Source organism: Roseococcus pinisoli (genome assembly GCF_018413645.1).
Lineage (GTDB): Bacteria > Pseudomonadota > Alphaproteobacteria > Acetobacterales > Acetobacteraceae > Roseococcus > Roseococcus pinisoli.
Window position 1 is genome coordinate 1,117,756 of sequence record NZ_JAHCDA010000002.1, and the last position, 115,343, is coordinate 1,233,098.

89 protein-coding genes and 2 riboswitches (2 of these 91 only partly in view) are annotated in these 115,343 nt (G+C 70.5%); of the genes, 59 read left to right on the forward strand and 30 right to left on the reverse strand.

Translation table 11 applies throughout. The features are described from left to right. The 19 genes from KHU32_RS13930 to KHU32_RS14020 form a co-directional block, all read left to right on the forward strand. Nucleotides 1-356, forward strand: partial view of an XrtA system polysaccharide deacetylase gene (locus tag KHU32_RS13930; protein WP_213670682.1) — the 3' end only. It extends 565 nt beyond the left edge of the window; only the last 356 of its 921 coding nucleotides appear in the window; the start codon falls outside the window, past its left edge; it ends in the stop codon at nt 354-356. A 2-nt stretch (nt 357-358) separates the two neighbouring features. Further along, a complete protein-coding gene (locus KHU32_RS13935) occupies nt 359-1,453 on the forward strand; it encodes a FemAB family XrtA/PEP-CTERM system-associated protein (protein WP_213670683.1) in 1,095 nt (364 codons plus the stop codon). Further along, the gene (locus KHU32_RS13940; protein ID WP_213670684.1) at nt 1,453-2,670 is read left to right on the forward strand and encodes a TIGR03087 family PEP-CTERM/XrtA system glycosyltransferase; all 1,218 of its coding nucleotides are present in this window, start codon (nt 1,453-1,455) and stop codon (nt 2,668-2,670) included. The genes KHU32_RS13935 and KHU32_RS13940 overlap by 1 nt, the downstream gene beginning before the upstream one ends. Continuing rightward, nucleotides 2,667-4,130 (forward strand): exosortase A, encoded by a 1,464-nt coding sequence (gene xrtA / locus KHU32_RS13945; RefSeq protein WP_213670685.1) that lies wholly within the window; start codon nt 2,667-2,669, stop codon nt 4,128-4,130. The genes KHU32_RS13940 and xrtA overlap by 4 nt, the downstream gene beginning before the upstream one ends. Nucleotides 4,131-4,291: 161 nt before the next feature. Then, nucleotides 4,292-4,981, forward strand: a complete 690-nt coding sequence (locus KHU32_RS13950) for a PEP-CTERM sorting domain-containing protein (protein ID WP_213670686.1) — start codon at nt 4,292-4,294, stop codon at nt 4,979-4,981. Between the two features lie 723 nt (nt 4,982-5,704). After that, on the forward strand, nt 5,705-6,535 hold the full coding sequence (locus KHU32_RS13955; RefSeq protein WP_213670687.1) for an ABC transporter permease subunit: 831 nt from the start codon (nt 5,705-5,707) through the stop codon (nt 6,533-6,535). A gap of 1 nt (nt 6,536) precedes the next feature. Beyond that, entirely contained in the window at nt 6,537-7,280 is a 744-nt protein-coding gene (locus tag KHU32_RS13960) for an ABC transporter ATP-binding protein (RefSeq protein WP_213670688.1), read from the forward strand. Nucleotides 7,281-7,363: 83 nt separating this feature from the next. Further along, a complete protein-coding gene (locus tag KHU32_RS13965) occupies nt 7,364-8,470 on the forward strand; it encodes an LLM class flavin-dependent oxidoreductase (RefSeq protein WP_213670689.1) in 1,107 nt (368 codons plus the stop codon). A 7-nt stretch (nt 8,471-8,477) separates the two neighbouring features. Then, nucleotides 8,478-9,428, forward strand: a complete 951-nt coding sequence (locus tag KHU32_RS13970; RefSeq protein WP_213670690.1) for an ABC transporter substrate-binding protein — start codon at nt 8,478-8,480, stop codon at nt 9,426-9,428. Nucleotides 9,429-9,438: 10 nt separating this feature from the next. Then, the gene (locus KHU32_RS13975) at nt 9,439-10,377 is read left to right on the forward strand and encodes an ABC transporter substrate-binding protein (RefSeq protein WP_249681031.1); all 939 of its coding nucleotides are present in this window, start codon (nt 9,439-9,441) and stop codon (nt 10,375-10,377) included. Nucleotides 10,378-10,584: 207 nt separating this feature from the next. Further along, the gene (gene pehA / locus KHU32_RS13980; protein WP_213670692.1) at nt 10,585-12,153 is read left to right on the forward strand and encodes a phosphoric/sulfuric ester hydrolase PehA; all 1,569 of its coding nucleotides are present in this window, start codon (nt 10,585-10,587) and stop codon (nt 12,151-12,153) included. A 17-nt stretch (nt 12,154-12,170) separates the two neighbouring features. Continuing rightward, entirely contained in the window at nt 12,171-13,787 is a 1,617-nt protein-coding gene (locus KHU32_RS13985; protein WP_213670693.1) for an ABC transporter substrate-binding protein, read from the forward strand. 5 nt (nt 13,788-13,792) lie between these two features. Beyond that, nucleotides 13,793-15,361 carry an ABC transporter substrate-binding protein gene (locus KHU32_RS13990; protein WP_213670694.1) on the forward strand — a complete coding sequence of 523 codons (1,569 nt, stop codon included), beginning with the start codon at nt 13,793-13,795 and terminating at the stop codon, nt 15,359-15,361. Further along, nucleotides 15,354-16,325: an ABC transporter ATP-binding protein gene (locus KHU32_RS13995; protein WP_213670695.1), complete on the forward strand. Its 972-nt coding sequence runs from the start codon at nt 15,354-15,356 to the stop codon at nt 16,323-16,325. Before KHU32_RS13990 ends, KHU32_RS13995 begins: the two co-directional genes overlap by 8 nt. After that, on the forward strand, nt 16,322-17,305 hold the full coding sequence (locus KHU32_RS14000) for an ABC transporter ATP-binding protein (protein WP_213670696.1): 984 nt from the start codon (nt 16,322-16,324) through the stop codon (nt 17,303-17,305). The genes KHU32_RS13995 and KHU32_RS14000 overlap by 4 nt, the downstream gene beginning before the upstream one ends. A 1-nt stretch (nt 17,306) precedes the next feature. Then, nucleotides 17,307-18,239: an ABC transporter permease gene (locus KHU32_RS14005; protein WP_213670697.1), complete on the forward strand. Its 933-nt coding sequence runs from the start codon at nt 17,307-17,309 to the stop codon at nt 18,237-18,239. Next, nucleotides 18,239-19,117 carry an ABC transporter permease gene (locus KHU32_RS14010; protein ID WP_213670698.1) on the forward strand — a complete coding sequence of 293 codons (879 nt, stop codon included), beginning with the start codon at nt 18,239-18,241 and terminating at the stop codon, nt 19,115-19,117. Before KHU32_RS14005 ends, KHU32_RS14010 begins: the two co-directional genes overlap by 1 nt. An 817-nt stretch (nt 19,118-19,934) precedes the next feature. After that, nucleotides 19,935-21,191, forward strand: a complete 1,257-nt coding sequence (locus tag KHU32_RS14015; protein ID WP_249681033.1) for an MBOAT family O-acyltransferase — start codon at nt 19,935-19,937, stop codon at nt 21,189-21,191. After that, on the forward strand, nt 21,191-22,330 hold the full coding sequence (locus KHU32_RS14020) for an alginate O-acetyltransferase AlgX-related protein (protein ID WP_213670700.1): 1,140 nt from the start codon (nt 21,191-21,193) through the stop codon (nt 22,328-22,330). Before KHU32_RS14015 ends, KHU32_RS14020 begins: the two co-directional genes overlap by 1 nt. A gap of 33 nt (nt 22,331-22,363) precedes the next feature. Here the strand turns inward: KHU32_RS14020 and KHU32_RS14025 are convergent, their stop codons facing one another. The 3 genes from KHU32_RS14025 to KHU32_RS14035 form a co-directional block, all read right to left on the reverse strand. Beyond that, nucleotides 22,364-24,289 carry a methyltransferase domain-containing protein gene (locus tag KHU32_RS14025; RefSeq protein WP_213670701.1) on the reverse strand — a complete coding sequence of 642 codons (1,926 nt, stop codon included), beginning with the start codon at nt 24,287-24,289 and terminating at the stop codon, nt 22,364-22,366. Between the two features lie 23 nt (nt 24,290-24,312). Beyond that, the gene (locus KHU32_RS14030) at nt 24,313-27,219 is read right to left on the reverse strand and encodes an FkbM family methyltransferase (protein ID WP_213670702.1); all 2,907 of its coding nucleotides are present in this window, start codon (nt 27,217-27,219) and stop codon (nt 24,313-24,315) included. Between the two features lie 82 nt (nt 27,220-27,301). Continuing rightward, nucleotides 27,302-30,991, reverse strand: coding sequence for an FkbM family methyltransferase (locus KHU32_RS14035; RefSeq protein WP_213670703.1), 3,690 nt, complete (start codon nt 30,989-30,991; stop codon nt 27,302-27,304). Nucleotides 30,992-31,840: 849 nt separating this feature from the next. Between KHU32_RS14035 and KHU32_RS14040 the strand changes: the two genes are divergently transcribed. The 3 genes from KHU32_RS14040 to KHU32_RS14050 all read left to right on the forward strand — a co-directional run bounded on the left by KHU32_RS14040 (nt 31,841) and on the right by KHU32_RS14050 (nt 34,221). Further along, nucleotides 31,841-32,407, forward strand: coding sequence for a hypothetical protein (locus KHU32_RS14040; protein ID WP_213670704.1), 567 nt, complete (start codon nt 31,841-31,843; stop codon nt 32,405-32,407). Between the two features lie 147 nt (nt 32,408-32,554). Continuing rightward, complete coding sequence (locus KHU32_RS14045) at nt 32,555-33,307, forward strand: COG4280 domain-containing protein (RefSeq protein ID WP_213670705.1); 753 nt, start codon at nt 32,555-32,557, stop codon at nt 33,305-33,307. Continuing rightward, nucleotides 33,304-34,221: a phosphatase PAP2 family protein gene (locus KHU32_RS14050; RefSeq protein ID WP_213670706.1), complete on the forward strand. Its 918-nt coding sequence runs from the start codon at nt 33,304-33,306 to the stop codon at nt 34,219-34,221. The genes KHU32_RS14045 and KHU32_RS14050 overlap by 4 nt, the downstream gene beginning before the upstream one ends. A 6-nt stretch (nt 34,222-34,227) precedes the next feature. Here the strand turns inward: KHU32_RS14050 and KHU32_RS14055 are convergent, their stop codons facing one another. Further along, a complete protein-coding gene (locus KHU32_RS14055) occupies nt 34,228-35,421 on the reverse strand; it encodes an MFS transporter (RefSeq protein ID WP_314071320.1) in 1,194 nt (397 codons plus the stop codon). A 327-nt stretch (nt 35,422-35,748) separates the two neighbouring features. On the opposite strand from KHU32_RS14055, the gene KHU32_RS14060 reads away from it, so the two are divergent. After that, nucleotides 35,749-36,630: a MurR/RpiR family transcriptional regulator gene (locus KHU32_RS14060; protein WP_213670708.1), complete on the forward strand. Its 882-nt coding sequence runs from the start codon at nt 35,749-35,751 to the stop codon at nt 36,628-36,630. A gap of 18 nt (nt 36,631-36,648) precedes the next feature. Here the strand turns inward: KHU32_RS14060 and KHU32_RS14065 are convergent, their stop codons facing one another. The 5 genes from KHU32_RS14065 to KHU32_RS14085 all read right to left on the reverse strand — a co-directional run bounded on the left by KHU32_RS14065 (nt 36,649) and on the right by KHU32_RS14085 (nt 52,855). Continuing rightward, nucleotides 36,649-38,829 carry a TonB-dependent receptor gene (locus tag KHU32_RS14065; protein ID WP_213670709.1) on the reverse strand — a complete coding sequence of 727 codons (2,181 nt, stop codon included), beginning with the start codon at nt 38,827-38,829 and terminating at the stop codon, nt 36,649-36,651. 151 nt (nt 38,830-38,980) lie between these two features. Beyond that, entirely contained in the window at nt 38,981-41,188 is a 2,208-nt protein-coding gene (locus tag KHU32_RS14070) for a transglycosylase domain-containing protein (protein WP_213670710.1), read from the reverse strand. Continuing rightward, nucleotides 41,188-41,817, reverse strand: coding sequence for a hypothetical protein (locus KHU32_RS14075; protein ID WP_213670711.1), 630 nt, complete (start codon nt 41,815-41,817; stop codon nt 41,188-41,190). Before KHU32_RS14075 ends, KHU32_RS14070 begins: the two co-directional genes overlap by 1 nt. Beyond that, entirely contained in the window at nt 41,814-47,546 is a 5,733-nt protein-coding gene (locus KHU32_RS14080; RefSeq protein ID WP_213670712.1) for an alpha-2-macroglobulin family protein, read from the reverse strand. Before KHU32_RS14080 ends, KHU32_RS14075 begins: the two co-directional genes overlap by 4 nt. An 11-nt stretch (nt 47,547-47,557) precedes the next feature. Beyond that, nucleotides 47,558-52,855 (reverse strand): lysozyme inhibitor LprI family protein, encoded by a 5,298-nt coding sequence (locus tag KHU32_RS14085; RefSeq protein ID WP_213670713.1) that lies wholly within the window; start codon nt 52,853-52,855, stop codon nt 47,558-47,560. Nucleotides 52,856-53,139: 284 nt separating this feature from the next. Between KHU32_RS14085 and KHU32_RS14090 the strand changes: the two genes are divergently transcribed. After that, nucleotides 53,140-53,769 carry an HD domain-containing protein gene (locus KHU32_RS14090; RefSeq protein ID WP_213670714.1) on the forward strand — a complete coding sequence of 210 codons (630 nt, stop codon included), beginning with the start codon at nt 53,140-53,142 and terminating at the stop codon, nt 53,767-53,769. Between the two features lie 21 nt (nt 53,770-53,790). Here KHU32_RS14090 and KHU32_RS14095 read toward each other — a convergent pair whose 3' ends face one another. Then, nucleotides 53,791-54,033, reverse strand: a complete 243-nt coding sequence (locus KHU32_RS14095) for a hypothetical protein (RefSeq protein ID WP_213670715.1) — start codon at nt 54,031-54,033, stop codon at nt 53,791-53,793. A gap of 510 nt (nt 54,034-54,543) precedes the next feature. Between KHU32_RS14095 and KHU32_RS14100 the strand changes: the two genes are divergently transcribed. Both KHU32_RS14100 and msrP read left to right on the forward strand, forming a co-directional pair. Next, on the forward strand, nt 54,544-56,256 hold the full coding sequence (locus tag KHU32_RS14100) for a DUF6311 domain-containing protein (protein WP_213670716.1): 1,713 nt from the start codon (nt 54,544-54,546) through the stop codon (nt 56,254-56,256). Beyond that, the gene (gene msrP, locus KHU32_RS14105; RefSeq protein ID WP_213670717.1) at nt 56,228-57,181 is read left to right on the forward strand and encodes a protein-methionine-sulfoxide reductase catalytic subunit MsrP; all 954 of its coding nucleotides are present in this window, start codon (nt 56,228-56,230) and stop codon (nt 57,179-57,181) included. Before KHU32_RS14100 ends, msrP begins: the two co-directional genes overlap by 29 nt. A 25-nt stretch (nt 57,182-57,206) precedes the next feature. On the opposite strand, the gene KHU32_RS14110 is transcribed toward msrP, so the two are convergent. The 3 genes from KHU32_RS14110 to KHU32_RS14120 form a co-directional block, all read right to left on the reverse strand. Further along, nucleotides 57,207-58,025, reverse strand: coding sequence for a hypothetical protein (locus tag KHU32_RS14110; RefSeq protein WP_213670718.1), 819 nt, complete (start codon nt 58,023-58,025; stop codon nt 57,207-57,209). A gap of 205 nt (nt 58,026-58,230) precedes the next feature. After that, complete coding sequence (locus KHU32_RS14115; RefSeq protein ID WP_213670719.1) at nt 58,231-58,395, reverse strand: hypothetical protein; 165 nt, start codon at nt 58,393-58,395, stop codon at nt 58,231-58,233. 128 nt (nt 58,396-58,523) lie between these two features. Further along, complete coding sequence (locus KHU32_RS14120; protein ID WP_249681036.1) at nt 58,524-61,115, reverse strand: bifunctional acetate--CoA ligase family protein/GNAT family N-acetyltransferase; 2,592 nt, start codon at nt 61,113-61,115, stop codon at nt 58,524-58,526. 149 nt (nt 61,116-61,264) lie between these two features. Between KHU32_RS14120 and KHU32_RS14125 the strand changes: the two genes are divergently transcribed. Further along, nucleotides 61,265-62,206, forward strand: a complete 942-nt coding sequence (locus tag KHU32_RS14125; RefSeq protein ID WP_249681037.1) for an alpha/beta hydrolase fold domain-containing protein — start codon at nt 61,265-61,267, stop codon at nt 62,204-62,206. Between the two features lie 92 nt (nt 62,207-62,298). Beyond that, nucleotides 62,299-62,766, forward strand: a complete 468-nt coding sequence (locus KHU32_RS14130) for a cupin domain-containing protein (protein WP_213670722.1) — start codon at nt 62,299-62,301, stop codon at nt 62,764-62,766. A 4-nt stretch (nt 62,767-62,770) separates the two neighbouring features. Here the strand turns inward: KHU32_RS14130 and KHU32_RS14135 are convergent, their stop codons facing one another. From KHU32_RS14135 to KHU32_RS14145, 3 genes are all read right to left on the reverse strand, one after another. Further along, entirely contained in the window at nt 62,771-63,751 is a 981-nt protein-coding gene (locus tag KHU32_RS14135) for a Bug family tripartite tricarboxylate transporter substrate binding protein (RefSeq protein WP_213670723.1), read from the reverse strand. 64 nt (nt 63,752-63,815) lie between these two features. Next, nucleotides 63,816-65,027 (reverse strand): winged helix-turn-helix domain-containing protein, encoded by a 1,212-nt coding sequence (locus KHU32_RS14140; protein WP_213670724.1) that lies wholly within the window; start codon nt 65,025-65,027, stop codon nt 63,816-63,818. A gap of 15 nt (nt 65,028-65,042) precedes the next feature. Beyond that, entirely contained in the window at nt 65,043-65,741 is a 699-nt protein-coding gene (locus KHU32_RS14145) for an epoxyqueuosine reductase QueH (protein ID WP_213670725.1), read from the reverse strand. 219 nt (nt 65,742-65,960) lie between these two features. Beyond that, a riboswitch (cobalamin riboswitch) is annotated at nt 65,961-66,158 on the forward strand. Nucleotides 66,159-66,275: 117 nt separating this feature from the next. Between KHU32_RS14145 and metE the strand changes: the two genes are divergently transcribed. The 6 genes from metE (at nt 66,276) to KHU32_RS14175 (ending at nt 74,618) form a co-directional block, all read left to right on the forward strand. Continuing rightward, complete coding sequence (metE, locus tag KHU32_RS14150; RefSeq protein WP_213670726.1) at nt 66,276-68,603, forward strand: 5-methyltetrahydropteroyltriglutamate--homocysteine S-methyltransferase; 2,328 nt, start codon at nt 66,276-66,278, stop codon at nt 68,601-68,603. A 50-nt stretch (nt 68,604-68,653) separates the two neighbouring features. Then, a riboswitch (cobalamin riboswitch) is annotated at nt 68,654-68,890 on the forward strand. A gap of 221 nt (nt 68,891-69,111) precedes the next feature. Then, complete coding sequence (locus tag KHU32_RS14155) at nt 69,112-70,107, forward strand: DUF6925 family protein (protein ID WP_213670727.1); 996 nt, start codon at nt 69,112-69,114, stop codon at nt 70,105-70,107. Nucleotides 70,108-70,136: 29 nt separating this feature from the next. Then, nucleotides 70,137-72,083 (forward strand): TonB-dependent receptor plug domain-containing protein, encoded by a 1,947-nt coding sequence (locus tag KHU32_RS14160; RefSeq protein WP_213670728.1) that lies wholly within the window; start codon nt 70,137-70,139, stop codon nt 72,081-72,083. A gap of 77 nt (nt 72,084-72,160) precedes the next feature. Next, nucleotides 72,161-72,868 (forward strand): ABC transporter substrate-binding protein, encoded by a 708-nt coding sequence (locus tag KHU32_RS14165; RefSeq protein ID WP_249681216.1) that lies wholly within the window; start codon nt 72,161-72,163, stop codon nt 72,866-72,868. Further along, nucleotides 72,865-73,839, forward strand: coding sequence for a FecCD family ABC transporter permease (locus tag KHU32_RS14170; RefSeq protein ID WP_213670730.1), 975 nt, complete (start codon nt 72,865-72,867; stop codon nt 73,837-73,839). The genes KHU32_RS14165 and KHU32_RS14170 overlap by 4 nt, the downstream gene beginning before the upstream one ends. Further along, nucleotides 73,836-74,618, forward strand: coding sequence for an ABC transporter ATP-binding protein (locus KHU32_RS14175; protein WP_213670731.1), 783 nt, complete (start codon nt 73,836-73,838; stop codon nt 74,616-74,618). The genes KHU32_RS14170 and KHU32_RS14175 overlap by 4 nt, the downstream gene beginning before the upstream one ends. Here KHU32_RS14175 and KHU32_RS14180 read toward each other — a convergent pair. The 3 genes from KHU32_RS14180 to KHU32_RS14190 form a co-directional block, all read right to left on the reverse strand. After that, on the reverse strand, nt 74,605-75,570 hold the full coding sequence (locus KHU32_RS14180) for a Bug family tripartite tricarboxylate transporter substrate binding protein (protein ID WP_213670732.1): 966 nt from the start codon (nt 75,568-75,570) through the stop codon (nt 74,605-74,607). The two genes, KHU32_RS14175 and KHU32_RS14180, sit on opposite strands and share 14 nt — an antisense overlap. Nucleotides 75,571-75,659: 89 nt before the next feature. Continuing rightward, entirely contained in the window at nt 75,660-76,619 is a 960-nt protein-coding gene (locus KHU32_RS14185) for a hydroxymethylglutaryl-CoA lyase (RefSeq protein ID WP_213670733.1), read from the reverse strand. Between the two features lie 75 nt (nt 76,620-76,694). Beyond that, entirely contained in the window at nt 76,695-77,951 is a 1,257-nt protein-coding gene (locus KHU32_RS14190; RefSeq protein ID WP_249681039.1) for a CaiB/BaiF CoA transferase family protein, read from the reverse strand. 146 nt (nt 77,952-78,097) lie between these two features. Between KHU32_RS14190 and KHU32_RS14195 the strand changes: the two genes are divergently transcribed. Then, nucleotides 78,098-78,772, forward strand: coding sequence for a GntR family transcriptional regulator (locus KHU32_RS14195; RefSeq protein ID WP_213670734.1), 675 nt, complete (start codon nt 78,098-78,100; stop codon nt 78,770-78,772). 15 nt (nt 78,773-78,787) lie between these two features. Here KHU32_RS14195 and KHU32_RS14200 read toward each other — a convergent pair whose 3' ends face one another. Continuing rightward, on the reverse strand, nt 78,788-79,849 hold the full coding sequence (locus KHU32_RS14200) for an alcohol dehydrogenase (RefSeq protein WP_213670735.1): 1,062 nt from the start codon (nt 79,847-79,849) through the stop codon (nt 78,788-78,790). Between the two features lie 225 nt (nt 79,850-80,074). Here KHU32_RS14200 and KHU32_RS14205 point away from each other — a divergent pair, with 225 nt between their 5' ends. From KHU32_RS14205 to KHU32_RS14220, 4 genes are all read left to right on the forward strand, one after another. Continuing rightward, the gene (locus tag KHU32_RS14205; protein WP_213670736.1) at nt 80,075-81,244 is read left to right on the forward strand and encodes a DUF3734 domain-containing protein; all 1,170 of its coding nucleotides are present in this window, start codon (nt 80,075-80,077) and stop codon (nt 81,242-81,244) included. Nucleotides 81,245-81,251: 7 nt separating this feature from the next. Then, nucleotides 81,252-81,992 carry an acetoacetate decarboxylase gene (locus KHU32_RS14210; protein ID WP_213670737.1) on the forward strand — a complete coding sequence of 247 codons (741 nt, stop codon included), beginning with the start codon at nt 81,252-81,254 and terminating at the stop codon, nt 81,990-81,992. A 13-nt stretch (nt 81,993-82,005) separates the two neighbouring features. After that, nucleotides 82,006-82,785, forward strand: coding sequence for a 3-hydroxybutyrate dehydrogenase (locus KHU32_RS14215; protein WP_213670738.1), 780 nt, complete (start codon nt 82,006-82,008; stop codon nt 82,783-82,785). Nucleotides 82,786-83,031: 246 nt separating this feature from the next. Further along, nucleotides 83,032-84,327, forward strand: a complete 1,296-nt coding sequence (locus KHU32_RS14220) for an MFS transporter (RefSeq protein ID WP_213670739.1) — start codon at nt 83,032-83,034, stop codon at nt 84,325-84,327. A 34-nt stretch (nt 84,328-84,361) separates the two neighbouring features. Here the strand turns inward: KHU32_RS14220 and KHU32_RS14225 are convergent, their stop codons facing one another. Further along, nucleotides 84,362-84,952 carry an HNH endonuclease gene (locus KHU32_RS14225; protein WP_249681041.1) on the reverse strand — a complete coding sequence of 197 codons (591 nt, stop codon included), beginning with the start codon at nt 84,950-84,952 and terminating at the stop codon, nt 84,362-84,364. Between the two features lie 204 nt (nt 84,953-85,156). Between KHU32_RS14225 and gluQRS the strand changes: the two genes are divergently transcribed. From gluQRS to KHU32_RS14245, 4 genes are read left to right on the forward strand one after another with little or no spacing between them, the layout of a single operon-like run. Then, entirely contained in the window at nt 85,157-86,023 is an 867-nt protein-coding gene (gene gluQRS / locus KHU32_RS14230) for a tRNA glutamyl-Q(34) synthetase GluQRS (protein ID WP_213670920.1), read from the forward strand. Nucleotides 86,024-86,056: 33 nt separating this feature from the next. Next, nucleotides 86,057-86,941 (forward strand): DMT family transporter, encoded by an 885-nt coding sequence (locus tag KHU32_RS14235; protein ID WP_213670741.1) that lies wholly within the window; start codon nt 86,057-86,059, stop codon nt 86,939-86,941. After that, nucleotides 86,938-88,122, forward strand: coding sequence for a class I SAM-dependent rRNA methyltransferase (locus KHU32_RS14240; protein ID WP_213670742.1), 1,185 nt, complete (start codon nt 86,938-86,940; stop codon nt 88,120-88,122). Before KHU32_RS14235 ends, KHU32_RS14240 begins: the two co-directional genes overlap by 4 nt. Beyond that, complete coding sequence (locus KHU32_RS14245) at nt 88,119-88,514, forward strand: DUF3293 domain-containing protein (RefSeq protein ID WP_213670743.1); 396 nt, start codon at nt 88,119-88,121, stop codon at nt 88,512-88,514. The genes KHU32_RS14240 and KHU32_RS14245 overlap by 4 nt, the downstream gene beginning before the upstream one ends. Nucleotides 88,515-88,637: 123 nt before the next feature. On the opposite strand, the gene KHU32_RS14250 is transcribed toward KHU32_RS14245, so the two are convergent. Together KHU32_RS14250 and KHU32_RS14255 are read right to left on the reverse strand one after the other, a co-directional pair. Then, nucleotides 88,638-89,705, reverse strand: coding sequence for a patatin-like phospholipase family protein (locus tag KHU32_RS14250; RefSeq protein WP_249681043.1), 1,068 nt, complete (start codon nt 89,703-89,705; stop codon nt 88,638-88,640). Continuing rightward, a complete protein-coding gene (locus tag KHU32_RS14255; RefSeq protein ID WP_213670744.1) occupies nt 89,705-90,499 on the reverse strand; it encodes a 3-hydroxybutyrate dehydrogenase in 795 nt (264 codons plus the stop codon). The genes KHU32_RS14250 and KHU32_RS14255 overlap by 1 nt, the downstream gene beginning before the upstream one ends. A 147-nt stretch (nt 90,500-90,646) precedes the next feature. Here KHU32_RS14255 and KHU32_RS14260 point away from each other — a divergent pair, with 147 nt between their 5' ends. Continuing rightward, nucleotides 90,647-91,297 (forward strand): hypothetical protein, encoded by a 651-nt coding sequence (locus tag KHU32_RS14260; RefSeq protein WP_213670745.1) that lies wholly within the window; start codon nt 90,647-90,649, stop codon nt 91,295-91,297. 1 nt (nt 91,298) lies between these two features. Here the strand turns inward: KHU32_RS14260 and KHU32_RS14265 are convergent, their stop codons facing one another. Further along, nucleotides 91,299-94,004: a PAS-domain containing protein gene (locus tag KHU32_RS14265; RefSeq protein WP_213670746.1), complete on the reverse strand. Its 2,706-nt coding sequence runs from the start codon at nt 94,002-94,004 to the stop codon at nt 91,299-91,301. A 211-nt stretch (nt 94,005-94,215) separates the two neighbouring features. Here KHU32_RS14265 and rpmH point away from each other — a divergent pair, with 211 nt between their 5' ends. The 7 genes from rpmH to KHU32_RS14300 all read left to right on the forward strand — a co-directional run bounded on the left by rpmH (nt 94,216) and on the right by KHU32_RS14300 (nt 101,475). Beyond that, a complete protein-coding gene (rpmH, locus tag KHU32_RS14270; protein WP_131547129.1) occupies nt 94,216-94,350 on the forward strand; it encodes a 50S ribosomal protein L34 in 135 nt (44 codons plus the stop codon). A gap of 37 nt (nt 94,351-94,387) precedes the next feature. Next, entirely contained in the window at nt 94,388-94,738 is a 351-nt protein-coding gene (gene rnpA / locus KHU32_RS14275; RefSeq protein ID WP_213670747.1) for a ribonuclease P protein component, read from the forward strand. Further along, entirely contained in the window at nt 94,735-95,034 is a 300-nt protein-coding gene (yidD, locus tag KHU32_RS14280; protein WP_213670748.1) for a membrane protein insertion efficiency factor YidD, read from the forward strand. Before rnpA ends, yidD begins: the two co-directional genes overlap by 4 nt. Before the next feature lie 9 nt (nt 95,035-95,043). Then, nucleotides 95,044-96,825, forward strand: coding sequence for a membrane protein insertase YidC (yidC, locus tag KHU32_RS14285; RefSeq protein WP_213670749.1), 1,782 nt, complete (start codon nt 95,044-95,046; stop codon nt 96,823-96,825). Beyond that, nucleotides 96,822-97,493 carry a ribosome biogenesis GTP-binding protein YihA/YsxC gene (yihA, locus tag KHU32_RS14290; RefSeq protein ID WP_213670750.1) on the forward strand — a complete coding sequence of 224 codons (672 nt, stop codon included), beginning with the start codon at nt 96,822-96,824 and terminating at the stop codon, nt 97,491-97,493. Before yidC ends, yihA begins: the two co-directional genes overlap by 4 nt. A 70-nt stretch (nt 97,494-97,563) precedes the next feature. Then, entirely contained in the window at nt 97,564-98,445 is an 882-nt protein-coding gene (gene argB / locus KHU32_RS14295) for an acetylglutamate kinase (protein WP_213670751.1), read from the forward strand. A gap of 246 nt (nt 98,446-98,691) precedes the next feature. After that, complete coding sequence (locus tag KHU32_RS14300) at nt 98,692-101,475, forward strand: hybrid sensor histidine kinase/response regulator (RefSeq protein WP_213670752.1); 2,784 nt, start codon at nt 98,692-98,694, stop codon at nt 101,473-101,475. Nucleotides 101,476-101,493: 18 nt separating this feature from the next. Here KHU32_RS14300 and KHU32_RS14305 read toward each other — a convergent pair whose 3' ends face one another. Continuing rightward, on the reverse strand, nt 101,494-102,012 hold the full coding sequence (locus tag KHU32_RS14305) for an acyl-CoA thioesterase (protein ID WP_213670753.1): 519 nt from the start codon (nt 102,010-102,012) through the stop codon (nt 101,494-101,496). On the opposite strand from KHU32_RS14305, the gene KHU32_RS14310 reads away from it, so the two are divergent. Both KHU32_RS14310 and KHU32_RS14315 read left to right on the forward strand, forming a co-directional pair. Further along, entirely contained in the window at nt 102,011-102,970 is a 960-nt protein-coding gene (locus tag KHU32_RS14310) for a tripartite tricarboxylate transporter substrate binding protein (RefSeq protein WP_213670754.1), read from the forward strand. The two genes, KHU32_RS14305 and KHU32_RS14310, sit on opposite strands and share 2 nt — an antisense overlap. A gap of 271 nt (nt 102,971-103,241) precedes the next feature. Next, nucleotides 103,242-105,407, forward strand: a complete 2,166-nt coding sequence (locus tag KHU32_RS14315; protein ID WP_213670755.1) for a glycosyltransferase — start codon at nt 103,242-103,244, stop codon at nt 105,405-105,407. Here KHU32_RS14315 and KHU32_RS14320 read toward each other — a convergent pair. Further along, nucleotides 105,347-106,249: a glycosyltransferase gene (locus KHU32_RS14320; RefSeq protein ID WP_213670756.1), complete on the reverse strand. Its 903-nt coding sequence runs from the start codon at nt 106,247-106,249 to the stop codon at nt 105,347-105,349. The genes KHU32_RS14315 and KHU32_RS14320 overlap by 61 nt on opposite strands. A gap of 204 nt (nt 106,250-106,453) precedes the next feature. Here KHU32_RS14320 and KHU32_RS14325 point away from each other — a divergent pair, with 204 nt between their 5' ends. Further along, a complete protein-coding gene (locus KHU32_RS14325; RefSeq protein WP_213670757.1) occupies nt 106,454-107,485 on the forward strand; it encodes a GHMP family kinase ATP-binding protein in 1,032 nt (343 codons plus the stop codon). A 57-nt stretch (nt 107,486-107,542) separates the two neighbouring features. Here the strand turns inward: KHU32_RS14325 and KHU32_RS14330 are convergent, their stop codons facing one another. The 3 genes from KHU32_RS14330 to KHU32_RS14340 all read right to left on the reverse strand — a co-directional run bounded on the left by KHU32_RS14330 (nt 107,543) and on the right by KHU32_RS14340 (nt 111,877). Beyond that, a complete protein-coding gene (locus KHU32_RS14330) occupies nt 107,543-108,808 on the reverse strand; it encodes a DNA polymerase IV (protein WP_213670758.1) in 1,266 nt (421 codons plus the stop codon). 55 nt (nt 108,809-108,863) lie between these two features. Then, on the reverse strand, nt 108,864-110,774 hold the full coding sequence (locus tag KHU32_RS14335) for a PhoX family protein (RefSeq protein WP_213670759.1): 1,911 nt from the start codon (nt 110,772-110,774) through the stop codon (nt 108,864-108,866). Nucleotides 110,775-110,905: 131 nt separating this feature from the next. Next, nucleotides 110,906-111,877: an SDR family NAD(P)-dependent oxidoreductase gene (locus KHU32_RS14340; protein ID WP_213670760.1), complete on the reverse strand. Its 972-nt coding sequence runs from the start codon at nt 111,875-111,877 to the stop codon at nt 110,906-110,908. Between the two features lie 144 nt (nt 111,878-112,021). On the opposite strand from KHU32_RS14340, the gene KHU32_RS14345 reads away from it, so the two are divergent. From KHU32_RS14345 to map, 3 genes are all read left to right on the forward strand, one after another. Continuing rightward, a complete protein-coding gene (locus KHU32_RS14345) occupies nt 112,022-112,609 on the forward strand; it encodes a TetR/AcrR family transcriptional regulator (protein ID WP_213670761.1) in 588 nt (195 codons plus the stop codon). A gap of 88 nt (nt 112,610-112,697) precedes the next feature. Next, nucleotides 112,698-113,303 carry a TetR/AcrR family transcriptional regulator gene (locus KHU32_RS14350; protein WP_213670762.1) on the forward strand — a complete coding sequence of 202 codons (606 nt, stop codon included), beginning with the start codon at nt 112,698-112,700 and terminating at the stop codon, nt 113,301-113,303. Nucleotides 113,304-113,335: 32 nt separating this feature from the next. Continuing rightward, complete coding sequence (gene map, locus KHU32_RS14355) at nt 113,336-114,142, forward strand: type I methionyl aminopeptidase (RefSeq protein ID WP_213670763.1); 807 nt, start codon at nt 113,336-113,338, stop codon at nt 114,140-114,142. Nucleotides 114,143-114,151: 9 nt separating this feature from the next. Here the strand turns inward: map and KHU32_RS14360 are convergent, their stop codons facing one another. Beyond that, entirely contained in the window at nt 114,152-115,033 is an 882-nt protein-coding gene (locus KHU32_RS14360; protein ID WP_213670922.1) for an ROK family protein, read from the reverse strand. A gap of 61 nt (nt 115,034-115,094) precedes the next feature. Here KHU32_RS14360 and KHU32_RS14365 point away from each other — a divergent pair, with 61 nt between their 5' ends. Both KHU32_RS14365 and KHU32_RS14370 read left to right on the forward strand, forming a co-directional pair. Beyond that, a complete protein-coding gene (locus KHU32_RS14365) occupies nt 115,095-115,340 on the forward strand; it encodes a sulfurtransferase TusA family protein (RefSeq protein WP_249681045.1) in 246 nt (81 codons plus the stop codon). After that, a protein-coding gene (locus KHU32_RS14370) for a histone deacetylase family protein (protein WP_347265553.1) crosses the window boundary here: on the forward strand, nt 115,337-115,343 show its beginning. Its footprint extends 920 nt past the window's final position; only the first 7 of its 927 coding nucleotides appear in the window; it begins with the start codon at nt 115,337-115,339; its stop codon lies beyond the right edge, outside the window. The genes KHU32_RS14365 and KHU32_RS14370 overlap by 4 nt, the downstream gene beginning before the upstream one ends.

Here is a 115,343-nt window from a genome sequence, read left to right on the forward strand (position 1 = left end):
TCGAGCTGCCGATGACCACCTGCCGCGCCTTCGGCCGCAACCTGCCCTGCTCGGGCGGGGGATGGTTCCGGCTTGCGCCCTACCGGCTCTTCCGCGCGGGGCTGCGCCACGTGAACGACATCGAGGGCCGGGCCGGCATCTTCTACTTTCACCCCTGGGAGATCGACGCGGCCCAACCGCGCGTCTGGCACGCCAACCGCCTTTCGCGCTTCCGGCACTACACCGGTGTCGCCAGCATGCCGCCGCGGCTGGCCCGCCTGCTGAGCGACTTCTCCTGGGGTGCCATGGAGGATGTCTTCGCCGACGAGATCAGCCAGGCGCCCGCCCCCGCCGGCCACCGCGCCATGGTGAACTGAGCATGGGCGCCGAGGCGAAGATCCAGCCGGCCCTTCCGACGCGGGCGAGCCGGCCCGTGCGCGTCCTGCCCCTCGACGACCACAGCGTCGCCGGCACGGAGGACGCCTGGGAGAGCTTCGTGCGGGCGACGCCGGAAGCGACCTTCTTCCATCGCCCGGCCTGGCGCCGCGTCATCGAGCAGGCTTTCGGCCATGCGACGCATTATGCCTTCGCCGAGCAGGACGGCGCGATCACCGGCATCCTGCCGCTGGCGCGGATGCGCACGCGCCTCTTCGGCGATGCGCTGATCTCCACGCCCTTCTGCGTCTATGGCGGGCCGGTGGCGACGACGCCCGAGGCGGCGCAGGCGCTCGAGGATCACGCCCGCGCGCTGATGCGCGAGACGGGCGTGCCGCTCCTGGAATTCCGCCGCCGGGACCAGGCGGATGTGGGCTGGCCTGAGCGCCCGCCGCTCCACTACACCTTCCGCCGCGCCATCACCGGCGAGGCCGAGGCCGACATGAAGGCCATCCCGCGGAAGCAGCGGGCGATGGTGCGCAAGGGCATCCAGAACGGCCTGACCAGCGTCTCGAACAGCGACACCGACGTGCTGCATCAGGTCTATGCCGAGATGGTGCATGCGCTGGGCACGCCCGTCTTCCCGCGCCGCTATTTCCGCCTGTTGGCCGAGGCCTTCCCCGAGGCGCACGACGTCACGACCGTGCTGCATGAGGGGCGCCCGGTCGCCTCCGTGCTCAACTTCCATTTCCGCGACGAGGTGCTGCCCTATTACGGCGGCGGCGGTCGGGCGGCGCGCGGACTCGCGGCCAACGACTTCCTCTACTGGGAGGTGATGCGCCGCGCGGGCGCCGAGCGCGGCGCGCGGCTCTTCGATTTCGGCCGCAGCAAGAGCGGAACCGGCGCCTTCGACTTCAAGCGCAACTGGGGCTTCACGCCCGAGCCGCTGCATTACTGCTACCAGCTCCGCGAAGGCGCGAAGCTGACGGAGAACAATCCCTCCAACCCCAAGTACAAGATGATGATCGCGGCCTGGCGACGGCTGCCCATCCGCCTCGCCAACGCGTTGGGCCCCTTCATCGTCCGGGGGCTCGGCTGATGGGCGGGCGGCTGCTCTTCCTGTGCCATCGCATCCCCTTCCCGCCCGATAAGGGCGACAAGATCCGCGCCTGGCACATGCTCGAGCATCTCGCGCAAAGCTGGGAGGTCGATCTCGGCTGCCTCGTCGACGACCGGGCCGATTTCGACCATGTGCCGGCGCTGAAGCGCAGCTGTGCCACCGTCGAGGCGCGCTGGACCGGCTCGCGCGCCGGGGCGGCGATACGCGCCGTGCGGCAACTCCGGCCCGGCCGCCCCCTCAGCCTCGGCTGGTTCCACGAGCCGGGGCTCCGCGCCTGGACGGAAGACCAGCTCGCCCGCGGGCGCCACGACGCGGTCTTCGTCTATTCCTCCTCCATGGCGCCCTATCTCATGGGCGCCGGCCGCCCCGGCCTGCGCCGCATCCTCGACATGGTGGATGTGGATTCCGAAAAGTGGCGCGCCTATGCCGATGCCGGGCGCGCGCCGATGCGGCAGGTCTGGGCGCGGGAGGCACGCACGCTGCTGGCCTTCGAGCGCGCGGCCGCCGCCGACTTCGATTGCAGCCTCTTCGTCTCGGAAGCCGAGGCCGCGCATTTCGCCGCCCTCGCCCCCGAATGCGCGGGGCGGGTGGACCATGTCGACAACGGCGTCGCGCTCGGCCGCTTCGATCCGGCACGGCGCACGGACCGGCCCTTCTCCGGCCGCGCGCCCACCATCGTCTTCACCGGGACGATGGACTACCGCCCGAACATCGAGGCCGTCTCCTGGTTCGCCCGCGAGGTGATGCCGATGCTGTCCGAGGCGGAGTTCCACATCGTCGGCGCCAATCCGACGGCCGCCGTGCGGGCGCTGGCGCAGCAGCGCGGCGTCCACGTCACGGGGACGGTGCCCGACGTGCGGCCCTATCTGGCCCATGCCGCGGTGGTGGTCGCGCCGCTGCGCATCGCCCGCGGCATCCAGAACAAGGTGCTGGAGGCCATGGCCATGGCCCGCCCCGTCGTCGCCTCGCCCGAGGCCTTCGAGGGCGTGCGCGCCCGCGCGGGTCGGGACATCCTGGTGGCCGAAGGCGCCCTCGAGACCGCCCGTCGCATCCGCGAGGTGCTGGACGGGGAGCATCCCGACCTCGGCGCCGCGGGACGTGCCGCCGTCATGGCCGGGCACGACTGGCGGGCGACGCTGCAACGGCTGGACCACGTCCTGGAATCCGCCGAGGCGCGTGATCGCATGCCGGCGTGAGCACCGCCCGCCCGACCGCCACCCTCGTCCCGGACTTCTCCGGATGGGAGACGGCGCTCGCCGCCATGGCGATCGGGCTGGGCGCGCTGGGCGTGCTGTTCTGGCCCGAGGTCGCGGCCGCGGTCTCCACCTGGGACCGCTCCAGCGCCTATGGGCATTGCTGGCTGATCCTGCCCATCGCCGCCTGGCTGGCCTGGAGCCGGCGCCACCGGCTGGCAGGGCTGTCGCCGGAACCCCTGCCCCTCGCCGGCCTCCTGGCGATCGGCGGCGCGGCGGCCTGGTTCGTGGCCGAGCGTCTGGGCATCATGGAGGGGCGGCAATTCGCGGCACTCGGCCTCGTCTGGGTGCTGGTGCTCGCCACCCTCGGCTGGCGGGTGAGCTGGGCGATGGCCGCACCGCTGGGCTACCTCGTCTTCCTGGTCCCCTTCGGCGAATTCGCGACCCCCTGGCTGCAGGACATCACGCTCGACATGATCCTGTTCGGGCTCCGGATCTTCGGCATCCCGCATCATGCCGACGGGCTCACCATCGACATCCCGGCCGGCACCTTCCTGGTGGCCGAGGCCTGCGCGGGGCTGCGCTTCCTCATCGCGGCGATGGCTTTCGGCACGCTCTATGCCCTGTGCATGTTCCGCAGCCCCTGGCGGCGGCTCATGGTGATGCTGCTGGCGGTCGTCGTGCCGGTGATCGCCAACGGGATCCGCGCGCTCGCGATCGTGCTGATGGGCCACTACATGGGCAGCGCCGAGGCGGCCGCGGCCGACCACGTGATCTACGGCTGGGGCTTCTTCTCCCTCGTCATGGTCCTCCTCATCGTCGCGGGCCTGCCCTTCCGGCAGGATGCCGAGCCCGCCGTGCCGGCCTCCGTTCAGCCGATCCGGCCCGCCGCGCCGCCCCGCCTCGCCGCGGCGCTGGTGATCGCGGTCGGCCTTGCCGCCCTCGGGCCGGTCGCCGCCCGGGCGCTCGACGCCTCCGTCCCGCCGCCGGTGGCCGAGACGATCCGCCTCGCCGCGCCGGCGGGCTGCGAGGCCGGCGGCGAGGCGCTGCTTTGCCCAGGTGCGAGCTTATCGGCGTCGGTGATCGCCTTTGCCCCGGGCACGAACTGGTCGGCCGTCGCCAATGCGCGTCGTCAGGCCGCGGGCGCGGATGACGAGGCGCTGATCTTCGACGTCGTCACGCCGGCGGCACGCTGGCAGGTCCGGCAGGGTCAGCTCGTGCCGGGGGCGGTGGCCATGGCCGCCTGGCTCGACGGCGCGCCGGCCGGCAACGGCGTGAGCACCCGGGCCCGGCAGGCCTGGAATTCCCTGCGCGGCCACGGCGGCAAGCCGGTGCTGGCGATCGTGAGCCTCGTGCCGAACGGCCCGCTGGATCCCGCCCGCATGCGCCTGCTGATGCAGGCGGTTCTGGGCGCGCAGCACGACGGCCTGGTGCAGCGCGCGGCCCACCTGTCGGCTTTTTGAACCTCGGCTGTCGGCCGAGTTTACACCGCGCATCCAGGCCCTTCGCCAACCCTCACAAACCATTGTTTTCGGCCAATAAATTTATTGGCATGGCGATTGCTGAACAAAGGGGCAGCCGCGCTCGTCGTGGTCTGGGCATCCATTGATGGAGTAAAAACGAGATGAAGAAGTTCCTGTTCGCAGCACTGATGAGCCTCGGCATTGCCGGCGCGGCTCAGGCGGCGCCGACGCTGCAGTTCCGGGTCTATGAGGACAACGCCCTTGTCGGCGGACTTTCCACCTCCTCCTCGAGCGGCCTGCTGGCGGCCTCCGGCTCGACGACCTATTTCAACGTGTCGGCCAATGCCTATGGCGCGCCGATCGTCGAATCGCCGTCGCTGCTCGCGCAGACGACCAGCGTCTCGGCCATCTCGGGCTATTCGGGCACGCACACGATCCGTCTGGAATTCACGCAGACCGGCCTCACCTCCGCCTCGGCCGGCGGCCTGCTGGCGTCGCTGGCGAGCAGCTTCACGACCAACTTCCTGCTGAACGGCGCTGACGTGCAGAGCGTGACGCTCACGACTTACGTCGACAACAACAACACCGCCTTCGGCCGCGGCACGCAGATCGCGTCGCAGACCTATACCTCGGGCCCCACCAATGCCTCGGGTCAGCTGCCGGCCAACATCGCCCTGACGAACGAGTTTTTCTCGGAGACGCTGGTGATCACGGCGACCTTCACGGGCCCCTCCGCAGGCCTGCAGGCCGACGCCCAGATCGTGCGCGTGCCCGAGCCGGCCTCCTTCGCCCTGCTCGGCTCCGCCCTGCTCGGCCTGGGCTTCGCTCGCCGCTCGCGCCGCAAGGGCTGAGCGTCACGGCCGGTCGCGGCGGGGAAAGCTGACACCCCTTCGCGACCCGCCGCTTCCGGCCAGGCACCGACCGAACAGCGCCTGCCGGCACCATCAAGAGGGCGGCTTCCGCCCGGGCCATGTCCCGCCTTCTACGACCTGCTCCCTCCTGCCTCTGGCAGACAAGCGCGCCACTGCGCGGGAGGGACGCCGTCGGGCGGAGCGAGATCCCCACTTATCGATCGGACCGCAGGACGCGCCGTTACGCGGGCTCCGCCGCGACATCGCTGCCGGGCCGCATCCTGCAGCTCGCTGCCCCATATAACGGATAAATTTGGTAATTTATAAAATCACTATTTTGCACGACAATTCTAATTGACAAATCACCGATGAAAATGCGTTCTATCTGAACGGCGCCTAACCGGGCCGCCGGACCGGATAGGACCAGGATATGCCTCGGCTCGGCCACGCCACCGCCCGACCCGCCCCGATGAAGCCTTTCGCGCCCCGGCCTTTCGCGAAGCGCTGTCGCCGGCCCTAAGCCGCCCCTTCCCCATCTCCCAATGCTTCCGGACGCCGCCTCGTCGCGGTGGAGGATCCATGCGCCTGCCCGACATGAAACCCCGCGCCATTCCTGAATCCCCGCCGGGCACGGCGCCGGCCGTCTGTCGCGCGCCTCTCTAGCCTCGACCATCCAGCCTGCGGCGAACGCCGCCCTTTCCTGATGTCTTCGGAGTCCTGCCCATGTCAGGCCAAGCCATTGCCGCCCCCGTCGCTATTCGGCCGGCGCGCCCGTCTCCCCGCTTCACCTGGAAGCTGAGCCGCCTCCGGCGCCTCGTCGTCCCCATCCTGCTCGTGGCGCTCTGGCAGATCGCGGCGAATACCGGCCTCATCTCCACGCGGCTGCTCGCGCCCCCCAACGCCATCGCGGCCGCCGCCTGGGAGCTGATCGTCTCCGGCGAGCTGCCCTATCACCTGCTGATCTCGCTGCAGCGGGTCGCGATCGGCCTGGCCATCGCGCTTTCCGCCGGGGTCTCGCTGGGCCTCATCGCCGGCCTGTCCCGCCTCGGCGAGGATGCGGTGGACGCCACGCTGCAGATGCTGCGCGCGCTGCCGTTCCTGGCGCTGGTGCCGCTCTTCATCCTGTGGCTCGGCATCGGCGAGGCGACCAAGATCGCCCTCGTCGCCCTCGGCGCCACCTTCCCCATCTATCTGACGCTCTTCGGCGGCATCCGCGGCGTGGACCCGAAGCTGATCGAGGCGGGGCGCATCTTCGGCCTCGATCGATGGGGCCTCATCCGCCACGTCGTGCTGCCCGGGGCGCTGCCCCAGGCCCTGGTCGGCCTGCGCTACGCGCTGGGCACGGCCTGGCTGAGCCTCGTGGTGGGCGAGCAGATCAACGCCACGGCAGGCATCGGCTTCCTGGTGATGGATGCCCGCGAATTCCTGCGCACCGACATCATCCTGGTCGGCCTGCTGGTCTACGCCCTGCTCGGCCTCGGCGCCGACCAGCTGGTCCGCGTGCTGGAGCGGCGGGCCCTCGCCTGGCGTCCCTCGCTGATCCGGGAGGCCTGAGATGAGCCAGCCCATCGTCTCCCTCCGCGCGCTCTCCCGCCGGTTCCACGGCCCGGACTCGCCCCCCGTGCTGGACCGCATCAACCTCGACATCCAGGCCGGTGAGTTCGTCGCGCTGCTGGGCCGCAGCGGCTCGGGCAAGACCACGCTGCTGCGCACCCTGGCCGGCCTCGATCCTGTCACGGAGGGCGAGGCCGCCCTGCCCCAGCGCCGGGCCGTGGTCTTCCAGGAGCCCCGGCTGCTGCCCTGGAAGCCGGTCTGGCAGAATGTCGCGCTCGGACTTGCCGGCAACGCCACGACCACGCGGCAACGCGCGCTGAACGCGCTGCGCGAGGTGGAGCTGGCGCATCGCGCCGAGGCCTGGCCGCTCACCCTCTCGGGCGGCGAGGCGCAACGCACCGGCCTGGCCCGCGCCCTCGTGCGCGAGCCGGAGCTGCTGCTGCTGGACGAGCCCTTCGCCTCGCTCGACGCGCTGACCCGCCTGCGCATGCAGTCGCTGGTCGGCGAGCTGTGGGAGGCCCATCGCCCCGCCGTCCTGCTGGTGACGCATGACGTGGAGGAGGCGCTTTTGCTGGCCTCCCGCGTGCTGGTGCTGGCGAATGGCCGCTTCATCGACGATGTCGCGGTGCCCGTCCCGCGCCCGCGCCGCCGCTCCGCCCCGGGTTTCGACGCCCTGCGCCTCCGGCTCCTCGCCGCCCTCGGGGTGGATGAGGACGGCCATGACGCCGCGGCGAAGGCGGCCTGAGATGGCGGCCCGGACGATCCCGGAGAGGCGATGTCGGCACCGGTCCTGAACTCCCGTCGCAACGCTTTCCACAGGAGCTCGCCATGAGCCTTCACATCACCGGCATGATCTGGGCCCGCCCCACCTCCGACCTCGAGGTCCAGGAGGGGGCGGCCTTCCAGCCCGACTTCATCAATCACATCACCCGCCTGCACGAGGAAGGCGATTTCGACCGCGTCCTCGCCGGCTACTGGACCAATGCGGCGGACGGCTTCCTCGTCCTCGCCCAGGCCGCCACCGCCGTGAAGCGGCTCAACTTCCTGCTCGCGCACCGGCCCGGCTTCGTCTCGCCCACCCTCGCCGCGCGCAAGCTCGCCACGCTGGACCAGCTGACCGGCGGGCGCCTCGCACTCCACGTCATCTCCGGCGGCGAGGATATCGACCAGCGCAAGGACGGCGACCACGCCGATCACGGTGCGCGCTACCGCCGGACCGACGAGTTCCTGGACATCCTCCGCCGCATCTGGACGGCCGAGGGGCCGATCGACCATGCGGGCGAATTCTATCGCTTCGAGCAGGCCTGGTCGGATATCCGACCGGTCCAGAAGCCCTATCTGCCGATCTTCTTCGGCGGCGCCTCGGACATCGCGCTGCGCGTGGCCGCGCGCCATGCCGACGTCTATGCGCTCTTCGGCGAGCCCCTGGCCGAGACGAGCGCCATGCTCGACCGCGTCCGCGCCGCTTCCTCCGGCGACCATGTCCCCGCCTTCTCCTGGTCCAACCGTCCGATCATCGGCGCGACGGAGAAGCAGGCCTGGGAGAAGGCGCATGACTACCGCCGCCGCGCCATCGCCAAGCTGGAATCGAACGGCACGCAGGGGCTGATCCCGGCCGGCCAGGCGGTGAACTCCCAGCGGCTGGTGAGCCTCGCCCAGCGCGGCGAGGTGCTGGACGAGCGGCTCTGGACCGCCATGGCCGGCGTGCTCGGCGGGCGCGGCAACAGCACCGCGCTGGTCGGCACGGCCGAGCAGGTCGCGCGCTCGCTGCTGCGCTATCGCGGCCTCGGCGTCTCGCACTTCATCCTGCGCGGCTGGGATCCGCTGCCGGACGTGGCCCAGTATGGCTCGGAGCTGATCCCGCTGGTGCGCGAGCTGGCCAAGGCCGAGGATGTCGGCCGGGTCTCGGTCTCGCTCCACGCCGCCGCCGAGTGACGCCGCCATGAGCTTCAACATCGACCGCCGCGCGCTGATCGGCGCGACGGCCCTGGCCGCCGCCCCCGCCATCGCGCGGGCCCAGGCCCCGCGCACGCTGCGCGTCGGCAACCAGCGCGGCGGGCTCCGCTCGCTGCTGGAGGTCTCCCGCGTGGCAGGGGACCTGCCCTACCGCATCGAATGGAGCGAGTTTCCGGCCGCCCAGCCGCTGCTGGAGGCCCTGAACGCCAATGCCATCGACCTCGGCAGCATGGGCGACCTCAACTTCTTCAGCGTCTATTCTTCCGGCGCGCCCATCAAGGCGATCGCCGCCACCCGTTCGGACGGCGCCTCGCAGAATATCGTGGTGCGCGGCGACAGCCCGATCCGCACCGTGGCGGATCTGCGCGGCAAGCGCATCGCCGCCGCGCGGGGCGGCTGGACGCACTACTCGCTGCTCGCGATCCTCCAGCGGGAGGGCATCCCCTTCTCCGACGTGCGCTTCGCCTGGCTGCTGCCGGCCGAGGCGGCGCTCGCCTTCCGCACTGGCGAAGTGGACGCCTGGTCGGTCTGGGAACCCTATACCTCGCTCGAGGTCCTGAACTTCGGCTCCCGGGTGCTGACGGATGCGCGGGGGCTGGTGCCCTCGGCCAGCCTGCTCGCCGTCCATAACGACGCGCTGACGCAGCGGCGCGAGCAGCTGCAGGACTTCGTGCGGCGCAATGCCCGCGCCTGGGCCTGGGCGCAGGACAACCGGCAGGAATATGCGCGCTTCACGGCCTCCATCATCCGCCAGCCCGTGCCGGTGATCGAGCGCGCCTATGGCGTGAACCAGACGCGCGCGGTGCCCATCGATGACGCGCTGGTGCGGGAGTTCCAGGTCGCGGTCGACCAGGCGCAGGCCTGGGGCGTCGTGCCCCAGCGCGTGAACGTGGCCGAGGCGGTGGACCAGTCCTTCACCCGCGGCCTGGGGAGCTGAGGCGATGACCATGAAGTTCACACGCCGCGCCCTGGCAGGCGGCGCCACCGCCCTGCTGGCGGCGCCGGCCCTCGCGCAGTCCACGCCGATCCTGCGCATCGGCAACCAGAAGGGCGGGCTGCGTTCGCTCATCGACGTCTCGGGCCAGGGGCGCGACCTGCCCTACCGCATCGAGTGGAGCGAATTCCCGGCGGCCGCTCCCCTGCTGGAGGCGCTGAACGCCAATGCCATCGACCTCGGCACGCAGGGGGACCTCGCCTTCCTCAGCGTCTTCGCCAATGGCGCGCCCATTAAGGCGATCGGCGCCACGCGGCACGACCAGGCCTCCCAGGCCATCCTCGTGCGCGGGGACGGCCCGATCCGGACCATCGAGGACCTGCGCGGGAAGAAGGTGGCCGGCAATCGCGGGGGATGGGGCCAGTTCCTCGTCCGCGCCGCGCTGAAGCGGGCGAATATCGATCCGGCGGAGGTCACCATCGTGCCGCTGGGCCCGACCGACGCCTCGCTCGCCTTCCGTTCGGGCGCGGTGGATGGCTGGGCAATCTGGGAGCCGTACAACTCCATCGAGATCCTGGGCTTCGGCGCGCGCGTGCTGGTGGATGGCACGGGCCTCACCCCCACCGCCAACTTCCTCTCGGTGCATGACAACACCCTGCGCGACAAGCGCCCGCTGCTGCAGGACTTCCTGCAGCGCAACCGGCGCGGCTGGGCCTGGGCGCTGAACAACATCCCGGCCTTCGCGCAGAACACCTCGGAGCTCACGCGCATTCCCGTGCGCTTCCTGCAGCGCGCCTATGAGGTGCAGCGCTCCCGCGCCGTGCCGATCGACGCGCCCCTGATCGCCGAGCTGCAGGCGGCCAGCGACGCCGCGGTGGAGTTCGGCGTCTTCTCACGCCCCATCCGCGTCGCCGATGCCTTCGACACGGGCTTCACCCTGACGGACAGCTGACCGTCGCCCGCCACGCCGGCCCGCGGGACCGGCGTGGCGAAGCGGCCCCCCGAGCGCCGGGGCATGCCCGCCCTTTGTCCCGCCCCCGTCTCCGTCCCTTCACAATAAGCAGGGGATAAGCCCCGGTTTCACGGATCGGACATCGATCCGTCATCGGTTCATCTCGTCCCGTCGCTAACCCCCGCGGCGACAGACGGACGAGGCGAAATGACCAACAGGCGGAATGTGCTGCTGATCGTCGTGGATCAGTGGCGCGCGGATTTCATCCCCCATCTCGGCGCGGAATTCCTGCGGACGCCGAACCTCGACCGGCTCTGCCGCGAGGGCGTGACCTTCCGCAACCACGTCACCACCACGGTGCCCTGCGGCCCGGCGCGCGCCAGCCTGCTGACCGGCCTCTACCTGATGAACCACCGCGCCGTGCAGAACACGGTGCCGCTGGATGCGCGCCACACCAACCTCGCCAAGCAGCTCCGCCGCATCGGCTACGACCCGGCGCTGATCGGCTACACGACCACCACGCCCGACCCGCGCGAGACCGGCCCGCGCGACCCGCGCTTCACCTATCTCGGCGACGTGATGGACGGGTTCCGCAGCGTCGGCGCCTTCGAGCCGACGATGGACGGCTATTTCGGCTGGCTCGCCCAGAAGGGCTACGAGCTGCCGGAGAAGCGCGAGAACATCTGGCTGCCGGAAGGCGAGGACAGCGAGCCCGGCGTCACCACCCGGCCCAGCCGCATCCCGGCCGAGCTGTCGGACACCGCCTACTTCACCGAGCGCGCGCTGACCTACCTGAAGGGCGTAGGCCAGAAGCCCTGGTTCCTCCACCTCGGCTACTACCGGCCGCACCCGCCCTTCATCGCCTCCGCGCCCTATCACGCGATGTACCGGGCCGAGGACATGCCCGCCCCCGTGCGCGCCGCGGACTGGGCGCAGGAAGCGGCGCAGCACCCGCTGCTCGACTTCTATCTGCGCGGCATCAGCCAGGGCAGCTTCTTCCATGGCGCCGGCGGCGCCGCGACGGAGCTCGACGAGGCGGCCATCCGCCAGATGCGCGCGACCTATGCCGGCATGATGACCGAGATCGACGACAATCTCGGCCAGGTCTTCGACTACCTGGACCAGACGGGCCAATGGGAAGAGACGACCATCATCTTCACCTCCGACCATGGCGAGCAGCTCGGCGACCACTACCTGCTCGGCAAGATCGGCTACTTCGACGAGAGCTTCCGCATCCCGCTGGTGGTGAAGGAAGCCGGCACGCCGCGGCGCCCGGGCGCGATCGAGGACGCCTTCACCGAGAGCGTGGACGTGATGCCGACCATCCTCGAGCATCTCGGCGGCCAGATCCCGCATGCCTGCGACGGGCGCTCGCTGCTGCCGCTGCTGGGCGGCCCCGCGCCCGCTGGCTGGCGCGACCTGCTGCACTACGAATACGACTTCCGCGACGTCTTCTACTCGCGACCCGAGAGCGCGCTCGGCCTCTCCATGGACGAGAGCAGCCTCTGCGTCGTGCAGGACGGCCGCTACAAATACGTCCATTTCGCCGCACTGCCGCCGCTCTTCTTCGACCTGCGGGCCGACCCGCACCAGTTCCGCAACCTGGCGGAAGACCCGGCCCATGCGTCGCTCGTGAAGGACTACGCCCAGAAGGCGCTGTCCTGGCGGCTGACCCATGCCGAACGCACGCTGACCCATTTCCGCGCGACGCCGCAGGGCCTGGAGGAGCGGCATCCGGCGCCGCCCGCCGAAGCCCTCCGTGACGCCGCCGAGTGACGAACGAGGAACCCCAGATGATCTCCCGCCGTCCCCTTCTCGCCCTGCCCACGCTGCTGGCCGCGCCCGCCCTCGCGCAGTCCGATACCCGGCCTTCGATCACCATCGCGGTCCAGAAGATCAGCAACACCAACACGCTCGAGCCGCTGCGCGAGCAGTCGAATGTCGGCGAGCGCGTCTTCTACTCCTCCCTCTGGGAAGGGCTGATCGGCCGTGACTGGCTGGGCGACCTCAGCGCGCGCCCGGGCCTCGCCACCGAATGGCGCCGGATCTCGGACAGCGTGCTCGAGCTGAAGCTGCGCCCCGGCGTGCGCTTCCACAACGGCGACGAGATGACGGCCGAGGACGTGGCCTTCTCCTTCGGCCGGGTGCGGATGTTCGGCAACACGCCGGCCACCGCGCAGGGCCGCACCATCCCCGTGGGCGAGGGCATCCCGACGCCGCGCCCCGGTAAGGAGCTGCCGCCGGAGGTCCCCGCCATCGCCCGCCGGGCCTTCCCGGCGCTGGAGCGCGTCGAGGTCGTGGACCGCCTGACGGTGCGCTTCCACAACGCGACGCCCGACGTGACGCTGGAGGGCCGCCTCTCGCGCTATGGCGCCGACGTGGTGAGCCGCCGCGGCTACGAGGAGGCCGCGACCTGGCTCGACTGGGCCCGCAAGCCCATCACCACCGGCCCCTACAAGGTCGTGGACTATCGCGCCGACGCCGTGCTCACGCTCGTCGCGCATGACGACTACTGGGGCGGCCGCCCGCCGGTCCGCCAGATCCGCTTCGTCGAGGTGCCCGAGGTCGCGAGCCGCATCAACGGCCTGCTCAGCGGCGACTACACCTTCGCTTGCGACATCCCACCCGATCAGATCGCCTCCATCGAGCGCAACCGTGCCTTCGAGGTCCAGGGCGGCACCATCCTGAACCACCGCCTGACCGTGTTCGACAAGAACCACGCCGTGCTGCGCGACCCGCGCGTGCGCCGCGCCTTCACCCATGCGATCGACCGCCAGGCCATCGTGGACGCGCTCTGGGCCGGCCGGACCGAGGTGCCGAAGGGGCTGCAATGGCCCTTCTACGGCGACATGCTGATCCAGGACTGGACGGTGCCGCGCTTCGATCTCGCCGAGGCCCGCCGCCTGCTGCGCGAGGCCAATTACCGCGGCGAGCCGATCCCCTACCGCCTGCTCAACAACTACTACACGAACCAGACCGCGACGGCGCAGGTGCTGACCGAGATGTGGCGCGCCGCCGGCCTCAACGTGCAGATCGAGATGAAGGAGAACTGGGCGCAGGTCCTGGAGCGCACGCCCTCGCGCGCCGTCCGCGACTGGTCCAACAGCGCCGCCTTCAACGATCCGGTGTCCTCGCTGGTGAACCAGCACGGGCCTAACGGCCAGCAGCAGCAGGTCGGCGAATGGACCAACGAGGAAATGAACCGCCTCTCCGTCGAGCTCGAGACCAGCACGGACCGTGAGCGCCGCAAGGCGGTCTTCCGCCGCCTGCTGGAGATCTGCGAGCGCGAGGACCCGGCCTATACCGTGCTGCACCAGAACGCGACCTTCACGGCCAAGCGCCGCGACACGCGCTGGAAGGCGAGCCCGGCCTTCGCCATGGACTTCCGCCCCGGCAATTTCGGGAGCTGAGGGCCATGCATCGCCGTAACCTCTTCGCCGCGCCGCTCCTCGCGCCCCTCGCCGCCCCCGCCCTCGGGCGGGCGCAGGCCGACAACCGGCCCAGCATCACCGTCGCGGTCCAGAAGGTCGCGAACAGCAACACGCTCGACATCGCGCGCGAGAACAGCAACGTCGGGACGCGGCACTTCTCCTGCTACACCGAGCCGCTGGTCGACACCGATTGGCTGGAGACGCTGCAGCCGCGCCCCGGCCTCGCGCTCAGCTGGCAGCGGCGGGACGCGCGCAGCGTCGACGTCACGCTGCGACCCGGCGTGCGCTTCCACAACGGCGACGAGATGACGGCCGAGGACGTCGCGGCCTCCTTCGGCGCCGAGCGGCTGATGGGCGGGCCCTCGGGCGTCGCCGCGCGGGTGCCGAACGAGGTCCGCACCGCCGGCCGCGCCGTCTTCCCGGGCCTCACCACCGAGGTCACCGGGCGGCACAGCCTGCGCTTCATCACCGAGCGGCCCGACCCCGCGCTGGACAAGCGCCTGGGCCACCGCATCGGCATCGTCGTCTCCCGCCGCGCGATCGATGAGGCGCCGAACTGGCTCAGCTGGGCGCGCAAGCCCATCGGCACCGGCCCCTACCGCGTGGCCGAGTTCCGGCCGGACAACATGCTGGTGCTGGAGGCCTTCGACGACTACTGGGGCGGCCGGCCGCCGCTCAGGCGCATCCGCTTCGTGGAGGTGCCGGAAGTCTCCTCGCGCATCGCGGGCTTGCTCTCGGGCGAGTACGAATTCGCCTGCGACATCCCGCCCGACCAGATCTCCGAGATCGAGCGCAACCGCGCCTTCGAGGTGCAGGGCGGGCTCATCGCCAACCACCGCTTCATCACCTTCGACCAGAACCACCCGCAGCTGCGCGACCCGCGGGTGCGGCGCGCCGTCTCGCTCGCCGTGGACCGGGATGCAATCATCGCGGGGCTCTGGGCCGGCCGCACCGAGGTGCCGCGCGGGATGCAGTTCCCCTTCTACGGCAGCATGTACCTCGCCGACTGGCCGAAGCCCCGCTTCGACCTCGCCGAGGCAAGGCGCCTCGTGCGCGAGTCGGGCTATCGGGGCGAGCCCATCCCCTATCGCCTGCTCAACAACTACTACACGGCGCAGACGCCCACCGCGCAGGTGCTGGTGGAGATGTGGCGCGCCGCCGGCCTCAACGTGCAGATCCAGATGCGTGAGAACTGGGCGCAGATCCAGGCCCCCGGCCCGGACCGCGCGCTGCGCGACTGGTCCAGCACGGTCTTCATCGCCGACCCCGTCTCCAACATGCCCAGCACCTGGGGCCGCCACGGCACCTATCCGGCCGGCGGCGAGTGGCGCAACGAGGAGGCCTTCGCGGCCGCCGACGCGCTCGAGACCGAGATGGACGAGGACCGCCGGCGCGCGGCGATGCGCCGGCTGCTCACCGTGCTGGAGCACGACGACCCGGCCTATGCCATCCTGCACCAGGCGGCGAACTTCACGGGCAAGCGGCGCGACATCAGGTGGCGCGCGGCGCAGTCCTTCCTGATGGATTTCCGGCCGGGGAACTGGGGTGTCTGACGCGCCCCTCCTCTCCATCCGCGACCTGACGGTCGAGTTCGGCGGCGCGCCCGCGCTGCGCGGCATCAGCCTCGACGTCCATCCCGGCGAGGCGGTGGGCATGGTGGGCGAGAGCGGCTGCGGCAAGTCCGTCACCTGGCTGGCCGCGCTCGGGCTGCTGCCCAGGACGGCGCGGACCCGCGGCAGCGTGACGCTGCAGGGCGAGGAGATGCTGGGCGCGCGGCCCTCGCGCCTCGACCACCTGCGCGGCGGCCGGGTCGCCATGATCTTCCAGGACCCCGCGAGCAGCCTCAACCCGGTGCAGCGCATCGGCCGCCAGATCGCCGAGGCGCTGACGCTGCACCAGGGAATGACCGGCGCCACGGCACGGGCCGAGGCGAAGCGCCTGCTGGACCAGGTCGGCATGCCGGACGCCCAGCGGCGGCTCGACGCCTATCCGCACGAGCTCTCGGGCGGGCAGAACCAGCGCGTCATGATCGCCATGGCGCTGGCCGGCCGGCCGGAGCTCCTGGTCGCGGACGAGCCGACGACGGCGCTGGACGTCACCATCCAGGCGCAGATCCTCGACCTGCTGCAGGCGCTGCGGCGCGAGCGGAACATGGCGCTGGTCCTCATCACCCACGACCTCGGCGTCGTCGCGGAGAATTGCGAGCGGGTGGCCGTGATGTATGCCGGCCGCATCGTGGAGGAGGCGCCGGTCGCGCAGCTCTTCGACGCTCCCGCGCACCCCTATACGCAGGGGCTGCTCGACGCCCTGCCCCCGCTTTACGGCGAGCGCGGGCCGCTGGCCGCCATTCCGGGCGGCGTGCCGGAGCCCTGGGCCATGCCGCCCGGCTGCGCCTTCGCGCCCCGCTGTGCCCGGGCGCGGCCCACCTGCACCTTCCAGGTCCCGGCGCTCACGCGGTTGCGCGGCCCGCACCGCGCCGCCTGCCTTCTCGCGCAGCCCGTGCTGGAGCTGGCATGAGCGCCCTGCTGGAGGCCCGCGACCTCGTCCGCCGCTACTGGATGCGGCGCGGCGCCTTCGGCCGCGCCACCGAGGTCCGCGCACTGGACGGCGTGAGCCTCACCCTCGAGCGCGGCCGGACCCTCGGCCTGGTGGGCGAGAGCGGTTGCGGCAAGTCCACGACGGGGCGCCTCGTCCTCGGCCTCGAGACACCGGATGGCGGGCAGGTCGCCTTCGAGGGCACGCCCATGCCCCCGCCCGGCAGCCGGGCCTGGCGCGCCCAGCGCGCCCGCCTGCAGATGGTCTTCCAGGACCCGCTCGGCGCGCTCGACCGCCGCCTGACGATCGGCAGCCAGGTGGCCGAGCCGCTCCTCATCCATGGCCGGCCGGCGGGTGCCGCCGAGGTCGCGGCCCTGCTGACCGAGGTGGGCCTGCGCGAGGATCACGGCCAGCGCTATCCGCACCAGCTCTCCGGCGGCCAGCGGCAGCGCGCGGTGCTGGCCCGCGCCCTGGCCACCTCGCCCGACCTGCTGGTCTGCGACGAGCCGATCTCGGCGCTGGACGTCTCCATCCAGGCGCAGGTGATGAACCTGCTGATGGAGCTGCAGGCGCGGCGCGGCATGGCCATGCTCTTCATCAGCCACGACCTGCGTGCCGTGCGCCAGGTGAGCGACCGCGTGGCGGTCATGTATCTCGGCCGCATCGTCGAGGAGGGCGCGCCGGACGACGTCCTGCGGGAGCCGGCCCATCCCTATGCCCGTGCGCTGGTCTCGGCCCTGCCGCATCCCGGCCGGCGCGGGCAGCGCATCCTGCTGAGCGGCGATCCGCCCAACCCGGCCGACCGCCCCACCGGCTGCGCCTTCCACCCCCGCTGCGCCGATGCCGTGGCCCGCTGCCGCCTTGAGGCGCCGGCCCTGCGGCCGCACGCCGATGGCCGCCTCGTCGCCTGCCACCTGGCGCATGCGCCTGCCCCTCAATTCGTCGAAATGGGAGCCGCCTGACATGCTCCGCTTCCTCGCCTCGCGCCTCTTCCGCGCCGCGCTGACCATCGCCATGGTCGTGACCTTCGCCTTCATCGTGCTGCGCCTCTCGGGCGATCCCGCGCAGATCATCATGGGCGCAGACGCGCCGCCCGAGGCGGTGGTGGCCTTCCGCGCCGCCTGGGGCCTCGATGACCCGCTCTGGCAGCAATACTTCCGCTACTTCGCGGCGATCCTGAACGGCGACCTCGGCCGCTCCATGCGCGACGGCCGCGACGCCATTGACCTGGTGGCCGAGCGCATCCCCGCCACCCTGGCGCTGACCATCCCCGCCCTCTTCATCAAGCTCGCCCTCGGTATTCCCGCCGGCGTCGTGGCGGCGCTGCACCGCAATTCCTTCATAGACCGGGCGGTGATGGCCCTGGCCGTGGCCGGCTTCACCGTTCCCTCCTTCGTGCTGGGGCTGCTGCTGGTGCTGGTCTTCGCCGTGCAGCTCGGCTGGCTGCCCTCGGGCGGGCAGGAGAGCTGGCGCCATGCCATCCTGCCGGTGATCACGCTGGGCGTCGGCGGCGCCGCGGTGCTGGCGCGCTTCACGCGCTCCGCCATGCTGGAGGTGCTGGGCCAGTCCTATATCCGAACGGCCAGCGCCAAGGGCGTGCCCTGGGGCGCCGTGGTCAGGAACCACGCCCTGCCCAATGCCGCGATCCCGACCGTGACCATCGTGGGCTTCATGGTGGGCAGCCTCATCGCCGGTGCCGTGGTGGTGGAGAGCGTCTTCTCCTGGCCCGGTGTGGGCCGGCTGCTGGTGGTGGCGGTGGCCAATCGCGACCTCGCCGTCGTGCAATGCATCCTGCTGCTGGTGGCGGCGACCATGGTCGTCTCGAACCTGGTGGTGGACCTGCTCTACGGCGTGCTCGATCCGCGGCTGCGCGCCGCGCCGCAGGGAGCCCATTGATGCCCGAGGCCCCCCTCCTGGCGCCGCCGGTCGTGCTGGCGCCGAAGCGCACGCGCCGGCGCCTGCCGCTGCTGGCGATCTTCGCGCTGTCCTGGCTCGCGCTCATGCTGGCCACGGCCCTGCTGGCCGACGTCATCGCGCCCTATGCCTATACCGCGCTCGACCTGCGCGCGCGGCTCGCGCCGCCGATCGGCTTCGGCGGCGACCTGCGCCACCTGCTGGGCACCGACGAGCTGGGCCGCGACGTGCTGGCGCGGCTCATCTATTCCATCCGCACCAGCCTTCTCATCGCCTTCGGCGCCACGCTGATCGGCGCGGCCATCGGCACCTCGCTCGGCCTCCTCGCCGCGCATTTCCGCGGCCTGGTGGAGCAGGCGGTGCTGGCGCTGGTTGATTTCTCGGCCAGCCTTCCCTTCCTCATCCTGGCCCTCTCCGTGCTGGCCTTCTTCGGCAATTCGCTGGGCCTCTTCGTCGCGCTGCTGGGCCTGCATGCCTGGGAGCGCTATGCGCGCATCGCGCGTGGCCTGGCCATCGGCGCCAATGCCCAGGGCTATGCGGCGGCGGTGCGGCAGCTGGGCGCCACGCCCTGGCGGATCTACGGGCAGCACATCCTACCGAACATCGCCTCGACGCTGATCGTCTCCATGACGCTGGCCTTCCCGGAGATCATCCTGCTCGAGAGTGGATTGTCCTTCCTCGGCCTCGGCGTGCAGCCGCCGGAGACGTCGCTCGGCTCCATGGTGGGCTATGGGCGGGAATACCTGACGCGCGCGCCCTGGATCCTGCTGGCGCCGGCCAGCGTGATCGTGATCACCACCTTCTGCGTCTCGGCGCTGGGCGATTGGCTGCGCGACCGGCTGGACCCGACGCTGAACTAGAATGGATAAGGTTATGAGCGGTGCGACGTTGATCTGCGTCGCACCGCCATTTGGATAGCGTGAGCGGAGCGTATGGGCGGAGCGATGAGGCCTGGGCTGTGATCGAACCGTAGCTGCCTCAGAACCGTCAGGCGTGCGTCGTGACGACGACCGGCGAGATCTCGCACATCCTGTGCGCAAGCATCGTTGAGACGATAGCTCATCGTGGCACCACGCCGGCTACCAGGATCTACATCGCTGGATGGTCAACGAGGCAGTCGGCGGATCTTTGAGCGCCTCTGGGGCGTCAGAAACACATTGCCGTCAACAGCACGATGTCCAAGTCGGCCCCTCCGCTGGCATTGCCCAAAGGGAAGAAACCGGGCGATCAGCAGCTCGCTTGGCGAGGGATGTTCCATGTCACCGCGTGAGCCCTCTACTTCGCAGGATCATTCGCAGTTAAATCTCGAACCGATGGAAATTAACAGATTTTCATAAACACCCTTCTTCTTAAACCTTCCGTTGACTCGACAAGCGATGACACTAAACGTCACGTGGCAACTTATAATCCCGCAGTCATGCTACTCTTTTGATGAATTTATAATTTATCAAATAATCATGGCATAAATCTATTAATAATCATTTTTTCCAGTAGATGAGGATCAGGAATACCGTGGTTTTCTCGTCGGCTCCGTTTCTATTTTTCTTTCTTCCAATATTTTTCTGCGTATATTTTTCAGTTAATTCCATAAAAATAAAAAACTACGCCGTCCTTTTTTTCTCTCTGGTTTTTTACGGCTGGGGAGAACCGTGGTTTGTGCTGGTTTTGGCTGCCTCCATGATCATCAACTGGAGCGCGGCCATCTACATAGACCGGGAGGAAGGGCGAGGCCGATCGATAGCCCTTGCCGTTACCATCACGTTGAATCTGCTTTTGCTGGCAGCTTTCAAGTACGGCGACTTCATCGTCCACAACGTCAATGCCATCCTGTCACCAATGCTTGGCCTGACTCTGCCGCAGCCGTCCCTGCCCTTGCCCTTGGGTATTTCCTTCTTCACCTTCCATTGCCTCTCCTACGTCATCGACGTTTATCGGCGCCGATTTCACGCCAATCGACGACCTAGCGAGATTGCGCTCTATATCGTCCTGTTCCCACAACTCGTGGCGGGACCGATCGTGCGATACAAGACCATCGCGCGGCAGTTGCGTTTACGCCGGCATACGATGGCCCGTGCCTCGATCGGCGCGCGGATCTTCATCATCGGCCTCGCCCAGAAGATTCTTATTGCAGATCAGGTGGCTAGCCTCGTCGAAACCGTTTTTGATCACAGCCCCAATCCGTCGATGCTGGAGGCCTGGACTGGAATTCTTGCCTATACGGTCCAAATTTACTTCGACTTCTGCGGCTACTCCAACATGGCGGTGGGCCTCGGCTTCATTCTCGGCTTCAGCCTCCCGAGGAATTTCCGGCTTCCCTATACCGCCCTCTCCATCACCGATTTCTGGCGGCGCTGGCATATCTCCTTGTCGAGCTGGCTGAGGGATTACCTTTACATTCCGCTCGGCGGCAGCCGGGGCAGCTCCATTCAGCTCTACCGTAATCTGATCCTCGTTTTCCTGCTCTGCGGCCTGTGGCACGGCTCGAGCTGGACCTTCGTCCTCTGGGGCGCCTGGCATGGCGCCTTTCTGGTGATCGAGCGGGTCGGCCTGAACCGCCTGTTGTCGCAACTGCCCGTTGCACTGCGCTGGGTCTATACAATCCTCGTCGTGATGGGGGGCTGGGTCCTCTTCCGCGCGCATGACCTCTCGGCGGCCGGGACGATGTATGCCGGGCTGCTGGGCTCGAACGGAATCGATGCCATGCGCTTCCAGGTCCATCTTGCGCTCGAGCCCAATGTCATCCTTGCGCTTGCTGCAGGATGGGTCCTGGCGACCCTGCCGGCCTGGGGTCCTGCCCTGCGTCGGTCGGCCGTCCCGGGGCTCCGGAAGCTCCGCGCCACAGCCGACACGGCCTGGACCTTTGGTCTGCTGATCCTCTCCCTGCTCTACGCCGCGGCCGGGACCTACAGCCCGTTCCTCTACTTCAGGTTCTGATGATGCCCCTGTTCTTCCGGTATCGCCGCGGATGGATCCTCTGCCTGGTGGCCGTGCTCTCCGCGCCGCTGATCGTCGGGCTCCTCTTCCCCGGCACCAAGCGGTCCCCCGACGAATTTCGCCCGTCCGCCGCGGCACCCCCGATGCCGCAGGGATGGCGCGAATGGCTCTCGTTTCCGGCACGGATCGATCCGTGGCTGCGCGACAATTTCGGGCTGCGCCGCCAGATGATCCATGCCCAGGCCCTGGTAGCGCACCGGCTGCTGGGCAGCGGCAATGACTCCGTGCTGATCGGCAAGCGTTGGCAGCTTTTCTACCGCACCGAAGGGACAGTCGAGCAGAGCGCCGGCCTCCTGATCCGCGAGAACCAGGTCCGGCAGACGGCGGACCTCATCCAGCAGGTCGATGCGATACTCGCCGCTCGCGGGATCGCGTTCATCTTCGGCGTCCCTCCGAACGGCAGCACGATCTACCATGACCTGCTACCGCGCTGGGCCCGACGGGGCGACCGCGCGACCGAATACGACCTGCTGATCACGGCATTGCACGAGCGCGGCGTCAGGATGCTGGACATGCGTCCCAGCCTTCGTGCGGCGCGGGGGGCCGGACGCGTCTATTTTCGCTATGATACGCACTGGAACCCGGCGGGAGCGCTGGCCGGCTACAACGCCGTGGTTTCGGCCATGGGTCACGAAGCATGGCGGGCCGATCACGCGGGAATTTTCGGCCCCATCACCCAGCGCAGCGGAAGCGACCTCGCCCGGATGCTCGGCCTGAGCGCAGACCTTTCCGAACCTGTCCGCTATCTCACGGTGCCGGTGCCCCAGGGCGAGACCTTACAGGGTACTCCTCCCTTCCCGCCCCCCTTCGTCACCACATCCGAGCGATCGGAAGGGCCGACGATCCTCATCCTCGGCGATTCCTTCTCCAATGCCGAGGTATTGAGGCTTACGGCGCAACACGCCCGGCGCGCCGTTTGGCTGCATCACGAGGCTTGCCACTTCGACTGGAAATTGATCGACCAATTCCAGCCCGACGAGGTGTGGTGGCTGCCGGTCGAGCGCGCCATGCTCTGCTGGCCCGACCGGCGCCCCAGGAACATGCCCGAGGCACCGGCTGCGCCACATTCACCTCGGTAGGGAGGCTCGCCTCGGCGAGCCTCGCCACCAGGTCTAGGCCGGCTTCCTCGCGACGAAGACGCTGTTGGTCGCACCGAGATACATGAATTGCTCCGACCAGTAGAAAAGCCCCTCAGCGTCGCGGAAGCCGACGGCCGATAGGTCTTCGATGAGCTGCCACCCAAAATACCGGAAGCAGAGACTGCCGCCTTCCGGATCAACCGGATTGCCGTGGAACTCGGGCTCCATCAGATGGTCGATGGATCCGTCTGGATGGAGCACGGCGCGCACCAGATTGTGGTGGAGATCTTCCCGGAAGGGCGCCGTGAACAGCAGCGATCCTCCCGGCTTTAGGCAGCGCCAGAGTTCGGCGAGTGAGCGCTGCGCGTCCGGAACGTGCTCGAGCACGTCGAAGCTCAGGATCAGGTCCAGGCTCTCATCCGGAAAGCTCAGCCGCTGCATATCCTCGTGACGCAGGCCGTTCACGATCTCGCCCGGCGCATGGTCCGGCCCCAGATACTCGCTGCCGACCAGGAAAGGGAAACGCTGACGCAGCCAATCATGGAGGGGCGTCACCTGTTCCGTGATGTAGATGCGGTCATTCTGCTGAGGCCGCAGCTCTTGCCAAAGGAGATGAAGGGAAGCCCGCAGCCTGTTGCCCATGCCGCAACTCGGGCAGGCCAGATGCTCCCGCCAGTTCGGCAGGAGGCGCCCGTCCGGCAGCGAGTTCGTCGCGTAGGTGAAGTCGACGTGGAACGGCTGCAGGCTGCCGCAGACGACGCACTGCCCCTTTACGTCGAATGCCGCCTGCTCCTGATCCTGCGCCGGGACCAGGCTTGCCTCGAAAGCCCGCCGCCGCGCCAGTTTCGAAGAGATGCCTGCCGTCAGGGCCGTCATCTCATCAAGCGATCGCGCGCGAAGCATCGGCAGATACGGTACCCTGCTCCCCACGGTCAGCGGCTCCGCCGATGCTGCAGCACCCCGAGAGAGGGCGAAGTCCTGCAGCGCAATCGGGCTATGCTCATTGAGCTTGCCACCGCCATTCCATCGGAAAGCGTAGGGGATGCGCCGATAATCCTCCCGGCCGAACCGCTTCACCTCGCCGAGGTACAGCGCGAATAGCTTGCCGACGTCGCGCAGCACTTCGTTGCGGAACTGCTGGCTGTGGCGGCTGAAGGTGGGGTTCTCGTCCACCGCGGATCCACTGAAGTGGAAAAAGCGCAGCGGCTGGCCGTTCACATGCCAGCATGTGGCCGCATCGCTCCCCGACACATTCCGGACGCTGCGCTGAGCGAGATTCCAATAGGCGACGTTGTAGCCCGGATGACGCAGGATTGCGGTGCGCTCGATGAGGGCCGGCAGCAGATCCGCCCATTTCTGATCGACGAAAAGCCCCTTGGGGAGATCGATGACGCAATGCGTCTCGAGGCGCCGTCCCCACCAGGCCGCGATGCGACGTACCTGTGGGGTGTCGCGCATCGCGCAAAATCCAAGGTTGTAGATGCCGAACTGCAGCATCTTGGCCTCATCCATGTCGGCGAACTCCGCCGGTTCGCACAGATGCGGCGTCAGCACACAGTCCGCCCCTCCCTCCGCGAGCAGCCCCTGCAGTTCATCGAGCGGTGAGATGACCCAGATATCCGGGTCGAAATAGGCGATGGATGCTCCCGGATGCCGGTCGAAGAGCTTCAGGAAAACAAAGGGTTTGATCGCCGTATTGAGCTCAGTAATATTATAACGATCCGTCATCTCCGCCAGCAGCGGGATGCCGAGGGCGTCCATGTGCAGGAACTCGAACGGAAGGCTGTCGAAGTCGACACCGCTCGGTTCGTCGCACAGGGCAACGTAGAACGTGATCCCCGGATGGTGCCGCCGCAGGCTATCATGCAGGACCTGCGCCTGAGCGAGGAAGTTCCTCGAGCAAATCGTGAAGGCCACGAAATTGGGCGCCGCGAGTGGCTCGATTTCGCGATTGTCCATGCGGGGCCCCGATACCTTTATCGTCATGCAGGAGTTCCATCCGCGGGCGCAGTGGCCGGCAGGTCAAGCGTATGCAGCATATCGGCCAAACGGCGTGTTCCTGCCCCGACGGAAAACTCCGCCTGTGCCCGAGCATGGCCGCCGGCGGAAAGCTTGGCCCAGAGCGCCGGATCCTCGTGCAACTCGCAGATGCGCGCGGCGAAAGCCTCCGGCGTGTCGCAGATGGCGACATCCTGGCCATCCCGTAGCCGCATCCCCTCGGCGGCAATCGGCGTCGCCACGCACGGGACGCCGGCGGCAAGGCTCGAGGCCACCTTTCCCTTCGCGCCCGCGCCGTAGCGCAGCGGCGCGACCGTCATGCGCAAGCCGTCGAACCAGGGATCGAGATCAGGTAGCGGGCCCAGATACCGCACCCCCGCCGGCATCTGGGAGCGCAGATCCTGCGGCAGATCCGCACCCACGATCTCCAAGGTCGCGTCCGGCAGGCGTTGCAGGACATGTGGCCAGATCTCGTTGAACAGATAGCGCACCGCATCGACATTGGGCACATGCTCGAAGCCACCGACGAAACCGATCCCCTTGCGCTTTGCGAAACCGGGAATCGTATCTGCGCGACGGACAGGGCGTGCCAGCGGCATCTCGAACACCGCCGCGCCCGGGACATCACGCAGCAGCGCCGCGCGTTCGACCGAAGAAACGACGATGGTCGCATCGGCTTGGCGCGCCAGATAGTATTCACGCTCGCGTGTCATCTCGGCGAGGCGTACGCCTTCCAGATTGCCAGCCAGCCGCGCTTCCCGGTCCTCGCGCAAATGATGCAGATCGACCGTGTTGAAGACGATCTTCGCGCGCGGCGCGTGCTGTCGGACAGCCTCGAGAAACCGCCCGCCATGATAGACGCGGGACAGAATGCATAGTCTCAGCGAACTGCCGTCACTGCCAAGAAATGACTGAATCGAAGGTGTAAGCTCCGGCGTCAGGCAAATTACGCCTTCCGCCGCCAGGCGGTCGCGATAGGGCGACACCTCGCGAAAGGATTCATCCCCGACGAAGAGTACCTCATAGCCGAAGTCGCGAAGCGTTCGCGCCTGGAGCACGGCGTCGACGGATCCGGAATCGCGATCCGGCCGAGGCCAGCGGCTGTCGATGATGAGGGCACGCGGCTTGGTGGGCAGCGGTAGGCAGGCAGGTACCTTCTCCGCGATCGTGACCGGCTCAACGAAGCTCGGTCGCCAATCCGAAGGTTTGCCGGGCTGTTGCGGCCCTTCGGGGTTCGCGATCACGGTCGTGTCACTGCCGTTGGTGTGTGCTTTGGCATTGCGGTATTGCCGCAGGCGGTCCGGCAGTTGGAGGGAGACGCTCCACCAGGCGAGCTTCACGCCGCGGCTCAGGGCGCGACGCAGGCCGGAGGGCACGTAATGCCCGGCCCGGCGAATGGGATTGGCCGCCCGCCACAGCGTGCTGGCCTCGATCGCCTGCAGGCGTTCCAGGCTGGACTGCAACTCCTGTTGCGCACCGTGGTCAGCCGCAGCCCTGGCATCGGCGATCGCCGCGCTGGTTTCCGCGCGCAGCGCCGCCAGGCGCGTCATGACCTCGGCCTCGGCCCGCGCGCGCGCCTGCGCGATGGTCGCCGCGCATTCCGCCCGCTGCGCTTCCAATCGCGCCGCGACCCCGGCCTCGGCCTGCGCGCGCGCCTGCGCGATGGACGCCGCGTATTCCGCCCGCTGCGCTTCAAGCCGCGCCGTGGCCGAGGCCTCGGCCTGCGCGCGAGCCTGCGCGATGGACGCCGCGTATTCCGCCCGCTGCGCTTCAAGCCGTGCCGTGGCCGTGGCCTCAACCGTAGCGATTGCCGCATCGGCTTCCGCGCGCAATGCGCTCAACAGTATCGCGGCTTCGGCCTGAGCCGCGGCAAAGATCTCGCCCTCGCGCCGCAGGCGCTCCTCCAGCCCGCTCACCCGATGATCGAGACGCAACGAGAGGTAGCGACGGCAATCCGTCTCGCTCAGCGCAATCACCTGATAATAGGCAGGCCCGCCGGGTTGACTGCCGTCATCGCCGCCATGCAACTCGCGCCCGATCCCGCTCTCGCCCAGGCAGAACAGGCGATAGCCACAACCGCGCAATTGCGTCAGCAGCGCATCCGCCGTGGTGCCGCTGACGCGGCGCAGCCACTCGGGGAAAATCTCGAACAACAGGATCGGCCGATCCCGGGCGATCAGCGACTGCGCGCCCCGCAGCACCAGCAGCTCGGCCCCTTCCACGTCGATCTTGATCAGCCGCACCGGCCCCTCGATCCCGAGCGCATCGAGCGGGCGGACCGGCACCCGCCCCAGCGACGCCGCGCCCTCGGGCAGGGCGCCGGGCACGAGAAAGCTGTGGCCGGGATTGCGCTCATCGGGCACCCAGGCCAGCTCGATCGATCCTTCCTCCGCGCCAAGCGCGATCGTCTCGATACGGCAGCGCTCGTCAAAGCCATTATCGGCGATGGACTGCCGCAGCCGGCGGGACAGGTCCTCGCGGGGCTCGAAGGAATAAACCCGCCCCCCAGGGCCCACGGCCTGGGCTGCCAGAACCGAGAACCATCCGATATTCGCGCCGACATCGACGAAGCAGTCGCCCGCCTCGAGCACGGCGAGGACAAAATCCGTCTCCGCCGGCTCCCATCCCCCGCGCAGACAGCCGAGCGAGACGCCGTGATCGGCAAGGTCGAGCCACAGCTTCAGCCCATCACGGATCTCCGCGCAGACCCATTTGCTGCGGGCAAACACGTCGACCGCCATCCGCGCACGGAATTCCTCGCCTTCCAGCAGCCGTTGCCCCAGCGCCGTCAGCGAAGCCGCCTCCTGCCCCGCCGCAATCGCCGCCTCGCTCTCCGGCACCCGACCAAGTATCGACATATAAGCCGAAATAACATCCTCACGAGTGATCATCTCGGAGCCCCGATCTGCCTGTTTCTCATAATCCATCTTAAATGATTTCGACTTCTAATTTTATCGAACGTATCAAGCAATATTAAGCACCCTCGCTCTCCACTGCCCTTGCGAGCTCGATGCAGCGCTCGGCCTCCGCCCTGCTCAGCCCAAAGACGCCAGCCGCGTACTCGATGAACGCCCGTGCAGCCTGGCGACGCCCGGCATCCGGCCGCGCAATCTTCATTGCCAGTCCCTGTACCTGCGCGATCTCTTCAAGGTGGCGCCCGTGCGCCGAGCTGATCGTCAGACCCCCCACATGCCGGCGATGACGGTTCAGCGCCGCCGCCTTGAAAGCGATGTCACCGCGTTCGAGCATACGGATATAGAACAGCCAATCCGCCGCGTTACGCAGCCCGACCATCGCCTCGATCGCTTCCGACAGGACCGGCAACGCGGCGTCGCGCCGCATCACCACGGCGCTCACATTCAGAATGGTGTTCTTCACGCAAAGGCAGCGCCGGATCTCCTCGCGCCCGGAATGGTGATAGTCGGTCTTCCAGAGTTCGGCATCGACATCGCTCGTATAGGCCAGGTAGTCCGGCGCGATGATCGCTCCATGCGCGTCGATCTGTTTGGATTGCGTATAGGCCATGACGATGGCCGGATTGGCGAATTCGGGAATCAGGGCGTCCAGGAAATCGACCTCCGACAGGTCGTCCGCCTCGGCAATCCAGACGAGCGGGCAGCTGGCCAGTTCGAGCCCCCGCGCCCATTGCCTGGAGACGCTGCCGGAATTCTGCGCATTCGGCACGATGCGCATCGGAATCGGCGAGATGGCGCGTAGGCTCTCGAGCACCGCCAGGCTGTCATCCGTGGAGGCGTCGTCGAGCACGATGAGCTCGGACACCCGATGACTCTGCGCCCAGATGGAGCGCAGCCGTTCCGGCAAATACCTCGCATAGTTGTAGTTCGGCACCACGGCCGTCACCCGGTCGGGTGGCATGGCGAGGGTGGTCAGATCCCGCACATAGGCCGGGAAGCTCAGCCGTTCGGCCACGATGCGTTCGCCGGCCTGGCCGGCGCGCCTCCGCAATGCCGGGTCGCGGATCAGCGTGCCAATCGCCGCGCCCATCGCCCTCGTATCCTCGATCGGCGTGGGCAGAAGACCTGTCTCGCGGGCGAGCGCAGGCATCCCGCCGCTCCGGTCGAAGCAGACGACGGGCACCCCGTGCGCGGCGGCTTCGAGAGCCGCGCTCGGAAAGGGATCCTCCCGCGAGGAGAGCAGGAAGATGTCAGCCGCCGAGAGGAAATCCTGGGGCTTATCCGTCCGCCCAGGCAGCAGGATGACATCCCCCAGGTTTTGCGCGTCCATGGCAGCACGCAACCCGGCTTCCAGCGCCGGCTCGATGGCGCCGACCCAAGCGAAGCGCGCCGCTTCCCCCTCGGCCTTCAGGGCCGACGCGATGGCCGGCCACAGATCAAGGCCCTTGCGGTGATCACCGAAGCCCAGGCCGAGGATCAGGATCTCGTCCTCGCCTATGCCGAGCGCGCTGCGTACCCGACTGCGCGCCGCCAAGCGGTGATCCGCTGGCAGGGGGAGGCTGTACAGTCCCTGCGGGCGGATCAGCCATCGATGCGCAGTATCCCCGAAGGTGCCGATGAAGGCGGACCGCACCGCCTCATTCGGAAAGACCACGACATCGGCCTCCGAGGCGACGGTTTTCGCCACCGCCTCCAGCCCATATTCACGGAGGATGCCGGGCATCTCATGGATCAGGCAGATGCTCCGCAGCCCCGCAGCGGCAAGGGCGGGGATGATCTGGCCGGAGACGGTGGTGTTGCAGATGACCGTCGAGACGCCGCTCTCCGCAAGCTCCCGTGCCGCGGCTTTCCAGGCCGCCCGGTCAGCAAAGGGAATGTGCCGCGTGTCCGCGACCGCAGCCATCGCAGGCTGGAGTTCGCCGCCATCGCCAAGAAGCAACTTGATGCCGCGCTGGCCCTGCCGGGTCATTTCCTCGGCAATGTGCAGCACCAGCAAGGGAGCGCCATGGAAGCGGGCGTCGTGGGAGACAATGGCGAGGCGCTGCCCCGCATCGGGGCCACGCCGGGGCGCAACCCGGCGCTTCAGCGGGACTTCAACCACGGTCGTGTCACTGCCGTTGGTCTGTGCTTTAGCATCGCGGTATTGCCGCAGGCGGTCCGGCAGCTGGAGGGAGACGCTCCACCAGGCGAGCTTCACGCCGCGGCTCAGGGCGCGACGCAGGCCGGAGGGCACGTAATGCCCGGCCCGGCGAATGGGATTGGCCGCCCGCCACAGCGTGCTGGCCTCGATCGCCTGCAGGCGTTCCAGGCTGGACTGCAACTCCTGTTGCGCACCGTGGTCAGCCGCAGCCCTGGCATCGGCGATCGCCGCGCTGGTTTCCGCGCGCAGCGCCGCCAGGCGCGTCATGACCTCGGCCTCGGCCCGCGCGCGCGCCTGCGCGATGGTCGCCGCGCATTCCGCCCGCTGCGCTTCCAATCGCGCCGCGACCCCGGCCTCGGCCTGCGCGCGCGCCTGCGCGATGGACGCCGCGTATTCCGCCCGCTGCGCTTCAAGCCGCGCCGTGGCCGAGGCCTCGGCCTGCGCGCGAGCCTGCGCGATGGACGCCGCGTATTCCGCCCGCTGCGCTTCAAGCCGTGCCGTGGCCGTGGCCTCAACCGTAGCGATTGCCGCATCGGCTTCCGCGCGCAATGCGCTCAACCGTATCGCGGCTTCGGCCTGAGCCGCGGCAAAGATCTCGCCCTCGCGCCGCAGGCGCTCCTCCAGCCCGCTCACCCGATGATCGAGACGCAACGAGAGGTAGCGACGGCAATCCGTCTCGCTCAGCGCAATCACCTGATAATAGGCAGGCCCGCCGGGTTGACTGCCGTCATCGCCGCCATGCAACTCGCGCCCGATCCCGCTCTCGCCCAGGCAGAACAGGCGATAGCCACAACCGCGCAATTGCGTCAGCAGCGCATCCGCCGTGGTGCCGCTGACGCGGCGCAGCCACTCGGGGAAAATCTCGAACAACAGGATCGGCCGATCCCGGGCGATCAGCGACTGCGCGCCCCGCAGCACCAGCAGCTCGGCCCCTTCCACGTCGATCTTGATCAGCCGCACCGGCCCCTCGATCCCGAGCGCATCGAGCGGGCGGACCGGCACCCGCCCCAGCGACGCCGCGCCCTCGGGCAGGGCGCCGGGCACGAGAAAGCTGTGGCCGGGATTGCGCTCATCGGGCACCCAGGCCAGCTCGATCGATCCTTCCTCCGCGCCAAGCGCGATCGTCTCGATACGGCAGCGCTCGTCAAAGCCATTATCGGCGATGGACTGCCGCAGCCGGCGGGACAGGTCCTCGCGGGGCTCGAAGGAATAAACCCGCCCCCCAGGGCCCACGGCCTGGGCTGCCAGAACCGAGAACCATCCGATATTCGCGCCGACATCGACGAAGCAGTCGCCCGCCTCGAGCACGGCGAGGACAAAATCCGTCTCCGCCGGCTCCCATCCCCCGCGCAGACAGCCGAGCGAGACGCCGTGATCGGCAAGGTCGAGCCACAGCTTCAGCCCATCACGGATCTCCGCGCAGACCCATTTGCTGCGGGCAAACACGTCGACCGCCATCCGCGCACGGAATTCCTCGCCTTCCAGCAGCCGTTGCCCCAGCGCCGTCAGCGAAGCCGCCTCCTGCCCCGCCGCAATCACCGCCTCGCTCTCCGGCACCCGACCAAGTATCGACATATAAGCCGAAATAACATCCTCACGAGAAACCATATAAATTCTCTTCCTCAGCGAAGATTATTCAAATTTCGACCACGCCCTACGTACACCCGCGCCCCTTTCCTGACACCCCAGGTTGCTCAACACGGCATGCCCAGTCGCAACACCGAGCGATCCGGCATGCATACCATGGCTAGAATGGGGATGCTGCGCGAGTGGTCCATCTCGGTGCCGTTTGAGATAGCCGTCTCCGGATATCGATCAGGGCCTGGCGTGTCGCGAGCGAACTCTCCAAACAGCTCCCGGTCTCCGGCGTCAGCCCACCTCGCTTGAAGGCGAGCACGGCGGCGATTTAGTGGCCGGCGCGCTACCTCGCAACGCCATTACACCATTCCGGCATGAAAAGCTGGACCTCTCGCCATTTTCAGCGCCTCGGCGCCGACGCCTAATGCTTCTCGTTGGCGATAGCCATGTGCCCTTCGGAAGGGCAACCTCCGCAAATTAAACAGAGTCCGGAACGCGATGATCGAGACTTGCGTTGCCGGCTACCCCCGCGCCTACCCAGAAGGTTTGGCTCACGTTCCGAGCTCTGCTGCGAATCGTCGAGGCATGCGGCTGGTTATGACCACGCCACCAAACGGGAAAGATGCAGCGACCACGAATGTAACAGTTGCTGCATTTCGTATTCCTTACTACCTTCCGGCTATGGAACCTTTGGCCCGGTCTCCGCAGAGCACCGTCACGCCCTTTCCAGGGCGAAGGCCGCCCCGGACGCCGCCCCTGCCCTCGCCTGGTTCCGATCATCAGCTGCCCGCCGGTCACCCCCTCGACCTCCTGCTCTGGAGCATCGAGCTCATGGTGGGGGCGGCGGCGATCCACGCCCCGAAGCGTCGGCAGGTCCAGATGCGCGATGGGCTGCTCGTCGCCGGCGAGGTGCTGCGCGGCGCGCGGCTGACGAACTTCCTCAACCTCAGGCTCGGCGACGACCTGGCATGGGGCCCGAGGACGAAGTGGCGGATCAGGACCGCCGGCAACCCGCAGGAGGCGCATGTGGCGTCGAATCTCTGCCACCTCCTTCATCCTTGGATCGACCGCTACATGCATCACGAGCGGGCGGAACTGCTCGGCACCCGGCGCTGCAACGCCATCTGGGTGACCTGGAGCGGCGATCCGATCGGCGAGATCGGCTTCGACCGTCGCCTGCGCTGGTGGAGCGGCCATGCCTCCGATGGCCGCCGGAGCTTCGGCGCGGTGGATCTGCGCGCCAGCGTACTGGCCCATGCGCCCCTGCTCGATCCCCGGCATCCGCAGCTGCTTCCGCTGCTCTCGCGCCTGTGCGAGGGCGCGGCCGGGAATGCCGGCGTGAACGAGGAAGATGTCGCCCTGTTCCGTCAGCAGCACGCCGCCGCCGAGATGTCCCATGTGGCCCTCGAACCGGCCCTCCAGGGTTCCGACGCCGCTTCCGACTAGCGACGACGGCCACTCCATTCCCGCGCCGCGATAACGTAGTGTTCACTTCATATTCACGCATAATATGTAGTAAACAATACAAGCGCGACGCGTGATCGGCCAGCTCGTTGGTCACACAGCCGCCCGCCACAGGACGGAGACCCGAGCGTGACCCTGATGCACATCGTCCCTACCGCGGGGGCGGCCTTCCTGGCCTCCCTGGTGGAATGCGTCGAGGCGGCGACGATCGTTCTCGCCGTCGGCACCGTGCGGGGCTGGAAGTCCGCCTTTGTCGGGACGGGGCTGGGCCTAATCGCGCTCGCCGCCATCGTCCTCGCCCTGGGCCCCGCTTTGGCGCAGCTGCCTGAGCAGATCCTGCAGCTCATGGTCGGCCTGCTGCTCCTGCTCTTCGGCATGCGCTGGCTGCGCAAGGCGGTCCTCCGCTCGGCCGGGCGCATCCCGCTGCACGACGAGGACGCCGTCTTCCGCAGCGAGAGCGCGAACCTCGCCTTGGCCGGCGTCTCGGCGCGGCACGGCGTCGACCCGATCGCGACGGCCACCGCCTTCAAGGCCGTGCTGCTGGAGGGGATCGAGGTCGCCTTCATCGTGCTGGCTGTCTCGGCCGGCGGGCCCGGCCTGCTGCCGGCCGCCGCCGGCGGGGCGCTGCTGGCGGCCGTCGCCGTCACCATCGTGGCCTTCGCCGTCCACCGGCCGCTCGCCCGCGTGCCCGAGAACACGCTCAAATTCGCCGTCGGCATCGTGATCTCCGCCTTCGGAATCTACTGGACCGGCGAGGGCATGGGCGTGCACTGGCCGGGCCAGGACCTCGCCCTTCTGGCGATCATGGGCGGGCTGGCCGCCATCTCCATGCTGGGCGTGCGGCTGGCCGCCGCCACCCCCAACCGGGAGGCTCTGCGATGAGAACGCTCCGCGCGATCGCGGCCGAGATCGTCCATCTCTTCGTCGATGGCGGCTCGCTGGCCCTGGCCCTGCTGCTCTGGTGCGCCGCCATCGGCATCACGACCTTCCTTGTCCCGGCCTTCGCCGAGGTGGCCGGGCTCGGCCTCTTCGCAGGATGCGCCACGATCCTCTTCGCCAATGTGGTGCTGACCGGGCGCTCGGCCTCGTTCCTGCGGCTGCGCCTCGCGCGCCGCCTGCTGGGCGGCGAGGTGGCGCTGGTCGCGGCCTTGCTCGCCTTCGGCGTGCTCTTCCTGGCCTTCGTCGGCCTGGCGGACGAGGTGATCGAGGGCGACATGGCCGATTTCGACCAGGCGGTCGTGATGGTCTTCCGCCACGGCATGGACCTCGCGCAGCCGATCGGCCCGGCCTGGCTGCCGGAGGCCGTGCGCGACGTGACCGCGCTGGGCAGCTTCGCCGTGCTGGGCTTCGTCCTCGCCGTCTCGCTCGGCTACCTGCTGATGCTCGGCCAGCGCGGAGCGGCGCTCTTCATGACGGCCTCCGTCCTGGGCGGCGCGCTGGTCAGCACCGGGCTCAAGCAGGGCTTCGGCCGGCCGCGCCCGGATTATCCGCAGCTCGCCCAGGTCTTCACCGCGAGCTTCCCGAGCGGCCATGCACTGCTCTCGGCGGTGACCTACCTGACCATCGGCCTCCTCCTGGCGCGCGTGACGGCGGAGCGGCACCTGCGATTCTACTTCGTGTCGGTAGCCGTGGCGCTGACGCTGGTGATCGGGATCAGCCGCGTCTATCTCGGCCTCCATTATGCCAGCGACGTGCTGGCGGGATGGAGCATCGGCGCCGCCTGGGCCCTGCTGTGCTGGGCGATCCTGCTCTGGTTCGAGCAGCACGGCCGCGTGACGGCGAGGCGGCCCGCCTGACGCCGCTCAGCGGCGCTTCGCGAACAGGCAGACCAACCCGAAGCAGGCGAGTTGTGCGGCCATGACATGGAAGGCGACCTCGTAGCCACCGCCCCAGCTCACCAGCATCATGAAGAAGAGCGGTCCGCAGACCGAACCCACGAAGCCGAAGAGGCTGGAGGCCGAGGTGACGCTGCTGACCAGCGGCAGCGGCGCGACCCGCGCCAGCTCGGCGATATGCACGCCGTTCCAGCCGATGGCGGTGAAGCCGACGAGCGCCGCGCTGCCATACATCAGCCAGGGGTCGTGCCCCCCCACCATCGCCATCAGGCTGACCGCGACCGCGGAGATGATGGCCTGCAGACCGAGGTGCCGCAGCGCATTGCCCATCCGGTCGGCGAGCCAGCCCAGGATGATGCGGCCGAACATGCTGGCGCCCTGCATCAGCGCGACGACCTGGCCCGCCTCCGCCAGCGAGGCGCCGTGATGGGCATAGACGAAGGTCGCGGTGAAGGCCGTCAGGCAGGCCTGCATCAGCGAGAAGGACGTGCCCACGGCGGTGAGCATGGGCAGCGAGGGATGGGCGCGCAGCGCGCTCACGCAGCGCATCATGGCCGCCGGCTCGATGAGGGCGCGCGCCCAGCGGGGCTCGCCCGGCCCCTTCTCCCCGTTCAGCGTCTTGCGGAAGCCCTCGACGACGACGCAGCAGACCAGCAGCACCGCGATGATCATGGCCAGCGTGGCGGAAAGGCCATGCGCCAGCACGAAGGGCGCGACGATCAGCCCGGCCAGCGCGCCGCCCAGCGGCACCCCCGCCTGCTTGATCGAGAAGATGAGCGTCCGGTGCGCCGGTGGGGCCGAGCGGATGAGGATCTGGCTGCCGGCCGGCGTGTTCGGCCCGTTCCCGAAGCCGATCGCCAGCGCGCCCAGAAGCCCCAGCAAACCCAGCGGCTGCGACAGCACGAGCACGCCGAGCGCCATGCAGGCCATGCCCATCTGCAGCGTGCGGATCGGCCCGTGATGGTTGAGCATCGCGCCGCCGCAGGCGAGGAACCAGCAGATCCCGGCCGAGGAGATGGCGGAGACCAGGCCGATGCTTTCCGGCGCCAGGCCCGCGCGGGCCATCAGCGGCGGGCCGAGCAGCGGAACGGAGATGCTGGCGAAGGAGCAGACCGTCTGGACGAGCAGGGTTCCGGCGAGGGCACTGGCCCAGATGGGCACCTTCAATGTCGTTTCCGCCCTTGTTCGGCCCGGGGATCCGGCCCCGGACTTCCTGGTTCCCGCAACGGGCGGCCCTTGGCGGCAAGCCGGCCGGCGCGCCGCCGTGGAAACTCCCTGATCCTTTATGGGCCGGACCGGCGGAAGGGGCCAGAAGCCGGCCGCGTGTTTGTGCTTTGCGCCATGGCCTGGCCGCCTCCCCCCGCCCGGCGGCGCGTGACGATTTCCGCCGCAATTGCCTTCCATCCGGGGTTGCTGTCGCGATGGACAGGCGCGCCCGCCCCGGTCCATATCCGCGGCGCATGCGCAGTTGCGCTGGAGTGGAGTTGAATGACGAAGCCCCGAGTAGCGAAGGAACTGCTGGAGGGGCTCCGCTCCGAGGCCGTGGAGGAATTGCCGCCGGCCGCGCGGCTGCTCGCCTCCTTCGTGCTGGCCAACCGCCTCACCATCCTCACCAGCTCCGCCGCGGAGCTCGCCAGCCGGGTCGGGGTGTCGGATGCCACGATCATCCGCTCGGTCCAGGCGCTGGGCTTCACCGGCCTGCCGCATCTGAAGCAGGTCCTGGCCGCGACGATGGGCGCCGAGGCCGCAGGCCCGGCGACCGATCTCGACCACACCCTCGCCGAGGCCGGCGAGGGCGCGCGCAACGCGCTCGACCTCGCGCTCGACCTTCAGCGCGAGGCCATGGCCTCGCTCGACGAGCCCGAGGTGCGCCAGGCCATGCTCGACGCCATCTCGCTGATGCATCCGGCGCGGCGCATCGTGATCTATGGCATCGGCCCGACGGCGCATATGGCGCGCTACATGGCCACGATCCTGCAGCGCTCGGGCCGCATCGCCCTCACGCTCGACGCCGCCGGCATCGCCCTAGCCGACCAGCTCCTCGCGCTCAGGGAGGGCGATGTGGTCCTGGCCCTGACCTATGGCCGCGCCTATCGCGAGATCATGGCCACCATCCAGGAGGCGCGGCGCCTCGGCCTGCCGGTCGCGATGATCTCGGATTCCGCCGATGCCATGATCGTCGCCCAGGCAAAGGTGCTGATCCGCGCGCGCCGCGGCCGCACCGGCCATGTGGCGCTGCATGCCACCACTATGGCCGCGCTGGAGGCGATGTCGCTCGGCCTCGCGGGCTGCGACGGCTCCTCCGCCGTGGGGTCGCTCGTGCGGCTCAACCAGCTGCGCCGCTCGGTGATGGGACCGGACGCGTCCTAGCCTCCGGCCCCGTGCCGCTCAGAACCGCGCGGCCACCGTGAAGCGCAGCGAGAAGGGCGCGCCCGGCGTGATGTTGTTGTTGCTGTTCGCCACCGGATAATACTTGGCGCCGAACAGGTTCTCCGCATTCACCTGCAGCTGATAGCGATCGGTGACGTCCCAGAAGAGCGCGGCATCGACCCGCGTGAAGCCCGGGATGCGGACCTGATTGTCGGTCGAGGCGTAGTAGCCCGACTGGTTGATCACGCCGACCGCGGCGCCGATGCGCGGCGTGTAGCTGCCGAAGGTCGGGCGGAAGTCGTAGCGGTTCCACAGCGAGAAGACGTTGTTGGAGAGGAAGGGCACGTTGTTGCCCCGCCGGATGGACGCGCTCTGGTCGCTCGAGATCTCGCCGTTCTGGTTGGCATAGCCGCCGAAGACGCTCCAGTTCTCGGTGATCCGGCCCTGCAGGCCGATCTCGAGGCCACGGGTGCGCGTGCCGTTCACCAGCGTCAGCCGCGTGCTGTCGGTCGGATCGGTGACCGCCACATTGGTGCGCTCGAGCTGATAGATCGCGGCCGTCGCGGTCAGGCGCGGGTTGATCTCCCAGCGCGCGCCGATCTCGTAGTTGGTGAAGGATTCCGGCTTCAGCGCCTGGTTGGTCAGGTTGAGCGAGGCCAGCTGCTCGCCGGCGCGCGGCATGTAGCTGACGCTGTAGCTCGCATAGAGCGAGACCGGGTCGATGGGCCGGTAGACGATGCCCACGCGCGGCGAGAAGCTGTTATCCGTTGCGCTGAAGCGGTCGCCGTTGCGGCGGTTGGTGACCGAGGCCTCGTTGTAGTCGTAGCGCAGCCCCGCGATGAGCTGGAGCTGCGGCAGCAGCTCGATCTGATCCTGCAGATAGAGGCTGACGACGTTCGTCGTGCCGTTGTTGCTCGCATCGGTGGCCGACTGGCGCCACCGGATCGACGGCGCGATGCGCGTGGCGCCGAGGGAGGTGTTGATGCTCGTCGCCGTGAAGGCGCCGTTCGCCGCCTGGAAGTAGCCGGTCTGGCGCAGGTTCGTCGTTTCCTGCCGGCCAAGCTCCATGCCCGCCAACAGCGTGTGCCGCACCGGGCCGGTCGAGAAGCGCGCGATCATGTCCGTCTGGTTGAACAGGTTGTCGCGCTGCGTGGCGTTGTTATAGGCCGAGATGGCGACCTGGCGGCCATTGGCTGCGACCGCGCCCGGGAAGACGTTCTGGTAGAACTTGTCGTAGCTCGCGTAGCGGAAGCGGTTCCGCAACGTGATCCCGTTCTCGAAGTTGTGCTCGGCGAAGAGGTTCACCGCATTGACGTTGGTGTGCGTCGGGCTCTGGTTCGGGTCGCCGAAGAAGTTGCGGATGCCGGTGCTGAGCGGCCGGCCGTTGAACGACGGGATGCCGCGATCGGCCACGCGCTCGTCGCGGAAGTTCTCGTAGCTGAGGCGAATCGTCGTCGCGTCGCCGATGCGATAGGCGATCTGCGGGTTGATGCCGTAGCGCCGGTAGTTCACGCCGTCGCGATAGCTGTCCGACTGGTGGTACATGCCGGTGAGGCGAAGGGCGAGGCTGTCGTTGATGGCGTAGTTCGTGTCGGCCACGCCGCGCACCAGGCCGAAGGAGCCGCCGGTGAACCGCAGCTCGCTCTGGTTGGCGCGCCACTCCGGCACGAGCGTCACGCGGTTGATGACGCCGCCGCCGCCCCCACGGCCGAAGATCATGGCGTTGGAGCCCTTCAGCACCTCCACGCGATCCACGTTGTAGAGGTCGCGGTAGTACTGCGTGTCGTCGCGCACGCCGTCGGTGAACATGTCGGCCGTGGTGGACTGGCCGCGCAGCACGGGCGTGTCGCGATTGCCCTCGCCCTGCGCAAAGCCGGCGCCGGGGACGTAGCGCAGCGCCTGCTCGAGGTTCACGGCGGCCTGGTCGGAAAGCACCTCGCGCGGGACGACGGAGATGCTCTGCGGCGTGTCGCGGAGCGGCGTGTCGGTGCGCATGGCCGTGCCGGAGCGGATGGCCTGGTAGCCGTCGGTGGCGCCCCTCTGCCCTTCCACCGCGAGCGTCGGCAGCGTGACGGTGCCGGCGGCGGGCGCTTCCTGCGCCTGGGCCCCGACCGCCATGCCGCTGAGCCAGGCCAGGGAGGTGGTGGCGAGAAGCCAGGAGGATCGCGGCGCGGCGCGATGGGATCGGGTTGGGAGCATGGAGGTCTCGGCCCTGCAGTTCATTGCGAGTGACTGTCACTCGCGATTTCCCTGCTAAGGGCCGTTGAGAATGCCAACAAGTAGCAAACTCTACATTACGTAGTGTTAACTACTATGTGTTGCCATGCCGCAACATTCGACCTCACGCCGCTCATTCCACGACGATCCGCGTCGGCCGCGACAGCTCCGGCGCGAAAGGCAGGCGCAGCTGGAAGCGATGCGGCCCGGGCGTCATCGGCCAATAGACGGTCTCGCCCGGCGCCGCGACGGCGAAGGGCTCGCCGTCGACATACCAGACCAGCTGCTCCACGCCGGCCGAGGCGGCGGCGCGCAGCGGCATCCGGTTGAGCGCGGCCGGCAGCTCGGGATTGCGCCAGAACCGCGCATTGTTCTCCGGTGAGAGGATGGACAGGCGCGGCGTCGGCCCTTCTGGCGGCGCGGCCCGGATGGCGACGACCTCATCCTCTGGCGGCAGCGTGCCGGGGCGCACCCATTCCGTCAGGGTCCGGCTGCAGCGGCCGCGATCGGGCCGGCCGTCCTGCGCGCAGAGCGTCACGGGCTCCATGCCCGCGGGCGCCGGGAAGCCGCCATCGACGAGCAGGCCCGGCGTGCTGCCGTGCAGGCGCTGGAGCAGCGCATTGGCCAGCGGCCCGGCCGCGTTGCCGCCGGTCAGCCCGTCCATCGGCGCATTGTCGGCCCGGCCGATCCAGACGCCGACGATCCAGTCGCGCGAGAAGGCGATCATCCAGGCATCGCGATAGCCCTGCGAGGTCCCGGTCTTCAGCGCCACGGGGAAGGGAAACTCGGTGGGGCCGTAGCGCGGGAAGCTCGGCAGCCGCGCCTGGGGGTCGGCCAGGAAGAGCGTCACCAGCCGCGCCGCCTCGGCCGTGAGGACCTGCCGGCGCGGCGACAGGCTCTGCCCCTCGTACCAGTCGAGATCCGCGAGCCAGCCATCGTCGCCCAGCGCCCCATAGGCGCGCATCAGCCGCTCCAGGCTCGTCGGCAGGCCGCCGATGGCCATGGAGAGGCCGAAGCGCTCCGGCTGCCCCGCCCCGTCATGCAGACCGAGGCGCTGCAGCATGCCGAAGCCGGCATCGAGGCCCATCCGCCGCAGCAGGTTGGTGGCCGGCACGTTGCGGGAATTCGCCAGCGCCTGGCGCGGCAGGATGGGGCCGAGCCAGCCGCCATCCGCATTGGCGATGCCCGAGGCGCCGTCCGGCAGGTCGCCCATGATTTCCGCGGGCGCGAGGTCGCCGCGCTGCAGGGCCAGCGCATAGAGGAAGGGCTTGAGCGTGCTGCCCGGCGAGCGGCTGGCAAGGGTGTAGTCGAAGGCGCCGCCCGGCGTCGTGGCGAAGCCGGCCGAGCCCATCGCCGCGATCACCTGCCGGTCGGCGCGGCGGACCACCATCGCGGCCACCTGCTGCGCGCCGCACGGCCGCAGCGCCTCCAGCTGCGCCTGCGCCAGCTCCTCGACCATGCCCTGCACGCCGAGGTCGAGGCGCGTGCGCAGCCGGGGATCGGCGGGGTCGAGGGCGGCCGCGCCGTCGCGGGCCAGCGTCGCCCGCAACCGCGCGACCAGGTGCAGCGCGGCCGGGCGGCGCGGCGGCTGCGGCAGGGCGAGCGCCGCGAGCTGTGCGCGCGCCGTGTCGAGCTCGTCGGCCGGAATGGTGCCCTGTGCCGCAAGCGCGTTCAGCGCCCGCTGGCCGCGCGCGACGGCGCGGCGCAGCCCGTCGGGCCGCAGGGGATTGTGCAGCGCCGGCGCCTGCGGAATGGCCGAGAGGAAGGCGATCTCCGCCCAGCTCAGATCCGCAACCGGCTTGTCGAGATAGAAGCGCGCCGCATGCGCGATGCCGTGGCTGCCATTGCCGTAGGGCACGAGCCGCAGATACTGCTCGAGCACCGCCTCCCGCCCGTAGCGCCACGTCAGCGCGACCGCCGTTCCCGCCTCCAGCGCCTTGGACCAGAGATGCCGCGCGGCCGGGGCCTGCATGCGGGCCACCTGCATGGCGATGGTCGAGGCGCCGGAACGCACCTCCAGCCCCGTCAGGTTCTGCCAGGCGGCGCGGGCGACCGAGAGCGGATCGATGCCCGGATGGGACCAGAAGCGCCGATCCTCCAGCGCCAGGGTCGCACGGACCACGCGGTCGGGCAGCGGCGTGGCCACCCAGAAGCCGTATTCCGTGTGGCGCGCGCCCTCCACCTCGCGCTCATGGCCGAGCTGGGCGAGGAACAACCCGTGCCGGTCAGTCAGGATGGGCGTCGGCGCGGGCGCCTGCAGCGAGGCACGCTGCGCGACCAGGGCGCCATAGGCCCCGACCACGGCCAGTGCGCCCAGGCCCAGCATCGCCCGCCAGCGCATCACGGCTTTTCACGGATATGACGCTGCAGATAGTCCATGACGCCCTGTCGCTCCCGCAGGCCGGCCAGCAGGCTCTCCGGCAGCCAGAAGGCGCTCGGCCCTTCCGTCATCAGGAAGACGGTGCCGGGCGTCGTCACGATGGCGTCCATCTGGGACCAAGGCACGAAGACCACCCGCGTCCGGTTGCGCCAGACGAGGCCCTTCTCCCCCAGCAGCAGCTCATGCGCGCCCAGCACCTCGCCGCTCGCCCGATGATAGGCGCGCAGCATCCGGCGCATGGCCATGACCTGCAGGAAGACCAGCGCGAGCGCCGTCAGCATCACCAGCGCAACGCCGAGGAAGAAGACCTCGCTCCCCATGAGGATCCAGCCCTTGGCCTCATGGAGGTCGCTGGAGATCCAGAGCCTGGCCCGGAGATTCCAGTGAGCGGCCGCATAACCCAGGGGACCGCCGATCAGCACGCAGAGGAGCAGGCCGGTCAGCAGCCGCCGCCAGCCGCTGCCGGCACCCCTCACCTTCGCGCCGGCCACCCGCTGCAGGGCCATGTAGCCCGGCAGCTCCAGCGCCGGCACTTGCAGGCGGTAGCGGACGCCCCCCGCCTGGGGATCGGGTGCCAGGGCCCAGCTCAAGGCTCCACCACCAGGCGCAGCCCGGCGCTGCCCCCCTCCACGCCGGGCCGGTACAGCATCACCGCCTCGCCCGGCGGCTGGGTGAACTGGCCGACGACCTGTGCCCGCAGCCGGAAGGCCAGGCGATGGTTGCCGCGCGGCAGCGTCGTATAGACGGCCGTCACCGCCTCGTCGGCATAGCGGGCCCAGTCGGGGGCGGGGCTCGGCGCCGTGGAGGGCGTGGCCTCGGCCGGCGCGGTGGCCAGCGCGGGGTTCATCGGCTCCAGCCCTGCCGCGATCGGCAGGGTCAGCGCGACATGCACGCGGTCCTCCGGATTCACCAGCTCCGCCACCTGCTCGATGACGTCCCCGGCGGCGACGTGGATCGCGCCGTCGGGCCCGGGCGCGAGACGCTCCGGCGGGGCGCCGGCGCGGATGCGGAACAGCGTCGTGGAGAGCACGAAGCCTTCCTGGCGGGCGGGCGCCTCCGCCCCCGGCTGCACCGGCACGTAGCGCAGCTGGGACAGGGCCAGCACGGGCGCGGGGCCGGCATTGGCCACCGCCGCCGCGCCCGGCCGGGCGCCGGTCCAGCGCCGCACCGGGTTCGCCGCGTCGAGCGTGCCTTCCTGCGCCGCCTCCCCGGGCAGCGTGATGCGCAGCGCGGCCGTGGCGCCCGGCGGCACCCAGCTGGCCGCCAGCGCGCGCAGCGCCGCACTCGTGGCATTGGTCGAGCCGAAGCCCTCGGGCCCGCCGAGGCGCATCAACCCTTCCCGCAGCATCGGCAGCCGCGCTTCCTCGGGCGTGGCGCGCGCCACGGCGAGCACGACCTCGGAGAGGCTCCGCGTCTCGGAGGGCAGGATCAGCGGGTTGCCGCCCGTCTCCGAGAGCCCGGCATAGGCGGGCCGCCCCTCGCGCTGCTCGACGCGCACGCGGCCCCACAGCACCTCCAGCAGGCCGGGCAGCATGGCGCGGCTGTCCTCCGGCAGCAGGGCGATGGCGGCCGTGGCCTGGGCCAGGGTCTCCGTCGGCATCAGCGCGGCGCGGCGGGCGAGCTCGGCCGCATAGGCCGGCTCCAGCCGCCCGGCCTCCGCCAGGGCGACCAGCGCCGCCACGCGCTCACGCAGTTCCTCGCCGCGCAGCAGCAGCGGGAAATCCGAGCGCAGCGCGCGCGTCAGCACCTCGGCCAGCCGGTCGGTCGCGGCCGCATCCACCGCCTGCCCCGCCCGCGCCGCAGCCGTCAGGAAGCGATAGGCGGAGGCGGTGAGGAAGACCGAGCCGCGCGTGCCGGGCCAGAAGGCGACCAGCCCGTCGGCATCCGTCGCCTGCTGGATGGCGCGCAGCGTGGCCCGCACATCCGCCTCCAGCCGCCGCTCCAGCCCGGCCGCCGCCATCAGCGGCGCGAAGGGCGAGAGCGCGACCTCCGCCGCCGCCAGGGCGATGCGTTGCTCCACGCCACCGGCCGAAGCGGCCAGCAGCCCGTCCATACCGGCGAGCATCCGCACCAGCGCGGGATCGGTCGCCACCGCGACCTCCCCGGCGAAGGTCCCGGGGCGCGGATCCTGCGCCGGGCCCGGCAGGTCCATCGCAATTCCGGCGTCGAGGGCGGCGATGGCGCGCTCGCGCCGCACCGGCCGGTCCGGATGGATCGGCAGCGCGAGCTCCAGCGCGTCGCCCGCGCCATCCGCGCCGCGGCGAAGCGCGAAGCGAAGCCGGGCCTGGCCGGACGCGCCCTCGGGCACGGTGACCGGGAAGCCGAGGCGCGCCGGGCGGTTCGGCGCCCAGGCGAAGTCCTGCGTCGTCGTGCCCGTGGTCAGGCCCGGTGCCGCGAAGCTCGCGGTTCCCGCCCCGCCCGCCCCCTCGACCACGCGGCCGATGACGGTGGCGTCGAAGCGGTCGCCGGGCCGCAGGAAGCGCGGCAGCGCCGGCTGCGCGACGATCGCCTGCCGGACGCGGACCTCGCCCGTGCCGAAGCCGAAGCGCGACGGGCCGCTGATCGCCTTGGCGCGCATCCGGAAGACGGTGAGCGTGTCGGGCAGCGTCACGCGGAACCGCGCGATGCCATCGGGCCCCACGCGGACGCTCGGCAGATAGACCGGCACCGGCGTGAAGTTGCGGCGCACGGAGACGTTCTCCTGCCCCCATTGCTCCTCCGCCGCCTCGTCGCCGCCGGGATTTTCCTGCAGCGGGATGAGGCCGAAGGCGAGCGCGCGCGTGTCGCGCGCCGAGACGCGGAGGGGCCGGTCGACGACGAAGCTGGGCAGCGGGTCGAGCGGCTGCTCGCGCGCCAGCGTCAGCACCGCCTGGTCCACCATCCAGAAGGCGGCCTCGCCCGCTATGGGGCGGCCGGCCTCGTCGGTCAGCCGCATCTCGACCTCGATCGCCTCGCCCGGCCGCGCCGTGGCCGGCGCCGCCAGCGCCACGTTCACGCGATGCTGCGCGGGCGTCACGGTCAGCCAGCGCGTGGCGGCCAGGGTGACGGGGCGCCCCTGGTCGAAGGGCGCGGTCGTCGTCGGGCCGGGGCCCGGCAGGCGGCCGCGCATCAGCAGGACATGCACGGCGACGCGCGGCATCTGCTCGCGCCGGATCGGCACCGAGACGCGGCCGAAGCCATTGGCGATCTCCGTCCAGTCGTAGCGGAAGCGGCCCTCCGGCTCCTCGGTCACGACCAAAGCGCGCGCGGTCTGGAAGGGGCTCTGGATCAGCAGGGTTGCCGTCTCGCCCGGCGCATAGGCGTCCTTGTCGGAGGAGAGGCTCACCGTCTCGGCCGGCGGGCGGGACCAGGTGACGGGCGTGCCGCCGGCCATGAAGAGGTCGACGCGCACGGCCTGTCGCCGGCCCAGCCGGTCCTCGGCGGCGAGCTCGACGAGATAGACCCCCGCCTCGGCGGCGGAGAAGTTCAGCGCGGCGACCTCGGCGGCGCTGGTCAGCCGACGCTGCTCCACCACCTCGTCCACCACCTGCGTCGTGTAGCGCGCGGCGCCCTGGCTGAAGTCGCTGGCCTGCAGCACCGAGTTCCAGTGCCGGCGGATCAGCGTGGCGGTATAGGCGATGCCGGCCACGGGCCGCCCCTGGGCATCGGCCACCAGCGCCTCGCCCTCGATGGCGCCAGGCGAGGCGATGTAGCGCGGCAGCTTCAGGCCGAGCACGAAGGGCGGCAGCGCCACCACGTTCTGCACGCTGCGGACCTGGATGTCGTCATCGCCCGTCACCGTGGCCTCGACCACGTAGCGGCGCGGCTGCGCGGTGGGCTCGATGCTCGAATCGAGGTCCAGCCGGGCGGCGCCGCCATCGTCGGTCCGCGCCTCGCGGTTCAGCACGGGCGAGGAGCGGAACTCGCTCTGGCCGGAATAACGGCTGTCGGTCGAGAAGCGGAAGCCCTCACGCCCGGGCGGCGACCAGGGCTCGGGGAATTGCCGCACGCGCCAGGTGACCGGGCGGCCGGCCGCGAGCCCACCGGCGAAGTAGCGCGCCAGCAGGTCGACGGAGAAGGGCGCGTCCAGGGCCACGCGGGACTGCGCCGATTGCGGCGTGCTCAGCAACACCTCGAAGGTGGGCAGGCGATAGGCTTCCTTGCGGAAGCGCATCTCGCCGCAGCTTTCCTCGCCCGAGGTGAAGCGCAGGGTGTATTCGCCGCTGGCATCCGTCGCCTCGTTCCAGAGGTGGTGGAAGCCGCCGGCGGCATCGGGCGTGACGTCCACTTCCCAGCGCTGGTCGCCCGGCCCGTCGATGGAGATCCGCCCCGGCTCGCGCGCGGAGGTCAGGCCGCCGCCCGCGTAGCGGCGCACGAAGCCCTGGATGTGGACGGGGTCCTCCGGCCGGTAGATCGGCCGCTCGGTGAAGACATGGCACAGCAGCTGCGGCGCCTCCCGCCGGTCGGTGATGTCCGCCTGCTGCGTCCAGCCGAGCCAGGGCTCGCCGTCCCGCGCCCAGCCGCGCGGGCCGTAGGAGCGTGGGTTGCGGTCGGGATCGAGCACCAGCGTGTCGTTGCCCTTCACCACGACGATGCGCCGCAGCTCCCGCCGCAGGCGCTGCGGCGTGGTGCCGGCCGGCGCCGTCCAGTCGAAGCTGCCATCGGCGCGGGTGACGCCGCGCAGCAGCGTGGTGAAGTTCTCGCCGGAAAGGCCCTCGAGCCGGATCTCCGCGCCCTCCACAGGCCGCGCGGTGGAGAGCGAGGTGACGGCGAAGCGAACGCGCTCCGGCTCCTCCACCGTGGTCAGCACCAGGTCGGTCACCTGCACGCGCATCCAGCGTCGCGCGCCGCCATCGACCGGCCGCAGGCCGAGCAGGTAGGTGCCGGGCTGGCGCGGCCCGGCGACGCGGGCCAGCAGCGGCGCGACGTCCAGCCCGAAGCGCGCCTCCGCACCCTCGCGCCGCAGCGGCAGCGTCACGAGCTCCGAGACAGCGGGCGAGCCCAAAGCGCGCAGGCGGGCGGCCATGGCGTTGCGGCGCAGATTCTCGGCGCCCGCCCAGGGGCTGGGCGCATTGCCGGAAAGCGGCGGCGCGGTATCGTCGTCGGTCTGCAGGCTCGAGCCCGGGAAGGGCCAGAAATCGCGGGCCAGCGGGTCGATGGCATGGATGCGCAGGTCGGCGCGATCGTAGCCATGGCCGCGCAGTGGCACCATCTGCGGCCCCTCGCGCTCCACCAGGCCCTGCGCCGCATCCCAGCGCAAGGCGGGCCGGTCGGCTTCGAAGGCGAAGCGGGCCGGCGCCGGGGCGCCTTCCAGCGCACGGCCGCGCAGGTCCTTCACGGCCCCCGGCTGGAGGGCGAGTGTATAGGCCGTGTCGGCGAGGAAGCGTGCGGTCACGCGCCAGCGGCGGCCCTCGGCCGTCACCTGCAGATCGTCGACGGGGGGCGTGATGCGCAGCGCCTGCCGCGCCGCCAGGATGTCGGGCGCGGGCACCTCGGCCGAGAAGCGCAGCGCCAGCCCACGCCGGGCGCCCTCCTCCTCCGGCACGCAGCGCATCAGCCCGCTCGTCGCCTCGCGCGAAAGGCCACGGCCGCAGGCGAGGTCGGTCAGCGTAAAGGGTTCCGCGGTGCGCAGGCGGAGCTCGAAGCTCTGGTCGTCGAGGCCTGGCTCATCGGCCAGCGCGAGGCGCAGCAGCGCGACGCGGCCATCGGGGATCGGCCGGTTGAGCACCACGCGATAGCTCGCCGGCGCATCGCGCGCCGCGCGCTCCACCGGGCGGATGCGGAAGTCGCCGGCGGCGAGGCGCTCGGCGCCCGGCGTGGCGGTGCCGGGCAGGGGGCGCAGCTCGATCGTGAGCAGGCGCGCCAGTGCGGCGGGATCCACGGGGTCGGGGAAGGTCAGGACGATGGTGTCGAGACCGGCGATCCCCTCTTCGTCGGCGCCGGGCTGGGTCTGGAGGGGCGCGGGCAGCAGCGGCACCAGCCGCGTGGCCCGTCCTTCGACCGTGAGCGCCACGCGGCGCAGCGGCTGCCAGGGCTCGGCGGGGCGGAACTGCAGCGTGCGCGGACCGAGCCACTGCCATTCGCCGGGGATCGGCGGGTCCATGGCGACGAGCCGCTCCGGCGCATCCTCCGGGCCACCGGCCGCGGGGCCGCGATCGCGGTCGAAGAGGACCGTCACCGGGTCCCAGCGGCGCAGGAAGCGGTCGGGGATCACCGTGGCGCCGTCGGCGCGCAGGGCGCGGTCCAGCACCGGCGGCGCGGCCGGGGCCGCGGGCGCCTGGGCCTGGGCGGCGGGAACGGCGAGCAGCAGCGCCAGGAGGCCGAGGATCGGACGGGACATAGAAACGCTCCTCAGCGCGGCGCGGCGGCGGGCGCGATGCCGGCCGCGGCCTGATAGTCGCGGATGATCTCGGGCGGCGGGCCATTGGGGCGCGGCTCGATGCCGAGAAGGGCGGGACGAAGGGCGGTGGCGACGGAATCCGGGGGAACCCGGGCCTCGAGCAGATAGGTCCCGGGCGCGAGGTCGCGCAGCTGCGCCACCCCCTCGCCCAGCGGCCGGCCGGCGGCGTCCAGAAGACGGACGGCCACACGGTCGGGTGTAGCGCGCAGTCCCAGGCCGATCCTGGCCTGGCGCGCCAGGGTGAAGCCGAAGAGCGCCGTGCCGCCGGGCGACACGATCACCGCCTCGCCCAGGCCTTCGTCCGCGGGCAGGACGGGCGTCGTGGAGAGGCTGAGCGTGCCGGTCAGCGGCCCTTCCTGCGGCGACAGCAGGCGCAGCGTGGCGGCGCCGGGCAAGTAGCGATGCAGCTCCGCCCCTGCCGCAAAGAGCTCCGGCGGTGCATCGCCGAGCGCCAGCACCACGGGCGCGGTCGTGCGGGCATGCAGCAGCACGGGGCCGCTGGGATCGAGGGCCAGGGCCATCGCCTCCCCGCCCAGCGCGGTGCGCGACGGCAGGGCGGCGGGCTGCGCCGGAGCCGCCGGGAAGGGCGAACTCCCCTCGCCTTCCAGCCAGGCCAGCAGGGGGCCGGCCGCATGGGTAAGGACGAGCCGGCCGGGGCCGGTCACCTGGACACCCGGCTGCAGGGAGATCACTCCCTCCGCGCCCACGAACCGGCCGGAGAGCGCGCCCGCCCAGAACAAGCGCTGGCCCGGCCGGGCCTCCACCGGAAGGGACAGGGAGCCGGCGGCGCCGGGGAAGCGGCGCAGCGCCTGGCCGGGTCGCAGGCCCAGGGGGCCGGCATCGGCCGAAAGACCGAGCCTCACCGGCGCCGGGGCCGTGCCCGTATTCACGAGAAGCACCTCGCCGCTCTCGCTAGCGACCAGCCGGCTCACGGCCTCCTCGCCAGTCCAGACGGTGACAGGGTTGGGCCCGCGCCAATCCAGGATGGCGGCGGTGCCGGGCGCCAGATCCAGCCGCGCCTGATGGGGCCCGGCCGGCAGGGCGATGGGCAGCGCGGCGCCGGGCACCAGGGTCGCGCTCAGCCCCGTGCCTTCCAGGAGGTGGGCCGGCAGCAGGGTCGGATCCACCGCCCGCAGGCTGAGGCGCGACGGGGCGTCCGCCTCGCCCCGCAGGCGCAGCGGCTGGCCGCCCGCCAGCGCAAGGCTCGAGCCTGCGCCGACATCCATGCCGCGCCCGGCCTCCATCCAGGCGGGCGCACCGCCGGTCGAGGCGATCCAGAGCCGGGGTGCCGGCGCGGCGGGCAGCATCGCGACCTCGCCCGCCGGGATGGTCAGCACCAGCGCCGCCTCGGACGTGGCCGCGACGGGCGAGAGGGCGACGGGGCGCGCGGCGCCGGCGAGCAGCCACAGCCGCCGAGATTGCGGCAGCACCGTCCCGGACCCCGCCAGGGGTTGGCCGGGCGCCGTGGCCGAGAGGATGCCGGCCTCGGTCGTCAGGGCCGTCTCGGCCTCCAGCGCCGCGAGGGCGACGTAGGTGTCCGGAAAGCCTTCGACGGACGCGGGCGTCACCAGGCTGGCCGTCTGCGCGGTCGCGCTCACGGCGCGCGCCGTGACGCGGATCGGGGTCGCCTCGCCCTCCTCGGCCCAGGCGGAGAGGCGCCAGCTCGCGCCCGCCTCGGCGGCAACCGCGAGCTGCGGCGCCTGCCCGCGCCCGGTGGCAACAACGCGCCATGCCCCCTCGCCCAGGCGCTTCTCGAGGCTCAGCACCACGGCACGCCCGGCGCTGGCCCGCGCCAGCAGCAGCGTCTCAGGGGCGATCTGCGGCAGGGTCAGGCGATGGACGCCGTCCTCCGCCAGCAGGGTCTCGCCGGTCAGCGCGACGGCACGATCCGGCAGGGCCTGCGGCAAGGCGAGACGCAGCTCGACGCTGCCCTCGGCCGACACCTCGCCATCGGCGCTGCGATCGAGCTCCGGGCTGTCCTCCATCGGCTCGCTGTCCTCGCCTTCCTCCCCGGTGACCGGACGGGCATCGGCCGGCGCGACGGGATCGAGGCCGCGCAGCGACAGGCTGTAGCGACCGGCCGGCAGCGGCCGGGAGAGCGAAAGGTTCCAGTCCGTCGTGCCGCCCTCGTCGCGCGCGATCTCGCGCCCTTCGGAATCGCTGAGCACGGCCCGCAGCTCCGCACCACCGAAGGTCGAGAGGCTGACGACCCGGTCCTCGGCGATGACGAAGGGAATGGTGGCCGGCAGCGTCACCTGGCGCGGCGCGTCCGGCTGCAGCTCGTCGCTTTCCAGCGCGAGCGTGTAGGTCAGCCGGTCGTCGCGGCCGAGGGCGCGGGCCTCGACCTCATAGGTCCCGGCCTCGAGCGTCCCCTCATAGGGCGCGCCACCGGCGAAGCCCGCGATACGGGCGCCGCCCATGCGGCTGAGCGTGGCGCCCATGCCGTCGCCGAGGATGAGCCGCACCTTCGCCGCGCCCTCCAGGCGGAACCGCCAGCGATCGGGCACGCGTTCCGCGCCGGGCGGGGATTCGCGCCATTCCAGGGCGGCGGTCTGGCCGAAGCGAAGCTCATGCGGCCCATGGCCGGCCAGGGCTTCCGGAGCGGCCAGATCGGTCAGCCGGGCGATCACGCGGGACGGCACGTCGACAGGCTCGACCACCAGGCGGTAGCGGCCCGCGCTCAGCTCCTGATCGAGCACCCCGATCTCGCCGGCCGGCAGCAGCGGCCAGCCCTCGGCATCCTCCAGGCGACCCTGGATGGTCCGGCCGAGGCTGCGAAGGTCCAGGCGGTAGCGCCCCGCCGTAGCGATCACGAGGGGCAGCGCCAGGCCCTGGCCAGCCGGCAGCTCCGCCCGCGCGGTGCCGCCCGGAGCCAGCGGGGGGGCCTCGACCAGCGGCGCCGGCCGCGCGACGACGCCGAGCCGCCCCGAAGAGCGCTGGGCCGTGACCGCCAGGCGATACTCGCCCGCCCTCAGGTAGCGCTGGATCAGCATGTTCTGGCCGACGCCGTTTCCTTCCGCGGCCTCGAGCTCGGGCAGGAAGCTGGTGCCCAGCCGGCCCGCCGTCCTCAGGCGCCCCGTCGTCTCCAGCCGGTAGAGCCCGCCCTCCGCCACATGGAGGGCGAGGCTGCGCTCCTGGTCACGGGCGAGGTCGAAGCGCTGCGGCGCGCCGGCTTCCAGGCGCGGCAGGGCTTCGGCCGTCGCCGGCCGGGGCAAGGGCGCCGGCCGATCGGGCGCGCGCCAGGAGATCACGAGGGTGCGCGCGACCGGCGCGGGCGCGATGCGCAACTGGCGCGGCGGCCCGGCCAGGAGGCTGGCGTTGACGGCGCTGCCGTCGAGCGCGACGGCGCGCAGAGCTCCCTCGCGCGGCGTGACCACGGGCAGGTCCAGGCCCTGGCCGGGCCGCAGCGTCATGGTCAGGGGCGCGGCACCGAGGTCCAGCGGCAGCGGGCGGGCGGCCAGCGCCATGCCGTTGCCCACCAGCTGGAAGCGCTGGTCCGTGGCCAGCGGCCATTGGCCCAGCAGCAGCACCGGATCGGCCGGCAGCGCGGCGGAAGGCTCGGCCGGCACGAGGCCGGGCGGGCCGAGGACGATATCCAGCACGCCGGAGGCATTGGCGGGCGGCACCAGATCCAGCAGGTGCCAGCCCGGCTGGAGATCCCAGGTGGTGACGGACTGGCCGTCGGCCCGCGGCGTGGGGCGCTCGCCGGCGACCGGCACCAGGCTGGGCGTGACGGCCACGCCGCTGGTGGTGAGCGAGATCGGCCCCGGCGCGGTGACCTGCAGGGCCATCCGCAACCGGCGTGAGAGGTTGAAGCGCGCGCGCCAGGCCTGGCCCGGCCCGATGCGGGGGCCGGCGCCGTCCAGCAGGTTCAGCTTCCCGTCGCGATCGCGCAGCACCAGCAGGCCGCTGGCGGGCGCCTCATCGCCGCCGCTGCCCGGCGCCTCGCCGAGGATCAGGTAGCTGCCGGGCTGGTCCGGCACCGCCCTTCCCTCGCCGAAGGCGCGCAGGTCGAAGGCCTGGCCCTCCTGCCCGGTGACGGTGATCGTCCGCTCCGCCTCGCCGCGCGGGCCGGGGCGCAGCCAGGCATTGGGCTGGCGACTATTGGCGGCGATCTCTGCGCTCGCTGTCCGGTTGGCGGTGGTGACGGTCAGCCGTGCCGGCGCGGGCTGCGGAAGACCGAGGCGGAACTGGCTGGTCTGACCGGGGACGGCCAGCACCTCGCTGCCGAAGGGGCCGATCCGGCCGGCCAGCCAGCCCTCGGCGAAGCCCTGGCCGGCGTCGAGGCGAAGGTGGAAGGGCTGCGCCGTCTCGCCATCCGCCCAGGCGCGGGCCGGCCCGCCATAGGCGGTGACGAGATAACTGCCCGGCTCCAGCTCCGGGGTGGCCAGCAGGTTCGTGAGCGAGTGGCCCGGCACGGGCTGGATGCTGGTGGTGCGCGTGGGCAGCGGCACGAGGTCCCGCCCGTCGCGCCACAGGCGCAGATCGGCCAGGGCACGACCCGCCGCCTCGATCCGCACGGGGCGCCGCGCCTCGACGACGATCCAGAAGCCGCGCTGCTCGCCATCGGCGAGCGTGGCGCTGACCGTGCCGCCGGGGATCAGGACGGCGGGCGGGGCGGCGTCGCGGAAGGGGGTGACGCTGAGAGCCGTCTCGCCGGCCGCGCCCTCGGCGCCGCGGGCACGCAGCTTGTAGGTTCCGACGTCGAGCAGGGCATCGAGGCGGCCATCGGCCGCGCCGGGCTCGCCCACCCAATCCATGGGCCCGGCAAGCATGTCCACGAGCTGCAGGGCGGTGCCGCTGGGGCTCGCGGCCCGGATGGTGAAGCGGCCAGGCCGCGTGACCGTCAGCATCACCTCCGCCGCGCCGGCGCTGGGGATGGTGGCGCGCGAGAGGCTGGCGGCCGGGAGGGTCGCCGTGCCGGGGGCCGGGGCCAGGGCGGCGATCCGTTCCGTGAGGCTGCGATCCAGGCAGGCGGTCAGGCGCGGGGCCGGCAGGGTCCCGCATTGCCGGTCACGCGCGCGCAGCCAGTCGCGCTGGGCCTGCTCCAGCCTTGTCCGGGCCGAGGGGTCGCGGGCTGTGGCCGCCTGCAAGGCGCCGGTCAGCGCCGCATTCTTCGCCAGAAGCGCGGGCGAGGCGCAGATCGCCGCGTCGATCGGCCCCACAGGGCGGCCGCATTCGACGGCTTCGGCCGCCATGGGGGCAAGGAGGGCCGGCAGGCCCACGAAAATCAGGCGGACGGTCTTCAAGATTTCCTACCTTGTCCCCAACCCGGCACAAGCTTGCCGACGCCGATGGCTGCTGCTGCCCGCCACCGACCGCACCCCCCGCCGGGATATCTTTCCGGGGGCATCCTACATGCTAAAACATGAACTTACACGGGGAGCCCGGCCAAAAGGATCACGGGCGAACCGTTACCGAAAGCGTTCACAGGCAAACAGGCCGGTGGCCGCGGCTTGGACTTTGCCGCCCGCGGGCCGAAGCTGGCCCGCGCGAGCAGATGAGGACCCAGCATGCGATCCGGGAAAGACCGATGACCGCCGATACCAGGGACCTGGCCGGCTATGCGGCGCTGCTGGAAGCCCTGCCCGCACCGGCGGCGCATCGCACGCGCGCCGCCATGGCCAGGGAAGGCACGCCCTATCACGGCCCCGAGCATCTGGGCCGGATGTGGCGGCTCCATCGCGAGGTGCATGGGGAGGCGGGCCGGCCATTGGTGCCCCTGCTGATCGCCTATCACGACATCGTCTATGAGCCCGCGGCGCCGGCCGGGCGGAACGAGGCGGCGTCGGTCGAGGCCTTTCTGCGCGACCGGGAGGCCTGCGGCCTGGACGAAGGGCAGGTCCGCCAGATCACGGAGGCCATCCTCGCCTCCGCCGACCATCTCGGCGAGGGGATCAGGCTCCGCCCGGAAGACAACGAATGGGGCGCCTGGTTCCTGGATCTGGACCTGGAGCCTTTGGCCAGCGCGCATTTCGACCGGAACACGGAGCGGCTTCGCGTGGAATACGCGCATGTGCCGCCGGCGCTGTTCGACCAGGGCCGGCGCGCTTTCCTCGAACGCCTCGGGACCGCGCCCTACCTCTTCCGCACCCAGGCGGCCCGCGATCTCGGCTGGGAGGAAAAGGCGCGCAACAATCTGGCGCGCGTGCTGGGGCGCTAAGGCCGCCGCCCCGCCAGCTTCTCACCGGCTGCGGATGTAGCGCTTTCCGCCGCTGCGGCCGGTGTAATAGGCGCCGGCTGAATCATGGCAGGGGATAGCGCGGGTGCATTCCCTGAGGGCGGCCGCGGGCGGCACGGGCACGGGCGCGCGCTCCGGGGGCCGGCCGAGGCATTCCAGCCGTGCCTCCCGATCCGGAATCGCCGAGCAGAGGCCGCTTTGCGCCAGCGCCGGGCTCGATGCGAAGACCAGAAGCAGGGGGATCATCCACATAACCAAGCCTCCATCTCCATCAGCATCGCCCGAGGGGGTGGAGAGCGGCAAGGCCGGCAGAAGGCGGCGTCATTTCAGCGCCTTCGACCGGTCGAAGAAAGAGACCGGTTTGGCCGAAGGCGGGGAAGCGATCAGCAGGGAACGCCGCTTTGGATTTTCGGGATCCGCCGGTGCGCCGCCGCCCGAATTTATGCGAACAAAATAAACTTTATGAAAGTTCTTTGGCATATCATCTCAAACCATGGGATTTTCATTTGAAATGTTTAGAAATTTTTTAATATTATTAAATAAATATATAAACTTGCAAAATAATTTCTCGCTTTAATTGCGATTTCTTTGAAGTTACTTTGTCAATTATCGAAAAAACCCCCAAAATTCCTTCCACGAATTTTCCGGAAGATTCGCCACCGGAATTTCAATACCCCGCGGTCGACGACGCCTTATTCTCACCGTAACTCGGACAGGGTTCCTCCGTTTCATGCAGGACCATCAGGAGGGTCCTGCATGCGGCTACCGCCCGCCCCGTCATCCATCGTTGGTGCGCTCTGCGCGGCCTTCCTGGGCGGAGCCGTCATCCTGGCCATCTTCGGGACCCATATCCTGCCGCCCTCCCATACGGGCTGGATGCTCTCGGGCCAGGTCGGCCCCGATCCGGTGCAGTATTGGCTGGGCTGGACCTATTTCCGCCTGTCGCCCTGGATGTGGCCGCCCGGCCTCAACCCGATGTTCGGCATGGAGATCTCCTCCTCCATCTTCTACGCAGACTCCATTCCCCTCCTCGCCTTCGTCTTCAAGGCGCTGCGCGGCGTGGTGGTCGTGGAGCAGTATTGGGGCATGTGGATCGCCGCCTGCGGCGCCCTGCAGGGCTGGCTGGCCTGGCGGCTGATCGGCCGCGTGACCGAGGCGCCGCTCTTCCGGCTGGCCGGCGCCATGATCTTCGTCCTCCAGCCCATGCTGCTGAACCGGATGGGCGGGCATTTCGCCCTCTCGGCGCAATGGCTGGTGCTCTGGGGCCTGCTGCTCGCGCTCAGCCCCGCCGGGCGTTGGCGGCCAGCGGGCTGGGCGGCGCTGGTGGTCGCGGCGGCACTCATCCACTCCTACATCCTGCCCATGGTCCTGGCGCTCTGGGCGGCGGACTGGTGGTCGCGCAAGGGCGTGGCGGAGGCGCTGGCGGTTCCCGCGGCGGGCTTGGCCGGCCTTTGGGCCGCGGGCTTCTTCGTGCTGGGCGCGGGCCACGGCAACGACCAGTACGGCACCATGCAGTTCGACCTGCTGGCGCCCTTCGATCCCTCCTTCTGGGGCGGCATCCTCCCCGACCTGCCGGACCCCGACCACCCGGAGACCGGCAGCTCCTATCTCGGCCTCGGCGCGCTGCTGCTGCTGCCCTTCCTGGCCCTTGTCCCGCCACGGCGGCGGCTGGTCCCGCTGATGGTGGTGCTGCTGGCCATGCTGGCCTTCGCGATCAGCCACCGCGTGACCTTCGGCGGCACAGAGCTCTTCACCCTTCCTCTACCTGACCGCGTCGTCGAGCTGCTGGGCATGCTCCGCGCCTCCGAACGCTACTTCTGGCCACTCGCCTATGCGCTGATCCTGGCCGGCATGGCCGGGCTGCTGCGCGCCTTCGGGCCGCGCTGGGGCGGCGTGGTCCTGCTGGCGTTGCTGCTGGTCCAGGCTGCCGACCTGCGCCCGGGCTATGCGCGCGTCGCGCACTACTTCCCGCCGACGCCGGCCCAGCTGCCGCTGCGGCTCGCCGATCCCTTCTGGGCCGAGGCCGCCCAGCGCTACCGCGCCGTCCGCCTGGTTCCGGCCGGCAACCAGGGCCGCGCCTGGGAGGAAGTCGCCGTCTTCGCCGCGAGCCACGGCCTGGCGACGGATGCGGTCTACCTCGCCCGCGCCGATGCCACCGCCATCGACCGCCTGCGCGCCGATGTCGCCGCCCGGCTCTCCGAAGGGCGGCACGAGCCCGGCGTGCTCTACGTGCTGCGCGACGCCGAGGCCGTGGCCCAGGCCCGCGCCGGCATGGAGGAGGGCCGCGACCGGCTGCTCCAGGCCGATGGCCTCGACGTGCTGGCGCCAGGCTGGGACGTTACCTCTCCCGTCGCCTCGACGAAGGGGACTTCGATCGCCTCAGACGCGGGCCCAAGACCGGATCTCCCGGTCGGCCTTCCCGCCGGGCCGGAGAATGCCGATGCTCGTCCGCAGCCGCCGCGGCTATGAAATCGCCGACCACCAGGTGACGCCGGAGGCGCTGGTGCTGGGCCGGCGCGCCCTGCTGGGCGCCGGCGCCGCCCTGCTTCCCGCCGCGCTCGCGGCTCCGGCCATGGCGCAAGGCGCGACGGCGTCGCCGCCCCTGCCCGCCGCCCAGGCCAATGCCCGTTACGTCCCCGGCCGCGACCTGACGTCCGAGCGCGAGGCCACGACCTACAACAACTTCTACGAATTCGGCTCGACCAAGAGCATCGCGCGCGAGGCGGCCCGCATGCCGCTCCGCCCCTGGACCATCAAGGTCGAGGGCATGGTCGGCAAGCCGCGCGAATTCGACCTCGACGAGCTGATCCGCCTCATGCCGATCGAGGAGCGCACCTACCGGCTGCGCTGCGTCGAGGGCTGGTCCATGGTCATTCCCTGGACCGGCTTTCCCTTGGCAGAGCTCGTGAAGCTCGTGGAGCCGACCGCCAGCGCGCGCTTCATCGCCTTCCAGACGGCGGCGATCCCCTCGGTCATGCCGGGCCTGCGCCAGAGCTGGTATCCCTGGCCGCATACCGAGGGCTGCACCGTTGCCGAGGCGATGAACGAGGTGGCCTTCCTGGCCGTGGGCAATTACGGCAAGCCGCTGCAGGGCGCGAACGGCGCGCCGATCCGGGTGCTCTTCCCGTGGAAGTACGGCTTCAAGTCCGGCAAGTCGATCGTGCGGATGACCTTCACGGACCGCCAGCCCGCGACCTTCTGGAACACCATCCAGCCCGCGGAATACGGCTTCTGGGCGAATGTGAATCCGCAGGTCGCGCATCCGCGCTGGAGCCAGGCGACCGAGCGCGTGATCGGCACGGGAGACCGCGTGCCGACGCAGCTCTTCAACGGCTATGGCGAGTTCGTGTCGGGCCTCTACACGAACCTGCAGCGGGAGCGGCTCTGGGCCTGAGGCTCAGGCGCCTCCCCCTGTCCTTTCAGGCGGCCGAACCCTGGGCCGAGCGCTGGATTTCCGCCCGCGCCGCCCAGATCGCCGCGCGCTCCTCGTCCGAGAGGTCGAGCCAGCTCAGCTTCTCGTCGAGCGGGAAGAGCGGCCCGCCCGCCGCGCCGGTGACGGCCAGCGCGATGCCGCTGCGGTGATCCACCACGAAGGGCTCCGCCTTCGCGCCGAGGCGCCAGGTGTCGGATCGTCCGTCCGAGGTCGCGGTCGCCTTCCATCCGGCCTGCGAGCGCTCCAGCACCACGGGCACCGGGTTCAGCACCTGGCCCGAAAGGATGGCGGCCGTCCGGCGCTGGCGGTGCGCGATCAGCGGTATCCGCAGCGAGCCGAGGCAGAGCAGCAGCAGGAACCCCATCAGCACGGCGAAGGTGACGACGCGGTTGATGAAGTGATCGAGCCCGAGATCCGTGGTGATGAGCTCCGGCCGCGCGGGATCGCCCATGGCGATGACCTGCCGGCTGCCCGCGCTCGGCTCGAAGAAGGTGTAGTTCACCTCGCGTCGGAAGGCCGGTCCGCGGTCCTGCGGAACTACCAGCGTCGCGTCGCAGTCGTTGAGCAGGAAGAAGCGCACGCGGCAGACGCCGCGCTCCACGCGCGTCTTGGGCAGAACGACAGCGGTATTGCGGACCTGGTAGTCGGTGAGGAGCACCGGCAGCGTCTTGTAGGAAACGGCCACCATGCCGCCGCCGAACAGCACCACGCACATGAGGGCCAGGAGCCAGGCGCGCCAGGGATGCAGCGGAGCCTTGATCCGCAGGGGTCGCACGGGAAAAGCCCGGGCGATCGGGTCCGACATACCAGCCTCCAAAGTCATGATCGGCCGGTGCGGACGCCCCGGCGTGGTGGAGCGCCCCTCCTCACAGGGAGGCTGCTGTACCCGCCGCGCCGGAGGCGATCAGGGCGCGGCCATCGCTGGTGAAGCGGTTCGCGTCCTTCACCCTGACCATGCCAGCGCATGCACGACAAGAGGGGTTTCGGTCGCGTCAGTAACGATAGTCGCGTCAGTAACGATAATAGCCTCCGCCCCCGCGATAGTAGGGCCGGCCGTAATACCCGTAGGGGGCGGGTCGCGCGTAATAGCCAGGCCCGTAGGCCGGATAGGCGACGCATCCCGGCAGGGAAGCGAGGGCGAGCAGCGCGAGGCAGGCTAGAAGCGTCCGGTACATCACGACCTCCCGGCGGCGATGTTCTGCGCCGCCCGACAGGAAGGAAACGCGCCAGCCGTGGCGGGAGTTGGCTCATGTCGTGACCGAATCGAGACGATATCGCCGTGCGAAATCGCCCGGCCGCGCCCTCATCCCGACGGCTCGCGCTCCGGCGACAAGGGCAGCTTCGCGATCATGACGTCGGCATCCTCGTCGCTCCGGCTGAGGGTGAATCCGAGCCGCCGGACGAAGGCCAGCATCGGCTGGTTGTCCGCCAGGATCTGGCCGATGAGCTCCCTGATCCCCTCGCCCCGCGCCCATGCGATCGCGCGCGTCATGAGATGCTGGCCGAGGCCGGTGCCCTTGGCCGTGGGGCTCAGCGCCACCGCGAATTCCGCCGCCGTTCCGCCGCCCTCGCGGATGACGCGCGCCGTGCCGAGGATCTTTCCGCCCTGGAGGGCGACAAAGGCCATCTCCCGCCCGTAGTCGATCTGGGTGAGGCGCGCGAGCATCGCCGGCGGCAGCTCGCGCAGCGCCGAGAAGAAGCGGAAGCGGACGTCTTCCGGCGGCAGGCTGCGGAAATGCTCACCATGCGCGGCCGCATCCTCCGGCCGGATCGGGCGGATCTCGAAGACGCGGCCGTCGGGCGCGGTGAACTCCGCGGAGAGATGGGCGGGATAGGGCAGGATGGCGAAGACGGGCGTCTCGCCCTCCGGCCGGAGCGTGAGCGCGGCATCGGCCGCCAGCACGCCGCGCGCATCGGCGAAGAGCGGGTTCACGCTCAGCGACGCGACCTCGGGGAAGTCGATGAGCAGCTGGCTCACGCGCACCAGCGCATCGGCGATGGCGGGCTCGTTCACCGGCGCGCGGTCGCGGAAACCCGGAAGCAGGCGGGACAGCCTTGTCCGCGCGATGAGCCCATGGGCCAGCGGCAGGTTAAGGGGCGGCAGGTCGAAGGCTTCGTCCTGCGCGAAATCGGCCGCGGTGCCGCCCTGGCCGAAGCCGATCCAGGGCCCGAACATCGCATCGTCGCCGACGCGCAGGCGCAGCTCCATCATCCCGCGCGGCGCCTGGCGCTGGACCAGGAAGCCCTGCAGGGCAACGCCCGGCGCGCGGCGCGGCACCTCCTCGGCCATGGCCGCCGCCGCGGCAGCGACCGAGGCGCCGTCGCGCAGGTTGAGCAGCACGCCGCCCACCTCGCTCTTGTGGCGGAGCAGCGCATGCGCCTTCAGCGCGACCGGAAAGCCGACGGCCACCGCCGCGCCGGCGGCCCGCGCGGGCGTGGCGGCGCGCCAAACCGGCAGCGTGGCGATGCCATAGGCGCCCAGCACCGCCAGCGCCTCGTCCTCCAGCAGGCTCAACCGTCCTTCCGCGCGTGCCGCGGCGAAGAGGGCGCGCACGGCCGCACGATCGGGCTCGACCTTGAGCACATCGGAATCCGGCAGCTCGGCCGCCGTCGCGCGGTTGCGGCGCTCGGCCGCGAGATGGGCGGCGCCCCGCGCCACGGCCTCGGGCGTGTCGAAGACCGGAAGCCCGGCCTCGCTGAGGGCCGCGCGCTCGTCATGCGCGCTGGCCTCGCCGATCCAGCCCAGCAGGATGGGCGCGCCGCGCCCGCGCATGCCGGTGGTGGCGAAGGATGCGGCGGGCGTCCGCTCCGGCTCCGGCGCATGCACCGCCATCACCACGTCGACCTCGCGCGCCGCGGCCAGCACCTTGGCGGCCTCGGCGAGCCGGCCGCCGGCCGAGGCGCCGAGGGCGAGCGGATTTCGCGCCGCCCGCCCATCGAGCAGCGCGCCCAGGCCGGCCTTGGTCGCTTCCGTGAGCTCGGCCAGCTGCAGCCCCTGGGCCACCGCCGCATCCGCCGCGAGCCGCGCCATGCCGAGGCCATTGGCCACGATCGCGACGCGATCCCCCGCGCCCGTCCCGGCGCGCGGCCGCGTGCGGGCCAGCGTCTCGGCGGCGGCGAGCCAGTCCTCGAAGCCGGCGGCGCGCAGGATGCCCGCGCGGCGCAGCACCGCGTCCATCACCGCCTCGCCGACGCCGGATGGATCATCGGAGCGCCCGCCGGGGCGCAGCGCCAGGACGGGCCGCGTGCGCGCCGTCGCCCGCGCGGCCGAGACGAACAACCGGCGCTGCTTGATGCGCCGCAGGTCGAGCAGGACGCAGGCCGTGCCGCTGTCGCGCGCCAGCCAGTCGAGGCCGAGGGCAAAGCCCAGATCCTCGTTGGAGCCGATGCCGATGATATGGCTGAAGCCCAGCCCCTCGGCCGCGGCCCAGTCGATCACCGCGCGCGCGATGGCGGAGGATTGCGCCATCAGCGCCAACCGGCCCTTGGGCACGTGCAGGTGGGACAGGGTGGCGTTCAGGCCGATGCCCGGCAGCGCCAAGCCGAAGCTGCGCTCGCCCAGCGCCCGGATGCCGGCGCTGCCCGCGATCTCCGCCAGGTCCGGCGCCGCGGTCGGCACCACCACGGCGTGGCAGCCCATCGCCGCGATCTCCTGCATCGCCTGGGCCTGGGCATCGGGCGCGACGCAGAGGATGGCGAGGTCGGGCGCACCCTCGGGGGGCTCGAAGCCCTCCAGGCCTTCCGCCATCAGCCTTCCCTGGAAGCGACCCTCGCGCAGGTTCCGCGTCAGGATGGACGATTCGGGCAGTGCGGGATCGGCGTGCAGCAGCACGGAGCGCGGGCGGAACAGCGCCGTGTCGCGGAAGCCCGCCCCGGGGCGACCTGTCAGAATCATGGGCATGCAGGCTTATAGCCCCGGCAATCGTGTCAGGCCCAAGGCGATGGCCCACCCCTGCCATCTTGCGCAACCCGCGCCGACGCGCTGCCCTGTCCTTCTCAGCAGGACGGGGAATGGTGATGGGCGATCGGCGAATTGATCCGGAGATGGCGGCGTTCAGCGCCATGGTGGCCGGACGCGCGGCGGGGCAGCCGCCCATCGTCTTCCCGACCCCCCCCCGCAGCGCGCCCTTCGACGAGCAGCGCCGCCTGAACGACGAGCCGCAGCTGCCCCAGGCCGAGGGCGGCGACGTGATGGCCGAAAGCCGCGACCTGCTGCTGCCGATCCGCGGCCGCCGCATGCAGCTGCGTTTCCATCGCCCGACCAACGATCCGAACCTGCCGGTCCTGATCTACTTCCATGGCGGCGGTTGGGTCTGGGGCAGCGTGGACACGCATGACCGGCTGATGCGCGCCTATGCCGCCGCCTCGGGCTGCGCCGTGCTCGGCCCCGACTATGCGCTGAGCCCGGAGGCGGTCTTCCCGCAGGCGCTGGAGGAATGCGCGGCGGTGCTGCGCCACATCGCGACGCGGGGCGCGGAGCTGGGGCTCGATCCCACGCGCATCGTCCTCGGCGGCGACAGCGCGGGCGCCAACCTCGCGGCCGGGCTGGCGCTGCTCAACGCGGAGCAGCCCTCGCCCATCCCGCTCAAGGGCCTGCTGCTGAACTACGGCGTCTTCGACCATAACCTCGATACGCCAAGCTACCGCGAATTCCCCGAGGGCTACGGCCTCACCCTCGCGAAGATGCGCTTCTACTGGGATGCCTATTGCCCGGACGCGGTGGCGCGCCTCTCGCCCTTCGCCTCTCCCATCCGGGGCGAGCTCTCCACCCTGCCGCCCTCGCTGCTGCACATCGCGGAGCTGGACGTGCTGGCGTCCGAGAACCTGGCCTTCGCCGAGAAGCTGCGGAATGCGGGCGTGAACCTCGAGATGCGGACCTTCCCCGGCACGGTGCACGGCTTCGCCCGGGCGCTGGGCCATGTCGGCGCGGCGGACCGCGCGGCGGCGGAGGCCGGCGCCTGGCTGAAGGCGCGCGTCGCGGCCTGAGCGGCCGCCGGTCGCGGATCCATTTCGCGATTGAATATGCAGGGGGCATGGGTCGATCATTCCGGGGGCAACACGCCCCAAGGAAACGCCCCATGCGCCTTCCCTTCCTTTGCGCCGGCTTCGGCGCCGCCTTCGCGGCCGGCCTCCTCGCCCATCACCTCATCCCGCAGGCCGAGGCGCAGGCCGGGCCGGCGCCGCTCACGCCGCAGATCATCAACCTGCTGAGCATGACGGACGAGCAGATCGGTACCCTCATCCCCAATACCGACCTCCGCAGCCGCACGCTGGTCACGACGGCCGACGGCACGGTGGCGGTGCAGAGCGGCAACGTGATGCGCCACTACCATGCCGACGCGAATGAGATTCAGCTGATCCTGCAGGGCGAAGGCTCGTTCTGGCTCGGCGACCGCGAGGTGCAGGTGAAGCCGGGCGACCTCATCGTCATCCCGCGCGGCACGCCGCATGCCGGCTCGCGCGCCACCACGGGCCGGTTCCGCGCGCTGGCGATCAAGCTGCCGCCGCAGCGGCCGGGCGACACCGTCGCCGCACCGGCCCCCTGAGGCCTCAGTCCGGCGTCGATCCCGAGGCGCGCACGATCGGCGCCCATCGCGCGGTCTCGTCCCGGAGGAACTGCACCAGCTCCCCGGGCGAGGACGGCTCGACTTCGACGCGGCGCTCGGCGAGCTGGGCGACCAGCTCCGGGTCGGTCAGCGTCGCGCGGACGGCGTCCGCGATGGTGCGGACGATGGGCGCCGGCAGGTCGCGCGGGCCCATCAGCGCGATCCAGTCCATCATCTCGAAGCCCGGCAGGCCGCTCTCGGCCATGGTGGGCACCTGCGGCAGGAGGCGGCTGCGCTGCGCCGTCGGCACCGCGAGGAGGCGGAGCTTTCCGGCCTCGGTCTGCGGCACGGCATTGAGGGCCGTGGTGAAGGCGTAGTCCACCTTGCCCGACACGAGGTCCGCCAGCAGCGCGCCGCCACCGCGATAGGGAACATGCACGGTACGGACGCCCGCCAGCGCGTTCATCTGCTCGTTCGCCAGGTGCCCGGCGCCGCCCACGCCGGAGGTGGCGCAGGTCAGCGTATCGGGCCGCGCGCGGGCAGCCGCCAGCAATTCCGCGACGCTGCGCCAGGGGCGGTCGGCCGGCACCGCCAGCACGTTCAGCACGAGGCCGACGCGCGAGATGGAGGTCAGGTCCTTCAACGGATCGAAGGGCAGGTCGCGATAGAGCGTCGGGTTGATCGCCAGCGGCCCGATCGTGCCGAGCAGGAGGGTGTGGCCATCCGGCGCGGAGCGGCTGACCTGCTCGGTCGCGATATTGCCGCCCGCGCCCGGCCGGTTCTCGACCACGATGGGCTGGCCGAGCAGGGATTGCAGCTTCTGCGACATCGCCCGCGCGACGATGTCGGTGGAGCCGCTGGGCGCGAAGCCGACGAGAAGCCGTATCGGGCGGCTGGGATAGCCCGGCTGGGCGCGAACGCCGGGAGAAGCCAGCGCGGCGGCGAGCGAGGGCGGGACGGCGAGCAGATGGCGGCGGCGAAGCACGGACGAATTCCCTATATTGTTTCGCCCATGATGGCCCGCTTGGCAGGCTTCGCCCAGGCCGCCCCTACCCTGCCTCCTCGCGTGCCGCGGGGGAGAGCTGGAACCGCTCGAAGGGCGCCAGCGCCGCCTCGATCGCGGCCTTCAGCCCGGCGCGCTGGGGCGCGATCCAGCTCCATTTGCGGATCAGCAGCCGGCCTTCCTGCCGGTCCGTCTTGAGGTCGATCGCCGCCACGATCTCGTCGCCCGCCAGCACCGGCAGGGCGAAGTAGCCCTGTACGCGCTTCTCGGCGGGGACATAGGCCTCGAAGCGATGGGCATAGCCGAAGAACATCTCCAGCCGTCGGCGCTGGATCACCAGCGGATCGAAAGGCGAGAGGATATGGACCAGCGGCTCCGGCGCGCCCGCCACCTCCAGCGCTTCCGGCGCGGCCCAATGCGCCACCTTCCCGGCGCCCTCCACCTGGACGGGCACCAGGCGCCGCCGCCGCACCGCGGTCTCGATCGCGGCGGCCACCGCCGGCTTGGCCGAGAGACGGCCGTAGCAGATGGAATCCAGGCTCACGACGCCCTGCGAGACCACCGCGCGCCGCAGCAGATAGTCGGCGATCTGGGCCTCCGTCGCGGGTTTAGGACGCCGGCGCCAGCCGAAATGGCGGTTGGTGAGTTCATAGGTCTTCAGCATGCCAACCCGCCGCGAGACGACGAGATCGCCCGCGTAGAAGGCGTGCCGCAGCACGCGCCTGGAGGGCTTGCGGCTGTCCCAGGGATGGGTCTTCTCGACCAGCACCTCGTCGTCGATGTCGCGGATGGAGAGCGGACCCTCGCGCCGGATGCGCGCCAGCAGCGCCGCATGGTCGGCCTCGGCCACGCCGGTCGAAGGCAGGGCCCGGCGGCGCTCCATCTCCGGCAGGAAGAAGCGGTAGTCCTCGACCGCGACATAGGCCAGCGCGTGCGTCCAGTATTCGAAGACGGACTTCTCGCCGGACTGCGCCCGCTCGAGGTCCGAGCGGGCGTAGCTCGGGATGCGGTTGTGCAGGATGTGATGGTGGCTGCGCTCGATGACGTTGATCGTGTCGATCTGCACGTAGCCGAGATGCGCCACCGCCCGCCGCGTTGCCTCCGGCCCCTCGCCGAAGGGCACGCGCGTGTCGAGGCGCTGGGCCCTGAGCCAGATGGCGCGAAGCTGCGCGGCCGTCAGCTCGACGGGCGATCCCCGCCGCCTGCGGAGGGAGATGCGAGGCAAGGTCGGGACCGGTGGTTCCAGCTGTTCGTCCATTCGCGGGCGCGGTCCCTACTGGCCGTCGGCGCCGGGCGTCAGGCCCTGCTCGGCCGGCTCCTCCTCGGGCATGCCGTAGAATAGCTTGCCGAGCTCGATCGGACGCCGCCCGGTTGCGCGGCGGTGCCGGTTGGTGTCGCGCAGGGAGTAGATGCAGCCGCAATATTCCTGCTGGTAGAACTGCTCGCGCTTGGAGATCTCGATCATCCGCGCGGCGCCGCCGCCCTTGCGCCAGTTGAAGTCCCAGTAGCTCAACCCGGCATAGGGCGCGGTGACGCGCGCGCCGCTCTCGTTGATCTGCGCCTTGTTCTTCCAGCGCGAGATGCCGAGCGAGCTGGTCATCACGGGGAAGCCGTTCTCGTGGGCGTAGAGCGCCGTGCGCTCGAAGCGCATGTCGAAGCACATGGTGCAGCGGGCGCCGCGCTCGGGCTCCCATTCCATCCCCTTGGCCCGAGCGTACCAGTTGTCCGTGTCGTAATCGGCATCCACGAAGGGCACGCCGTGCTTCTCGGCGAAGCGGACATTCTCGTCCTTGCGGAGCTCGTATTCGCGGCGGGGATGGATGTTCGGGTTGTAGAAAAAGATCGTGTATTCGATCCCCGAGGCCAGCATTGCCTCCATCACCTCGCCCGAGCAGGGGGCGCAGCAGGAATGCAGCAGCACCTTCTTCTCGCCGCCGGGCGGCGCCAGGACGGGGCGTTGGATCTCGTTCATGCCCTGTTCGCTAGCATGGATATTCCGCCCCTTCATCCCTGAGTTTTACGCCCTTCCCGCCCGGAATCGAGCGTGAAGCGCCGCCCTCGGTTTGCGCCGAAGCGGCGGCCATTCCGCGTTCCCAGCTGGTCGCGGCGTTCAGCAGGCCATAAATCACACCCTTATATCGCCATATAAGCATTTCTTTATTCGATGATTGACAACGGGCGGCCAAAGGAAGATTCATGGGCCCATCGAGGTTCTGCGCGCTCGCTTGGCGCGCAGCTAAGAGGGAAGCCGGTGTGACACCGGCGCTGCCCCCGCAACTGTAAGCGGCGAGCGGCGGTCCAAACACGTCACTGGGGCTCGCGCCCTGGGAAGACTGGGCCGTCGCCGTGACCCGTGAGCCAGGAGACCTGCCCCGATAGATAACGTCCTCCGGCGGGGTGCCCGGTCTGGTCGCATGCAAGGAGCTGCGACGGAACGATTCCGCGCAGGTCGGCCGCACGCGCCTGGCTCGAAGCCTCGTCACAACGAACGAAGGTAGAGGTTGCCATGTCAGTCACCGTCGCCACCCTCGGCTTCCCGCGCATCGGGCCCCGGCGCGAGCTGAAGACTGCGCTCGAGGCCTATTGGTCCGGCAATGCCAAGGTCGAGGCCCTTCTCGACGTTGCCGCCGGCCTCCGGGCCCAGACCTGGAAGCGCCAGCACGACCTGGGCGCGGACATCATCCCGTCCAACGACTTCTCGCTCTATGACCACGTGCTGGACACGACCGCGATGGTCGGCGCCGTGCCCGCCATCTACGGCTGGAAGAGCGACCAGGTCGGCATCGAGACCTACTTCGCCATGGCCCGCGGCTCGCGCGCCGGCGCCGCCGAGGAAAGCAGCTGCGGCTGCGGGCATGATCACGGCCCGGCCGCCAAGGGCGCGCCCGCCGCCGAGATGACCAAGTGGTTCGACACGAACTACCACTACCTGGTGCCCGAGTTCACGGCCGAGCAGAACTTCCGCCTCGCCTCGACCAAGGCGCTCGACCAGTACCTGGAGGCCAAGGCCCTCGGCATCGAGACGCGCCCCGTTCTGCTCGGGCCCGTCACCTACCTCCTGATCGGCAAGGCCAAGGGCGGCGACTTCGATCCGCTGACGCTGCTGCCGCGCCTGCTGCCGGTCTATGTCGAGGTGCTGCAGTCCCTCGCCCGCGCCGGCGCGCGCTGGGTGCAGATCGACGAGCCTTCCCTGGTGACCGACCTTTCCGACGCCGCGCGCGCGGCCTTCGGCGAGGCCTACGACAAGCTCTCGCGCGCGGCGATCGGCCTGCGCGTGATGTTGACGACCTATTTCGGCGCGCTGGACGACAACCTCGACACCGCCCTCTCCCTGCCGGTCCACGGCCTGCATGTCGACCTGGTGCGCGCGCCCGAACAGCTCGCGCCCGTGCTGGCGGGCGCCCGCCCGGACCTCGTGCTCTCGCTCGGCGTCATCGACGGCCGCAACGTCTGGAAGGCGGACCTGAACGCCATCCTCGACCGCGTGGAGCCCGTCCTGGCCGCGGGCCGCGAGGTGATCCTCGCGCCGTCCTGCTCGCTGCTGCACACGCCGATCGACCTCGACCGCGAGACCGCGATGGAGCCCGAGGTGAAGGACTGGCTGGCCTTCGCCGTCCAGAAGATCGCCGAGCTCGCCACCCTGGCCAAGGCCCTGAACGGCGGGCGGGCCGGCGTGAAGGCGGTGCTGGATGCCGCGACCGCCTCCGTCGCCTCGCGCCGCACCTCGCCGCGGATCAATGATCCGGCGGTCCAGGCCCGCGCCGCGAAGCAGGACCCGGCCCTGGCCCGACGCAGCTCCGCCTTCGACGTCCGGCGTGGCGTGCAGCGCGAGAAGCTGAAGCTGCCGAGCTACCCGACCACAACCATCGGCTCCTTCCCGCAGACCTCCGAGATCCGCAAGGCGCGCGCCGACCACGACCGCGGCATCCTGGACAACGCCGCCTACGAGACCTTCCTGCGCGAGCAGACGGCGCTGACGGTGCGCTGGCAGGAGGATGTCGGGCTGGACGTGCTGGTGCACGGCGAGTTCGAGCGCAACGACATGGTGCAGTATTTCGGCGAGCGGCTCTCGGGCTTCGTCTTCACCAAGTATGCCTGGGTGCAGTCCTACGGCTCGCGCTGCGTCCGCCCGCCGATCATCTATGGCGACGTGGCCCGCCCCGAGCCCATGACCGTCGAGTGGTGGCGCTATGCCCAGTCGCTCACGAAGCGGCCGATGAAGGGCATGCTGACGGGCCCGGTGACGATCCTGAACTGGTCCTTCGTGCGCGACGACCAGCCGCGCGCGACCACCTGCCGGCAGATCGCCTTCGCGATCCGCGACGAGGTGGTGGACCTGGAGAAGGCCGGTGCCGCGATCATCCAGATCGACGAGGCCGCGCTGCGCGAGGGCCTGCCGCTGCGCAAGAGCGAGTGGAGCACCTATCTCGACTGGGCCGTGGAAAGCTTCCGCGTCACGGCCTCGGGCGTGGCGGATGCGACGCAGATCCACACGCACATGTGCTACTCGGAGTTCAACGACATCATCGCCTCGATCGGCGCCATGGATGCGGACGTCATCTCCATCGAGACCGCGCGGTCGAAGATGGAGCTGCTGGATGCCTTCGCCGGCTACCGCTATCCGGCGGAGATCGGGCCGGGCGTCTATGACATCCATTCGCCGCGCGTTCCCGCCGTGGGCGAGATGACCGAGCTGCTGACGGCCGCGGCCGGCCGGCTGCCGGCCGACCAGCTCTGGGTGAACCCCGATTGCGGCCTCAAGACCCGCAAGTGGCCGGAAGTGCGCCTCGCCATCGAGAACATGGTATCGGCCGCACGCGCCGCGCGCGCCTGAAAGGGAGGCGCGGGTCACGGGGTGGCTTGCCCAGTGGCCCGCGTCTCGCCTAATCCTGCCATCGCAATGGTCCCGCGCGAGCGGGTGAAAAAGGGAATGCCGTGCGTCCGCCGGGGGAATGCTCCCCCGCCCCGGGCAAGTCGGCAGCTGCCCCCGCAACTGTCAGCGGCGAGACGCTGGCCCTTCCGCCCCCTCCAGGGGCGGGCCACTGCGGCGAGAGCCGTGGGAAGGCAGGGCCAGCTCCGTGACCCGCGAGCCAGGAGACCTGCCCTTGCCGGCGCGCCGAAAGGCCGTCGTGACCCATGAGGATCCGGGCGGGGTGCACCGGGGACAGGTGAAGACGATGAAGACTCCCCGCGCCCCGATTGCGCCCGTTTCCGGCCGGCTTCGCCCCGGCCTGCGAACCCTCCCGACAACTCCCTGATCCAAGGGGCGGCCCAGGCCGTCCCCCGATCGCGATGCACGGCCCCTTCGCGGCGGCCGGCCTCGTCATGCGCGAGAATCCCCCGTGGAAAATGACACCGACACGGCCGCAACGGCCCTCGATCGCGCGTTGCGCGACCCGCATGCGGGCTGGGCGCTCGGCGTGCTCGGCGCCGTCGCTGAATTCACCCGCGACCTCGGCGAGGCGACGGCGGAGGCAGACCTCGATGGCGGCCACGGCGTCGTCACCGCCCGCGGCGGCGTGCGCGTGCAGGCCGGGCCCGGCGCCCGGCTGATCGCCTTCGAGCAGCTCAGCCGGCGGGTCGATTCCTGGCAGCAGGGCACCAGCCTCTGCCTGCCCCTGCAGGAGGCCGATATCGGCGGCGCCTCCGTCGTCACGGAGCTCGGCCCGGATGCCGCCGCGCTACGCCCGCAGGACCGCGACGCCATTCTCTTCGACCTCGGCGTGGGCTTTCCGCATCTGCGCGCCTGCGTCCGCACCGCCGATCCGGAACTGATCGCCCTGCTGCGGAAGGGCGTGGGCCGCGGCCTGCTGGAGCCGGGTAATCCGGCCGGGGCGGCGGTGGTCGGCGCCTCGCCCCACCGGGTCTTCGTCACGAAGTTTGCGCGCGTGGAGGTGTTCCAGCCGATCCCGCCGCCGGACGGCACCTCGCCCGAAGGGCCGCACACGCATCTCCTGCCGCAGGTGCTCCGCTCCGGCCGCGCGCATGCGGCCACTCGACCCGTGCCCGAGGGCTGGGTGTCCCTGCTGGACATGTTCCCGGCCCATCCGCTGCACGACCAGCTGGGCGGACGCATCGCCTTCGAGCCGGCACGGCATGCCGCCTTCCAGGACCTCCTCGCGCGCTTCGGCCTCCCCGCCATCGCCGCCGAGAAGCAACGCCTGCTGCGCGCGGTCCGCGCCGGGGAGGCCCCGGCCGATTATCGCGAGGCCGAGGACCGCCACGCGCGGGCGGCCGCGCGCGCCGCCCTTCGCCAGCTCGGCTGGACCGAGCCCCGCCTTCCCCGCCTCGCCGAATGGCAGGCCGCCTTCGACCGCGTCCCGAGCGACGCGGAATGACCTTCACGACGAACCGGAAGCCCCGAACCTTGCCTCACGCCCGCTACGCGCTCGCCCTCCTGCTCGGCACCACCCAGGTCGCGGCGGCGCAGACCGCCCTCGACCGCCAGGCCGATACCGCGCCGGCCGCGCGCGCCGCCTCCACCTCCGTGCCGCTGCCCGAGCTCACCGTCATCGAGACGCGCACGCCGGTTCCGCTGTCGCATGTCGGCAGCTCGGTCACGATCATCACCGGCGAGGAGCTGCGCGAGCGGCAGATCATCCAGGTCATCGACGCGCTGCGCGAGGTGCCGGGCCTGGCCGTCAGCCAGACCGGGCCGCGCGGCGGGCTCGGCCAGGTGCGCATCCGCGGCGGCGAGGGCAACCACACGCTGGTCCTGCTCGACGGCGTGAAGATGAACGAGCCGAACAACAACGAATTCGACATGAGCCAGCTCACGACGAATGAGATCGAGCGCATCGAGGTCATTCGCGGCCCGCAATCCATGGTCTACGGCGCCGAGGCCGCCGGCGGCGTGATCAGCATCACGACCCGCCGCGGCGAGGCCGGGCGCCCGCGCGTCAACGCCTCCATCGAGGGCGGCAGCTTCGGCACGACGAACCTGCGCGGCAGCGTCTCCGGTGGGGGCGAGCGCTACGACTACAACCTCTATGGCGGCCGCTTCGCCACCGCCGGCACCGTGACCGCGCCGGGCGGGCGCGAGGATGACGGCTACCGCAACTACACCGTGGGTGCCCGCGCCGGCGTGCGCGTCACCGACAACCTCCGCATCGACGGTACCTTCCGCCACACCGGCAGCCGCGGCGACACGGACGGCCAGAGCTACGTCACCGGCCTCGCCATCGACACGCTCGACAACTACCGCGCCAGCAGCACCGTGGGCCGCGGCACCGCCACGCTGAACCTTTTCGACGGGCGGCTGGAGAACATCCTCACCCTCTCGGGCGGCGCCTTCGAGCGCGAGAGCCGGCTGGCCAACCGCCTGCAGAGCCGCACCAACACCGACCGCCTGCGCACCGAGTACCAGGCGAATATCCGCCTCTTCCCCAATGCCGTAACGACGATCGGCTTCGACTGGCAGCGCGAGACCAACCGCCAGCTGCTCTTCGGGACACTGCAGCGCTTCGTGGCGCCCGACGTGCAGAACACCGGCTTCTGGGCCCAGCAGCAGATCGACCTCTTCGACCGGCTGTCGCTGACCGGCGGCGTCCGCCACGACGAGAACGACTTCTTCGGCGGCGCCACCACCTATCGCTTCACCGCCGCCTACCGGATCCCCGCCTGGGGCACGAAGTTCCGCGGCTCCTACGGCACGGGCTTCGCGCCGCCCTCCTTCGGCGAGATGTACTTCGTGCCCTCCGCCTCCTTCATCCCCAACCCGAACCTGCGCCCGGAGCGCACGCGGGGCTGGGAGCTGGGCGTGGACCAGGAATTCCTCAACCGCCGCGTCATCCTGGGCGCCACCTACTTCCACAACCGGGTCGAGGATTTCATCGCCTTCGACACCGGCAACTTCCCCTTCCGCCTCAACAATATCGGCGTGAACGAGGCGCAGGGCATGGAGCTGACGGCACGCGTGGAGCCCACCTCCTGGGCCACCATCTCGGCCAGCTACACGCTGACCGACAGCAGCATCGTCTCCTCGGTCACGCCGTCGCAGAACGGGCTGCAGCTGGTGCGCCGCCCACGCAACGCCGCCTCGCTCAACGTGACGCTGCGGCCCGTCGAACAGGCGCGGATCAACTTCGGACTGGTGTATAACGGCACCATGCAGGACAGCTTCTTCGGGACCGGCGGCGGGCGCCGCACGCTGTCGCCCTATACCCTGGCGCGGATCGCCGTCTCCTACCGGATCATGCCGCAGGTCGAGGTCGTCGGGCGGATCGAGAACGCCTTCAACCAGCGCTACCAGGAGGTCTACGGCTTCCAGCCGCCGGGCCGGGCCGCCTATGGCGGCGTGCGGGTCAGTTTTTGATCCGCGGCCTCCTCCTCGCTATGGGCCTTCTCGCGGCGGCGCCGGCACTTGCCGGGCCGCCGCAACGCATCGTGTCGATGAACCTGTGCTCGGACCAATGGGTGCTGGAATTCGCGGCACCCGAGCGGATCGCCGCCGTCACCTGGCTCGCGCGCGATCCGCGGATGTCCTTCCACGCGGTGCGCGCCGCGGCCGTGCCGGTCAATCACGGCCGGACGGAGGAGCTGCTACGGCTGCAGCCCGACCTCATCCTGGCCGGCAGCTACACCACGCGCGCGACCGTGCGCCTGCTGCGCCAGGCCGGCATCGCCGTCGAGGAGTTGGACGTGCCCTCGACGCTCGAGGAAGTCGCAGCCCAGGCGCGCCGCCTTGGTACGCTGCTGGGCGCCCCCGAGGCCGGCGAGCGCTTCGCGGCCCGGATCGAGGCCCTTCCCGCCCCCGCGCCGCATCCGCTGCGCGTCGCGGTGCTGCGCCCGGGCGGTTCGGCCGCCGGCCGCGGCACGCTGCTGGAGAGCCTGGTCGCCGCTGCCGGGCATGAGAGCCTCTCCGCCCCCGGCCGCACCCGGCTCGATCTCGAGATGCTCCTGCGCGAGCGCCCCGACGCCATCGTCACCGCGCTGGACGGCGACGCGCCGCCGGCGGAAGCCACGCTCTGGCTCCAGCACCCCGCACTCCGCCATGCGACCCTGCGCCCGCCCTCGGTGCTGCCGGGATCGCTCTGGATCTGCGCGGGGCCAGGCAATCCGGAGGCCGTCGCCCTGCTCGCCGCCCTGCCCTCGCCGTGATCACGCTAGTCCTGACCGGCGCCGCCGCCCTGCTGGCCGCGCTCTCCCTGCTCGTCGGCGTGGTCTGGACCACGCCTGCGGAGGCCTGGAATGCCCTGGCCTTCGGCGACCCGCCGCTGCTGAAGCTGCTGCTGCTGGAGCTGCGCCTGCCGCGCGTGCTGCTGGCGCTGCTGGTGGGCGCCGCGCTCGGCATCACCGGGGCGGCGCTGCAGGGGCTGACCCGCAATCCGCTGGCCGAGGCGGGATTGCTCGGCGTCTCCTCCGGCGCGGCGCTGGGGGCGGTGGCGGCGCTCTATTCGGGCCTCTCGCTGCTCGCACCGCTGGCCCTGCCGCTCGCGGCCCTGACCGGCGCGATGATCGCGGTGCTGCCCATCGCGCTGCTGGCCGCGCGGCTCGGCACGCTCGGGCTGATCCTGGCCGGCGTCGCGGTGAGCAGCCTGGCCGGGGCGCTGACCGCGCTCGCGCTCAACTTCGCGCCCAGCCCCTATGCGGCGCTGGAGATCGTCTTCTGGCTGCTGGGCTCGCTCGCGGATCGCTCCATGCAGCATGTCTGGCTGGCCGCGCCCTTCATCCTGGGCGGAGCGGCGCTGCTGCTCACGACGCGGCGCGGGCTGGACGCACTGTCCCTGGGCGAGGAGGCGGCCGCCAGCCTCGGCATCGCGCTCGTGCGCCTGCGGCTCACTGTGATGCTGGGGGCCGCGGCGGCGGTGGGCGCGGCGGTGTCGGTCTCGGGGGCCATCGGCTTCGTCGGGCTCATCGTGCCGCATCTGCTGCGCCCCTTCGTGCGCGCCCGGCCCGGCGCCCTGCTGCTGCCTTCGGCCGCGGGCGGCGCCCTCATGCTGCTGGCGGCGGACACGTTGGTGCGGGCACTTCCGCCACGAGGGCCAGAGCTGAAGCTGGGCGTGGTGACGGCGCTGCTCGGCGCGCCCTTCCTGCTCCGCCTGCTCTGGTCGCTGCGGGGCCGGCCGTGACGCCGCCCCTCCTGGAAGCGAGCGGGCTGACGGTCCGCATCGGTGGCGCCACCCTCCTGCACGACGCCAGCGCCACGCTCCACGCGGGCGAGGTGCTGGGGATCGTCGGGCCGAACGGGGCCGGCAAATCCACCCTGCTGCGAGCGATGACGGGGCTGCCGCCCGCCCCCCTTTCAGGGCAGGTCCAGCTGGCGGGAACGCCCCTCGGCCGCCTCGCGCCGGCCGTGCTGGCCCGCCGTCGCGGCTACCTGCCGCAGGGCGACGGCATCGCCTGGCCGCTGCGCCTGCACGACCTCGTCGCCCTCGGCCGCCTGCCCTGGGGCGGGGCGGATGCCAACGGCGCGGTGGCCTCGGCCCTCGCTTCGATGGGGTTGGAGGGGCTGGCGGAACGGGAGGTGACGACGCTCTCCGGCGGCGAAAGGCGGCGCGCGCTGCTGGCCCGCGTCATCGCCGGCGAGCCGGAAGCCATTCTGGCCGACGAGCCAACGGCGGGCCTCGATCCCGGCGCGGCGCTCGAGGTCATGGCCACGCTGCGGGCGCTCGCCCACCGAGACGGCGCGGGGGTCGCGCTCGTGGTGCACGACCTGAACCTGGCGCTCCGCTTCTGCGACCGGCTCGTCCTGGTGGCGGCCGGCACCATCGCCGCGGACGGCCTGCCCTGGGAGGTCCTCGCCCGGGCCGCCGAGGCCTTCCAGGTGCAGCTGCACCTGGCCACGGGGCCGGACGGGCAGCCCTTCGCCGTGCCGCTGCCGCGCGGCCCGGAGCTCAGTCCGCGCTGAGGCGCTGGTCCCGCACCAGCCGCGCCCAGTTCACCAGCTCACGGTCGATGCGGCCCGCAAGCACCTGCGGGTCCTCGTAGCGCGCGAAGGCACCGGCCTGGATCACGCGCTGCTTCACCGCTTCGTCACGCAGGACCTCCGCGCATTCCCGCGTCAGCCGCTCCACCACCGGCGCGGGCGTCCCGGCCGTGCTCATGAGCGAGAACCAGGCCTCGGCCGAGAAATTCGTAAGCCCCGCCTCCGCGACCGTCGGCACTTCCGGCATCGCCGGATGCCGCTCGGTCGAAGCCATGGCGAGCGCCTTCAGCTTGCCCTCCCTCACGAAGGGCAGCGCGGGCGGGGGCGTCGTCATGTAGAACTGGATGCGGCCAGCCAGCACGTCGTTCATCGTCTCGCCCGTGCCGCGATAGGGCACGTGGACGATGTCGATCCCCGTGCGGTTCTTCAGCAGCTCCGTGCCCAGATGCTGCATCGAGCCGCTGCCCGAGCTCGCATAGTTCAGCACGCCCGGCCGCTGCTTCGCGTAGTCGATGAACTCGGCCAGCGTGTTCGCGGGGACCGAGGGATGGACCATCATCACCTGCGGCGCCTCGACGAGGAGCGCGACGGGCGCCAGGTCCCGGCGCGGATCGTAGCCGATATTGGGTTCGATGGCGGGGCGCCCGGTGAGGTTCGCGCAATAGGCCAGAAGCAGCGTGTGGCCGTCCGGCCGGCCGCGCACCACGGGCATCACCGCGACGGTGCCGTTGCCGCCGGGCCGGTTCTCGACCACCACCGGCACCCCAAGGCGCTCGGAAAGCGGGAGCGCGATCAGCCGCGCGGTGTAGTCGGTGGTGCCGCCCGCCGGGCCGCTGACGATGAGCTGGATGGGACGCGTGGGAAAACCCTGCGCCCGGGCGACGAAAGGCGTGGCCAGAAGTCCGGCCAGAAGCGGACGACGGTCGATGTTCATTATTTTCTTTTCCTCCCTGGGATGCGAGGGGGGCGTTGCCCCCTCACCCCCGCCAGGAAACCTGGTTTCCTGGCCCTTCGTTCACTTCGTCAGGCGGCGTGCTTGCGGAAGAAGTCGAGGCTGCCGGCATGGATCAGCTCGCTCGGCAGCACGTGGTCCACGATGGCCTCGGCCATGCGACCGACCTCGATGAGCCGGTCCAGGTCCACGCCCGTCTCGATGCCCATCTCCTGGCAGAGCAGCACCAGCTCCTCCGTGCAGATGTTCCCCGCCGCGCCCTTCTGACCGGCGAAGGGGCAGCCGCCGAGGCCGCCCACTGTGCTGTCGAACTGCGCCACGCCCATCTTCAGCCCGGCATGCGCATTGGCGACCGCGAGGCCGCGCGTGTCGTGCAGGTGCAGGCCGATCTTCTGGTCCGGCCAGCGGCTGCGCACCTCGCCCACCACGCGCTCGATGCGGTGCGGCGCGGCCCAGCCCATCGTGTCCGCCAGCGAGATGCGCTTGATCTCGGCGCCGTATTCCTTCGCGATCGCGAAGCCGTCCTCCAGCGTGGCGACCACCTGCTCGGCCGAGATGTCGCCCTGGTAGTTGCAGCCGAAGGCCGCCATCACGCCGATGCGCTCGACCGCCACGCCATGCGAGAGGTGCAGCGCCGTCTGCTTGCGCATCGCCTCGAGGTTCTCGGCATGGCTGCGGTTGAGGTTCTTGCGCGTGAAGGCCTCGGAGGCGGTCAGCGAGATGCTGCCCGTGATGTGCAGCTTGTCGCGGAAGGCCAGCGCGCGCTCGAGGCCGTTCCCGTTGAACCAGAGCGCCGTGTAGTGCACGTCCGGCCGCGCCTTGAAGCCGGCGACGACCTCCGCCGCATCTGCCCAGCCGGGCACGACGCGCGGATTGACGAAGGAGCAGACCTGGATGTGGTGCAGGCCGGTCTCGGCCAGCGCCTCGATCAGCCGGATCTTCTCGGCCGTCGGGATCGGGCCCGGCTCGATCTGGAAGCCCTCGCGCGGGCCTTCCTCATGGATGTCGATCGATTTCGGGAGGTCGCTCATGCCACGTTTCCTTTCTGTGCCCTCGGATTCCGGGCAGCCCCGGCCGCCGCGCAGCCGGATGTCTCTGTTCGGGAATCAGGCCGCGGCATCGCTTTTCTCCGCGGCAGGCCCGCCGACGACGCCGCGCTCGACCAGCGCCGCGCTCTCCTCCTCGGGGATGCCGAGCTCGGCCAGGATGGCCAGCGTGTCCTCGCCGATGCGGCCGGGCTGGCGGCGCAGGCCGGTGTCGTGCGTGCCCATCTCCAGCGGCAGGCGCGGCAGGCGCGCATGGCCGCCATTGGGCAGCGCGATCTCCAGCATGCGGTCATGGGCATTGAGCTGCGGGTCGGTCGGCAGGTCGCCGGGCTTGGCCGTGGGCGCAAAGGGCAGGCCCGCGCGCTCACACATCTCCACCATCTCGGCCTCGCTGTGCCGCGCCACCGCCTCGGCCACGATGGGCAGCAGGCGCGGGCGCGCGGCCACGCGCTTCTCGTTGGTGTTGAGCGCCTCATCCGCCAGCAGGTCCGGCCGCTCGAAGAGCGTGCAGAAGCGGCGCCAGTGCTGGTCGCTGGTAATGCCGAGGAAGAAGAGCTGCCCGTCCGCCGTCGGGAAGGTGTCGTAGATGCCCCAGGCGCCGTGGCGCTCGGGCATGGGCGGCATGGCCCGGCCGGTGATGGCCTCGCCCGTCATGTGGGAGGTCATCAGGAAACAGGCGGCCTCGAAGAGCGCCGACTTCACCATCTGGCCGCGCCCGGTCCGCCCGCGCTCCTGCAGGGCGGCCAGGATGCCGACGACGCCGAGCACGCCGCCCAGGATATCGCAGACCGAGGCGCCGGCGCGCAGCGGCCGCCCCGCCGGCCCGGTCATATAGGCGAGGCCCGACATGTACTGGACCACCTCGTCCAGCGCGGGGCGGTTCTCGTAGGGCCCGGAGAGAAAGCCCTTCAGGGCGCAGTAGATGAGGCCGGGATGCTTCTCGGCCAGAGCCTCGTAGCCGAAGCCCAGCCGCTCCATCGTGCCGGGGGCGAAGTTTTCGATCACCACGTCGGTATCGGCCAGCAGGCGCTCGATCACGGCCCGCCCCTCGGGCGCCTTCAGATCGATGGCAAGGCAGCGCTTGTTGCGGTTGAAGGTAGCGAAGAAGCCGCTGGCGAAGCCCGCCAGGCGCCGCGTGCGGTCGCCCTCCACCGGCTCGATCTTGATGACCTCCGCGCCGAGGTCGGCCAGCACCAGGCCGCAGGAGGGGCCCATGATCACATGGCAGAATTCCAGCACGCGGATGCCGGCCAGCGGCAGCGGCTTCGCGCCCTCCCCGGCCATTTCCTGCGGGCCGTCGCGCGTCGCATCGTCCAAGAGCCCCGTCCTCCATCCGTCGGCCGCGGCAGCGTGGATCGGGCGGCCGGACCCATGATCTTCGCGGCGCAAGGAAATTGGCGCCAATCCTGGCGAATGTTGTAGAAGGCTCCCCAGCCCCTCACAAGCCCTTCTCCAGGACACGCATGCCGCCTTCCCCCCGCCCCAAACGCCAGCTGAGCCTGGAGATCGCCGTCATCCTGCGCGGCGGCGGCTATCGCGAGGGCGAGTGGCTGCGGCAGATCGACCTCGAGCGCCGGCTTGAGGCCAACCGCTTCGAGGTCCGCACCGCGCTGTCGGAGCTGGTGCTGCGCGGCATCGTCGAGCATGTGCCCAACCGCGGCTTCCGCGTGGCCATCACCGACCGCGTGCGGCTGGGGGACCTGCTGGCCGTCCGCGCTTTGCTGGAGGTGGAGGCGGCGCTGGCCGCCATGCCGCATCTGGACGCCGCGGCGCTGCAGAAGCTCTCCGAGCTGGCGGCGGAGTTCGAGGAGGCGGCGGTCCGGGGCTCGCATGCCGATTGGAGCCGCACCAACCTCGCCTTCCACGACACGCTCTATACCTGGACGCCCAACCGCATCCTGGCCGAGATGATCATCGAGGCACGGGACCGCGCGCGCCTCTGGCCGCCCGGCCTCTGGCCCTCCTTCGCCGCGCTGCAGGAAAGCGCGGCCGGCCACCGGCGGATCCTGGCCGCGCTGGAACGCCGCGACGCCGCGGCGCTGACGGCCGAGATCCGCTCGCATATTGTGGAATCGGCCGTGAACCTGCCCACGGAAGATCCCGCCGCCACGCCCGCCCGCCTCAGCGGAACGGGCTGAGGCGGCAGGCCGGCCTCAGGCGGCGACCAGGATCGTCCGCCCGGTCACCTTGCCGTCCCGGAGGCGGTTCAGCGCGGCATCGGCATTCTCGAACTTCTCGTGGGTGATGGGGATGCCGGGGATCTTCCCCTTCTTCGCGATCTCGATCAGCGCCCGGAGCTCCTTGAGGTTGCCCACGTAGCTGCCCTGGATGGTCAGCGCGCGGATGGCCATCAGCGGCAGGGGCAGGTTCAGCTCGCCCCCGAAGAGGCCGACCTGCACCAGCTTGCCGCCACGCCCCAGTGCATCGAAGGCACTGAGCGCGGATTGCGAGCCGTTCACCAGGTCGATGATCGCCATCACCGGCCCGCCGCAGGCTTCCACGATGCCCTTGGCCGTCTCCTTGCCCGCGAGCACGGTCTCGGTCGCGCCCTGTTCCCGCGCGGCGGCCAGCTTGGCCTCGTCGATATCCACGACGCAGATGGCCCGGTGCCCCAGCGCCTTCAGGATGGCGATGGCGTTGAGCCCCAGCCCGCCCGCGCCGACGATGACGATGAACTCGTCCGGCTCCATCGGCATCACCTTGTTGATCGCCGAATAGACCGTGACGCCCGAGCAGGCGTAGGTCGCGGCCAGGGACGGGTCGATGCCCTCGATCGGGATCAGGTGCTTCCAGTGCGAGGCCAGGACATGCGTGGCGTAGCCGCCGTTCTGGTAGACGCCGAGCGCGCGCGCCTTGGCGGTGCAGAGGTTCTCCTCGTCGCGCCGGCAGCGGGGACAGGCGCCGCAGCCGACCCAGGGATAGACGAGGCGCACCTGCCCCTTCTCCAGCCCCCTTCCCTGGGCACCCGCGCCCCATTTCACGACCCGGCCGACGATCTCATGGCCGAGCGCCAGCGGCAGCTTCATGCCGCGATCGGCCATGCTCAGCCGCCCGCGCGAACCGAGGTCGTAGCCGCCTTCCCAGATATGCAGGTCGGAGTGGCAGACGCCGGCATGCGTGACCTCCAGCAGCACCTCGTCGCCCTCGGGCTCGGGGGTCGGCAGCTCGATTTCCTGGAGCGGCTTTCCCAGCTCCGTGATGGCCCAGGCTCGCATGACGGCTCCTCCTTCCTTGATCTTCTTCCCGCATGGGACCGCCAACCCGCCCCCTGGGTCAATCGCTGGTTTGGCCAGCCGCGGCATGATCGGGGCCATGTGCGGCGCAACAAAAATTCCTTCCCGCGCCTTCAACTCGATACGCTACTCCAAGGTTATCGGGGGGCAGCTGCAGGCCGCCAGGACCCCGCCCGGGCCGTGACGCAGCTGAAAGGTCTCCTGCCCATGTCAAAGCCGCCTTCGAAGCCGATCACCCATGCTTTCGAAAGCGTCGCCCTGCTTCTGCAGGGCGGCGGCGCGCTGGGGGCCTATCAGGCCGGCGTCTACGAGGCGCTGCTGGAAGCGGGCATCGAGCCCGACTGGGTGGCCGGCATCTCCATCGGGGCGATCAATGCCGCGATCATCGCCGGCAATCCCCGCGAGGCGCGCCTGGCGAAGCTCCGGGGCTTCTGGGAGCAGATCACCACGCCCACGCTCGGCCGGATGTTCGGCTACCTCCTCAACGGGCGGGAGGTGGATGACGTCTCGCACGGCATGCTGAACCGCTTCGGCGCCTTCGAGGCGATGGTCGCGGGCGTGCCGGGCTTCTTCAAGCCGCGCCTCTCGGTCCTCGGCTTCCCGACCGACGCCATCAGCTTCTACGACACGGCCCCGCTCCGCGCGACGCTCGAGGAATACATCGACTTCGACTTCCTCAATGCGAGGCACATGCGCTTCAGCGTCGGCGCGGTGGATGTGCGCAGCGGCAACTTCACCTATTTCGACACCGACTCCTACCAGCCCCGGATCCGGCCCGAGCACGTCATGGCCAGCGGCGCGCTGCCGCCGGGCTTCCCGCCGGTCGAGATCGACGGCGAGTGCTACTGGGATGGCGGCCTGGTCTCCAACACGCCGCTGCAATGGGTCTTCGACAACGCCACCTGCCGCGACACGCTGGCCTTCCAGGTGGACCTCTGGAGCGCGCGCGGGGAGGTGCCGAAGGACATGAACGGCGTGGCCGTGCGGCAGAAGGAAATCCAGTATTCCAGCCGCACCCGCGCCATCACCGACCAGCTCCAGCGGCTGCAGCAGGTGCGCTCCGCCATCGCGACGCTGCTGAAGGACGCCCCCGAGAGCGTCCTGGCCAGGGAGGAGGCGAAGCTCCTCGCGGAATTCGCCGATCCGAAGGACTACAACGTGGTCCACCTGATCTACCGCACCGCGCCCTACGAGCTGAATTCGAAGGACTACAACTTCTCCCGCCGCAGCATGCTCGAGCATTGGCGCGCCGGGCGCGCGGATGCGCATCGCGCGCTGCGCCACCCGGAGATCTTCAAGCGACCCAAGACGCCGGAAGAGAGCTTCCGCACCTTCGACTTCAAGGCGTCGGACGACGACCATCCCAGCAAGGAGTAAGCCTGCGATGAACGAGGACGACGTGCGAAGCCGCGCCTTCGCGATGCCGCTGACCAACCCCGCCTTTCCGCCCGGCCCCTATCGCTTCGTCGATCGGGAGTACCTCATCATCACCTACCGCACGGACCCGGAGAAGCTCCGGGCCCTGGTGCCCGAGCCGCTGAAGATCGAGCAGCCGGTGGTGAAGTACGAATTCATCCGCATGCCGAACTCGACCGGCTTCGGCGACTATACCGAGACCGGCCAGGTGATCCCCGTCTCCTTCGAGGGGCAGCGCGGCGGCTACACCCACTGCATGTTCCTCAACGACGAGGGACCGATCGTGGGCGGGCGCGAGCTCTGGGGCTTTCCCAAGAAGCTCGGCAACCCCTGCCTGCGGACGGAGGTGGACACGCTGGTGGGGACGCTGGACTACGGGCCCATCCGCGTCTCGACCGCCACCATGGGCTACAAGCACAGGGCAGCGGATTCCGCGGCGGTCCTGGCCTCGCTGCAGGAGCCGGGCTTCCTGCTGAAGATCATCCCGCGCGTCGATGGCACCCCGCATATCTGCGAGCTGGTCGAATATCACCTCGAAGACATCAATCTGAAAGGATGCTGGACGGGCCCCGGCGCGTTGTCGCTCATGCCGCACGCCCTGGCGCCCGTCGCCGAGCTGCCGGTGCTCGAAGTGCTTTCCGCCACGCACCTCATCGCCGACCTCACGCTCGGGCTCGGCAAGGTCGTGCATGACTACCTCTCCCCGTAAAGGACATCCCCACATGCGCATGCAGAACAAGGTCGCCGTCGTCACCGGCGCCGCGAGCGGCATCGGCAAGGACATTGCCACCGTCTTCGTCCGCGAGGGCGGCAAGGTCGTCATCGCCGATCTCAACAAGGCGGCGGCGGACGCCACCGCGCTGGAGCTGGGCGGGCCCGACAAGGCGCTGGGCGTCGCCATGGACGTGACGAGCGAGGAGCAGGTCGAGAAGGGTATTGCCGAGGCCCTGGCGCATTTCGGCCGCATCGACACGCTGGTGAGCAATGCCGGCATCCAGATCGTGGCGCCGCTCGACCAGTTCCCCTTCGACAAGTGGAAGCTGCTGCTCTCCATCCACCTCGACGGCGCCTTCCTCACCACCCGCGCCGTGCTGAAGCACATGTACAGCCGCCCGGGCGGCGGCAGCGTGATCTACATGGGCTCGGTGCATTCCAAGGAGGCCTCCGTCCTCAAGGCGCCCTATGTCACGGCGAAGCACGGGCTGGTGGGCCTGGCCAAGGTCGTCGCCAAGGAGGGCGCGAAGCATGGGGTGCGGGCCAATGTGATCTGCCCTGGCTTCGTGCGCACGCCGCTCGTCGAGAAGCAGATCCCCGAGCAGGCCAAGGAGCTCGGCATCTCGGAGGAAGAGGTGATCAAGAACGTCATGCTCAAGGACACCGTGGACGGCGAGTTCACGACGGTCGACGACGTGGCGCAGACGGCGCTCTTCCTCGCGAGCTTCCCGACCAATGCGTTGACCGGCCAGTCGATCGTGGTCAGCCACGGCTGGTTCATGCAGTAGCCAGCGCAACCTGCCCCGTTTCGGCCCGGTCGGGACGGGGCTGCGGGGGCCAGTCATTCGGACCAATCCGGCCCGATCTTCGCGGAACGGGCGGCTCCCATGCCAAAGCGTGAATAACTATCGAAACGAAATCGGCTCAATCTGGGGGATCGAAGCTTGACCCGGAGGCGATCCGAAGGGGCGCGGCGGATGCCCCGGGGGCGACGCGCGCGGCCCCTCGCATCGCTCCCCATCGGATTGAAGAGCATGACCGACCGCGCCCCGGCCTCCGCTGCCGCCCCGACCCAGAGGGTCCTGAACTCCCCGGCGAAGGTCCTCCTCGCGAGCCTCATCGGCACGACCATCGAATTCTTCGACTTCTACGTCTATGCGACGGCCGCCGTGCTGATCTTCCCGCACCTCTTCTTCCCCAGCAGCGACCCGACGACGGCCCTGCTCGCCTCCTTCGCGACCTTCTCCATCGCCTTCTTCGCCCGGCCCCTGGGCGCGGTCGTCTTCGGCCATTTCGGCGACCGCGTCGGCCGCAAGGCCACGCTGGTCGCGGCGCTGCTCACCATGGGCATCTCGACCGTCGTGATCGGCCTGCTGCCGACCTATGATCACATCGGCGTCACCGCCTCGGTGCTGCTGGCGCTCTGCCGTTTCGGGCAGGGCCTGGGCCTCGGCGGCGAATGGGGCGGCGCGGTGCTGCTGGCCACCGAGAACGCGCCCCCGGGCAAGCGCAACTGGTACGGCATGTTCCCGCAGCTGGGCGCGCCGCTGGGGCTCTTCCTCTCCTCCTGCGTGTTCTGGCTGCTGCTGCAGTTCATGTCGCAGGAGGCGCTGCTGAGCTGGGGCTGGCGCATCCCCTTCGTCGCCTCGACCCTGCTGATCGCCATCGGCCTGTGGGTGCGGCTGTCCATCACCGAGACGCCGGAATTCCAGCGCGCGATCGACCGGCAGGAGCGCGTGGCGGTCCCCGTCGTGGAGCTGTTCCGCTCGCATAAGCGCCGGCTGTTCCTGGGCACCTTCATGGCCCTGGTGACCTTCGTGCTCTTCTACATCTGCTCGGCCTACATGCTGTCCTACAACGTGCAGGTCATGGGCATCTCCTTCGTGGACGCCCTGAAGGTGCAGATCTACGCCTCGGTGCTCTTCGGCATCTCCACCATCGCGGCCGGCAAGCTCGGCGACCGCTACGGCCGGCGCGAGCTGCTGATCGTGGGAACCCTGGCGGTGATGCTCTTCTCCTTCGCGCTGGGGCCGCTGCTCTCCGCGGGCATCGGCGGCATCTACGCCTTCGCGACGATCGGCATGCTGCTCTTCGGGCTGAATTACGGCGTGATCGGCGCGGCGCTCTCCGCCCCCTTCCCGACGCGGGTGCGCTACACCGGCTCGTCGATCACCTTCAACCTGGCCAGCATCTTCGGCGCCTCGCTCGCGCCCTATATCGCGACCTGGCTGCAGGCCCACTACGGCATCCAGTATGTCGGCTACTACCTGCTGGCGGCGGCCGCGGTGACGCTGGCCTGCATCTTCGCGACGCCGCGGCAGGAGGTCTGAGGAAGAGGGGCCCGGCCCTTCAGGCCAGGGCCCCTCAGCTTTCGTCCTCGAGCTCGGAATCCCAGTAGAGGTAGTCGCGCCAGCTCTCGTGCAGGTGGTTCGGCGGGAAGCTCCGGCCGTTCTCCTGCAGTTCCCAGCTGGTGGGCTGCCGCGGTACCTGGCGCGGCACCATCTGGCACTCGCGGGGTAGCTTGTCGGCCTTGCGGAGATTGCAGGGGCCGCAGGCGGCCACGACGTTCTCCCAGCTCGTCCGCCCGCCCCGGCTGCGCGGGATCACGTGGTCGAAGGTGAGCTCCTGCGCCGGGAGATCCTCAGCGCAGTACTGACATTCGAAGCTGTCGCGCAGGAAGACGTTGAACCGCGTGAAGGCCGGGCGCCGCGCGGTGGGGATGTATTCCCGCAGCGCGATGACCGAGGGAAGCCGGAGCGCGAAGGAGGGCGAGCGCACCTCCGTCTCGTATTCGCTCAGCACGGAGACCCGATCCAGGACCACCGCCTTGACCGCGTCCTGCCAGGACCAGACCGAGAGCGGGAAATAGGATAGGGGGCGAAAATCAGCGTTCAGCACCAGGGCGGGAAAGCCGCCCGGGCCGGAAATCTGAGGAATGATACTGCCGTCGGGCAAGCGATGCTCCTCCTGGCCGCGAAGGCGGAGGGTACAACGCCGGGAGAGGACAGGCTTCCCGGAATCGGTGCGCCGCCAACAACTGCAATGCATGCATCGCACCGTTGCCCCGGGGCCGCAAGCCGCCATCTGCGGGCCGGCCGCGCTTTCATGGACACGTCACAGGCCCTTGCGGCGATGGCGGTTTCGCGCGAGAGCGCGGGAATGGCGCCCGAAACGTCAGGACCCGGCCCGGCCCCCTTCCCCGCAGGAAGCGTCACGCGCTTCGCGCCCTCGCCGACCGGCCTGCTGCATCTCGGCCACGCGCATTCCGCCTTGTTCGCCCGGCGCGCCGGCACGCGATGCCTCCTCAGGATCGAGGATATCGACGCCACGCGCTGCCGGCCGGAATACACGGAAGCGCTGGTCGAGGATCTCGCCTGGCTCGGCCTGCGCTTCGACGGGCCGCTGCGCCTGCAGTCGGGCCACCTGCCCGACTACCGCCGCGTGCTGGACGCGCTGGAGGCGCGCGGCCTGCTCTATCCCTGCTTCTGCACGCGGGGTGATATCGCCGCCGCGATCGCCGCCCAGCACGGCCCGTCCTCCCGCCTCTATCCCGGCACCTGCCGCGGGCTGCCGCGCGCCGAGGCCGAGGCGCGGATCGCCGCCGGCGCGCCCTATGCGCTGCGCCTGGACGTCACGCGCGCGCTGGCCGAGACGGGGCCCCTCGCCTTCACGGACCTGATCCACGGCCCCCGCAGCTGCGCGCCCGAGGCGCAGGGAGACGTCGTGCTCGCGCGGAAGGATGTGCCGGTCTCCTACCATCTCTGCGTCACGCATGACGACGCGCTGCAGGGCGTGACGCTGGTGACCCGCGGCGAGGACCTGCTGGAGGCCACCGACATCCAGCGGCTCCTGCAGGCGCTGATGGGCTGGCCGGAGCCGCTCTACGCGCACCACCCCCTGATCCTGGGGCCGGACGGCCGACGCCTCGCCAAGCGCGACCATGCCCCCACCCTGCGCGCGCTGCGCGAGGCAGGGCGGACGCCGGAGGAAGTGCGGGCGATGGCCTTCCCGGGGCTGGCCCCATAGGCGGGCGCGAACTTCGCCGTTAGCCTCCCCCCGGTGACGCCGAGAACCACCGGTCTGCTCCTGATGATGCTGACGGCCATCAACTGGGGCACCACCTGGCCGCTGCTGAAGTTCCTGCTGACCGGCCTTCCGCCGCTGACCCTGCGCGCCTGGGGCTCGGGCGCGGCGGCGCTGATCCTGTTCGGCGTCGCGCTGGCGCTGCGCGTGCCGCTCGCCGTGCCCCGGGCCCAGCGCGGGCGACTCGTGCTCTATGCGCTGCTGAACGTCACCTCCTGGATGGCCTTCGGCACCCTGGCGCTCCGGTGGCTCTCCGCCTCCGAGGGCGCGATCCTCGCCTATACGATGCCGATCTGGGCCGCCGTCTTCGCCTGGCCCCTCCTCGGCGAGAAGCCGGGCCTCGCCCGCGTGGCGGGCCTGCTGCTGGGCTTCGGCAGCGTGGCTGCCCTCTTCGCGGGGCGGGGAGCGGCCATCGGCATCGAGAAGCTGCCGGGCATGGCGCTCATTCTCTCCTCGGCCGTGCTCTTCGCGCTGGGCGCCGTCCTGTCCAAGCGGCGCCCCCTCCTGCTGCCGCCCGTCGCCGCCCTGACCTGGCAAATGGCGATCGGCGCGCTTCCCATGCTGGCGCTCGCGCCATTCCTGGAGCATGCCGACGTCGCCGGCGTGACCGCGCAGGTATGGTTCTGGTTCGGCTGGATGGTGGTCTTCACGATGGCGGTTTCCTATTTCACCTGGTTCGGGGCGCTCGAGCGGCTGCCGGCCTCCACCGCGGCGCTCGGCACGCTCCTGGCGCCGGTGCTGAGCGTGGTGGGCGCGGCCGTCCTGCTGGGCGAGCCGCTGGGCGCGCTCGAAATCGGCGCGCTGGGCGGGGTTCTCGTCGCCGTCGCCCTGGCCGTCCGCCAGCCGGAGCGCCGCGCATGAGCGAGCTTCCCGTCCTCCGGCTGCTGCCGGGCCGCGACCGGCGCGTGAAGGCGGGCCATCCCTGGACTTTCTCGAACGAGATCGCCATGAGCGCCGCGCTGCGCGCCCTGCCCCCCGGCAGTCCCGTGCGGCTCGAGGGCGATGACGGCGTGAAGCACGGCGTCTGGCACTTCAACCCGCACAGCCTGATCGCCGGCCGCGTGCTGGACCGCAATCCCGAGGTCGTGCCCGGCGCCAACTGGTACCGCCGCCGCCTATCCGAGGCGCTGAAGCTGCGCGAGCGCCTGGGCGTCCCGCGCTTCTGCCGCCTCGTCCATGCCGAAGCCGACGGGCTGCCGGGCCTGATCGTGGACCGCTTCGACGACGTCATCGCCCTGCAGGCCAATACCGCCGGCATGGAGGCCGCGACGCCGCTGATCGTCGACGCGCTGCAGGAGCTGCTCTCGCCCCGCGCCATCGTCGCGCGCAACGACGCCTCGGTCCGCGCGCTGGAGGGGCTGGAGCTCCATTCCGGCCTGCTGCACGGCACCGAGGCCCGCGCCCGCGTCGAGGAAGGCGGCATCGCCTTCGAGGTGGACCTGCTTTCCGGCCAGAAGACCGGCTGGTTCTTCGACCAGCGTGAGAACCGCGCGCGCGTGGCCGGCATCGCCCAGGGCGCGACCATGCTCGACGCCTTCTGCCACACGGGCGGCTTCGGCCTGCTGGCGGCCAAGGCGGGGGCGGCGCAGGTGACGCTGCTGGACCGCTCGCAGCCCGCGCTGGACCTCGCCATGGCCTCGGCGGCGTCGAACGGTCTCGGCGACCGCGTGACGGCCCAGCGCGGCGAGGCGCTGGAGACGCTGGAGCGCATGGTCGGCGCCCGGAAGGTCTTCGACGTGGTGGTGGCCGATCCGCCGGCCTTCGCCAAGTCGCGCAAGGACATCCCGGCGGCGCTGCGCGCCTATCAGCGGCTGGCGCGGCTTTGCGCGCAGCTGGTGGCGCCGGGCGGATACCTGTTCATCGCCTCCTGCTCGCACCACGCCGCCCCGGCCGAATTCGCCGAGGCCGTGGCCCAGGGCGTGTGGCGGGCGCGGCGCGAGGCGCGGCTGCTGGCCTCCACCGGCGCGGGGCCGGACCATCCGGTGCATCCGCTCCTGCCCGAGAGCGCCTATCTGAAGGCGCAGCTCCTCCAGCTGGGATGACCCGGGCCGAGGCCTATCGCCGCACGCGCTATCGTGCGGGGGAGGTCGTGGTGCGGGTGGGCCGGCGCAGCGCCTCGGCCGAGGCCTGGATGGCCCGGCACGGCGCGCGCGAGGCCTGGTTCATCGGCGCCTGGAACCCGTTCAGCCGGCAGATGCCGCGGCGCTGGAACGACGCCGTGCATGCGCGGCTGCGGCGCAATCTGCGGGTCTTCGAGGAAGGGGACGGCGCGCTCGGCGCGTGGAGCGAGCGGATGCTGCTGACGGTGGCAGACGGCGCGACGATCCTCCGGCTGATGCGCCGCCATCGGCAGGCGGCGGTGGTTCACGTCCCGCGCGGCCGGGCGGCGCGGCTGGTCTATGGGGAAGACCGTCCATCCCGGGCCAGGTGCTGACGGACCTCGACCAGGCGGGCGCCCCTTCGGCAAGGCTCCGCGGCCTCTGAGAAGCGCCGCCGGCCCTGGCGTGATTTGCCGGACGTGCTCACGCGATCCGGAGAAGCCTGACCGCGTGACGGTCTAGAGATACCGCTCGATATCCAGCGTGCTCTCACGCCCCACCTTGTCGAAGCTTTCCCGCAGGAACCGGTCGGCGGCCTCGCGCCCGTAGTCGCGCAGCGTGGTGAGGAAATCCCAGTCGCCGTTGAACTTGGTGCTGAGCTTGAAGGCCCGCATCCGCTCCTCGTCCTCGATGCTGTGGAGGAAGATGCGGCGGTAGCGCGGCTGCTCCAGCCGGCCCGAATCCAGCATGCGCTGCACGAAGTCGATCGCGCGCATCTCGCTCATCAGCGAGGCGTTGAAGCTGATCTCGTTCAGCCGGTTCATGATGTCGCTGGTCGAGGTGGGCAGCTCGGGCCGCAGCAGCGGGTTCAGTTGCACCAGCACGATGTCGGCCGCCATGCGCTCATGATAGAGCGGCCAGAGCGCGGGATTGCCCAGATAACCGCCATCCCAATAGGCCTCGCCATCGATCTCCACCGCCTTGAACACGTTCGGCAGACAGGCCGAGGCCAGCAGCGCGTCCACCGTGATCTCCTCGCGCCGGAAGACCTTGGGCTTGCCGGTGCGGACGTTGGTGGCCGAGATGAAGAGGCGGATGGCGGTCTTGTCCTCCCGCAGCCGCTCGAGGTCGAGGCTCTCGTTCAGCGCCTTGCGGAGTGGGTTGAACTCCATCGAGAAGGGGTTGAGCTGATAGGGGCTCAGCACCCGCGTCATCGTGTCGAAGGCGTTGTAGGCAACGCTATAGGTCAGGTCCCAGCCCCAGAGCGCCTTTTCCATCGGATGGGCGCGCAGCGGCGAGACGGCGAATTTCGTGCCCAGCGCGCGCCAGAAGCGGTCCAGCGCGGCCTTGGCGCCCTCGCGCCCGTTCTCGAGCAGGCCCAGCGCCAGGATGGCGCCGTTGATGGCTCCGGCGGAGGTGCCGGAAAGCCCGTCGAACTCGACGCGGTCATCCTCCAGCAGGCGGTCCAGCGCGCCCCAGGTGAAGGCGCCGTGCGTCCCTCCCCCCTGCAGCGCCAGGTTAACGCGCCGCCGGACGGGCTGGGCGACGACGGGGGCCGGCAGCTCGGCCGGCTGCATGATGTCCATCAGGCGGCGAGCCAGCCGCCGTCGATGGACAGCGCCGAGCCGTTCACGCCGCCCGAGCCAGGGCCCACCAGGTAGAGCGCCATGCGCGCCACCTCCTCGACCTCGATCCAGCGCTTGGAGGGCTGCTTCTCCAGCAGGCGGTCCTTCAGCGCGACCTCCTCGCTCACGCCGAACTTCTCCGCGAGCGGCTTCACCTGCGCCTCGGCGAGCGGCGTGCGCACGAAACCCGGGCAGATGGCGTTGCAGGTGACCGGCGACTGCGCGATCTCGAGCGCGACGGACTTGGTCAGCCCCACCACGCCATGCTTGGCCGCGACATAGGCCGTCTTGTAGGGGCTCGCGACCAGGCCGTGGGCGCTGGCGACGTTGATGATGCGTCCGTGGCCCCGCGCCAGCATGCCCGGCAGGGCGGCGGCGATCGCGTGGAAGTTGCTGCTGAGGTTGATGGCGATGATCGCGTCCCACTTCTCGGCGGGAAAATCCTGCACGGGCGAGACGAACTGGATGCCGGCGTTGTTCACCAGGATGTCGAGCTTGCCGAAGGCCTTCTCGGCCTCGGCGACCATGCCGCGCACCTGGTCGGGCTTGGACATGTCGGCGGCGCTGTAGGGCGCCTCGGCCACGCCCATGAGGGCGCCGATCTCGCGGCGGGCGGTGGCGATCTCGTCAGGCTTGCCGAAGCCGTTGAGCATGACCTGCGCGCCGGCCTCGGCGTAGATCCTGGCGATGCCTAGGCCGATGCCCGACGTCGAACCGGTGACCAACGCCGACTGCCCGGCGAGAACCTTCTCCATTCGTGCCACCATTCCGCATTTTGTTGCGCTGCCATAGCCGACAATCGGCCGCCGCTCAATCAAGCCGAAAGCGGGCGCGGCCTTGAAGCCCGCCATTTTCATGCAATTAACGTTGACCGGTCCGCGGCTTCCTGGGTTCGATCCGGCATGGTCCAGGATCCCTTCTCACCCGTTCTGTCGCGCCTCCAGGCCGGCCTGGTCGCCGAAAGCGCGCATCTCGGGCGGATTCCCGTCATCGTCGCGGCCCTGAACCTCGACATCCTGAAGACCTTCTGGCGCTACAGGACGCAGCCCGACGTCACCTTCACGTCCTATGGCGGGAGCGGACAGGCCTATGTGCAGAGTGGCCCCGCCGGCGCGGTGCTGTGGATGGATCCGGCCGCCAGCGGCTATCGCGACCTCTTCGGCCGCTTCCTGACTGAGCATTGGGGCACGGCCACGACGCTCACCAACTCCGGCTACGACGTCGACCACATGTACAACCGGGCCAGGGCCCGGCGGTACGGCTACGGCCTGGTCCGGATGTTCCTGGTCCGGGGCGAGATCAACCGGGATCACGGCCGGGCCTGGGAGCGCCAGATCGGCACGGCCGAGAAGGACCGCTTCGTGAAGATCATGAAGCTGCTGGACGGGATGAGCGAGCTGAAGGTGCTCGGCCTGCCGCCGGTGAAGAACGGCCTCCTCCTGCCCGAGCATCACGCGGCGGCACGGCAGGCCGCCGCCCAATATGGCATCCCGGTCGACGCCGCCCTGCAGACCTTGCGGGCCTTGTGCGAACGCGTCTCCGCGGGGGATTGAGTCAGGCGGCGGCGGTCCCCAGCGCCGGCCTCGCCACCGCCAGCGTGTCGACCAGCAGCTTGTCCAGCTGCCCGCGCGAGGCTTCCACGCCGATGGCGTCGCTGGCCCGCGCCGCCTCCTCGATGGCCTGCGCCGCCTCGGCCAGCAGACGCGCCCCCACCATCCGCGCCGAGCCCTTGAGGCGGTGCGCTGCCTCCGCGAGCTTCGGACCTTCGGAGGCTTTCAGGCGGTCGATATCCTGCGCCGCCTGCTCGGCGAAGCTTTCCAGGATGCCCAGCAGCCGCTCCCGATCCTGCCCGAAGAGGCCGCGCAGGGCATCGGGATCGAAGAGCGCGCCGCCCGCGGGGGCGCCCTCGCGCGCCAGCCCCGGCATGAAGCGCCCGAGTGCGCGGGACAGGCCGACCAGCGTCACCGGCTTGGCGACGAAGCCGTCCATGCCGGCGGCGTAGCACCTCTCCGCCTCGCCCTTCAGCGCATTGGCCGTCACCGCGATGAGGGTGGTGCGCGGCAGGCGCTGGGACTGCTCCTCCTGCCGGATGGCCCGCGCCAGCTCGAAGCCGTCCATCTGCGGCATGTGGATGTCCAGCAGCACCACCGGGGGTCGATGCTGCCGCCAATGCGCGAGACCCTGCGCCCCGTCATTCATCGTCACGGCCGGGATGCCCAGGAGCTCTAGCTGCCGGGTGATGACCTCGCGGTTCACCGGATGGTCGTCCACCACCAGGACGCGGCCCGGCGGCGCGCTGCCGGGCGCGGCAGCGGGCGCCTCGGCCACGGCGCGGGTCGCCGCGGGCGCGACGGCGGGGGCCAGCCGCAGCGTCACGAGGAAGCGGCTGCCCCGGCCCGGCAGGCTCTCGGCCCGCACCTCGCCATCCATGAGCTCGGTGAGGCGGCGCACGATCGAGAGGCCGAGGCCCGTGCCGCCGAAGCGGCGGGTCGTCGAGCTGTCGGCCTGGGTGAAGGGCCGGAAGAGCCTCGCCAGCGTCTCCGCATCCATGCCGACGCCGCTGTCCTCCACGATGAGGCGGACCGACACCACGCCCTCCTCCAGGCGGGTCTGGGCCGCGAGACGGACGAAGCCGCGCTCGGTGAACTTCAGCGCATTGCCGATGAGGTTGAAGAGGATCTGCCGCACCCGCGTCGGGTCGCCCTCCAGCCAGTCGGGGCCCGGATCGGCGGGGTCGGCGAAGAGGGTGAGGCCGCGCTGGCGCGCCTGGGGCATGAGCGTCTCGACCGTGCCCTCGATCAGGCTGCGGAGGCTGAAGGGCAGCGCCTCCACCTCCATGCGCCCCGCCTCGATCTTCGAGAAGTCGAGGACGTCGTCGATGATGCGCAGCAGGGACTGTGCGCTGTCCCGCATCACGACGACGCTGCGGGCCTGGTCCGTGCCCAGCTCCGAACGCTCCAGCAGCTCCAGCATGCCAAGCACGCCGTTCATGGGGGTGCGGATCTCGTGGCTCATGGCCGCGAGGAAGGCCGACTTGGCCTGGGCCGCGGCCTCGGCGGCGTCCCGCGCGGCCTCGGCCTCGGCCTGGGCCGCCAGGGCGGCCTGCTCGCTCGACTTCAGGGGCGTCACGTCCCGCGCCTGGCTGATGAGCCGGCGGCCCGAGAGCAGGGTATGGCTGAACTCGACCCAGCGGCCATCCGGCATGTGACGGGCGCAGCGCGCCGTCCCGCCGGCTTCGACGGCGGCGAAGATCCGCTCCCGCTGCGCGCGCACCAGCGCCTCCTCATCCTCCGGCGGGCCGAAATCGCCGCGCCGGACCAGCCAGCGCAGGCCCTCGGCGAGATCCGCCCCGGGGGCATAGAGCTCCTGCGGCACGCCCAGCAGCTCCTGGTGGCGGCCATTCGCCAGGATGACCTTCGCCTCCGCATCGAAGAGCGTGACCAGCGCGTCGGAGCTGTCCAGCACTTCCCGAAGCAGGGTGCGCTCGACCTCGAGCTCCGCCTCGCGCTGCTTCAGCTGCGTGATGTCGCGCGCCTGGCCGATCATGCGGCCGCCCGAAATCACCCGATAGGCGAATTCCAGCCAGCGGCCATCCTGCATCTGCCGGCTGAAGCGGGTGACCTCGCCCGAATAGATCCGGGTCAGCCGGTCACGGATCTCGCCGCCCACCTCCCCGGCCTGGCCGAAGCCGTGCTGGCTCATCCACTCCATGGCGCCGAGGAAGGAGCCGCCGGGTTCCATCAGCTCGCGCGGCAGCCCCATGAGGTCCCGGTGGCGGTCATTGGTCAGCAGCACCGTCCCGCCGGCGTCGAAGAGGGCGATCAGGGCGTCGCTGCTGTCGATGACCTCGCGCAGCAGGGTGCGCTCGGCCTCCAGCTCGGCCTCGCGCTGGCGCAGGGCGGTGACGTCGCGGCAAAGGGCGAGTCGCCCCCCGCAGGGCGCGTCCATGAGGGTGAGCTCGAATCCGCGCCCGTCCGGAGACTGCCAGGCGAAGCTCCGGCGGCCGGATTCGGAAAAGGCCGCGAGCAGGCCGGCAGCCTCGTCCGGCCGCAGCAGCCGTGCCGCCTCCAGGGCCGCGATCTGCTCGGCCAGCGGGGTTCCGGCGGCCGTCAGCGGCGCCGGAAGGCCGAGCCATTCGTCGAGGGGGCCCGCGGCCCAGCGGCGATTCAGCGCCGCGTCATGCAGAGCCACCGCGCCGCCCAGGCCTTCCATCAACAGAGGCAGGAGCGCCGCGACGGAGTCCGGCGGCGGAACAGGCATGGAGGAACTGGCCATCGGCCATCGGGTAGCACGCGATCCGTGGTATGGTCCGTCTCGTCTGTCACACGCGTGCTGTCTTTGACGGCTTGGACGGCGGCGAAGCGTGCGAGGTTGACCCTCCCCTTCCGCCTCCCTATACAGCCCGACACCGCCGGGGTGGGTCACCCACCGCCGGCACCTGCCATTAAAGTGTTACTCCCAGGAGCCTGCCGTGAAGCGCACCTATCAGCCCTCCAAGCTCGTCCGGAAGCGCCGGCACGGTTTCCGCGCCCGCACGGCCACGGTCGGTGGCCGCAAGGTGCTCGCCAACCGCCGCTCCAAGGGCCGGGCGAAGCTCTCCGCCTGATTCTTCCGCGATCGCGGCGCGGTAAGGAGGACCAGCCATGCTCGGTCGCCTCAAGCGCCGTGCGGAATTCGTGAAGACCGCGAAGGCGGGCCGCCGTGCGGCCCGCGATTCGTTGGTGCTGCAGGCCCTGGCGCGTCCTGACGACGAGACGCGCATTGGCTTCACCGCGACCAAGAAGATCGGCAACGCCGTGGCGCGCAACCGCGCGAAACGGCGCCTACGCGCGGCCGCGCGCCTGTCGCTCGGCGCGGCGCCGCCCGCCGGGTGGAACCTGGTGCTGATCGCGCGCGACGCCACCGGAAGCTGCCCCTTCCCCCGCCTCCTCGCCGACCTCGACGGGGCGATGAAAAAGGCGGGCGTGCCGCGGCCGACAGGCGACGGGACATGAGCCCCGCCGGCGCGGCCCTCAAGGGCGCGGTGGTCGCCTATCAATGGACGCTGCGGCCGCTGATCGGCTGCAACTGCCGCTTCTACCCCTCCTGCTCGGACTACGCGCTCGAAGCGCTGACCGCGCACGGGGCGTTGCGCGGCTCGTGGCTCTCCACGCGGCGCATTCTTCGCTGCAATCCCTGGCATGCCGGTGGCTACGACCCGGTGCCGCCCTCGCCCAGGTCGCCCTCTCCGGCGCGGCCTTCCCCGACGCAGGACGCGCCCAGCCTGGCGCGCACCAGCCCCGAGATCTGATCGAGACCCATGGACCAGAAGCGCCTCATCGCGGCGATCGCGATTTCCATCGGCATCCTCTTGACCTTCGAGGTTTGGAACAAGGCGCATAACCCCGCGCCGCCGCCCGCCGTCACGACCGAGGCGCCCGCCGCCGGAAGCACGGCCGCGGTCCCGGCCCCCGTGACGCCCAGCCGGCCCGGCGGTACGCCCGGCACCGACGTCTCGGCCGCGGCGCCGGCCACCCCGGCCCAGATCATCACGGTGAACAACGGCCGCGTGGAGGGCCGCCTCTCCGCGCGTGGCCTGACGCTCGAGCACCTGACCCTCACGGACTACCGCGAGACCATCCAGCCGAACTCGCCGCTGGTGACGCTGCTCGCGCCGCGCGGCTCGCCCGATGGCTACTTCGCCCAGTGGGGCTGGACGGCCGCCGACGGCCGCACCCGCGTGCCCGACAACGACACCGACTGGACCGTGACCGGCGGCCCCCTCTCGGCCACGACGCCTGTCACGCTCAGCTGGGACAACGGCCAGGGCCAGGTCTTCGAGGCCGTGGTCTCGCTCGACACCGACTACATGTTCCATGTCGACCAGCGGGTCCGGAACAACGCCGCCGAGGCCATCACGGTCCTGCCCTGGGGCCGCATCCGCCGCGAGCACACGCCGCCGCTGGCCGGCTTCTACATCCTGCATGAGGGCTTCATCGCCGTGCAGGACGGCCGCCTCGTCGAGATCACCTATGCCGACGGCAAGAAGGCCCAGACGGGCGAGCGCCGCGCGCAGGGTTCGGCCTGGGACAACGACGCCACGCAGGGCTGGGCCGGCCTTTCCGACAAGTACTGGCTGACGGCGCTGACCCGCGCCGATGACGGCGTGGCGCTGCGCAGCGCCTTCCGCCACATCGTCGACGGCACGGCCGACCGCTGGCAGGTGGACGTGGCGCCGCCGGCGGCCGTGACCGTGGCCCCGGGCGCCACCGCCAACCTCGCGACGCGTCTCTTCGCCGGCGCCAAGGAAGTGCGCCTGCTCGACCGCTACCGCGACAACCTGCACATCCAGAACTTCGACAAGGCGATCGACTTCGGCTGGTTCTACTTCATCACCAAGCCGTTCTTCTACGCGATCGACTGGCTGTTCCACTTCACCGGCAACTTCGGCATCGCCATCCTGCTCTTCACGCTGGCGCTGAAGATCGCCTTCTTCCCGCTGGCCAACAAAGCCTACAAGAGCATGAGCCGGATGCGCGTGCTCGCGCCGAAGATGACCGAGGTGCGGGAGCGCTATAAGGACGAGCCGCAGAAGATGCAGGCCGAGATGATGGCCCTGTACAAGTCGGAGAAGGTCAACCCCGCCTCGGGCTGCCTGCCGATCCTGCTGCAGATCCCCGTCTTCTTCGCGCTGTACAAGGTGCTGCTGGTCACCATCGAGATGCGGCACGCGCCCTTCTTCGGCTGGATCCGCGACCTTTCGGCGCCTGACCCGACGAACCTGTTCAACCTCTTCGGGCTCTTCGCCTTCACCCCGCCGACCTTCCTGCACCTGCCGGCCTGGGCCCTGATCATGGGCATCACGATGTTCATGCAGCAGCGCCTGAATCCGCAGCCGCCGGATCCGATCCAGGCCAAGGTCTTCGCCTGGATGCCCGTCATCTTCACCTTCATGCTCGCGAGCTTCCCGGCGGGTCTGGTGATCTACTGGTCCTGGAACAACCTGCTCTCGGTGGCCCAGCAGTGGTACATCATGCGCGGGGTCGCCAAGGCCAACCCGAAGCCGCCCGCCCAGGGCGGCGCGGTCACGGCGAAGAAGTGACCCTCCCCGCCGGAGGCCTGAGCGAGGCGCGCGACGAGGCCGAGCGCGCTTCGCTGATCGAGGCGGGGCGCCTGCTCTTCGCGCGGCGCTGCGACTTCTTCACCGCCGCCCAGGGGCTCGACCACCTTCCCCCGCCCGAGGGGATCGAGGTCGCGCTCGCCGGGCGGTCGAATGTGGGCAAGTCCTCGCTCATGAACGCGCTGACGGGCCAGAACTCCCTGGCCCGGGTCTCGGTGACGCCGGGGCGGACCAAGCAGCTCAACTTCTTCCGAGTCGAGGAGAGCCCCCTCACCCTCGTCGACATGCCCGGCTACGGCTACGCCAAGGCGTCGAAGGCGGTGAAGGAGGACTGGCAGGGGCTGATGTTCGACTTCCTGCGCGGCCGGCCGAACCTGCGCCGCGTGCTGCTGCTCATGGATGCGCGCGTAGAGACCAAGGCGTCGGACACCGCCGTCATGGACCTGCTCGACCGCGCGGCCGTGGCCTTCCAGCTGGTGATCACCAAGGCCGACGGCGTGAAGCCGGGTGCCCTGGCCCGGCGCCAGGCCGAGGTCGAGGCGCTCGCCCGGAAGCATCCGGCGGGCCATCCCCTCGTCGTCACGACCAGCAGCGAGACGGGTGCCGGCATCGAGGAGCTGCGGGCGGAGCTGGCGGCGCTGGTCGCCTGAGCCCCCGCGGCCGGGTTGACGCGTCGCGACGCGCATCCGATAGCCGGTCCAACGCTTCCAAGGACATGTGATGGACGACGCTCTCGCCCAGATGCAGACGCTGACCGGCGCTCTGCCCTACCTCAAGCGCTACGACGACCAGATCGTGGTGGTGAAATACGGCGGCCACGCCATGGGCGAGGAGGAGACGGCGCTCCGCTTCGGCCGCGACATCGCCCTGCTTGAGCAGGTCGGCGTGAACCCGGTCGTGGTGCATGGCGGCGGGCCGCAGATCAACGCGATGCTCTCACGCCTCGGCGTGAAGTCCACCTTCGTGCAGGGCCTGCGCGTCACCGACCAGCAGATGGTCGAGGTCGTCGAGATGGTCCTGGCGGGGACGGTCAACAAGCAGGTGGCCGAATCCATCACCCGGGCGGGCGCCATGGCGGTCGGCATCTCGGGCAAGGATGGCGGGCTGATCCGTGCCCGCAAGGCCACGCGCACCATCAAGGACCCCGGCTCCAACATCGAGCAGGTGCTGGACCTCGGCCTGGTGGGCGAGCCCGAGGGTATCGACACCAAGGTGCTGAAGCTCCTGATCGGCGCGGATATCGTGCCGGTGATCGCGCCCGTGGGCGTGGGCAAGGATGGCCAGACCTACAACATCAATGCCGACACGGTGGCCGGCGCGGTCGCGGGCGCGCTCTCGGCCGAGCGCATGCTCATGCTGACCGACGTGCCGGGCGTGATGGATGCGGACAAGAACTTCATCACGGAGATGACGGTGGCGGAGGCCCGCGCGGGCATCGCGGCCGGCTGGATCGCCGGCGGGATGATCCCCAAGGTCGAGACCTGCATCTACGCGGTCGAGCAGGGCGTGAAGGGCGCGGTCATCCTGGATGGCCGGGTGCCGCATGCCGTTCTTCGCGAATTGTTCACGGTCGGGGGCGCGGGAACCCTGATCAAACCCTGATCAAATCCCGAGGTCGCCTTTTCTCGCCAGGCGTGAAAATGACCGCGACACCCTGGTGGCCAGAGAGTAGAAGTCCTGGGAAGAGGCCGGATCGGCAACGGCGGGGTGCCGCGCGTTGCCGTACCAAGGGTGTATGACAATGGGTGAATCCCAGGCTGGCGCGCCGCGCGACGAGGTCCGATCGGCGCCCCGGTTGGAAGTCCGTTCCGCGCATCCGTGAACGGGGCATCCACGCGCGCTCCGGGGATGAATCAAGCTCGCCTGAAGGTTCTCGTTCTCGGCACGACGGCCGTCGTGCTGGTGGCGATCGGGCTGCTTGTCGGGCGCATCCTCTCTCGCGGCGAGGGGATCGCCGTCGCCACCGCGCAGGACATCGTCACCCGCTCCGCCGATATCGCGGAATCCCTGCTCAACCGTCACCTCCTCCAGGTCGAGGGCCAGCTGGCCAGCCTGGGCGAACTTCTCAGCCAGGGCTTTCTCGACGGCGAGGACGCCGTGCCGACCAGCCATGTGCTGCGCGAGATGACGGTCCATAGCTTCACCTACCGCAACCTCATCCTGGCCCGGCTGGACGGCATCGTCTGGGCCTCGGCGGTGGAAGCCCGGCGCGACCGGCCGATCTCCATCCCGGCCGACCGGCTGCTGACGGATTTCCGGACGGAATCGGCGGTGATCTTCGGCCCCGTGCCGCATCCGCAGAGCGGCGAGCTGATGCTCGTCATGATCCGGCGGATTCCGGCAGGCGCCGGCCGCCCCGACCTCCTGGCCGCGGCGGAGATCCCGACGGCGCTGATCACCTCGGCCCTGGCGCCGATGGCCAATCCCTCGGCCCTGCGCATCCGGCTGGAGCGGATCGATGGGATGGTGCTGGCCGCGGGCCCCGGCCAGGAGATGCTGGAAGGAACGCGTCTGGCCGAGCCCGCCCTCCTCATCGAGCGGCAGAGCAGCGTGGTCCGCAGCCGGGACCGCCAGGGAGAGGGCATGGTCTTCGCGACGGCGCGGGCGATCTTCTATCCCGGCCTCATCACCGTCGCCGTGCTGCCGGAGGAAGCGGCGATCGGCGACTGGCTTCAGATCCGTCGCCGCGTGATCGCCGGCGCCGTGGCCATCATGGCGCTGGTCGCCGCCTTCGGGACCGCGCTTTTCATGGTCCTCAGCGCGCGCCAGCGGGCCGCGATGGACCGGGAGGCCGCCAGCCGGCGCCTCAACGACGCGGTGGAAAGGCTGCCCGACGGCTTCGTGCTCTGGGATGCCGAGGACCGGCTGGTCGTCTGCAACTCGCGCTACCGGGCCCTCATGGGCCTGGGCGGCGACGTGCTGGTGCCCGGCTTCCGCTTCGAGGAGCTGGTCCGCTTCGGGATCCAGCGGGGCCTCTTCCGAAGCCGCTCCTCGGTCTCGATCGAGCGGCGGGTCGCCCGCGCGCTCCAGTCCCACAAGCTGCCCCGCGGCGTCTTCGAGCGCGAGCTCTCCGACGGGCGCTGGCTTCGCATCGCGCAGCAGCGCATGCCCGATGGCGGCATCGTCGTCATCCTCGCCGAGATCACCGCGGCCCGGCAGACGATGACCGCGCTGGCCGAGGCCCGGGACGGCGCGGATCGCGCCACGGCCGCCAAGTCCCGCCTCCTCGCCCATATCAGCCACGAGCTCCGCACGCCTCTCGCCGGGCTGCTGCGGCTGGCGGAACGGCTGGGCGGAGCGGACAGCCTCTCCGCCACCCAGAGCCGGCAGGTGACGCTGGTGGGCTCCACCGCCCGGCACCTCCTGGCCCTGGCCAACGAGGTCCTGGACCTCGCTTCCATGGAGGCCGGCAAGCTCCAGCTGAACCTCGGCCCGATGGCCCCCGTGACCGTCCTCGAGGATGCGCTGGCGATGGTCCAGCCGCTCGCCGAGGCCAAGGACGTCCAGCTGAGCTTCATGCCGGAGGGGCTGCCGGCGTGGATCGAGGCCGATGCGACGCGGATCCGGCAGATGGTGCTGAACCTGCTCGCCAATGCGGTGAAGTTCACGCCAGCGGGCAGCCTGGTGCGGTTGGATGCCACGGTCCATTCCAGCCCGCCGCTGCTCCGCATCGAAGTGGCCGACCAGGGGCCGGGTGTGCCTGAGACCGAGCGTGGCCGCCTCTTCACCGATTTCACGCGTCTGGCCCCCAACCAGACGGAGGGCACCGGCCTCGGCCTTTCCATCACGGCGCGGCTCACGGCGCTGATGGGCGGCCGGATCGGCTATGCCGACGCGCGCGGCGGCACGGGGGCCTGCTTCTGGATCGAGCTGCCGCTGGTCCTCGCCGCCGAGGAAGCGGACGGCGCAGAGGATGGCAGCCCCAGCGCGCCTTTCGACGCCGAGCGGCGCCTGCGCCTGCTCGCGGTCGATGACGTCGCGGCCAACCTCGCCGTCCTGCAGGCGCTGCTGGCACCCACAGGCTTCGAGCTCGAGACCGCAGGCGACGGCGCCGCGGCGCTGGAGGCGGTGGCCCGGGCCGCCCAGGCGTGCCGGCCGTTCGATGCCCTGCTCATGGACGTCATGATGCCCGGCATGGACGGGATCGAGGCCACGCGCCGGCTGCGCGCGCTGCCGGACGGCATCGGGCAGATGCCCGTCATCGCCCTCACCGCCGGCGCGTTTCCGGAGGATGTGGCGGCCTGCCGGGCAGCCGGGATGGTCGCCCACCTCAGCAAGCCGGTTCAGCGACCCCAGCTCCTGGGCATCCTGGCGGAGATCCTCCGTGCCGCCTCGCCGCATTCGTCCGGTCCGGACGGGTTGGGCGCGCTGCGCCCCCTCCTGCTGGCGGAGCTGCGGCGGCGCCTCGATCAGCTGGACGCCTCGGGGATGGACAAGGCGGCCCAGCTGGAAGCGATGCAGGCAGTCGTCGGCACGGCCGGGCATCTCGACAGGCCAGAGCTGGTGGCCGCCGCTCGTGGCGTGCTCAAGGCGCTGCGCGACGACGACCCGGAAGCGCCGACCCTGCTGCGGCGCCTGCCCTTGGTCTTCCGCGAGGCCTTCCCGGCGCTTGCCGCGGCGGACGCGGCCTAAAAGCGGTCGCCAGAAGGCTCAGGCCGGCTTCGCGCCGTCGCGCTCGATCATGAGCCGCCGCGCTTCCGGCGGGATGGGCGTGCTGACGCCGTCCTTCACACAGACGAGCAGCGCCTTGCATTCGAAGCAGAGGCCGTTCTTCCAGACCGCGTAGTCGTGCGTGAAGCTCGTGTTGCGCAGGCCGGGCACGCGCAGCGTCAGCAGCACCTCGTCCTCGAAGGCCAGTGCCCGGACGTAGCGGGCCTCCAGCTTCGCCACGACCGGCCCCGCCTGGTCGGCCCGCAGCACCTGCCCGAGCGAGCGCCAATGCGCCACGCGCAGATCCTCGAACATCACGAGATAGGCGGTGTGGTTCACATGGCCGTAGAGGTCGCATTCCGCCCAGCGGATGCGATGGCGGACGGCCATGCTCCACTCGCCCTCGACCCCGAATTCCTCCGCCAGCGATGGCGTTGCCTGATTTTCCTGCATGCGCTCCAGGCTGGACGAAAACCGCTGCGCCATCCACCCTGCACGCGGATTGAGCGAGAAAGACATGCCGCATCGCAGGGCCCTCCTGCTGGCGGGAGGCGCGCTGGCGGCGCCGGGCCTGGCCCGGGCGGCATGGCCGCTGGACCGCCCGATCGAGATCATCATCCCCGCGCCGGCGGCCAGCCCTCTCGACGTGACCGGGCGACTGGTGGCGCAGCACCTGCCCCGGCAGTTGCCAGGCCTCCGCTGCGTGGCGGTGAACCGACCCGGTGCCGGCGGGCAGATCGGCTTCGAGGCGATCTTCAACGCCGCGCCGGACGGACGCACCCTCGGCATGGCCTCGGGCACGGCGCTGCAGACGATCGCGATCGAACGGCCGACGCGCTACGATCCGGAGGCCTTCACCTTCCTCGCGAATATCGTGGAGGATGCCGTCGGCTTCTGGGTGAGGCCGGCCAGCCCCTGGACCAGCCTCGAGGACATCCGCCTGGCGGCCCGCGGCGCGCCGGGCGAGATCGGCGTCGGCACCCCCGGCATCGGCAGCGACGAGCACCTGCTCCTCATGGCCTTCGAGGATGCGGCCGAGGTCACGCTGCTGCACGTGCCCTATACGCGGACGAGGTCCATCCAGCGCGACCTCGTGGCCGGCACCCTCCCGCTCGCGGCCTTCAGCGTCGGCAGTGCCCTGCATCTGCTTCGCAGCGGACGCATCCGGGGCCTGAGCCAGGCCGGGCCCGAGCGTTGGTCGGCCGCGGCCGATGTGCCCACCTTCCGCGAGGGTGGTTTCAACCTGCTCGGCGGCGAATCGCACGGAATCGTCGGGCCGCCAGGGCTGCCGGCCGAATTGACGCTGCAACTGGAACTGGCACTGAAGGACATGCTGGCCGACGCCGAATTCGTGCAGGAGGCCGGGACACAGGCGCTGCCGCTTCGGCCGATGGTGGGGGCGGCCTATCGCCGGAGGATGCTCGCGGGACTGAGCTCGCTGCAGAGGCAATGGCAGCGCCGTCCCTGGCGGGACTGAACCTTTCACGCCCATCTGCCTTAGCCTCGGACGCGTTGGCCTCTGGGCGGAGGACAGCAGGCAAATCCGGTGAAAGCGGCGTGAAATGCCTCGCAGAACACAGAATTCCCGCGCCGGTGCCCGCGTCGAAGGCTGCTTGCATGTCCTGCCTCCAGTGCCTATCCGGGCTCATTCTGATCGGCAGCCGCCCACTTTGGAGATGTCCCGCCCCCCAATGCCAACCGACCTTCCTTCGCGTCGTTTTCAATTCGTCGGCCGCCAATTCCGACGGATGCGCAAGATTCTGGGCTGGACGCTGACCGGGCAACTCCCGGCCCAGCTCAGGCAGCGGCGTGGTGCGATACAGGCACGATGGGAGTTCATGGAGGCCTCGCTGCTGCTCAGGCTAGGGCTGCGCAGGGCCTTGCGCCACCAGCTCGGGCTTCCCCCTGCGGTCACCACGCCGGATCCGGCCACCATTTCCTTGCCGACTTCCGAGACCCCGCTGCTGTCGGTGATCATCCCGACCTATGGCCAGGTGCCACATACCCTTCGCTGCCTGGCGACGTTGGCTTCCCATCCGCCCAGCCGGCCCTATGAGGTCCTCGTGGTGGACGACGCCTCGGGAGATCCGCACGTGCCGGAACTCCGGCAGGTCCGGGGCATCCGCCTGACCGAGCGGTCGAAGAACCTTGGCTTCCTGCGCTCCTGCAACGCCGCGGCGGCCGAGGCGCGGGGCGATTATATTTTCCTGCTCAATAACGACACCGAGGTGATGCCCGGCGCGCTCGACGCCCTGCTCGACACCTTCGCGAGCCACCGACAGGCCGGCCTGGTCGGCGCCCGCCTGCTCTATCCGGACGGATGGCTGCAGGAGGCAGGTGGCATCATCTGGAACGACGGCTCGGCCTGGAATTACGGAAATCGGGACGATCCGAGGAAGCCGCAATACAGCTACCTGCGCGAGGCCGACTACATCTCGGGCGCCGCCATCATGATCCCCACCTCGCTCTGGCGGGAGTTGGGTGGCTTCGATGAGCACTACCTCCCCGCCTATTGCGAGGACAGTGACCTCGCCTTCCGCCTCCGCGCGGCGGGCCGGACCGTGCTTTATCAGCCGGAAGCCACCATCATCCACGATGAGGGCGTCTCCCACGGCACCGATACCAGCAAGGGCATCAAGGCCTACCAGCTCAGCAACTCGGAGAAGCTGCGGCAGCGCTGGGCGGAGACCTTCGCGCGCGATCACCTGCCCGTCGGTCAGCGCGTCATGCGGGCGCGCGATCGTGCCCCGCGTCGCCGGATCACCCTTGTGATCGACAACAATGTGCCGGAACGCGACCGCGATGCGGGCTCGCGCACCATGGTGGCTTTCATGGAGGCGCTGATCGCCTCCGGTCGCGTGGTGAAGTTCTGGCCGCTGAACGGCCTGGCCCTGCCCGGCTATACGCGTGAGCTCCAGCAGAAGGGCATCGAAGTCCTCTACGGTCCCTGGTCGGGAAGGTTCCCGCGCTGGATCGCCGCCAATGGCGCGGAGATCGACGAAGTCCTGGTCTCTCGTCCGCATGTCGCGGCGGGGACGTTGGCCCTGCTCCGGCAACATACCGAGGCCGCGATCGTCTTCTACGGCCATGACCTCCACCACGCGCGCTTCCAGCGCGAGCTGGAAGCGACCGGCAACGCTTCGCTCCAGGCGGAGGCGACCCGGCTCCTGGCCGAGGAGCGCCGGGCCTGGCTCGATGCGGATCTGTCTCTCTACCCTTCGGAAGAAGAAGCCAGGGCGGTGCGGGAGCTGGAGCCCGGCGCCCGCGTCCGCGCCATCGTCCCCTACGCACTTCCGGAGCTCGATCGGCCTGATCCTGTTCCCGAGGGCAGGCAGGACCTGCTTTTCGTCGCCGGCTTCGGGCATAGCCCCAATGAGGATGCGGCCCTCTGGCTGGCGCGCGATATTCTCCCCGCCATTCTCGCGGCGCAGCCGGCTACGCGCCTGACCCTCGCAGGCTCGAACCCGACGCCCGCTGTCCAGGCACTAGCCTCCCGGAACATCGAGGTGACGGGCTTTGTGTCGGACGAGGAACTCGCCCGCCGCTATGCCTCGGCGCGGGTGATCGTCTGCCCGTTGCGCTACGGCGCCGGGGTCAAGATGAAGGTTGTGGAAGCGTTGCACCAGGGCGTTCCCCTCGTCACCACCACCGTGGGCGCCCAGGGGCTCGACGGTCTCGATCAGACGGTCGACGTCGTAGATCGCGCGGACGATTTCGCTGCCGCCGTGCTGCGGTTGCTTACCGACGACAGGGAATGGAAGCTCCGATCGGAGGCCGAGGCGAGGTTCATCCGTGGGCGCTTCTCCGCCCAGGCGATGGAGACCGAACTTTCTTGCGCTTTCGAGCAGGCCGCTCAATTCAGCCGGCGAAAGGCCACCCAGGCGCAGAGCAGGACGCCCATCCCTCGCGCGTGATGCGCGAGGCCCGATCGCCGTAGCGCGGCCAGACGCCTTAGGGGCGAGGCATCGCGCAGGCCCTCCGCCGCCTCCACGACCCGCCGGGCTTCCGGCGACAGATGCGCCTGGCGCAGCGCCTTCAGGTGAACGGCCAGCGGCCCCAGGAAGCCCTCGGCCCCGCGCGACAGCACGCGACGGGCCCGATGCCGCCAGCCGGATGCACCTCCGATCACGTTGGCGCCGTGCTGCCGGTAAAGAATAAGCGGCTCGGGATCGAAGACGAGGCGGCCGCCGCCGCCCGTCACCAGCAAGGCGCACCACCAATCGTGAAAGCCTCGCTCCGGAAGCGGCGCGCCGAGTGCCAGTTCCCTGGCCGGGCCGTTCATCACCATGGTGCAGCCGGCGGCGATGTTGTGCGCCAGCAAGGTCGCAAAGCTCGGTTCACGCGCCGGCAGCGGCGACAGGCCAATGGGCTCGAGCTCGGCCGTCACGAGACGTAGCCGCGAGCAGACGATCGTTGGTCGTTCCCCAAGCTGCACCGCGGCGCGCGCGAGCTTGCCGGGAAGCCAGACGTCGTCCTGGTCCATGAAGGCGTAGCAGGCACCCGCCGGGGCGGCGGCGAGCAACGCCAGGAAGGAGGCGCCGGCGCCGAGCCGCCCGCGCGGATCGTCCAGGTGGGTCACGCGGCCGGGATGGGCGGCGGCGAAGCTCTCCAGGATCGCAGGCGTGGTATCGAAAGATCCGTCGTCCCTCCACAGCAGGTGCCAGTCCACGTCACTTTGCGCGGCGAGGCTCTCGAGCTGCGTCGGAAGGTGGGTCGCGCCATTGTAGGTCGCGAGCAGGACGTGAACGGACATCATGGGAAGAAGGTCCAGCCAAGGCACCGTCCGTCAAGTGCGGGCCGGCGCGATGGGCCATCGCGTGCGGCGATTGCCCTTCGGGGCCTAGCTGCTAAACCGCTCGGGGCTCAACATGCGGGCGACGGGTAGGCCGGCGACATGCGGGAGATCGCCATACTTTCTGCCAGCCGTCTGCCAAACCAGCCCTGCGGAAGGATCGGAACGATGATCATACGCGCGCGCGCGCCGCTACGCCTCGGCCTCGCGGGCGGCGGGACCGACGTCTCCCCCTATACCGACCTGCATGGCGGCGCGGTCATGAACGTCACCATCGACCGCTACGCCTATGCCACCGTCGAGCCCCTGGCGGGCGACGAGATCATCGTCGAGAGCGTCGACCTCAAGCGCCGCCGTTCCTATCCCGTGACGGCACGATTGCCGCTCGACGGCGAGCTCGACATCGCCAAGGCGGTCCACAACCGCATCGTCGCGGATTACGGCCATGGCAAGACGCAGGCCGTGCGCATCAGCACCTTCTCGGAAGCACCGGCGGGCTCCGGTCTCGGCTCCTCCTCGGCGATTGTTGTTGCGCTGGTGCAGGCGTTCACCGAATGGCTCGGCCTGCCGCTCGGCGAATACGACGTGGCGCATCTCGCCTATGTGATCGAGCGGCAGGACATTGGTCTGCACGGCGGGCGGCAGGACCAGTATGCCGCCGCCTTCGGTGGCTTCAACTTCATGGAATTCTACGCGAACGATCGCGTGATCGTGAATCCGCTGAAGATCAAGCAGGAGGTGGCGAACGAGCTCGCCTCCCGCACCCTGCTCTGCTTCACCGGCGTTTCGCGCGAGAGCGCGACCATCATCGCCCAGCAGAGCGACAATGTCCGCGCCGGCGCCACCAAGTCGATCGAGGCGATGCATGCGCTGAAGGCCTCGGCGCTCACGATGAAGGAGGCGCTGCTGCGCGGCGACTTCGGCCTGCTGGCCGAGACGCTGCGCGAGGGATGGCTGCAAAAACGCGCCATGGCGAGCGGCATCAGCAATGCCCGCATCGAGGAGGTCCAGGCGGCGGCGATGGCCGCCGGCGCCTATGCCGGCAAGGTCTCGGGCGCGGGCGGCGGCGGTTTCATGATGCTGCTAGCGCCGCTGGAAAGCCGACTGGGCCTGATCGAGACACTGGAAGCCATGGGCTGCCGCGTGGAAGGCTGCTTCTTCACGCAGGAAGGCGCGACGGCCTGGCGCGTCCGCTCGTAGCGACGGCCCTCCGCCGGAAGCAGTGCACCTACCTAAATCAGAGCCGGTTGATCGAAGCTAATCCGGCCGCCGCCGGCCCAGCGCCCGGCCGGCCACCACACTTTCCGCCCCGAACCTTTCCCGGAGCGCCTCGACCGCCCGCCATTTCGCCGCGCGCCTAGGCGCGTTCGGGTCGGCGAGGTCGCCCTGGTCTGCCTCGGTGGCTGCGGCCAGGGGCGCCGCGCCGACGCCCAGCAGGCGGTAGCGTGTACCGTCCGCGGCCTTGGCCAGCAGCGGACGGGCGGCATCGAACATCGTCTCGGGCAGCAGGGTCGGCGCGGACAGCCGCGCGCTGCGGGTGAGCGTCTCGAAGCCGGCCGTCTTGAGCTTCAGCACCACCCCGCCGGCCGCCAGTTCCTTCGCGGCCAGCCGCTTGGCCAGCCGCTCGCAGATGCGCCAGAGCACCGCCTCCAGCTCGTCGATTCCCGCGAGGTCCTCGTCGAAGGTCGTCTCCGCGCTCACGCTCTTGGTCTCGCGATCGGGCGTGACGGGGCGGCTGTCCTCCCCCCTCGCCCGGGCCGCGAGCGAGGGCCCCTCCGCGCCCAGCCGCGCGAATGCCCCCCGCTCGTCCAGCGCCGCAAGCTGGCCAAGCCGCGTGATGCCCGCCGCCTCCAGCCGACGCGCCGCGGCCGGGCCGATCCCCGGCAGGACGCCCACGCGCTCCGGCGCCAGCCAGGCGGCGGCCTCGTCGCGGCCAATCACTGCGAAGCCGCGCGGCTTGTCGCGTTCGGCCGCCAGCTTCGCCATCAGGCGGTTCGCTGCCAGCCCGACCGACACCGTCACCCCCACCTCCTGCTCCACGCGCCGTGCGAAGCGGGCCAGCACGGCGGCGGGCGGCGCGCGGTGCAGCCGTTCGGTACCGGAGAGGTCCAGCACCGCCTCGTCGACGGAAAGCGGCGCCACGAGGGGCGTCAGCTCCTCCATCATCGCGCGAATGCGCCGGCCCTCGGCCACGTATTTCCGGATGTCCGGCTTGATCACGACCGCGTCCGGGCAGGCCTTGAGCGCCTTGAACATCGGCATGGCGCTGTGGATGCCGTAGCCCCGGGCGACGTAGCAGCAGGCCGCCACGACGCCGCGCCTGGCACCGCCCACCAGGACGGGCCGGCTCGCGAGCTCAGGGCGGTCCCGCTTCTCGACGCTGGCGTAGAAGGCGTCGCAATCGATATGCGCGATGGTCAGCGCGAAGAGCTCGGCATGGCGCAGCAGGCGCCGGCCGCCGCAATGGTGGCAGACGGCGCTGGGTCCCGGATCCTGAAAGCAGTCGCGGCAGAGCGCGTCCATCCGCCGAAGATGGACGCGCCGCCGCCTTGGCGGAAGGCCCCTTCCCGCGCTGGGATCAGCTACCGACCGTGCCGCCGCCCGACTTGGTGATCACCACCACGGAGGGCCGCGGCGGCATGCCGTCCTCGAAATCCGGCCAGCGGGTGGAGGGACGCTCGAAGGTGCTGCCCGAATCCTCGCCGGGATGCTGGATCGCGAGGAACAGCGCGCTGTCGTCCTGCAGCATCCAGGGTCCGCAGACCTCGGCGCCGGTGGGTGCCTGGTAGAAGAGGCGCGTCAGCGCGCGGCCCGGGCCGGTCGTGTCGGCCGCGTAGATGCCATCGGCCACGCCCGCCGCGGTCGGCGCGCCATCGGTCGCGATCCAGATGCGGCCCTTGCTGTCGAAGCTGCAATTGTCCGGGCAGGAGAGCCAGCCCTCGGCGCTGGTCGCGCGATGGTACTCGGCGCCGGCATCGAGGCCAGGCTTGCCCGCGCGCAGGAAGAGGCCCCAGCGCATGGTATCGGCCGCGTGCTCGCGCCGGTTGGCGGGGCCTGGCGGAATCATCTCCAGCACATGGCCGTGCTCGTTGCGCGGGCGCGGATTGGCGGCGTCCAGGCGATCCGGCGTGCGCGAGGAGTTGTTGGTAAGCATGACGTAGACCACGCCCGTGGTCGGGTTGGTCTCGACATCCTCGGGCCGGTCCATGGGCGTCGCCCCCAGCAGGTCGGCGGCGCGGCGGGTCTCGATGAGGACGTCGGCCTGGCTGGCGAAGCCGTTCGCCGCGGTCAGCGGGCCCTGGCCGTGCACCAGCGGCAGCCAGCGCAGCGTGCCATCGGCCTCGAACTTCGCGACGCTGAGCTTGCCCTCGTCCAGCAGGTCGCGGTTGGCCGCCGGGTCCTGCGGATTCCAGGGCCGCGCGGTGACGAAGCGGTAGACGTAGTCGAAGCGCTCGTCGTCGCCCATGTAGATCACGAGGCGGCCGTCAGGGGCGATCGCATGGGTCGCGCCCTCGTGCTTCATGCGGCCGAGCGCCGTGCGCTTGATGGGCAGGCTCGCCGGATCATAGGGGTCGATCTCCACGACCCAGCCGAAGCGGTTCGGCTCGTTCGGCTCCTTCGAGCGGTCGAAGCGGGCGATGTGGCGGTGCCAGCCATAGCCGGGCGTCGCGGTGATGCCATAGCGGCGATGGCTTTCCGCCTGGGCCGGATCGGCCAGCTCGCCGCCGAAGTAGGTATTGAAGTTCTCCTCGCAGGTGAGGATCGTCCCCCAGGGCGTGGTGCCGCCGGCGCAGTTGTTGAGCATGCCGAGCACGCGCGTGCCGGACGCGTCCTCGCTGGTGCGCAGGCGCGGGTGGCCGGCGGCAGGGCCGCTGATGGTCATCGGCGTGGCGCCCGTGATGCGGCGGTTGAGGCGCGGATGGGCCGCGGGCTTCCAGCGGCCCTCGACGCGCTCCAGCTCCACGATGCTGCCGCCATGGGCCATGAGCTCGGCCTGGGCCTGCTCGGCCGAGACGCGGGCACGGGCCTCGTTGCCGGTGCCCATGCCGGGGAACATCAGGTTGGTGTTGGTGTATTCGTGGTTGGCCCAGAGCAGCGCGCGCTCGCCGATCCGGCCGCCGCGCTCCGGCGGAATGACCGCGATGAAGTCGTTGTTGTAGCCGAATTGCTGGGCCTGGGCGGCGGCGGTCACGTTGCGCGGGTCGAAGGCCGGCGCGCCGGGCACCACCGGGTCGCCCCAGCGGATGACGACGTGCTTCTCATGCCCCTCGGCCACGGCGTCGGTCTGGGCCAGCTGATGGCGAAGCTCGGGGAAGGTCAGCGTGGAGGGGCCGCCCTGCATCGGGGCCTGCGCCTGGGCCGTGCCGGCAAGGCCTGTGGCGATGGCGCCGAGCAGCGCGCCGCGGCGGGAGAAGCGCGCCTCGATGATCTCGCCGATGGTGGCGCGGGGCGCGGGGTTGCTACCGATGTCTTCGGGCTCGATGGTCATGGCGTCACGTCCGGGCAGTGGGTTTGCGGCGGTGGTGTTTGCCTCCGAATGTGCTGCAAAAGCGTGATCGTTTCGTGACGGCCGCCACGGGGGTGGCCCTGCGCCGCCCGGGAGCGACGCAGGGCGGCCCATCAGAACCGCTCGCCGACCAGCTCCTCGCTCCTGGCCCAGAGCGCCCTGGCGTTGTCCGCATCGACCGCATAGGGGCGCACGCCCTCGCTCGCCACGCTGATCTTGCCCTCGGTCAGCAGGCCCGTGACGTGGCAATTCTCGCAGTAGCGGCCGCCGATCTCCTCGGCCGGCGCGACCGCGCCCGCCCAGACCGAGGTCGCGGCGCCCTGCGGGATCGTCTTCCACTGGTAGGGCGGCAGGCCTTCCGCAGCGAATTCGGCGTCGATCGCGGCGATCATGCCCTTGATCGTCTCGTCGCCGATGTGCCGGCCGAGCTCCGTCTGGATCCCGCCCGGATGGATCGCGGCAGCGCGGACCCCGCGGTCGCGATGGCGCCGGTCGAACTCGACCGCAAAGAGGATATTGGCGGTCTTGGAGCGGCCATAGGCGATCCAGGGATCATAGGCGGTGCGCTCGAAATTCGGATCGTCGAGATCCACATCGGCGAAGCGGTGGCCGGAGGAGGCGACGTTCACCAGACGCCCGCCCGGCCGCAGCAGGGAGGCGATCCGGTTCACGAAGACGAAGTGGCCCAGGTGATTGGTGCCGAACTGCGTCTCGAAGCCGTCGGCCGTGCGGCCGAGCGGCGCGGCCATGACGCCCGCATTGGCGATGATTAGGTCGAAGGGCCGGCCGGCCGCGACAAGCGCGTCGGCGCTGGCCCGGACGCTGGCCAATGAGGCGAGGTCGAGCTCGATGAGCTCCAGCCCGCCGCCCTTCGCGGCATCCCGGCGGACGACCGCCGTCGCCGCCTCCGCCTTCTTCAGGTCGCGCGCCGCGCCGACGACCTGCGCGCCACGGGATGCGAGGGCGCGTGCCGTTTCCACGCCGAGGCCGGCGGAAACGCCGGTCACCAGCACGCGCTTGCCGCTGAGGTCGACGCCGGCAAGCACGTCGTCGGTGGTCGAGGTCGCTCCGAAAGGTCCAGCCATGTTCATCTCCTGGGATCAAGGCCAATAGATCGAGGTCGCCACCACCGGCATCGTTGCCCGGCCCGGTTGCAGGCACTAAATGGAGGATACCTCCGCTTTTAAATACGGAGGCACCCTCCGTTTACAAGGGAGGCTTTTTTCGAGATGGCGGACGACGCCGAAGAAATGGGACGCAAGCCGCGAGCCGATGCGCAGCGCAACCGGGGGCGCCTGCTCGCCGCCGCCAAGCAGGCCTTCGCCGAGAAGGGCGTGGGCGTCAGCCTCGAGGAGATCGCGCGCACCGCCGGCCTGGGCATCGGCACGCTCTACCGGCACTTCCCGACGCGCGACGCGCTGGTGGAGGAGGTCTATCGCCACGAGACCTCGCAGCTCGCCACGGCGGCCGAGCGCCTCGCCGCCGAGCTGCCGCCCGTGGAGGCGCTGCGGGAATGGATGCTGCTGTTCGTCGACTACCTGGCGACGAAGCTGATCATGGCGGAAGCGCTGGGCGCGATGGTCAGCGGGCGGGAGGAGCTCCATGCGGCCTCCGGCACGATGATCAAGGCGGCCATCGCCACCCTCGCCGAGCGGGCGGCCGAGAGCGGCGCCATCCGACTGAGCATCGCCCCCCTCGATCTCCTGCGCGCCGTCTTCGGCGTCAGCAACGCCAGTGCCGGGCCGGGATGGGAGGAGAATGCGAAGCGGCTGGTGGACATCCTCATCGCGGGCATGCGGGTGCCCCCTCAAGGTTAGCCGTGGCGTCCCGGGCGCCGCGATGAAGGAAAGCCGGGTCGACGATCCCGATCTGGACGACTCGTTCTAGAACACATAATCTATTTGGATGGTCAGAACCGCCCGCTTCTCCGCCGAACACTTCATCGACGCCGCCATCGCCCTGGTGGCCGAGGGCGGGCCCGGCGCCGCCACCATGCAGGCGATCGCCCGGCGCGTCGGCGCGCCGACCGGCTCGATCTATCACCGGTTCGAATCCCGCTCCGCCATCCTCGCCGCCGCCTGGAACGCCGGCTACGGCTCGCTGGCCCGGGTCCTGGCGCCCTTGCTGCATTCCGGGCGCCCGCGCGAGGCTGCGCTGGCGCTGATTCCCTGGGCGGCGGAGGACCGCCTCCGCGCCCGCTTCCTGCTGCTCCACGAGCCCGTCGCCCTCTTCGAGGACGCGCCGCCTCCCGAGCCCTTCCGCCAGGAGATGGAGCGGCTGGAGGCCGAGATGGACCAGGCCTTCCGCGCCTGTATCGCCCGGATCGGGGATGGCAGCCTTCGCGAGGAAGACCTCGCGCGCGCCAAGTTCCTGATCTTCGACGCGCCCATCGCCATCCTTCGCCCTCACCTCCAGGCGGAGAGCGCCATGCCGGGCTTCGTCGGTCAGATGATCGCCGAGCTGCATGCCGGCGTGGCCTTCGCCCGCGCCGGAAGCGCGCAGGCGGCCTGAGCGCCTTTCCCAAACAGCGCGCCCGAAAGAACATGAACCACCTCACCGACCCGCGGCGCATCAAGCTGCATGCGCCCGAAGACTTCGCGGGCATGCGCGCGGCGGGAAGGCTCGCCGCCGAAACGCTCGACATGATCACGGCGCATGTGCGCGAGGGCATCACCACCGCCGAGCTCGACCGGCTGTGCCACGCCTTCATCCTGGACCACGGCGCCGTCCCGGCCTCGCTGGGCTATCGCGGCTACACCCACGCGACCTGCATCTCCCTCAACCACGTCGTCTGCCACGCCTTCCCGGGCGAGCGCGCGCTGATGGAGGGGGACATCCTCAACATCGACCTCGCCGTCATCCTCGACGGCTGGCACGGCGACAGCAGCCGCATGTACGCGGTCGGCAGGATCGCCACGCGCGCCGCCCGGCTGATCGAGGTCACCTACGAGGCGATGATGCGCGGCATCGCGGCCGTGCGCCCCGGCGCGACGATCGGCGATATCGGCCATGCCATGCAGAGCCATGTCGAGGCCGCGCGGTTCAGCGTGGTGCGGGATTTCTGCGGCCATGGGCTGGGGCGCGCCTATCACGACGCGCCCGACGTGCTGAACTACGGCGCAAAAGGCACGGGCCCCGAGCTCAGGCCGGGCATGTTCCTGACCGTGGAGCCCATGGTCAATGCGGGCCGGCCCGACGTGAAGATCCTGAGCGACGGCTGGACGGCCGTGACCCGCGACCGCAGCCTTTCCGCGCAGTTCGAGCACAGCATCGGCGTGACGGAGAGCGGCTGCGAGATCTTCACCCTGTCGCCCGCCGGCTTCACGAAGCCGCCGTACAGGCGGGACTAGAAAGAGGGCCTAACCCTGATCCCACAGCCGCGCGGCACCCAGCACGCCCGAGCTGTCGCCATGGACCGCCGGTACGATCCGCGTCCGCACCACGTCGGAGAAGACATGGCGCGGCAGCAGCCGCGGCAGCGCCTCGTAGAAATGCGTCATGTTGGACAGGCCGCCGCCCAGCACGATGACCTCCGGATCCAGGAGGTTCACCACATGCGCCAGCGCCCGCGCCAGGCGGTCGGCATGCCGGGCCAGCGCGCCCCGCGCCGCCGCATCCGCGCGTCCCGGCAGTCCGGAGGCATCGCGCGCGCCGGGCCCGTCGGCATCGGCCGCGAGGGCGGGGCCGCAGAGGAAGGTCTCGATGCAGCCGCGCTGGCCGCACCAGCAGGCCGGCCCCGGGAACTCCTCCGCCGTCATCCAGGGCAGCGGGTTGTGGCCCCATTCGCCGCCGATGCGGTTGAAGCCCTCCAGCACGCGGCCGCCCACCACGATGCCCGCGCCCACGCCGGTCCCGAGGATGACGGCGAAGACGCTGGAGGCCCCTGCCCCCGCCCCGTCCGCCGCCTCGGAGAGCGCCAGGCAATTGGCGTCGTTGGACAGGCGGACCTCCCGCCCCAGCGCGGCGGCGAGGTCGGCATCCAGCCGGCCGCCATTGAGCCAGGTGGAATTGGCGCCCCGCACCAGCCCCGTCGCGGGCGAAAGGCTGCCCGGGATGCCGATGCCCACCGTGCCGCGCTGGCCGAGTTCGGCCTCCGCCTCGGCCACCAGCGCCGCGACGGTGGCGATCACCCCCTGATAATCCGGGGGCGTGGCGCGGCGGCGGCGCAGCCGCAGCGCGCCGCCGGCGTCCAGCGCCGCCACCTCGATCTTGGTTCCGCCCACATCCACGCCGATCCGCATGGCCGGCAAGCTGCGCGGGCGGACCCTTGCGGGCAAGCCCCCGGGGATGCTGGATAGCGCGATGCCCGACCCCCTCGACCTGCGCGGCCTCGCCTGCCCGCTCCCCGTGCTCAAGGCCAACAAGGCCCTTCGCGCGATGGCGCCGGGGGAGACCCTGGTCCTGCTCGCCACCGACCCCGCCGCGGTGAAGGACTTCCACGCCTATGCGCAGGAGACGGGGCACGAGCTCCTGGCCTGGGCGGAGGAGCAGGGCCGACCCGGCGAACGGGTCTTCCGCTTCGCCCTGCGACGGAGGCAGGAAGCGTGACCG

What these genes read in the sequence shown, in the direction of transcription:
- KHU32_RS13935 (WP_213670683.1), top strand. Translation starts at nt 359, where the DNA reads ATGGGCGCCGAGGCGAAGATCCAGCCGGCCCTTCCGACGCGGGCGAGC.
- KHU32_RS13940 (WP_213670684.1), top strand. Translation starts at nt 1,453, where the DNA reads ATGGGCGGGCGGCTGCTCTTCCTGTGCCATCGCATCCCCTTCCCGCCC.
- KHU32_RS13950 (WP_213670686.1), top strand. Translation starts at nt 4,292, where the DNA reads ATGAAGAAGTTCCTGTTCGCAGCACTGATGAGCCTCGGCATTGCCGGC.
- KHU32_RS13955 (WP_213670687.1), top strand. Translation starts at nt 5,705, where the DNA reads ATGTCAGGCCAAGCCATTGCCGCCCCCGTCGCTATTCGGCCGGCGCGC.
- KHU32_RS13960 (WP_213670688.1), top strand. Translation starts at nt 6,537, where the DNA reads ATGAGCCAGCCCATCGTCTCCCTCCGCGCGCTCTCCCGCCGGTTCCAC.
- KHU32_RS13965 (WP_213670689.1), top strand. Translation starts at nt 7,364, where the DNA reads ATGAGCCTTCACATCACCGGCATGATCTGGGCCCGCCCCACCTCCGAC.
- KHU32_RS13970 (WP_213670690.1), top strand. Translation starts at nt 8,478, where the DNA reads ATGAGCTTCAACATCGACCGCCGCGCGCTGATCGGCGCGACGGCCCTG.
- KHU32_RS13975 (WP_249681031.1), top strand. Translation starts at nt 9,439, where the DNA reads ATGAAGTTCACACGCCGCGCCCTGGCAGGCGGCGCCACCGCCCTGCTG.
- pehA (WP_213670692.1), top strand. Translation starts at nt 10,585, where the DNA reads ATGACCAACAGGCGGAATGTGCTGCTGATCGTCGTGGATCAGTGGCGC.
- KHU32_RS13985 (WP_213670693.1), top strand. Translation starts at nt 12,171, where the DNA reads ATGATCTCCCGCCGTCCCCTTCTCGCCCTGCCCACGCTGCTGGCCGCG.
- KHU32_RS13990 (WP_213670694.1), top strand. Translation starts at nt 13,793, where the DNA reads ATGCATCGCCGTAACCTCTTCGCCGCGCCGCTCCTCGCGCCCCTCGCC.
- KHU32_RS14000 (WP_213670696.1), top strand. Translation starts at nt 16,322, where the DNA reads ATGAGCGCCCTGCTGGAGGCCCGCGACCTCGTCCGCCGCTACTGGATG.
- KHU32_RS14005 (WP_213670697.1), top strand. Translation starts at nt 17,307, where the DNA reads ATGCTCCGCTTCCTCGCCTCGCGCCTCTTCCGCGCCGCGCTGACCATC.
- KHU32_RS14010 (WP_213670698.1), top strand. Translation starts at nt 18,239, where the DNA reads ATGCCCGAGGCCCCCCTCCTGGCGCCGCCGGTCGTGCTGGCGCCGAAG.
- KHU32_RS14015 (WP_249681033.1), top strand. Translation starts at nt 19,935, where the DNA reads ATGATCATCAACTGGAGCGCGGCCATCTACATAGACCGGGAGGAAGGG.
- KHU32_RS14020 (WP_213670700.1), top strand. Translation starts at nt 21,191, where the DNA reads ATGATGCCCCTGTTCTTCCGGTATCGCCGCGGATGGATCCTCTGCCTG.
- KHU32_RS14025 (WP_213670701.1), bottom strand. Translation starts at nt 24,289, where the DNA reads ATGGACAATCGCGAAATCGAGCCACTCGCGGCGCCCAATTTCGTGGCC.
- KHU32_RS14030 (WP_213670702.1), bottom strand. Translation starts at nt 27,219, where the DNA reads ATGATCACTCGTGAGGATGTTATTTCGGCTTATATGTCGATACTTGGT.
- KHU32_RS14035 (WP_213670703.1), bottom strand. Translation starts at nt 30,991, where the DNA reads ATGGTTTCTCGTGAGGATGTTATTTCGGCTTATATGTCGATACTTGGT.
- KHU32_RS14040 (WP_213670704.1), top strand. Translation starts at nt 31,841, where the DNA reads ATGCGCGATGGGCTGCTCGTCGCCGGCGAGGTGCTGCGCGGCGCGCGG.
- KHU32_RS14050 (WP_213670706.1), top strand. Translation starts at nt 33,304, where the DNA reads ATGAGAACGCTCCGCGCGATCGCGGCCGAGATCGTCCATCTCTTCGTC.
- KHU32_RS14060 (WP_213670708.1), top strand. Translation starts at nt 35,749, where the DNA reads ATGACGAAGCCCCGAGTAGCGAAGGAACTGCTGGAGGGGCTCCGCTCC.
- KHU32_RS14065 (WP_213670709.1), bottom strand. Translation starts at nt 38,829, where the DNA reads ATGCTCCCAACCCGATCCCATCGCGCCGCGCCGCGATCCTCCTGGCTT.
- KHU32_RS14070 (WP_213670710.1), bottom strand. Translation starts at nt 41,188, where the DNA reads ATGCGCTGGCGGGCGATGCTGGGCCTGGGCGCACTGGCCGTGGTCGGG.
- KHU32_RS14080 (WP_213670712.1), bottom strand. Translation starts at nt 47,546, where the DNA reads ATGTCCCGTCCGATCCTCGGCCTCCTGGCGCTGCTGCTCGCCGTTCCC.
- KHU32_RS14090 (WP_213670714.1), top strand. Translation starts at nt 53,140, where the DNA reads ATGACCGCCGATACCAGGGACCTGGCCGGCTATGCGGCGCTGCTGGAA.
- KHU32_RS14095 (WP_213670715.1), bottom strand. Translation starts at nt 54,033, where the DNA reads ATGATCCCCCTGCTTCTGGTCTTCGCATCGAGCCCGGCGCTGGCGCAA.
- KHU32_RS14100 (WP_213670716.1), top strand. Translation starts at nt 54,544, where the DNA reads ATGCGGCTACCGCCCGCCCCGTCATCCATCGTTGGTGCGCTCTGCGCG.
- msrP (WP_213670717.1), top strand. Translation starts at nt 56,228, where the DNA reads ATGCTCGTCCGCAGCCGCCGCGGCTATGAAATCGCCGACCACCAGGTG.
- KHU32_RS14110 (WP_213670718.1), bottom strand. Translation starts at nt 58,025, where the DNA reads ATGTCGGACCCGATCGCCCGGGCTTTTCCCGTGCGACCCCTGCGGATC.
- KHU32_RS14115 (WP_213670719.1), bottom strand. Translation starts at nt 58,395, where the DNA reads ATGTACCGGACGCTTCTAGCCTGCCTCGCGCTGCTCGCCCTCGCTTCC.
- KHU32_RS14120 (WP_249681036.1), bottom strand. Translation starts at nt 61,115, where the DNA reads ATGATTCTGACAGGTCGCCCCGGGGCGGGCTTCCGCGACACGGCGCTG.
- KHU32_RS14125 (WP_249681037.1), top strand. Translation starts at nt 61,265, where the DNA reads ATGGCGGCGTTCAGCGCCATGGTGGCCGGACGCGCGGCGGGGCAGCCG.
- KHU32_RS14130 (WP_213670722.1), top strand. Translation starts at nt 62,299, where the DNA reads ATGCGCCTTCCCTTCCTTTGCGCCGGCTTCGGCGCCGCCTTCGCGGCC.
- KHU32_RS14140 (WP_213670724.1), bottom strand. Translation starts at nt 65,027, where the DNA reads ATGGACGAACAGCTGGAACCACCGGTCCCGACCTTGCCTCGCATCTCC.
- KHU32_RS14145 (WP_213670725.1), bottom strand. Translation starts at nt 65,741, where the DNA reads ATGAACGAGATCCAACGCCCCGTCCTGGCGCCGCCCGGCGGCGAGAAG.
- metE (WP_213670726.1), top strand. Translation starts at nt 66,276, where the DNA reads ATGTCAGTCACCGTCGCCACCCTCGGCTTCCCGCGCATCGGGCCCCGG.
- KHU32_RS14165 (WP_249681216.1), top strand. Translation starts at nt 72,161, where the DNA reads ATGAACCTGTGCTCGGACCAATGGGTGCTGGAATTCGCGGCACCCGAG.
- KHU32_RS14180 (WP_213670732.1), bottom strand. Translation starts at nt 75,570, where the DNA reads ATGAACATCGACCGTCGTCCGCTTCTGGCCGGACTTCTGGCCACGCCT.
- KHU32_RS14185 (WP_213670733.1), bottom strand. Translation starts at nt 76,619, where the DNA reads ATGAGCGACCTCCCGAAATCGATCGACATCCATGAGGAAGGCCCGCGC.
- KHU32_RS14195 (WP_213670734.1), top strand. Translation starts at nt 78,098, where the DNA reads ATGCCGCCTTCCCCCCGCCCCAAACGCCAGCTGAGCCTGGAGATCGCC.
- KHU32_RS14200 (WP_213670735.1), bottom strand. Translation starts at nt 79,849, where the DNA reads ATGCGAGCCTGGGCCATCACGGAGCTGGGAAAGCCGCTCCAGGAAATC.
- KHU32_RS14205 (WP_213670736.1), top strand. Translation starts at nt 80,075, where the DNA reads ATGTCAAAGCCGCCTTCGAAGCCGATCACCCATGCTTTCGAAAGCGTC.
- KHU32_RS14210 (WP_213670737.1), top strand. Translation starts at nt 81,252, where the DNA reads ATGAACGAGGACGACGTGCGAAGCCGCGCCTTCGCGATGCCGCTGACC.
- KHU32_RS14215 (WP_213670738.1), top strand. Translation starts at nt 82,006, where the DNA reads ATGCGCATGCAGAACAAGGTCGCCGTCGTCACCGGCGCCGCGAGCGGC.
- KHU32_RS14220 (WP_213670739.1), top strand. Translation starts at nt 83,032, where the DNA reads ATGACCGACCGCGCCCCGGCCTCCGCTGCCGCCCCGACCCAGAGGGTC.
- gluQRS (WP_213670920.1), top strand. Translation starts at nt 85,157, where the DNA reads ATGGCGCCCGAAACGTCAGGACCCGGCCCGGCCCCCTTCCCCGCAGGA.
- KHU32_RS14240 (WP_213670742.1), top strand. Translation starts at nt 86,938, where the DNA reads ATGAGCGAGCTTCCCGTCCTCCGGCTGCTGCCGGGCCGCGACCGGCGC.
- KHU32_RS14245 (WP_213670743.1), top strand. Translation starts at nt 88,119, where the DNA reads ATGACCCGGGCCGAGGCCTATCGCCGCACGCGCTATCGTGCGGGGGAG.
- KHU32_RS14250 (WP_249681043.1), bottom strand. Translation starts at nt 89,705, where the DNA reads ATGGACATCATGCAGCCGGCCGAGCTGCCGGCCCCCGTCGTCGCCCAG.
- KHU32_RS14255 (WP_213670744.1), bottom strand. Translation starts at nt 90,499, where the DNA reads ATGGAGAAGGTTCTCGCCGGGCAGTCGGCGTTGGTCACCGGTTCGACG.
- KHU32_RS14260 (WP_213670745.1), top strand. Translation starts at nt 90,647, where the DNA reads ATGGTCCAGGATCCCTTCTCACCCGTTCTGTCGCGCCTCCAGGCCGGC.
- KHU32_RS14265 (WP_213670746.1), bottom strand. Translation starts at nt 94,004, where the DNA reads ATGCCTGTTCCGCCGCCGGACTCCGTCGCGGCGCTCCTGCCTCTGTTG.
- rnpA (WP_213670747.1), top strand. Translation starts at nt 94,388, where the DNA reads ATGCTCGGTCGCCTCAAGCGCCGTGCGGAATTCGTGAAGACCGCGAAG.
- yidD (WP_213670748.1), top strand. Translation starts at nt 94,735, where the DNA reads ATGAGCCCCGCCGGCGCGGCCCTCAAGGGCGCGGTGGTCGCCTATCAA.
- yidC (WP_213670749.1), top strand. Translation starts at nt 95,044, where the DNA reads ATGGACCAGAAGCGCCTCATCGCGGCGATCGCGATTTCCATCGGCATC.
- argB (WP_213670751.1), top strand. Translation starts at nt 97,564, where the DNA reads ATGGACGACGCTCTCGCCCAGATGCAGACGCTGACCGGCGCTCTGCCC.
- KHU32_RS14300 (WP_213670752.1), top strand. Translation starts at nt 98,692, where the DNA reads ATGAATCAAGCTCGCCTGAAGGTTCTCGTTCTCGGCACGACGGCCGTC.
- KHU32_RS14310 (WP_213670754.1), top strand. Translation starts at nt 102,011, where the DNA reads ATGCCGCATCGCAGGGCCCTCCTGCTGGCGGGAGGCGCGCTGGCGGCG.
- KHU32_RS14305 (WP_213670753.1), bottom strand. Translation starts at nt 102,012, where the DNA reads ATGTCTTTCTCGCTCAATCCGCGTGCAGGGTGGATGGCGCAGCGGTTT.
- KHU32_RS14315 (WP_213670755.1), top strand. Translation starts at nt 103,242, where the DNA reads ATGCGCAAGATTCTGGGCTGGACGCTGACCGGGCAACTCCCGGCCCAG.
- KHU32_RS14320 (WP_213670756.1), bottom strand. Translation starts at nt 106,249, where the DNA reads ATGATGTCCGTTCACGTCCTGCTCGCGACCTACAATGGCGCGACCCAC.
- KHU32_RS14325 (WP_213670757.1), top strand. Translation starts at nt 106,454, where the DNA reads ATGATCATACGCGCGCGCGCGCCGCTACGCCTCGGCCTCGCGGGCGGC.
- KHU32_RS14330 (WP_213670758.1), bottom strand. Translation starts at nt 108,808, where the DNA reads ATGGACGCGCTCTGCCGCGACTGCTTTCAGGATCCGGGACCCAGCGCC.
- KHU32_RS14335 (WP_213670759.1), bottom strand. Translation starts at nt 110,774, where the DNA reads ATGACCATCGAGCCCGAAGACATCGGTAGCAACCCCGCGCCCCGCGCC.
- KHU32_RS14340 (WP_213670760.1), bottom strand. Translation starts at nt 111,877, where the DNA reads ATGGCTGGACCTTTCGGAGCGACCTCGACCACCGACGACGTGCTTGCC.
- KHU32_RS14345 (WP_213670761.1), top strand. Translation starts at nt 112,022, where the DNA reads ATGGCGGACGACGCCGAAGAAATGGGACGCAAGCCGCGAGCCGATGCG.
- KHU32_RS14350 (WP_213670762.1), top strand. Translation starts at nt 112,698, where the DNA reads ATGGTCAGAACCGCCCGCTTCTCCGCCGAACACTTCATCGACGCCGCC.
- map (WP_213670763.1), top strand. Translation starts at nt 113,336, where the DNA reads ATGAACCACCTCACCGACCCGCGGCGCATCAAGCTGCATGCGCCCGAA.
- KHU32_RS14360 (WP_213670922.1), bottom strand. Translation starts at nt 115,033, where the DNA reads ATGCGGATCGGCGTGGATGTGGGCGGAACCAAGATCGAGGTGGCGGCG.
- KHU32_RS14365 (WP_249681045.1), top strand. Translation starts at nt 115,095, where the DNA reads ATGCCCGACCCCCTCGACCTGCGCGGCCTCGCCTGCCCGCTCCCCGTG.